The sequence below is a fragment of the Arthrobacter sp. 08Y14 genome (genome assembly GCF_002929455.1).
In the GTDB taxonomy this organism is placed as follows: Bacteria; Actinomycetota; Actinomycetes; order Actinomycetales; family Micrococcaceae; genus Arthrobacter_B; species Arthrobacter_B sunyaminii.
Genome location: NZ_PJIX01000001.1, coordinates 286,948 through 401,184 on the forward strand (window position 1 = coordinate 286,948; position 114,237 = coordinate 401,184).

109 protein-coding genes and 1 pseudogene (2 of these 110 cut by a window edge) are annotated in these 114,237 nt (G+C 64.8%); 35 read left to right on the top strand and 75 right to left on the bottom strand.

From position 1 onward, the window contains the following. On the bottom strand, positions 1–226 hold the 5' end (the start) of the coding sequence (gene moeB / locus CXR03_RS01255; protein ID WP_104101450.1) for a molybdopterin-synthase adenylyltransferase MoeB. The gene continues 959 nt to the left of window position 1, outside the view; 226 of the gene's 1,185 nt are visible here — the first part of the coding sequence; its start codon is at positions 224–226; its stop codon lies beyond the left edge, outside the window. Between the two features lie 116 nt (positions 227–342). Here moeB and CXR03_RS01260 point away from each other — a divergent pair, with 116 nt between their 5' ends. The 3 genes from CXR03_RS01260 to CXR03_RS01270 are packed head-to-tail and all read left to right on the top strand — an operon-like array spanning position 343 to position 1,550. Further along, entirely contained in the window at positions 343–957 is a 615-nt protein-coding gene (locus CXR03_RS01260; protein ID WP_104101451.1) for a TetR/AcrR family transcriptional regulator, read from the top strand. A 47-nt stretch (positions 958–1,004) separates the two neighbouring features. Beyond that, on the top strand, positions 1,005–1,229 hold the full coding sequence (locus CXR03_RS01265; RefSeq protein ID WP_104052605.1) for a DUF3107 domain-containing protein: 225 nt from the start codon (positions 1,005–1,007) through the stop codon (positions 1,227–1,229). Positions 1,230–1,247: 18 nt separating this feature from the next. Further along, positions 1,248–1,550 carry a hypothetical protein gene (locus CXR03_RS01270; protein WP_104101453.1) on the top strand — a complete coding sequence of 101 codons (303 nt, stop codon included), beginning with the start codon at positions 1,248–1,250 and terminating at the stop codon, positions 1,548–1,550. Between the two features lie 10 nt (positions 1,551–1,560). Here CXR03_RS01270 and CXR03_RS01275 read toward each other — a convergent pair whose 3' ends face one another. Together CXR03_RS01275 and CXR03_RS01280 are read right to left on the bottom strand one after the other, a co-directional pair. Beyond that, positions 1,561–2,628, bottom strand: coding sequence for an SGNH/GDSL hydrolase family protein (locus CXR03_RS01275; RefSeq protein WP_104101455.1), 1,068 nt, complete (start codon positions 2,626–2,628; stop codon positions 1,561–1,563). Positions 2,629–2,712: 84 nt separating this feature from the next. Then, on the bottom strand, positions 2,713–3,429 hold the full coding sequence (locus tag CXR03_RS01280; protein ID WP_104052608.1) for a ferritin-like fold-containing protein: 717 nt from the start codon (positions 3,427–3,429) through the stop codon (positions 2,713–2,715). A 395-nt stretch (positions 3,430–3,824) separates the two neighbouring features. On the opposite strand from CXR03_RS01280, the gene CXR03_RS01285 reads away from it, so the two are divergent. Both CXR03_RS01285 and CXR03_RS01290 read left to right on the top strand, forming a co-directional pair. Then, a complete protein-coding gene (locus CXR03_RS01285; protein WP_258073523.1) occupies positions 3,825–5,441 on the top strand; it encodes a DEAD/DEAH box helicase in 1,617 nt (538 codons plus the stop codon). A 19-nt stretch (positions 5,442–5,460) separates the two neighbouring features. Further along, complete coding sequence (locus tag CXR03_RS01290) at positions 5,461–6,351, top strand: site-specific DNA-methyltransferase (RefSeq protein WP_104101457.1); 891 nt, start codon at positions 5,461–5,463, stop codon at positions 6,349–6,351. Positions 6,352–6,353: 2 nt separating this feature from the next. Here CXR03_RS01290 and CXR03_RS01295 read toward each other — a convergent pair whose 3' ends face one another. Continuing rightward, positions 6,354–7,202 carry a PHP domain-containing protein gene (locus CXR03_RS01295; RefSeq protein WP_104101459.1) on the bottom strand — a complete coding sequence of 283 codons (849 nt, stop codon included), beginning with the start codon at positions 7,200–7,202 and terminating at the stop codon, positions 6,354–6,356. A gap of 124 nt (positions 7,203–7,326) precedes the next feature. Between CXR03_RS01295 and CXR03_RS01300 the strand changes: the two genes are divergently transcribed. Beyond that, positions 7,327–8,898 carry an aminopeptidase P family protein gene (locus CXR03_RS01300; RefSeq protein ID WP_104101461.1) on the top strand — a complete coding sequence of 524 codons (1,572 nt, stop codon included), beginning with the start codon at positions 7,327–7,329 and terminating at the stop codon, positions 8,896–8,898. Between the two features lie 77 nt (positions 8,899–8,975). On the opposite strand, the gene CXR03_RS01305 is transcribed toward CXR03_RS01300, so the two are convergent. Beyond that, complete coding sequence (locus CXR03_RS01305) at positions 8,976–9,857, bottom strand: general stress protein (RefSeq protein WP_104101463.1); 882 nt, start codon at positions 9,855–9,857, stop codon at positions 8,976–8,978. Between the two features lie 162 nt (positions 9,858–10,019). Between CXR03_RS01305 and CXR03_RS01310 the strand changes: the two genes are divergently transcribed. Genes CXR03_RS01310 through CXR03_RS01320 form a run of 3 tightly spaced genes read left to right on the top strand, consistent with a single transcriptional unit; the run spans position 10,020 to position 13,062 of the window. Beyond that, a complete protein-coding gene (locus tag CXR03_RS01310; protein WP_104052613.1) occupies positions 10,020–11,306 on the top strand; it encodes a magnesium transporter in 1,287 nt (428 codons plus the stop codon). After that, positions 11,299–11,916, top strand: coding sequence for a DUF1003 domain-containing protein (locus tag CXR03_RS01315; RefSeq protein ID WP_104052614.1), 618 nt, complete (start codon positions 11,299–11,301; stop codon positions 11,914–11,916). The genes CXR03_RS01310 and CXR03_RS01315 overlap by 8 nt, the downstream gene beginning before the upstream one ends. A 3-nt stretch (positions 11,917–11,919) precedes the next feature. Further along, a complete protein-coding gene (locus CXR03_RS01320) occupies positions 11,920–13,062 on the top strand; it encodes an Mrp/NBP35 family ATP-binding protein (protein WP_258073443.1) in 1,143 nt (380 codons plus the stop codon). Between the two features lie 36 nt (positions 13,063–13,098). Here the strand turns inward: CXR03_RS01320 and CXR03_RS01325 are convergent, their stop codons facing one another. The 3 genes from CXR03_RS01325 to sigE form a co-directional block, all read right to left on the bottom strand. Continuing rightward, positions 13,099–13,518, bottom strand: coding sequence for a Sec-independent protein translocase TatB (locus CXR03_RS01325; RefSeq protein ID WP_104101465.1), 420 nt, complete (start codon positions 13,516–13,518; stop codon positions 13,099–13,101). A gap of 79 nt (positions 13,519–13,597) precedes the next feature. Next, positions 13,598–14,533, bottom strand: coding sequence for a zf-HC2 domain-containing protein (locus CXR03_RS01330; RefSeq protein ID WP_104101466.1), 936 nt, complete (start codon positions 14,531–14,533; stop codon positions 13,598–13,600). A gap of 4 nt (positions 14,534–14,537) precedes the next feature. After that, positions 14,538–15,143, bottom strand: a complete 606-nt coding sequence (sigE, locus tag CXR03_RS01335; RefSeq protein WP_104052617.1) for an RNA polymerase sigma factor SigE — start codon at positions 15,141–15,143, stop codon at positions 14,538–14,540. 242 nt (positions 15,144–15,385) lie between these two features. On the opposite strand from sigE, the gene CXR03_RS01340 reads away from it, so the two are divergent. Further along, complete coding sequence (locus tag CXR03_RS01340; RefSeq protein ID WP_104052618.1) at positions 15,386–16,021, top strand: O-methyltransferase; 636 nt, start codon at positions 15,386–15,388, stop codon at positions 16,019–16,021. A 27-nt stretch (positions 16,022–16,048) separates the two neighbouring features. Here CXR03_RS01340 and CXR03_RS01345 read toward each other — a convergent pair whose 3' ends face one another. The 6 genes from CXR03_RS01345 to CXR03_RS01370 form a co-directional block, all read right to left on the bottom strand. Next, positions 16,049–17,704 carry a M17 family metallopeptidase gene (locus CXR03_RS01345; RefSeq protein ID WP_258073444.1) on the bottom strand — a complete coding sequence of 552 codons (1,656 nt, stop codon included), beginning with the start codon at positions 17,702–17,704 and terminating at the stop codon, positions 16,049–16,051. A gap of 12 nt (positions 17,705–17,716) precedes the next feature. After that, on the bottom strand, positions 17,717–17,884 hold the full coding sequence (locus CXR03_RS01350) for a DUF3117 domain-containing protein (protein WP_104052619.1): 168 nt from the start codon (positions 17,882–17,884) through the stop codon (positions 17,717–17,719). A 155-nt stretch (positions 17,885–18,039) separates the two neighbouring features. Further along, positions 18,040–19,296: a hypothetical protein gene (locus CXR03_RS01355; protein WP_104101470.1), complete on the bottom strand. Its 1,257-nt coding sequence runs from the start codon at positions 19,294–19,296 to the stop codon at positions 18,040–18,042. Beyond that, positions 19,286–19,864 carry a DNA-3-methyladenine glycosylase I gene (locus CXR03_RS01360; RefSeq protein WP_104101472.1) on the bottom strand — a complete coding sequence of 193 codons (579 nt, stop codon included), beginning with the start codon at positions 19,862–19,864 and terminating at the stop codon, positions 19,286–19,288. The genes CXR03_RS01355 and CXR03_RS01360 overlap by 11 nt, the downstream gene beginning before the upstream one ends. Then, positions 19,861–20,238, bottom strand: coding sequence for a DivIVA domain-containing protein (locus CXR03_RS01365; RefSeq protein ID WP_104101474.1), 378 nt, complete (start codon positions 20,236–20,238; stop codon positions 19,861–19,863). The genes CXR03_RS01360 and CXR03_RS01365 overlap by 4 nt, the downstream gene beginning before the upstream one ends. Before the next feature lie 52 nt (positions 20,239–20,290). Continuing rightward, on the bottom strand, positions 20,291–21,061 hold the full coding sequence (locus tag CXR03_RS01370; protein ID WP_104101475.1) for a TIGR00730 family Rossman fold protein: 771 nt from the start codon (positions 21,059–21,061) through the stop codon (positions 20,291–20,293). A gap of 136 nt (positions 21,062–21,197) precedes the next feature. Between CXR03_RS01370 and CXR03_RS01375 the strand changes: the two genes are divergently transcribed. The 4 genes from CXR03_RS01375 to CXR03_RS01390 all read left to right on the top strand — a co-directional run bounded on the left by CXR03_RS01375 (position 21,198) and on the right by CXR03_RS01390 (position 24,586). Further along, a complete protein-coding gene (locus tag CXR03_RS01375) occupies positions 21,198–21,974 on the top strand; it encodes an amino acid ABC transporter ATP-binding protein (protein WP_104101477.1) in 777 nt (258 codons plus the stop codon). Between the two features lie 113 nt (positions 21,975–22,087). Next, positions 22,088–22,933, top strand: coding sequence for a glutamate ABC transporter substrate-binding protein (locus tag CXR03_RS01380; protein ID WP_104102738.1), 846 nt, complete (start codon positions 22,088–22,090; stop codon positions 22,931–22,933). 100 nt (positions 22,934–23,033) lie between these two features. Continuing rightward, positions 23,034–23,711 (top strand): amino acid ABC transporter permease, encoded by a 678-nt coding sequence (locus tag CXR03_RS01385; protein WP_104052626.1) that lies wholly within the window; start codon positions 23,034–23,036, stop codon positions 23,709–23,711. Beyond that, complete coding sequence (locus CXR03_RS01390) at positions 23,708–24,586, top strand: amino acid ABC transporter permease (RefSeq protein WP_104052627.1); 879 nt, start codon at positions 23,708–23,710, stop codon at positions 24,584–24,586. The genes CXR03_RS01385 and CXR03_RS01390 overlap by 4 nt, the downstream gene beginning before the upstream one ends. Before the next feature lie 87 nt (positions 24,587–24,673). Here CXR03_RS01390 and dapE read toward each other — a convergent pair whose 3' ends face one another. Beyond that, the gene (gene dapE, locus CXR03_RS01395; RefSeq protein WP_104101478.1) at positions 24,674–25,765 is read right to left on the bottom strand and encodes a succinyl-diaminopimelate desuccinylase; all 1,092 of its coding nucleotides are present in this window, start codon (positions 25,763–25,765) and stop codon (positions 24,674–24,676) included. An 87-nt stretch (positions 25,766–25,852) separates the two neighbouring features. Between dapE and dapD the strand changes: the two genes are divergently transcribed. The 3 genes from dapD to galE are packed head-to-tail and all read left to right on the top strand — an operon-like array spanning position 25,853 to position 28,771. Then, positions 25,853–26,833, top strand: coding sequence for a 2,3,4,5-tetrahydropyridine-2,6-dicarboxylate N-succinyltransferase (dapD, locus tag CXR03_RS01400; RefSeq protein WP_104101480.1), 981 nt, complete (start codon positions 25,853–25,855; stop codon positions 26,831–26,833). Positions 26,834–26,845: 12 nt separating this feature from the next. Next, entirely contained in the window at positions 26,846–27,718 is an 873-nt protein-coding gene (locus CXR03_RS01405) for a hypothetical protein (protein WP_104101482.1), read from the top strand. Positions 27,719–27,754: 36 nt separating this feature from the next. Further along, the gene (gene galE / locus CXR03_RS01410) at positions 27,755–28,771 is read left to right on the top strand and encodes a UDP-glucose 4-epimerase GalE (RefSeq protein WP_104101484.1); all 1,017 of its coding nucleotides are present in this window, start codon (positions 27,755–27,757) and stop codon (positions 28,769–28,771) included. A 98-nt stretch (positions 28,772–28,869) separates the two neighbouring features. On the opposite strand, the gene CXR03_RS01415 is transcribed toward galE, so the two are convergent. From CXR03_RS01415 to fdxA, 3 genes are all read right to left on the bottom strand, one after another. Beyond that, complete coding sequence (locus tag CXR03_RS01415) at positions 28,870–30,162, bottom strand: citrate synthase (protein WP_104101485.1); 1,293 nt, start codon at positions 30,160–30,162, stop codon at positions 28,870–28,872. 194 nt (positions 30,163–30,356) lie between these two features. Then, positions 30,357–31,511, bottom strand: coding sequence for a succinyldiaminopimelate transaminase (dapC, locus tag CXR03_RS01420; RefSeq protein WP_104101487.1), 1,155 nt, complete (start codon positions 31,509–31,511; stop codon positions 30,357–30,359). Then, positions 31,508–31,834 carry a ferredoxin gene (gene fdxA / locus CXR03_RS01425; protein ID WP_104052634.1) on the bottom strand — a complete coding sequence of 109 codons (327 nt, stop codon included), beginning with the start codon at positions 31,832–31,834 and terminating at the stop codon, positions 31,508–31,510. The genes dapC and fdxA overlap by 4 nt, the downstream gene beginning before the upstream one ends. 121 nt (positions 31,835–31,955) lie before the next feature. On the opposite strand from fdxA, the gene CXR03_RS01430 reads away from it, so the two are divergent. Next, positions 31,956–32,189 (top strand): hypothetical protein, encoded by a 234-nt coding sequence (locus CXR03_RS01430; RefSeq protein WP_104101488.1) that lies wholly within the window; start codon positions 31,956–31,958, stop codon positions 32,187–32,189. Positions 32,190–32,270: 81 nt separating this feature from the next. Here CXR03_RS01430 and CXR03_RS01435 read toward each other — a convergent pair whose 3' ends face one another. The 7 genes from CXR03_RS01435 to CXR03_RS01465 form a co-directional block, all read right to left on the bottom strand. Next, positions 32,271–32,657: a hypothetical protein gene (locus tag CXR03_RS01435; RefSeq protein WP_104101490.1), complete on the bottom strand. Its 387-nt coding sequence runs from the start codon at positions 32,655–32,657 to the stop codon at positions 32,271–32,273. A 64-nt stretch (positions 32,658–32,721) separates the two neighbouring features. Next, a complete protein-coding gene (typA, locus tag CXR03_RS01440) occupies positions 32,722–34,644 on the bottom strand; it encodes a translational GTPase TypA (RefSeq protein ID WP_104101491.1) in 1,923 nt (640 codons plus the stop codon). Between the two features lie 281 nt (positions 34,645–34,925). Next, positions 34,926–36,635, bottom strand: a complete 1,710-nt coding sequence (locus CXR03_RS01445; RefSeq protein ID WP_104052638.1) for an ABC transporter ATP-binding protein — start codon at positions 36,633–36,635, stop codon at positions 34,926–34,928. 14 nt (positions 36,636–36,649) lie between these two features. Next, positions 36,650–37,642, bottom strand: coding sequence for an ABC transporter permease (locus CXR03_RS01450; RefSeq protein ID WP_104052639.1), 993 nt, complete (start codon positions 37,640–37,642; stop codon positions 36,650–36,652). Beyond that, on the bottom strand, positions 37,635–38,561 hold the full coding sequence (locus CXR03_RS01455; protein WP_104101493.1) for an ABC transporter permease: 927 nt from the start codon (positions 38,559–38,561) through the stop codon (positions 37,635–37,637). Before CXR03_RS01455 ends, CXR03_RS01450 begins: the two co-directional genes overlap by 8 nt. Before the next feature lie 132 nt (positions 38,562–38,693). Continuing rightward, entirely contained in the window at positions 38,694–40,337 is a 1,644-nt protein-coding gene (locus CXR03_RS01460; protein WP_104052641.1) for an ABC transporter substrate-binding protein, read from the bottom strand. Between the two features lie 319 nt (positions 40,338–40,656). Continuing rightward, on the bottom strand, positions 40,657–42,456 hold the full coding sequence (locus CXR03_RS01465; RefSeq protein ID WP_104101495.1) for an ABC transporter family substrate-binding protein: 1,800 nt from the start codon (positions 42,454–42,456) through the stop codon (positions 40,657–40,659). A 177-nt stretch (positions 42,457–42,633) separates the two neighbouring features. Between CXR03_RS01465 and CXR03_RS01470 the strand changes: the two genes are divergently transcribed. Next, positions 42,634–43,245 (top strand): NAD(P)-dependent oxidoreductase, encoded by a 612-nt coding sequence (locus CXR03_RS01470; protein ID WP_104101497.1) that lies wholly within the window; start codon positions 42,634–42,636, stop codon positions 43,243–43,245. Here the strand turns inward: CXR03_RS01470 and CXR03_RS01475 are convergent, their stop codons facing one another. From CXR03_RS01475 to CXR03_RS01485, 3 genes are all read right to left on the bottom strand, one after another. Continuing rightward, a complete protein-coding gene (locus CXR03_RS01475) occupies positions 43,246–43,698 on the bottom strand; it encodes an NUDIX domain-containing protein (protein ID WP_104101499.1) in 453 nt (150 codons plus the stop codon). After that, a complete protein-coding gene (locus CXR03_RS01480) occupies positions 43,695–44,222 on the bottom strand; it encodes a GNAT family N-acetyltransferase (protein WP_104101500.1) in 528 nt (175 codons plus the stop codon). The genes CXR03_RS01475 and CXR03_RS01480 overlap by 4 nt, the downstream gene beginning before the upstream one ends. 110 nt (positions 44,223–44,332) lie before the next feature. Further along, complete coding sequence (locus tag CXR03_RS01485) at positions 44,333–45,343, bottom strand: hypothetical protein (RefSeq protein ID WP_104101502.1); 1,011 nt, start codon at positions 45,341–45,343, stop codon at positions 44,333–44,335. An 89-nt stretch (positions 45,344–45,432) separates the two neighbouring features. Between CXR03_RS01485 and CXR03_RS01490 the strand changes: the two genes are divergently transcribed. Together CXR03_RS01490 and CXR03_RS01495 are read left to right on the top strand one after the other, a co-directional pair. Further along, positions 45,433–46,005, top strand: coding sequence for a TetR/AcrR family transcriptional regulator (locus CXR03_RS01490; RefSeq protein WP_181034464.1), 573 nt, complete (start codon positions 45,433–45,435; stop codon positions 46,003–46,005). Between the two features lie 259 nt (positions 46,006–46,264). Further along, a pseudogene (locus CXR03_RS01495) lies at positions 46,265–48,196 on the top strand (beta-glucosidase); the annotation flags it as partial. Between the two features lie 16 nt (positions 48,197–48,212). Here the strand turns inward: CXR03_RS01495 and CXR03_RS18535 are convergent. The 4 genes from CXR03_RS18535 to CXR03_RS01515 form a co-directional block, all read right to left on the bottom strand. Beyond that, positions 48,213–49,703, bottom strand: coding sequence for a glycosyltransferase (locus CXR03_RS18535; protein WP_104101507.1), 1,491 nt, complete (start codon positions 49,701–49,703; stop codon positions 48,213–48,215). A 64-nt stretch (positions 49,704–49,767) separates the two neighbouring features. Beyond that, a complete protein-coding gene (locus tag CXR03_RS01505; protein WP_104101509.1) occupies positions 49,768–50,325 on the bottom strand; it encodes a dihydrofolate reductase family protein in 558 nt (185 codons plus the stop codon). Positions 50,326–50,371: 46 nt separating this feature from the next. Next, on the bottom strand, positions 50,372–50,920 hold the full coding sequence (locus tag CXR03_RS01510; RefSeq protein WP_104101510.1) for a GNAT family N-acetyltransferase: 549 nt from the start codon (positions 50,918–50,920) through the stop codon (positions 50,372–50,374). 93 nt (positions 50,921–51,013) lie between these two features. Next, the gene (locus CXR03_RS01515; RefSeq protein ID WP_104052659.1) at positions 51,014–51,367 is read right to left on the bottom strand and encodes a DUF1801 domain-containing protein; all 354 of its coding nucleotides are present in this window, start codon (positions 51,365–51,367) and stop codon (positions 51,014–51,016) included. A gap of 263 nt (positions 51,368–51,630) precedes the next feature. On the opposite strand from CXR03_RS01515, the gene CXR03_RS01520 reads away from it, so the two are divergent. Next, positions 51,631–52,275, top strand: coding sequence for an NAD(P)-dependent oxidoreductase (locus tag CXR03_RS01520; protein ID WP_104101512.1), 645 nt, complete (start codon positions 51,631–51,633; stop codon positions 52,273–52,275). Between the two features lie 260 nt (positions 52,276–52,535). On the opposite strand, the gene ychF is transcribed toward CXR03_RS01520, so the two are convergent. The 3 genes from ychF to CXR03_RS01535 all read right to left on the bottom strand — a co-directional run bounded on the left by ychF (position 52,536) and on the right by CXR03_RS01535 (position 55,625). After that, positions 52,536–53,621 carry a redox-regulated ATPase YchF gene (gene ychF / locus CXR03_RS01525; protein WP_104101514.1) on the bottom strand — a complete coding sequence of 362 codons (1,086 nt, stop codon included), beginning with the start codon at positions 53,619–53,621 and terminating at the stop codon, positions 52,536–52,538. 22 nt (positions 53,622–53,643) lie between these two features. Next, a complete protein-coding gene (locus tag CXR03_RS01530; RefSeq protein WP_104101515.1) occupies positions 53,644–54,723 on the bottom strand; it encodes a 4-hydroxy-3-methylbut-2-enyl diphosphate reductase in 1,080 nt (359 codons plus the stop codon). 86 nt (positions 54,724–54,809) lie between these two features. Next, the gene (locus CXR03_RS01535) at positions 54,810–55,625 is read right to left on the bottom strand and encodes a hypothetical protein (protein ID WP_104101517.1); all 816 of its coding nucleotides are present in this window, start codon (positions 55,623–55,625) and stop codon (positions 54,810–54,812) included. A gap of 64 nt (positions 55,626–55,689) precedes the next feature. On the opposite strand from CXR03_RS01535, the gene xseA reads away from it, so the two are divergent. Next, entirely contained in the window at positions 55,690–56,979 is a 1,290-nt protein-coding gene (gene xseA, locus CXR03_RS01540; RefSeq protein ID WP_104101518.1) for an exodeoxyribonuclease VII large subunit, read from the top strand. A gap of 41 nt (positions 56,980–57,020) precedes the next feature. Then, positions 57,021–57,260: an exodeoxyribonuclease VII small subunit gene (locus tag CXR03_RS01545; RefSeq protein ID WP_104102740.1), complete on the top strand. Its 240-nt coding sequence runs from the start codon at positions 57,021–57,023 to the stop codon at positions 57,258–57,260. Between the two features lie 45 nt (positions 57,261–57,305). On the opposite strand, the gene CXR03_RS01550 is transcribed toward CXR03_RS01545, so the two are convergent. The 11 genes from CXR03_RS01550 to galU form a co-directional block, all read right to left on the bottom strand. Beyond that, the gene (locus CXR03_RS01550) at positions 57,306–58,523 is read right to left on the bottom strand and encodes a pyridoxal phosphate-dependent aminotransferase (RefSeq protein ID WP_104101520.1); all 1,218 of its coding nucleotides are present in this window, start codon (positions 58,521–58,523) and stop codon (positions 57,306–57,308) included. Between the two features lie 75 nt (positions 58,524–58,598). Further along, complete coding sequence (locus CXR03_RS01555) at positions 58,599–59,561, bottom strand: ABC transporter substrate-binding protein (protein WP_104101522.1); 963 nt, start codon at positions 59,559–59,561, stop codon at positions 58,599–58,601. Then, positions 59,558–60,343 carry an ABC transporter permease gene (locus tag CXR03_RS01560; RefSeq protein WP_258073445.1) on the bottom strand — a complete coding sequence of 262 codons (786 nt, stop codon included), beginning with the start codon at positions 60,341–60,343 and terminating at the stop codon, positions 59,558–59,560. The genes CXR03_RS01555 and CXR03_RS01560 overlap by 4 nt, the downstream gene beginning before the upstream one ends. Before the next feature lie 10 nt (positions 60,344–60,353). After that, complete coding sequence (locus tag CXR03_RS01565; RefSeq protein ID WP_104101523.1) at positions 60,354–61,127, bottom strand: ABC transporter permease; 774 nt, start codon at positions 61,125–61,127, stop codon at positions 60,354–60,356. Position 61,128: 1 nt separating this feature from the next. Next, positions 61,129–62,271 (bottom strand): ATP-binding cassette domain-containing protein, encoded by a 1,143-nt coding sequence (locus CXR03_RS01570; RefSeq protein WP_308470572.1) that lies wholly within the window; start codon positions 62,269–62,271, stop codon positions 61,129–61,131. A gap of 115 nt (positions 62,272–62,386) precedes the next feature. Then, positions 62,387–62,839: an NUDIX hydrolase gene (locus tag CXR03_RS01575; RefSeq protein WP_258059868.1), complete on the bottom strand. Its 453-nt coding sequence runs from the start codon at positions 62,837–62,839 to the stop codon at positions 62,387–62,389. Further along, entirely contained in the window at positions 62,832–63,758 is a 927-nt protein-coding gene (locus CXR03_RS01580) for an N-acetylglucosamine kinase (protein ID WP_104101525.1), read from the bottom strand. The genes CXR03_RS01575 and CXR03_RS01580 overlap by 8 nt, the downstream gene beginning before the upstream one ends. A gap of 58 nt (positions 63,759–63,816) precedes the next feature. After that, positions 63,817–65,016, bottom strand: coding sequence for a phosphotransferase family protein (locus CXR03_RS01585; RefSeq protein WP_181034465.1), 1,200 nt, complete (start codon positions 65,014–65,016; stop codon positions 63,817–63,819). Between the two features lie 25 nt (positions 65,017–65,041). Continuing rightward, complete coding sequence (locus CXR03_RS18215; protein ID WP_181034466.1) at positions 65,042–66,112, bottom strand: hypothetical protein; 1,071 nt, start codon at positions 66,110–66,112, stop codon at positions 65,042–65,044. An 87-nt stretch (positions 66,113–66,199) separates the two neighbouring features. Then, positions 66,200–66,814 (bottom strand): GNAT family N-acetyltransferase, encoded by a 615-nt coding sequence (locus CXR03_RS01590; RefSeq protein ID WP_104101528.1) that lies wholly within the window; start codon positions 66,812–66,814, stop codon positions 66,200–66,202. A gap of 4 nt (positions 66,815–66,818) precedes the next feature. Continuing rightward, complete coding sequence (galU, locus tag CXR03_RS01595) at positions 66,819–67,724, bottom strand: UTP--glucose-1-phosphate uridylyltransferase GalU (protein WP_104101530.1); 906 nt, start codon at positions 67,722–67,724, stop codon at positions 66,819–66,821. Between the two features lie 78 nt (positions 67,725–67,802). Between galU and CXR03_RS01600 the strand changes: the two genes are divergently transcribed. From CXR03_RS01600 to cpaB, 3 genes are all read left to right on the top strand, one after another. Further along, entirely contained in the window at positions 67,803–68,426 is a 624-nt protein-coding gene (locus CXR03_RS01600) for a 5-formyltetrahydrofolate cyclo-ligase (protein ID WP_104101532.1), read from the top strand. Positions 68,427–68,524: 98 nt separating this feature from the next. Beyond that, entirely contained in the window at positions 68,525–68,851 is a 327-nt protein-coding gene (locus CXR03_RS01605) for an FmdB family zinc ribbon protein (RefSeq protein ID WP_104101533.1), read from the top strand. Between the two features lie 109 nt (positions 68,852–68,960). Beyond that, positions 68,961–69,635, top strand: coding sequence for a Flp pilus assembly protein CpaB (cpaB, locus tag CXR03_RS01610; RefSeq protein WP_258073446.1), 675 nt, complete (start codon positions 68,961–68,963; stop codon positions 69,633–69,635). A gap of 43 nt (positions 69,636–69,678) precedes the next feature. On the opposite strand, the gene CXR03_RS01615 is transcribed toward cpaB, so the two are convergent. The 11 genes from CXR03_RS01615 to groES form a co-directional block, all read right to left on the bottom strand. Next, positions 69,679–69,867: a hypothetical protein gene (locus CXR03_RS01615; RefSeq protein ID WP_104101537.1), complete on the bottom strand. Its 189-nt coding sequence runs from the start codon at positions 69,865–69,867 to the stop codon at positions 69,679–69,681. After that, positions 69,864–73,823, bottom strand: a complete 3,960-nt coding sequence (locus tag CXR03_RS01620) for a DUF4011 domain-containing protein (RefSeq protein ID WP_258073447.1) — start codon at positions 73,821–73,823, stop codon at positions 69,864–69,866. Before CXR03_RS01620 ends, CXR03_RS01615 begins: the two co-directional genes overlap by 4 nt. A gap of 84 nt (positions 73,824–73,907) precedes the next feature. Then, positions 73,908–75,497 (bottom strand): glutamine-hydrolyzing GMP synthase, encoded by a 1,590-nt coding sequence (guaA, locus tag CXR03_RS01625; protein WP_104101539.1) that lies wholly within the window; start codon positions 75,495–75,497, stop codon positions 73,908–73,910. 57 nt (positions 75,498–75,554) lie between these two features. Continuing rightward, positions 75,555–75,995, bottom strand: a complete 441-nt coding sequence (locus CXR03_RS01630) for a DUF3817 domain-containing protein (RefSeq protein WP_104101541.1) — start codon at positions 75,993–75,995, stop codon at positions 75,555–75,557. After that, positions 75,992–76,822, bottom strand: coding sequence for an SURF1 family protein (locus CXR03_RS01635; protein ID WP_258073448.1), 831 nt, complete (start codon positions 76,820–76,822; stop codon positions 75,992–75,994). The genes CXR03_RS01630 and CXR03_RS01635 overlap by 4 nt, the downstream gene beginning before the upstream one ends. Before the next feature lie 83 nt (positions 76,823–76,905). Then, positions 76,906–77,346 (bottom strand): PTS sugar transporter subunit IIA, encoded by a 441-nt coding sequence (locus tag CXR03_RS01640; protein WP_104102747.1) that lies wholly within the window; start codon positions 77,344–77,346, stop codon positions 76,906–76,908. 70 nt (positions 77,347–77,416) lie between these two features. Next, positions 77,417–79,141: a glycerol-3-phosphate dehydrogenase/oxidase gene (locus CXR03_RS01645; RefSeq protein WP_104101542.1), complete on the bottom strand. Its 1,725-nt coding sequence runs from the start codon at positions 79,139–79,141 to the stop codon at positions 77,417–77,419. A gap of 63 nt (positions 79,142–79,204) precedes the next feature. Next, complete coding sequence (locus CXR03_RS01650) at positions 79,205–80,344, bottom strand: GuaB3 family IMP dehydrogenase-related protein (protein ID WP_104101544.1); 1,140 nt, start codon at positions 80,342–80,344, stop codon at positions 79,205–79,207. A 106-nt stretch (positions 80,345–80,450) separates the two neighbouring features. After that, a complete protein-coding gene (gene guaB, locus CXR03_RS01655) occupies positions 80,451–81,971 on the bottom strand; it encodes an IMP dehydrogenase (RefSeq protein WP_104101545.1) in 1,521 nt (506 codons plus the stop codon). 200 nt (positions 81,972–82,171) lie between these two features. Further along, positions 82,172–83,782: a chaperonin GroEL gene (gene groL / locus CXR03_RS01660; protein WP_104101547.1), complete on the bottom strand. Its 1,611-nt coding sequence runs from the start codon at positions 83,780–83,782 to the stop codon at positions 82,172–82,174. Between the two features lie 80 nt (positions 83,783–83,862). Further along, positions 83,863–84,159, bottom strand: coding sequence for a co-chaperone GroES (gene groES / locus CXR03_RS01665; RefSeq protein WP_104052684.1), 297 nt, complete (start codon positions 84,157–84,159; stop codon positions 83,863–83,865). Positions 84,160–84,530: 371 nt separating this feature from the next. On the opposite strand from groES, the gene CXR03_RS01670 reads away from it, so the two are divergent. The 4 genes from CXR03_RS01670 (at position 84,531) to CXR03_RS01685 (ending at position 88,380) form a co-directional block, all read left to right on the top strand. Beyond that, entirely contained in the window at positions 84,531–85,490 is a 960-nt protein-coding gene (locus CXR03_RS01670) for a siderophore ABC transporter substrate-binding protein (RefSeq protein WP_258073449.1), read from the top strand. Positions 85,491–85,578: 88 nt separating this feature from the next. Next, on the top strand, positions 85,579–86,616 hold the full coding sequence (locus tag CXR03_RS01675; RefSeq protein WP_104101548.1) for an ABC transporter permease: 1,038 nt from the start codon (positions 85,579–85,581) through the stop codon (positions 86,614–86,616). Beyond that, the gene (locus tag CXR03_RS01680) at positions 86,609–87,625 is read left to right on the top strand and encodes an iron chelate uptake ABC transporter family permease subunit (protein ID WP_258073450.1); all 1,017 of its coding nucleotides are present in this window, start codon (positions 86,609–86,611) and stop codon (positions 87,623–87,625) included. Before CXR03_RS01675 ends, CXR03_RS01680 begins: the two co-directional genes overlap by 8 nt. Next, a complete protein-coding gene (locus CXR03_RS01685; RefSeq protein WP_104101550.1) occupies positions 87,622–88,380 on the top strand; it encodes an ABC transporter ATP-binding protein in 759 nt (252 codons plus the stop codon). The genes CXR03_RS01680 and CXR03_RS01685 overlap by 4 nt, the downstream gene beginning before the upstream one ends. Here CXR03_RS01685 and CXR03_RS01690 read toward each other — a convergent pair. From CXR03_RS01690 to CXR03_RS01705, 4 genes are read right to left on the bottom strand one after another with little or no spacing between them, the layout of a single operon-like run. Continuing rightward, a complete protein-coding gene (locus CXR03_RS01690; RefSeq protein ID WP_104101552.1) occupies positions 88,377–89,780 on the bottom strand; it encodes a hypothetical protein in 1,404 nt (467 codons plus the stop codon). The two genes, CXR03_RS01685 and CXR03_RS01690, sit on opposite strands and share 4 nt — an antisense overlap. Further along, positions 89,777–90,169 (bottom strand): hypothetical protein, encoded by a 393-nt coding sequence (locus CXR03_RS01695; RefSeq protein WP_104101553.1) that lies wholly within the window; start codon positions 90,167–90,169, stop codon positions 89,777–89,779. Before CXR03_RS01695 ends, CXR03_RS01690 begins: the two co-directional genes overlap by 4 nt. 47 nt (positions 90,170–90,216) lie before the next feature. Next, a complete protein-coding gene (locus tag CXR03_RS01700; protein ID WP_104101555.1) occupies positions 90,217–91,518 on the bottom strand; it encodes a hypothetical protein in 1,302 nt (433 codons plus the stop codon). Further along, positions 91,518–91,880: a hypothetical protein gene (locus CXR03_RS01705; RefSeq protein WP_104101557.1), complete on the bottom strand. Its 363-nt coding sequence runs from the start codon at positions 91,878–91,880 to the stop codon at positions 91,518–91,520. Before CXR03_RS01705 ends, CXR03_RS01700 begins: the two co-directional genes overlap by 1 nt. A 247-nt stretch (positions 91,881–92,127) precedes the next feature. Here CXR03_RS01705 and CXR03_RS01710 point away from each other — a divergent pair, with 247 nt between their 5' ends. Then, positions 92,128–92,427 carry a hypothetical protein gene (locus CXR03_RS01710; protein ID WP_104052692.1) on the top strand — a complete coding sequence of 100 codons (300 nt, stop codon included), beginning with the start codon at positions 92,128–92,130 and terminating at the stop codon, positions 92,425–92,427. Between the two features lie 18 nt (positions 92,428–92,445). Here the strand turns inward: CXR03_RS01710 and CXR03_RS01715 are convergent, their stop codons facing one another. After that, a complete protein-coding gene (locus CXR03_RS01715; RefSeq protein ID WP_104101559.1) occupies positions 92,446–93,609 on the bottom strand; it encodes a MalY/PatB family protein in 1,164 nt (387 codons plus the stop codon). 54 nt (positions 93,610–93,663) lie between these two features. Between CXR03_RS01715 and CXR03_RS01720 the strand changes: the two genes are divergently transcribed. Beyond that, the gene (locus CXR03_RS01720) at positions 93,664–94,887 is read left to right on the top strand and encodes a class I SAM-dependent methyltransferase (RefSeq protein WP_104101560.1); all 1,224 of its coding nucleotides are present in this window, start codon (positions 93,664–93,666) and stop codon (positions 94,885–94,887) included. A 10-nt stretch (positions 94,888–94,897) separates the two neighbouring features. Here the strand turns inward: CXR03_RS01720 and CXR03_RS01725 are convergent, their stop codons facing one another. After that, positions 94,898–95,710, bottom strand: coding sequence for a shikimate 5-dehydrogenase (locus tag CXR03_RS01725; protein ID WP_104101562.1), 813 nt, complete (start codon positions 95,708–95,710; stop codon positions 94,898–94,900). A gap of 162 nt (positions 95,711–95,872) precedes the next feature. Between CXR03_RS01725 and CXR03_RS01730 the strand changes: the two genes are divergently transcribed. Together CXR03_RS01730 and CXR03_RS01735 are read left to right on the top strand one after the other, a co-directional pair. Continuing rightward, on the top strand, positions 95,873–97,021 hold the full coding sequence (locus CXR03_RS01730; protein WP_104101563.1) for a glutamate--cysteine ligase: 1,149 nt from the start codon (positions 95,873–95,875) through the stop codon (positions 97,019–97,021). Positions 97,022–97,152: 131 nt separating this feature from the next. Beyond that, entirely contained in the window at positions 97,153–98,739 is a 1,587-nt protein-coding gene (locus CXR03_RS01735; protein WP_258073451.1) for an HNH endonuclease signature motif containing protein, read from the top strand. A 111-nt stretch (positions 98,740–98,850) separates the two neighbouring features. On the opposite strand, the gene tsaD is transcribed toward CXR03_RS01735, so the two are convergent. The 12 genes from tsaD to glmS form a co-directional block, all read right to left on the bottom strand. Next, entirely contained in the window at positions 98,851–99,918 is a 1,068-nt protein-coding gene (tsaD, locus tag CXR03_RS01740) for a tRNA (adenosine(37)-N6)-threonylcarbamoyltransferase complex transferase subunit TsaD (protein ID WP_104101564.1), read from the bottom strand. Next, positions 99,915–100,385 (bottom strand): ribosomal protein S18-alanine N-acetyltransferase, encoded by a 471-nt coding sequence (rimI, locus tag CXR03_RS01745; RefSeq protein WP_104102753.1) that lies wholly within the window; start codon positions 100,383–100,385, stop codon positions 99,915–99,917. Before rimI ends, tsaD begins: the two co-directional genes overlap by 4 nt. Before the next feature lie 38 nt (positions 100,386–100,423). Continuing rightward, the gene (tsaB, locus tag CXR03_RS01750) at positions 100,424–101,092 is read right to left on the bottom strand and encodes a tRNA (adenosine(37)-N6)-threonylcarbamoyltransferase complex dimerization subunit type 1 TsaB (protein ID WP_104101566.1); all 669 of its coding nucleotides are present in this window, start codon (positions 101,090–101,092) and stop codon (positions 100,424–100,426) included. Between the two features lie 69 nt (positions 101,093–101,161). Further along, the gene (tsaE, locus tag CXR03_RS01755) at positions 101,162–101,743 is read right to left on the bottom strand and encodes a tRNA (adenosine(37)-N6)-threonylcarbamoyltransferase complex ATPase subunit type 1 TsaE (protein ID WP_104101568.1); all 582 of its coding nucleotides are present in this window, start codon (positions 101,741–101,743) and stop codon (positions 101,162–101,164) included. Then, the gene (alr, locus tag CXR03_RS01760; RefSeq protein ID WP_258073452.1) at positions 101,740–102,906 is read right to left on the bottom strand and encodes an alanine racemase; all 1,167 of its coding nucleotides are present in this window, start codon (positions 102,904–102,906) and stop codon (positions 101,740–101,742) included. Before alr ends, tsaE begins: the two co-directional genes overlap by 4 nt. 90 nt (positions 102,907–102,996) lie before the next feature. Next, complete coding sequence (gene mgrA / locus CXR03_RS01765; protein WP_104052701.1) at positions 102,997–104,043, bottom strand: L-glyceraldehyde 3-phosphate reductase; 1,047 nt, start codon at positions 104,041–104,043, stop codon at positions 102,997–102,999. 3 nt (positions 104,044–104,046) lie between these two features. After that, complete coding sequence (gene treZ, locus CXR03_RS01770) at positions 104,047–105,801, bottom strand: malto-oligosyltrehalose trehalohydrolase (protein WP_104101571.1); 1,755 nt, start codon at positions 105,799–105,801, stop codon at positions 104,047–104,049. After that, on the bottom strand, positions 105,798–108,137 hold the full coding sequence (treY, locus tag CXR03_RS01775) for a malto-oligosyltrehalose synthase (RefSeq protein WP_104101573.1): 2,340 nt from the start codon (positions 108,135–108,137) through the stop codon (positions 105,798–105,800). The genes treZ and treY overlap by 4 nt, the downstream gene beginning before the upstream one ends. Continuing rightward, the gene (gene glgX, locus CXR03_RS01780) at positions 108,134–110,323 is read right to left on the bottom strand and encodes a glycogen debranching protein GlgX (protein ID WP_104101574.1); all 2,190 of its coding nucleotides are present in this window, start codon (positions 110,321–110,323) and stop codon (positions 108,134–108,136) included. The genes treY and glgX overlap by 4 nt, the downstream gene beginning before the upstream one ends. A gap of 58 nt (positions 110,324–110,381) precedes the next feature. Beyond that, complete coding sequence (locus tag CXR03_RS01785; RefSeq protein WP_104101576.1) at positions 110,382–111,986, bottom strand: NAD(P)H-hydrate epimerase; 1,605 nt, start codon at positions 111,984–111,986, stop codon at positions 110,382–110,384. Between the two features lie 9 nt (positions 111,987–111,995). Continuing rightward, the gene (locus CXR03_RS01790; RefSeq protein ID WP_104052706.1) at positions 111,996–112,346 is read right to left on the bottom strand and encodes a holo-ACP synthase; all 351 of its coding nucleotides are present in this window, start codon (positions 112,344–112,346) and stop codon (positions 111,996–111,998) included. Continuing rightward, positions 112,346–114,237, bottom strand: the 3' portion of a protein-coding gene (gene glmS, locus CXR03_RS01795; protein ID WP_104101577.1) for a glutamine--fructose-6-phosphate transaminase (isomerizing). The gene runs 4 nt beyond the window's last position; only the last 1,892 of its 1,896 coding nucleotides appear in the window; the start codon falls outside the window, past its right edge; the stop codon is at positions 112,346–112,348. The genes CXR03_RS01790 and glmS overlap by 1 nt, the downstream gene beginning before the upstream one ends.

Genomic DNA, 114,237 nt, shown 5'->3' on the forward strand with positions numbered 1-114,237 from the left:
CAACGATTCCCAGCGTTCCCACGCCGGCGGCGGCAAGGTACAGCAGGGCCGGGGAGCCCAGGCCGCCTGCCCCGATGACCAGGACACGGGCGTTCTTCAGCCGTTGCTGGGCAACCATCCCGAATTCGGGAATAATCAGGTGCCGGGAATAGCGCCGGGTTTCCTCGTGGGTCAGCGCTGCCGCAGGCTCAACCAGCGGCGGCAGTGCGGCGTTTGGCTCAATCATGGATCCCAATCTAGTACCCAAACGTGCTGCGGAACCTGCCGGATGTATTACCCGCGGGTAAACTGAAGGCCGTTGACCGGGCACCTTGGCCTGGTGCCGTTGAGAGGTCCGTACACGTGAGCAACCAGCAAACCGGCAAGCCGACCCGGCTCCCCCGGGAGGAACGGCGGCGCCAACTGCTGAACGCCGCGCAGGAAGTTTTTGTCAGCAACGGTTTCCACGGAGCGGCCATGGATGACATCGCCGAAGCGGCCCGGGTCAGCAAACCCGTTCTCTACCAGCATTTTCCGGGCAAGCGGGAGCTCTATCTGGCGCTGCTCGAGGACCATCTGGGCACCCTGACAGAATTCCTCACCAGCGCCCTGAACTCCACCAGCGACAACAAGCTGCGCGTCCGGGAAACGATGCGCGCCTATTTCCGCTTCGTGGCGCAGGACAGCCAGGGCCACCGGCTGGTTTTTGAATCCGACATGACTAATGACGCGGAAGTCAGCTCACGCATCGAGGAATTCAACGCCCGGTTCGCGTCCAATATTGCCGGCGTCATCGCCGAGGACACCAAGCTTTCACACGTGGAGGCCACGCTGCTGGGCCGGGCTCTGGCCGGAATGGCCCAGGTCAGTGCCCGTTACTGGCTGGAGACAGATGGGGACTTGGACATCGATGCGGCGTCCGAGCTTGTCTACCGTTTAGCTTGGCGCGGAATCAGCCGGTTCCCCAAGGAGATTTAGAGTAGATTTCGAAGCGGATATGTTTCATTAATACAGGAGGCACCACGGTGGAAGTAAAAATCGGCATTCAGAATGTTGGCCGCGAAATTGTCTTTGAATCGAGCCAGAACGCTGACGCCGTTGCTGACGTCGTAGCCGAAGCCCTGAGCAACCAGAAGGAACTGCGTCTGAAGGATGACAAGGGCAGGCTCATCATGGTTCCCGCCGGCGTCATCGGCTATGTGGAAATCGGCGCCGAAGAGGTTCGCCGCGTCGGCTTCGGCGCCCTCTAGGTTCCGGCAAGCCGGACGGTGATCAGCCTGATTGTTGCCGCCCTGGCCGCGCTGGCGGCCGGCTTCATCGTCCGGGGCGCGGACCGGCGCCGGACCCGGTACGGTCTTTTCCTGCTGCCGGGCTTGTCGCTGGCGGCAGCCATGGTCCTGTGGGTGGGCCTCCAGCTGGGCGGTGTCGGCTCCGATCCTGACCTCTTTTGGCTTACTTGGGTCCTGCCGCCGGTTGCCGGGGCCGCCGCTGCTGTCATTGCTGCGGTTGTCACAGGTCCCGGGCGCGAGGCCCGGGATGCGGCAGAGCTGGAAAGGGTGCTGCGGTTCTGACGGCCCGAGGCTAACCGGAGGACAGGAGGGCGCCCAGCTCGCGGGCCAGGATGTGTCCTGCGGCCCGGTGCCCCGCCTCCGTGAAATGGCGGCCGTCACGCTCCCGGTACTCCCCCAGCGAGAATCGCGTCCACCAGTCCCCCACACTAAGGAACTCCACCCCCTGGCTCCGGGCCACCCCGGCCAGCAGGGTGTCAACCGCCGTGCGCCTGCTTCCCGCCGAATCCAGGCCGGAGGAAATGACGCCCACCATGACCAGCCGGGACTGAGGGTAAGTGCGCCGGGCTTCCCGGATCATGTTCTGCGCCGCTTCGGCAATCTCTGTGTCCGAAGCGTTAGAGGCATCATTTCCTCCGCCTTCCAGGACAACGAGCTTTGGGGTTCCCCAAGGCAAGACCCACTGCTGCCGTGTCAGGGCTGTGTAGTAGTTGCCAATAGTGCCGTTGCCCTGGACGTAGCCTGTCCCTCCGGCGCCGCGGAGCACAGTCCGGTAGCCCAGCTCGGCCAACCCCTGATCCACCCAGGTGCCCGGTCCTGCCTGTGAGTCTCCGATGACGACTGCGGAACCGGCAATGTCAGGATCCCAGGTCATCACCCGGCCCAATTCGGGGACGCGGATCAGCGAACCGTTCTCAAAATCCGTACGGTAAACGGTTCCCTGGGCGTACTCGGAGATCAGCGGTTTGCCCAATGAGGAAAAATCGCCCCGTGTGCTGAGGACATCCACTGATTTGTGAAGCGCCAACGCTCCGTTTCCGGCCGTCCAGAAAACCACTTCGTCGCCAAACTGCCTGCGGCATACGGCCGGTTCCGGACAGGACAAGCCGGATACGGATGGCTCCAGGGGATGTCCTTCTGCTGCCCGCAGCAGCTGGAACGCCCTGATGTCTTTCCATGCCGTCTGCGGCAGTCCCCCGGCCGGTTCGGCGCTGTTCTTTTCCTGCAGATACCCGGCCAGCAGCGAGATGCGCGGTTGCGTCTGCTGCTGCAGGCCGGAGGTGTCCGTTGCCCCGGCCAAGACGGCGAGCGCCGCGGCGCAGGCCAGCAAAAGGCCGCGTTTAGCCACAGATCTGCTCATGATGCTCCCCCAATGCGTTGTAGCGCGCCTGTCGATCACCCGCGGCTGCCGGCTGTTTTGCGGCAGCGGCTGCGGGAGTCCCTGTCAGGCGGTAAGACCCAGCCGGCTCATCCGCCGGGAGTGGTTGCGGGTCAGTTCGGCGAACAGAGTTTTGAGCTCATCCCCATACACTCCCTGTGCTGGTCCCTGCAGATGCCCGCCTCCAACCGCACGCTCAAGCACCACGCGCTGTGCCTGGGTCAGCGCTTCACCAACCAGCCGCCTCCCCCACAGGGCCAGGCGGGACGCGAGCCGGGGATCATCGGCTAGTGCCTGCTGCAGCCTGGCTTCAAGGACTTCTCCCGCGGGCTCCGCTTCTTCCTTCAGCCCAAGAACCAGTTCTGCCGTGGCGGGATCCAGCCGTGCGGCAACCGACTGATAGAAATCATCTGAAATGGCATCCGTGACGTAGAACTTCATCAGGGACTCAAACCAGTCCGCGGGCCGGGTCCGGTCATGGAAGGCGTCCACTGAGGGCTGGAAGGGGCGCATGGCCGCCTCCGGATCAAGGCCCAGCTTCACCAGGTGCTCCGTGACGCACTCAAAGTGTTCGTATTCGCGCACGGCCAGCCGCCCCAGGACCGTGCGGTCATGCAGGGTGGGTGAAAAACGTGCATCGGAGGACATTCGTTCAAACGCTGAAAGCTCTCCATACGCCATGACGCCGAAGAGGTCCGCAAGGAAGCGGCGGTAAATGTCTCCATCATCTGAGGATCCCGGGCCGTAGGCGGAGTCTGGTTCAGTGCGGGTCCCGTTTGTCATGGACCCCAGCGTACCGCCGGCAACGGACAGTCGTCTGCGCGCCGCGCCCCGCCAATGCATGGCGGCTGGCACCCACCGGGTAGACTGGTTGGTAGTAAAAGGATGCCCGGTCGTCTGATAGACCTTAGCCAGACCCGCAATACCTACGCGATCTTGAAATTTTTGGCCGTCGCCCGTGCCCGATGCACCGCGGCGGACCTGCAGTTGTTAGCCCGCGATCGGCTTCCGCTGGACGCATCATGCGCCCGCCATCCGCTCCGGTGTGGACTCTTGCAGCCACTCGTCGAGCCTGGCGCCGCGATGCCTAACTGAACGGTACTTAATTGAACACTGAACTTTCCCAGGTGGACGACACCCGTCACCTCACCGCCGATGACAGCAATGAAGCTTTGAACGTGGCTGAAACCCTGGCCACGACGCAGCCAGCGGCCGTAATCCCGGAACTGACCTTCGCGGATTTTGGCGTCCGCTCCGACATTGTGGAATCCCTCTCCGAAGCGGGGATCACCCATCCCTTCCCGATCCAGTCGATGACCCTGCCGGTGGCGCTGGGCGGCCATGACATCATTGGCCAGGCCAAGACCGGTACCGGCAAGACACTGGGATTCGGCATTCCTGCCATCCAGCGTGTCATTGCGCCCGACGACGAGGCCTACGCCTCCCTGGCCGTGCCCGGCGCCCCGCAGGCCCTCATTGTGGTTCCCACCCGCGAACTTGCCGTTCAGGTTGCCGGCGACCTGTCCGCCGCTGCTAAGCGCCGCGGTGCACGGATCGTCACGATTTACGGCGGCCGCGCCTACGAGCCGCAGACGGAGGCCCTGGCGGCCGGCGTTGAGATCGTGGTGGGCACCCCCGGACGCCTGATCGACCTTTACAACAAGAAGCACCTCTCGCTGAAGAACGTCCGGATTGTCGTTCTCGACGAGGCCGACGAGATGCTGGACCTTGGCTTCCTGCCGGATGTGGAAACCCTGATGGCCGCCACGCCCGCAGTGCGCCAGACGCTGCTGTTCTCGGCCACCATGCCCGGCGCCGTCGTCGCCATGGCCCGCCGCTACATGACCAAGCCCACCCACATCCGGGCATCGGATCCTGACGACGAGGGCATGACCAAGAAGGACATCCGCCAGGTTGTCTACCGTGCCCACAACCTCGATAAGAGCGAAGTGGTGTCCCGCATCCTGCAGGCCAAGGACCGCGGACGCACCATCATTTTCACCAAGACCAAGCGCACGGCCGCCAAGCTGTCCGAGGAACTGGCGGACCGCGGGTTTGCCGTTGCCGCCATGCACGGCGATCTGGGCCAGGGCGCACGCGAACAGGCCATGCGCGCCTTCCGCAATGAAAAAGTTGACGTACTGGTAGCCACCGACGTCGCCGCCCGCGGCATCGACGTCGACGACGTCACCCACGTGATCAACTACCAGTGCCCCGAAGACGAAAAGACCTACCTGCACCGCGTTGGCCGCACCGGCCGTGCCGGCAACAAGGGCACCGCGGTGACGTTCGTGGACTGGGACGATGTCCCCCGGTGGGGCCTCATCAACAAGGCCCTGGGCCTGGACCAGGCGGAGCCGGTGGAAACCTACTCCTCCTCACCGCACCTTTACACGGACCTCGATATCCCCGAAGGCACCAAGGGACGCCTGCCGCGCAACAAGCGCACCCATGCAGGCATTGATGCCGAAAAGATCGAGGACCTCGGCGAAACCGGCAAGAAGAACGGTTCCGCTCCGTCCCGTGACGGCGCCCGTGACGCCTCCCGCGGCCGTGACCGGACCCGTACGGGCGGCACCCGCGGCGACCGGCCCCTCAGCGGCGGCGACCGCGGACGTTCCGACAAGCGTGAAGAGTCCCGGCGTTCCGGCGACCCGCAGGCTGCCCCGGTGCGCGCTGCCGAAGCGCCGTCGGCATCCGCTGACACTGCTGCGCAGCGGCCCCGCCGCAGCCGCACCCGTACGCGCCGCCGCAACGGCGAAGTGGTCGGCAACCCCGCACCCGCAGCCGAATAACCGGGCAGCACTCCTTTTTATGAGCACTCCCCTTTGGTCACCGTCCGGCAGGTCGCTGGTGGTACACGCAGATAACGCAGTGTTCCTGCCGACCCTGCCGGACGGCGCCTTCACCATGATTTACGTGGACCCGCCCTTCAACACCGGCCGGTCCCAGCGGCGGCAGCAAACCACCATGGTCCGCAGCACCGACGGCAGCGGCGACCGCGTCGGTTTCAAAGGCCGCAGCTACAGCACGGTCAAGGGCCTGCTCTCCAGCTATGACGACGCCTTCGAGGACTACTGGGCGTTCCTGGAACCACGTTTGGCCGAAGCCTGGCGCCTCCTGGCCGACGACGGCACCCTGTACGTGCATCTGGACTACCGCGAGGTGCATTACGCCAAGGTCATGCTGGACGCCCTTTTCGGCAGGGACTGCTTCCTTAACGAGATCATCTGGGCCTATGACTACGGCGGACGGGCCAAGAACCGGTGGCCGGCCAAACACGACAACATCCTCGTGTACGTCAAGAATCCCGCGGCGTACCACTTCGACAATGCCGAGGTGGACCGCGAGCCGTACATGGCGCCGGGTTTGGTCACTCCCGAAAAGGTGGCGCTGGGCAAGCTGCCCACCGACGTCTGGTGGCACACCATCGTGTCCCCCACCGGCAAGGAAAAAACCGGCTACCCCACCCAAAAGCCCGAGGGTTTGCTGCGGCGCACCGTGGCCGCCAGCAGCCGTGAGGGCGACTGGGTCCTGGACTTCTTTGCCGGTTCCGGCACGCTGGGCGCGGTAGCCGCCAAGCTGAACCGGAAGTTTGTCTGTGTGGATGCCAATCCACAGGCCATTGAAGTGATGTCCAAGCGGCTTGGGCATGCGGCCGACATTGTTTCCAGTGACGCGGTTCAGTCCGTGGCCAGCGCCTGATCCTACGGCCGGACGACGGCGGTCCCGGTTGCCAGGGACTCTATCTTGTCCAGCACCTCCGGGTCCGTGGTGAATTCCCCGAGCAGGTTGGGTTTGCCGGTCCCGTGGTAGTCGCTGGACCCGGTGACCAGCAGCGAATGCTCCGCTGCCAGGCGGCGCAGCCACGCCCGGCCTTCCTCCGGATTGTCGCGGTGATCCGCTTCAACACCCAGCAGCCCGGCGTCGATCATTTCGCGGAAAGTCTCTTCACCCACCACGCGTCCGCGGGAGGACGCCACCGGGTGGGCAAACACGGGCACTCCCCCGGCCGCGCGGATCAGCTCGACGGCGCGGGCCGGGTCCGGCGCATAATGGGCCACAAAGTAGCGCGAGCGTGCCGTAAGGATGCCGGAGAAGGCAGCCGAGCGGTTGGGCACCACTCCGGCGGCCACGAGCGCATCAGCGATGTGCGGCCGCCCGATGGTCGCCCCCGGAGCAACATGGCGCTGCACCAGGTCCCAGTCGATGGGGAAGTCTTCCGCCAGCCGCTGGACCATCATTTCCGCCCGTGACACCCGTGCGGTCCTGGACCTGGCGATTTCCGCCAACAGTTCCGGGTTCGCCGGATCATGCAGGTAGGACAGCACGTGAACGCTGATCCCTTCGCTGCTCCGGCAGGAAACTTCCATCCCGGGCACCAGGATCAGGCCTTCCTCACGGGCGGCCTGCATTGCCTCTGCCCACCCGGAGGTGGAGTCATGGTCGGTCAGGGCCACCGCGTCCAGCCCTGCCTCTTTAGCCGAACGCATCACCTCCGCCGGCGGCTGCGTTCCGTCGGAGACTGTGGAGTGCGTGTGCAGGTCGATTCTCACCCCATCAATGTACTTGCTTCAGGCCCCTGCGGGATTGCACGCTGCCGCAGGAAGCTTCTGCGCATGTTTGGCCGCCCCGTCCGCACAGTGAGACCATGGAGGGGTGACTACTGATGCGAATCCAATGACCACCGCCGACACGTCGGGTCTCGGGGAGTTGTCCGAAGGGCAGCCCTTGGATGACCGCGTAAACAACCGCTCCCAGAAACCGTCCAACGAGGCTTACAAGGCCTTCATGGCCACGGGATGGGCCGAGGACGACGCCGAGCTTCCCGCGCGCGCAGAAGTTGCCCCCTACGCCGCCAAGCGCCGTCGTGCCCTGTCCGAGCGGTTCCCGGGTGAGCGCCTCGTCATCCCCGCCGGCCCGCTCAAAGTCCGGTCCAATGACACCGACTACCGTTTCCGGCCGCACTCCGGTTTTGCGCACCTGACCGGTCTTGGCCTGGACCGGGAGCCGGACGCCATCCTCATCATGGAGCCGGTTGAACCGGGAACCGGCGACGACGGCGGGAACCACACTGCCGTCCTTTACTTCCGTCCGCTGGCCGGCACCGACAGCGAAGAGTTCTACTCCAACGCCCGCTACGGCGCTTTTTGGATCGGTTCGCGCCTGGGCCTGGAACAGGTCAGCGCCCTGCTGGACCTGCCCACCCGCCACCTGGACGAGGCCGAAACGGCCATCACCTCCAACGTCGGCGATCCGCAGTTCGGCGGCGTCTCCGTCCGGCTGCTGCGCAAGGTGGACGAAATGGTGGATGCGCTGGTGGACACCGTCCGCTACAACACCGCCATGGACCCGGAAAACGTTGACCTCAGCGCCCTTGACTCCCTGGACGGCGAGCTCACCGAGGCCCTGTCCGAACTGCGCCTGATCAAGGACGCGTGGGAGGTGCAGCAGATGGAAGCCGCCGTTGCGGCGACGGTCAACGGTTTCACCGAGGTCATCAAGGCCCTTCCCCGCGCAATTTCCCACCCCCGGGGCGAGCGGGTAGTGGAGGGCGCATTCTTCGCCCGAGCCCGTGAAGAGGGCAACGACCTCGGTTATGACACCATTGCCGCGGCCGGCAACAACGCCACCGTCCTGCACTGGATCCGCAACAACGGCACCGTCAACGCCGGCGAGCTCCTGCTCCTCGACGCCGGAGTGGAAGCCGACAGCCTCTACACCGCCGATATCACGCGCACCGTTCCGGTCAACGGCACCTACTCAGAGGTGCAGCGCAAGATCTACCAGGCCGTCCTCGATGCCGCCGACGCAGGCTTTGCCGCCGCCAAGCCCGGCGCCAAGTTCCGCGACGTGCACCAGGCTGCCGTCAAGGTTCTGGCCGAGCGGCTGGCCGACTGGGGCCTCCTGCCGGTCTCCCTGGAGGAAGCCCTCTCGGACAACGGCCAGCAGCACCGCCGGTGGATGCCGCACGGCACCAGCCACCACCTCGGTCTCGACGTTCACGACTGCGCCCAGGCCCGCAAGGAGCTTTACCTGGACGGCATCATCACCGAGGGAATGGTGTTCACCATCGAACCGGGCCTGTACTTCAAGAACGAGGACCTCTCCGTTCCCGAGGAATACCGGGGCATCGGTGTGCGCATTGAGGATGACATCCTCATCACCGCCGACGGTCCGGTGAACCTCAGCGCCGCTCTGCCGCGCAATCCGGAAGACGTAGAAGACTGGATGGCCGGACTCGCCGAGTAACTGACGGTGTCCTGACAGACGACTAAACAGCGGAAGGCTCCGCACCCTAGGGTGCGGAGCCTTCCGCTGTTTAGTCTTTATGCCTGCTGGCGGGGAACCCCGCCTTCTCCTTCGCCGTGCTCCTTCTCTTCGCCGCTGTGCGTCGCGGCGGGCGGGGCTGCCGCCGGGGCGGAGGGAAGCCGCACTCCGTACTGCGGACGGCCGTCGGGAAGATCCGGGAACTGCCCCCGGGGGACGGTTCCCGTGGGGGCCTGTTCCCTGCCCGGCGCCTGCCCTTCCTGCCCGGCGTCCGCCGGCTGGGTTGGCTGGTTCGGCTGGGATGGCTGCCCGCCGGTTGCCGCCCCGTACGGGTTAGCCCATCCGGCCGGCCGCTCCGGAGCCGCTCCGGGCCCGCCCTGCTGCCCATGGGGCCCCTGGGGGCCGGTGTACGGCGGACGGTACTGCGGAGGCTGGGGGTGGCCGTGCTGGCCGATCATCGGCAGCTGCTGCAGCAGGCGGCGGGCGTCATTGGCGGCCTGTGGTGCCACGATCACGTCGTAACTCGTGGCAATGACCTGGCTTGTGGAGGTGAAGTCCCGCCGGCCCCGCTGGAGAGCGTAGGCGAGCACACCGAACAGCAGCCAGAACACTGCACCAAGAGCCATGGACGGGATCAGGGAAACATAGCTTTCCCCGCCGGCAAAGAGCATCAGCGCCAATCCAACGAACAACCCGAACCAGGCACCGGTAGCCATCGAAGACAGCGCAACCCTGGGGTAGGACAACCTGCCGGTCACCCGTTCCACCGACTTCAGTTCGCTGCCGATAATGGAGACCATCTGCACCGGAAACTTGCTGTCTGCCAGATAGTCCACCGCCTTCTGGGCATCCAGGTAGGCGGTGTAGCGGCCCACCGTTTCGCCCTGGGGCAGGGCGCGGCCTTCATCACGTGGCGGCTTTGAACCGAAAAGGGTAGACATCCCTCCATTCTGTCCCACATACCGCTCCCATGGGGGCCGTATCGCTCGAAGTGAACTTCATCCCACGGCGGTGCCGGGACCGGCCGTGCATTCCTCCCCGGCCGGTGCTGCGGCAGAGCCGCCGATACGGCGGAAGCGCCGGGCACCCCGTAGCCTAAGAATGTGAGCAAAAATCCTACCCGCGTCTTCATCGCACGCCTGCTCGGCCTCGACGTATTCGACCCCCTGGGTGACCGTCTGGGCCGCCTTCGCGACGCCGTCGTGCTGGACCGCGGGCCCGGGCGTCCTCCGCAGGCCGTAGGCATTGTGGTGGAGGTGCCGGGCAAGAAACGCGTCTTTGTGCCGCTTACCCGCATCACCTCCATGGATCCAAGCCAGATCATCTGCACCGGGCTGGTCAACCTGCGCCGTTTCGAACAGCGCGGCGCGGAGATGCTGGTGGTGGGAGAGCTCTTCGACCGCAAGGTCACGCTGCGGGACGGCAGCGGCGAAGCCACCATTGAAGACATTGCCATTGAGCAGAACCGTGCCGGCGACTGGCACGTGTCCAACCTCTTCGTCCGCCGCAGCGGTCCGGAATCCCGCCTGCGCCCCCTGCGCAGGCGCGGTGAACAGATGATCGTGGACTGGAAGGACATCATCCACTGGGACACCTCCGGCCCCCAGGCCGCCACCTCCTTCGTGGCCCAGAATGATGACCTGAAGGCTGCCGACTTCGCCGATGCCCTGCATGAGATGACCGGCAAGCGCCGGATTGAAGTCGCCAGCGAACTCCAGGACGAGCGCCTTGCGGATGTCCTGCAGGAACTTCCTGACGACGACCAGGTCCAGATCCTGCAGTCCCTGGATGTGGAGCGCGCTGCCGACGTCCTGGAGGAAATGGACCCCGACGACGCCGCTGACCTGCTCAACGAACTTCCGGAGGACCAGAAGGAAGAGCTCCTGCAGCTGATGGAACCCGAGGACGCCCGCGATGTGCGGCGGCTGCTGAACTACGAGGAAGACACCGCCGGTTCCCTGATGACCCCGGTTCCCGTCATCCTGCCGCCGGAGGCTACGGTTGCCGAAGCGCTGGCCCATGTGCGCCGCGAGGAGCTGACTCCGGCCCTGGCTTCCTCGATTTACGTGTGCCGCCCTCCGCTGGAAACACCCACCGGACGGTACCTCGGCGTGGTGCACATCCAGCAGCTGCTGCGTTCGGCTCCCCCGGAGGCACTGGGGAATATCCTTGATACGGACTTGGAGCCGGTCCGGGACTACGCGAGCATCAGCGAAGTGTCCCGGATGCTCGCCACCTACAACCTCAATTCATTGCCTGTCGTCAATGACGCCGGCCGTCTGGTGGGGGCGGTGACCGTGGATGACGTCCTGGACCACCTGCTTCCGGACGACTGGCGTGCCTCCGACGACGCACCAACCGATGTGAAGCAGGGAAGGACCCATGGCTGAAAAAGTAAAGTCGCAGACCAGCGGCCTGGATACGCCCCGGACCGCCCGTGCACGCTGGCTTCCGCGCTTGTCTCCGAACCCGGATGCCTTTGGCCACGCCACCGAGAACTTTGCCCGCTTCATGGGCACCCCGCAGTTCCTGCTCTACATGACGGTGTTCTGTGCCGTCTGGTTGATTTGGAACACCTGGGGACCGGAGCCCCTGCGCTTCGACGACATTGCGCTGGGCTTTACGCTGCTGACCCTCATGCTTTCGCTGCAGGCTTCCTACGCCGCCCCGCTGCTCCTGCTGGCACAGAACCGCCAGGATGACCGGGACCGTGTGTCGGTGCGCCAGGACCGCGAACGCGCTGAGCGAAACCTGATGGACACGGAGTACCTGACCCGGGAGATCGCCGAGCTGCGGATCGCCCTGCGCGAAGTCGCCACCCGCGACTACGTACGGTCGGAGCTAAGAAGCCTCCTCGAGGAACTGCTCGAAGCCAACAACAGCGAATCATCCGAGGACGCCCCCGCAAAGCGCAGCCAGCGCCGTCGTCCTGATTCTTCGGGATCCTCAGCGGCCACGGAACACATGCCCAAACTCAATCCGGGCGGGAGGGAAAACTAGAGCGTGGCACCACTGCAACACACAGCCGACCGTGCGCTGGCTGCGCTTGACGCGGTCCTGGACCCGGAGCTCCGGCGCCCCATCACTGAGCTGGGAATGGTCAGCGGGGTGTCCGTGGACGACGACGGCGTCGCCTCCGTGGGCGTCCTGCTCACCATCTCCGGGTGCCCCCTGCATGAAACCATTACCGCCGACGTCGAACGCGTCCTGGGCAGCGTTGAGGGCATCACCGGGGTCCGTGTTGACCTTGGCGTCATGACCGCGGAGCAGCGGACAGCGCTTAAGGAAAAACTGCGCGGTCCCGGCGGAGCCAAGGACATTCCCTTCAACCGGCCCGGTTCCCTGACCCGCGTGTACGCGGTGGCCAGCGGGAAAGGCGGGGTGGGAAAATCCAGTGTCACCGTGAACCTTGCCGCGGCCATGGCCGCCTCCGGACTGCGCGTGGCGATCGTGGACGCTGATGTTCATGGCTTCTCCATCCCCGGGCTGCTGGGCATCACCCAGCCGCCCACCCGCGTGGATGAAATGATCCTTCCGCCCGTGGCCTACGGCATCAAGACGATTTCCATTGGCATGTTCGTTGCCGGCAACGCTCCGGTGGCCTGGCGCGGACCCATGCTCCACCGCGCTCTGGAGCAGTTCCTGACCGACGTGTATTTCGGCGACCTTGACGTCCTGTTCCTGGACCTGCCGCCGGGCACCGGCGACATCGCTATTTCCGTGGCGCAGCTCCTGCCGCAGTCGGAAATCCTGGTGGTGACCACGCCCCAGGCGGCGGCGGCAGATGTGGCGGAACGGGCGGGAACAGTGGCTTCCCAAACCGGTCAGAGCGTCGCAGGTGTTATCGAGAACATGTCCTGGCTGCAGCTGCCCACCGGAGAACGGATGGAGCTGTTCGGCTCCGGCGGCGGAGACATCGTCGCCAAACGGCTCAGCGAAGCACTGGGCAAGGACATTGCGCTGCTGGGAAGCATCCCGCTCGATGTTGATCTGCGGACCGGCGGAGATTCCGGTGCACCCGTGGTGCTCTCGGAATCAGCCCTGGTGGAAGGTTCGGCGGGCGCTGAGCTTCGCCGCATAGCCGGGGCCCTGGCCAGGCGTCCCCGGGGACTCTCGGGCTTGAAGCTCGGTGTTACACCGCGCTAGGAGGTCCTGTTCCGCCGCTTTGGCTTCTCAGCGTGTTTAGGTGGCTTCGGTGTCAAAGGGCGCCCGGTCCCCGTCCTGCAGCCGCATGAGCGGCTTCACAGCCGGAGCTCCGCTGGGTGCAGCGGCGCGTCCGGGGGCACCTGCGGTTGCCTGCGGTGCAGCAGGCGCGGGCCGCGCTCTGACGGGCTTGACGGCGTCTTCGAAATCATCCAGAAGTGCTTCCTTGATGATCCGGCGCGGGTCATACTGCCGCGGATCAAGTTTGCGCCAGTCAACCTCGTCAATTTCGGGGCCAACCTCTTCCCGGAGCTGTTCCCGGGCACCAGTGGCCATCCGCCGTACTTCACGGACCAAACGGGCAAGCTGGGAGGCGTATTCCGGCAGCCTTTCGGGACCCAGCACCGCTACGGCAAGGATCGCCAGGACGAGCAGCTCATAGCCGTTGATTCCGATCACCTGTGAAGACTACCTTTCCTGCTGCACCGCAAGCCAGTTCCGGCTCCGGCTCCGGACTGACGGTTTTCCTGCGGTCCGGTCAATCCTGTCCCCCGGAGCCCGTCATGATGGTAAAGCCGCTCTTGATGCGGTCCCACACCCCATGGGCCTTCTCCCGGGCATGAAGCGCCAGCCTCGATGACTCGGTGAGGGAAATCTCGCTGACAGCTTCGTTCAGAACGGTCCCGGACGAAGACACGTCCACGGTGTAGGTAACCCGCTTGGAGGCCACAACAGCGCGATGGGGACGCTGGGGATGAATCCATATCTGCGGGCGTCCGGGACGCTCTTCCTGCAGGATGAAACCTTCCTCCGTGACCGGTTTCCCGCTGACGCCGTCCACCACGGTCTCTTCGGACCAGGAAGCAGGGTGGGTCTCATACACGGTCACGCTGTCCCCCTTGCCCTCCAGGGTCATGATGACCGCCGGTTCTCCGTCAACCAGCGCAGCCCGGGCCCCTGCAACGGCCATTCCCGCCGATGCGAGCTCCGGGCAGGCCCACCCGCGGGACCGCAGTTCCGCGAGCTGTTCAGGAGCCAGCTGATCATCCCGGCCTCCTCCGGTTACGTCGGTCCACACATCGGCCAGCCCCGGCGCTGCCTGCTGCGTTACAGGAGGCTGGGCCCAGCCTCCCAGCAGGTAGGCGGTGGAAAGGACCAGCCCGACGGCGGCGGCCACTACTCCTGTGGCAGATGCGAAGCGTCGTCGGCGGTTCCGGCTTGGTCCGGGAGGACGTGCATAATCCGCCGGTATCCCGTCATCTGCTGGACGTGCCGTGCGTTCGATGCGTTCGCGCAGCTCAGGACCCGGTTCAGGAACCGCAAATGATTTCAGGCGTGCCCGCAGCCGGCGTTCCCTGGCTGCTTCTGAACGACAACGGGCACACCGCGAAAGGTGTGCCTGCAGTACAGCGGCACGGGCCGGGCTGGCCTGACCGTCCAGGTATTCCTGCAAAAGGCGTTTGGGGTGTCGCATGAAATCAGTTGGCGCCTGCCACGCGCGGCAGCTTGAGCCGCGGTCCGGTTTGGGGACGGACCTGGGGATCGCGGTGCGCCAGTTTCTCTTTCAGCATGGTTCGGCCGCGGTGAATCCGGGAGCGGACCGTTCCAAGCTTGACGCCCAGGGCCCGGGCCACTTCGTCATAGGACAGGCCCTCAAGGTCGCACAGGACTACGGCAGCCCTGAAGTCGGGCGGAAGTTCATCCAGCGCCCGGGCAATATCCACGTCCAGGTTATTGAACTCAAAGCTCCGCTCGGGTCCAGGTCCGTTGCTGGGGAGCCGGCTCTCAGCCTCTTCGGTCATGCCGTCAAACCGAATACGGCTCTTGCGCCGCGCCTGGTCCAGGAAGAGGTTTGTGGTGATGCGGTGCAGCCACCCGTCCAGGGTTCCGGGCTGGAAATTCTCCAGGGAGCGGAAGACACGGACAAACACCTCTTGTGTGAGGTCTTCGGCGTCGTGCCGATTGCCGGTCAGGCGGTAGGCCAGCCGGTACACTTTGGCTGAGTGCGCCTGCACTACTTCTTCCCAGGTGGGCCGCACCCACTCGGAGTCAGCCGGTCCGCCGGTTGCCGAGGTCGTGGACATGGCTGCCCTCCTTCCCGTGAAGTAATGTCATCCGGCCCGCGGCCAAACGAAGCCCTTGTTAGCGTCCTGCATAATTATGTTGACGCATCAGTCTGGGAATTCGCTGTTAGCACTCTTGCCGTGCGCACACAAGAGCGGTGTTTTACCGGCTGCCGCGGCCCGCGTCCCGCAAAGCCAATCCGGCCGCCGCCGGGCCTTAAGCTTGACTGAGCATGGTTCCCCAACAAACGAAAGTGACACGAATGAGCGCCGACAAGCAGACCAGCTGGTCCTACACGGAGGGGCTGCCCTTCGAGGACGAGGTCCTGCTGCGCGCGCGGGAGCGCTCCTACGAACTGGGAGTTTCGCCCGTCTCAACCGGCGTCGGCGCTGCCCTGACGGTTCTCGCCGCAGCGTCCAAGGCCCAGACTGTGGTGGAAGTGGGCACCGGTGCCGGGGTCTCCGGTGTCTGCCTGCTGCGGGGTCTGGGACGCCAGTCCGTCTTGACCACCATTGATTCCGACGTCGACCATCTTCGGGCGGCGCGTGAGGCCTACCGCGAAGCCGGCGTGGCCGGTAACCGGACCCGCACCATCTCGGGCCGTGCCGCTGAGGTCCTTCCCCGGCTCACCGACGGAGCCTACGACATGGTTTTCATCGACGCCGACAAGCCGTCTTTTCCGCTCTACGTGACGCAGGCCGTCCGCCTGCTCAAGCGCGGCGGACTGCTGGTGGTCAATGATGCCCTGGACCACGGGAAAGTCTCCGATCCGGCCATCCGCGAAGAGACCACCAACACCATGCGGAAAGTCGGAAAAGCGATCCGGGACAATGACGCTCTTGTTTCGTCACTGCTGCCCACCGGTGACGGCCTGCTGCTGGCGGTCAAGACCAGCTAGCGGTCCGGGACACCCCAGCGGCGGCGATCAGGGCCGGAGGCCGGGCAGGTTCCGAAGGAAACTGATCAGCAGCCTGGCTCCGAATCCGGTGGCACCCTTGGCGATCTCATGCCTGTCCGCACGAGCGCTCATCGGCCCGGCAATGTCCAGGTGCGCCCAGGGAACACCGTCAACGAACTTTTCGAGGAAAAGGGCGGCCACAATTGCCCCCGCACCGAACTTGAGCGCCGGCGGAGCCACATGCGCCACGTCGGCTGTCACCGAGTCAAGAGCGTAGTCATATTCATGGACAAGGGGCAGCGGCCAGACGCGGTCCCCCGAAGCCTCCCCCGCTTCCTCCAATGCATCCAGCAGAAGCTCAGTATTGGAGAACACTGCACCGTACTGCTGGCCCAGGCCCAGGGCTGCAGCTCCCGTCAGGGTGGCAATATCCACCAAAACGTCCGGGGCGAGGCCCGCGGCTGCATAGGCCAGCGCGTCGGCAAGGACCATCCTGCCCTCGGCGTCCGTGTTCCCGATCTCCACAGTCGTGCCGCCGTAAGTGGTGACAACGTCACCGGGCCGGTAAGCGGAAGCGCCGATGGCGTTCTCCGCCAGGGCCAGGATGCCCGTAACGCGGTGCGGCAGCTCCAGTTCGGCAGCGGCCTCCACAGCAGCCAGCACCACGGCTGCGCCGGCCATGTCCATCTTCATGGACATCATGGCGTCACGGGGCTTCAGCGAGATGCCGCCGGAATCAAAAGTGATCCCCTTGCCAACCAAGACAACGTGTTCCGCGGTCTCGGCGGAGGGCTGGTAAGTAACCTGCACCAGGCGCGGCGGATTCGCAGAACCGGATCCAACCGCAGTCAGGCCGCCGAATCCCTGCCGCAGGAGTTCGGTCTCCTCCAGGACAGTGATCTCCAGGCCCGCACGCTTCGCAACGGCACGGCTTTGTGCCGCCATCCAGGCGGGGGTTGCCACGTCGGGCGGAAGGTTGGTGAGATCCCTGGCCAGCCACACAGCCCGGGCGGTGATCTGCGCCTGGCGATGCGCATCTGAATCCAGCCCGGTGACTTCCATGGCGCGGGCCATGACAGGGCCGGCGGGCGTTTTTCCCTGGCGGGGTGCCTGGTATCCGCCCAGCAGGAAGCCTTCAAGAAAGGCCTGCTGCGCGGCGGGACCGAGTCCGTCAACCACCGCAGCGCGTATCCGGCGCGCACCTTTGGTGGCTCGGGCCAGTGCTGCTCCGGCACGGCGCAGGTTTTGGACGGATTCATCGCCGACGCCTACAAAAATCAGTTTGGCCGGCAGGTCAGCGGCCCTGTCCGACGGCGGTTCCACCAGCAGTGTTTCACCGGCTTTGCCGGTAACGCCGGCCGCGGCCGCGCGGGCAGCCACGTCCACGCCGTACCAGAGGGCTGTTTCCACGGCGCCCCGCCGGGGCTGCGGCGTGGGATGCAGCGACTCCTCGGAGTCCTCCCGCGACGAGGATTCAGGAGCTGCGGCCATGGCAACGGCCAGGACATCAACTTCTTCCTCAGGGGTGGGCCGCAGCCCGGTGCCGGCGGTGGGGGCACCGGCACCGGTCAGCAGCTGATCCACCGCTGTCACCGCCGTCATGGCAATGCCAGACAAATCGGTCCCCGGAGCCTCCCCGGCGGAAGAGGTGGCTGGTGAGGATCCTTTGGGGAGTCGCTGCATTGGTTTCGCTTCCTAGCTCGTGGCGCCCAGCAGGCAATCCTTGAGCTTGCCGGCTTCCTCAGCATTGAGTTCGACGACGAGCCGTCCGCCGCCGTCGATCGGCACCCGCAGGATGAGGCTTCGCCCCTCCTTGGTGATTTCCATAGGTCCGTCACCCGTACGCGGTTTCATCGCTGCCATGTTCCAGTTCCCCTTTCACAGTGCGCTGCGGGCTACCCCCCAGTCACACATGTAACCTCTGTCGCACGGCCTAAGACCTGCTCCGGCGGCAATTGCCTTCATTATTCCGCACAAACATCATCCAAACGAAATTTCTTGTGTTCCGCGCCACAATCCTAGGGGGGATAATCCCCTCCGCCCGGAAGCGGAGTCCAGCGCCAGAGCCACGCCACCCAGACAATCTGCAGCACCAGGAAGGCCATTGCGACCGCGGTCCGGTAGGCCCGGGAACTGCTCAGGGACGCCAGGGCCAGCCCCAGCGGGAACAGCGGCAGCAACAACCGGAACGTACTGGTCAGCGGATTCAGGAAGGCCAGCAGGTACAACACATAGGCGGCACACCACACCTGCATTTCCACGCCGAGCCGGCGCACAGGCTCGGAATTGAGGCACAGGACGGTGAGAGCCACCAGGGCGATCAGCGCCACCGGCCCCATGACCGGCCCAAAGAGCCGCTCCGCCTCGACAAACCACGGTTTGAAAACCAGCAGGGTGTCTCCCCGCCAGGCCGTTTCCGTGTCCGTGTAGGCACCCGCTTCCCCGGTGTACCACCACGCCAGCGCGGGCCAGGCGAGGGCGCCGGCTCCGGAGGCCATTCCCAAGACCACCATCCGCCATGCCTCGGCCGGCGGGAAGGCTTCCTTCCGGCGCAGTATCCAGCGGCGCACAAACAGGATCCCCATCATCAGGGCAAAAGCGACACCCACCGGCCGGGACAGGCACATCACCAGAACCACCGGCACGGCGGACAGGTAGCGGCGGGTGATCAGCAGGTACAGCGATGCCGCCAGCAGCAGCAGGTTCAGCGACTCCGCATAGGGAACCTGCAGGATCGGGGATACCGGGTTGACCGCCACAAACACCACACCCCAGAGGGCGGTGCCGGACGAAGCCCGCAGCGCGAAAAGCCGGTACACCATCAGAGCGGCGCCGAATCCGGCGGCGGTGGCCACTATGGGTGCGAGGACTTCCCAGCCCAGCCCGGTGACGGCTGCGAGCGCCCGGACCAGTCCCGGAAAGAGAGCGTAGAACGCCCACTGGTTCTCCTGCGCCCGGCCCGTTTCATCACGGGGGATTTCGGACGGGTAGCCGCCGGCGAAAATGCGCTGGTACCACTCGCTGTCCCAGGCACCAATGAACTGCAGGTACGAGGGCGTTCCCTCCCATCCCCACGGGTTCAGTCCCTGCTGCGCCGCTACGGCAACGAACACCGTGAACGAAAACAAGCGCGCCGCCGCCCAGACGGCCAGGACCTTGATGTACCAGGGCCAGCGGCTGAAGGCCGCGGCCAGGCGCGCTGATGCCCGCACCAGCGCGGTGTTGGCGGCCGACGCCGGACGGGTGTCCCCCTGCCGGGCCGCGCTATCCGCCATTGCGGACCCAGCAGCTTGCCAGATGGTCATTGACATACCCGGTGGCCTGCAGCATCGCGTAGGCAGTGGTGGGTCCCACGAAGCGGAAACCGCGCTTTTTCAGGGCCTTTGCCAGCGCAGCGGACTCCTCGGTGATAGCCGGAACGTCGGAAATGGTCTGTGGTGCGGGCCGCTGCGGGTCAGGGCGGTGTGCCTCAAGCAGCGTTTCCAGGCTCTCCCCTGCCGGCAGGTCCAGGAGTGCCCGGGCGTTGGCGATGACGGCGTCGATCTTTGCCCGGTTACGGACTATTCCCGCATCATTCATCAGCCGTGTCCGATCCTCGTCCGTAAACCGTGCCACGGCCGCAGGATCGAAGCCTGCAAAGGCACGGCGGAACGCTGGCCGCTTACGCAGGATCGTGATCCAGCTCAATCCCGATTGGAACGCCTCCAGGCTCAGGCGCTCAAAAAGGGCTGCCTCGCCGGTGACCGGGCGGCCCCATTCCTCGTCGTGGTACTGCTGATAGTCGGGGCTGCTGACGGCCCAGGGGCAGCGCAAAAGCCCGTCGGAACCTGCCACAGTGCTCATGACGGCATCCCCGGTTCCTGCCGCGCGTCGTTCCGCGGCCGCGGCGGAACCTTTCCAGGAGCCTGCACGGCAGCCAGAGCGGCGTCCCTTTCCGCCAGCGCCTCTTCCAGACGCGCCAGGACAGCGTCCACCTGGTCCATCCGGTAACCCCGGAACGCCACCGAAAATCTCAGCCGCCCAAGGTCAGCAGGCTGCACGTCCTCCGGCAGGAGGACCGGAGGCAGCCTTGGATCCGGTTCCGCCAAGCCGGGATCCCCCGCCGATGCGGGCTCCCCGGGCGCCGTCCCGGGTCTGCGGAAAGTCGGAAGCCCGGTAGCGGCAAGCGCCACTGCACCTGCTGCGAGAACGGCCACGAAAATTAGGAAGGTTGTCACAGGACCATCGTGCCAGAGAGCACTCCGTGCTCCCCCACCGGAAGCCGGTCCGTTAGGGCGAGACGTGTCCGGCGCTGTCGGTAATCATCAGTTCCACGGCTTCCGCCGGATCATCCACGATATGGATCAAGGCGAGGTCCTTCTCGGAGATCATCCCCTCGGCCAGCAGCGTGCCCTTGACCCAGTCCATCAGGGGACCCCAGAAGTCCGTGCCGATCAGGACAATCGGGAAGGACGTCACCTTCTGCGTCTGGACCAGTGTCATGGCTTCGAAGAGCTCGTCCATGGTTCCGAAGCCGCCCGGCAGGACGATGAACCCCTGCGCGTACTTTACGAACATGGTCTTCCGCACGAAGAAATACCGGAAGTTGATTCCCAGATCCACCCAGTCGTTCAGACCGGTTTCGAAGGGAAGCTCAATGCCCAGGCCAACAGACAGGCCGTCCGCCTCAACCGCGCCCTTGTTCGCCGCCTCCATCGACCCCGGGCCGCCGCCCGTGATGACGGCCAGCCCCTCTGCCGCGAGCAGCCGCCCCACTTCCTCGCCGAGCTTGTAATACGCAGACCCCGGCATGCTGCGGGCGGAACCAAAGACGCTGACAGCCGGCCCAAGCTCCGAAAGGCTGCCGAAACCCTCCACAAATTCGCTCTGGATGCGCAGCACCCGCCACGGATCCGTGTGCGTGAAGTGCGTCTGGTCCGAAGAGTCGAGCAGGTACTGGTCCGACTGCGGCGCACGGGCCTGCGCCCTGCGCAGTTCCACCGGTCCGCGTTTGCGGGGGCTGTTATCCCGGCCCCGGGAGCTCTTGTCGCTGAATTCCATAATTCAAGGGTAGCCACATGTGTGTTCCGGCCCTCACATGACTCCCCCGGTACGTTTGGTTGCTCTTGCGTCACGATTATCGGCGTTTTGTGGACTCTGACACATTTCGGACACATTCGTTGGCTATCTTCTTCTTATGACCCGTGACACAACCGAAGGCGCAACGCCTGATTCCGCCGCACCTCTTGTCTCACTCAAGAACGTCAACAAGCACTTTGGCGAGCTGCATGTTCTGCAGAACATCAACCTCAATGTGGCCCGCGGTGAAGTGGTCGTAGTGATCGGGCCCTCCGGTTCCGGAAAATCGACGCTCTGCCGTGCCATCAACCGGCTGGAGACGATTGACGACGGCGAGATTGCCATCGACGGCAAGGTGCTGCCCGCCGAAGGAAAGGCACTGGCAAAACTCCGCGCCGACGTCGGCATGGTGTTCCAGTCCTTCAACCTGTTTGCCCACAAGACAATCCTCGACAACGTGTCCCTTGGCCCGGTCAAGGTCAAAGGCATGAAGAGTGCCGAGGCAAAGGCACTCTCGATGGAACTGCTGGAGCGGGTGGGCGTTGCCAACCAGGCCAACAAACTGCCGGCGCAGCTTTCCGGAGGCCAGCAGCAGCGCGTGGCCATTGCCCGGGCCCTGGCCATGAAGCCCAAGGTCATGCTCTTCGACGAGCCCACCTCGGCCCTCGATCCCGAAATGATCAACGAGGTGCTGGACACCATGGTCAGCCTGGCCAAGGAGGGCATGACCATGATCGTGGTGACCCACGAAATGGGATTCGCCCGCAAGGCGGCTGACCGCGTCATCTTCATGGCTGACGGACAGATTGTCGAAGAAGCCACCCCCGAAGAGTTCTTCACCAACCCCAAGAGCGACCGGGCCAAGGACTTCCTCGGCAAGATCCTTTCGCACTAGACCGTCCACAGCAGTACCGGCAGTACCGCAGTACCGGGGTTTCACCAGTTGGGGGAAATCCTTATGAGGCTAGGTGCCCCGTCCACCGGAGCACCGCAATGCAAGGAGAAATCATGCGCAAGACCCGTTACGCCGCAGCAGCCATGGCTGCCGTGGCTGCCCTGACCCTGTCCGCCTGCGGCGGGGATTCCGGCTCCGATTCCGGCAGCACCGAAGGTGCCGGAGAGAAGATCCGCATCGGTATCAAGTTTGACCAGCCCGGCGTCGGCTTCAAGGACGGTAACGACTACACGGGCTTCGACGTTGACGTCGCCAAGTACGTGGCCAATGAGCTCGGCTACCCCGAGGACCAGATTGAGTTCATCTCCACGCCTTCCCCGCAGCGCGAAAACATGCTCGAAAATGACCAGGTGGACATGATCCTGGCGAGCTACTCCATCACGGATACCCGCAAGGAAAAGATCGCCTTTGCCGGCCCCTACTTCGTTGCCGGCCAGGACCTGCTGGTTCCCACCGACAGCGAAATCGGCGGCCCCGACGAGCTCGACGGCAAGAACCTGTGCTCAGTCTCCAGCTCCACCTCCGCCCAGAAAATCAAGGACAACTACGCCGCCGGCGTGAACCTGCTGGAGCAGCCCAGCTACGCCGAGTGCGTGACCGCCATGCAGGGCGGCTCCATTGATGCCGTCACCACTGACGACATCATCCTCGCCGGCCTGGCGTCCACGGACGCCAACAAGGGCAAGTTCAAGGTCATCGGAAACACCTTCTCGGAGGAGCGCTACGGTGTGGGCCTTCCGAAGGAAGACGGACTCGTCAAGTGCGAGGACATCAACACCGCGATCACCAAGATGGTCGAAGAGGGTGCCTGGGAAGAAGCCATCAAGAAGAACACCGAGGGCGTCGACTACACCTTCAACGCCGCGCTGAACCCGCCGGAGACAGACGCCTGCGCCTAACCGCCACCCCGGTGCCGCGGCACCGTTTCGTTCCACCCCGGCGCCGGGAGAGCCTTCAGCTTTCCCGGCCCGGGCTTCGTCCACCATAAAGAGGTGAAACATGGAGGGTTTTACTGCCCTCTTCGAGCAGTACGACGTCGTCGGCGCTTTCTGGGTCAACATCCAGCTCGCGTTCTGGGCGGCTCTCTGGTCGCTGATACTCGGCACCGTCCTGGCGCTGATGCGGATCTCGCCGATCCCCAGCCTGCAGTGGTTCGGTGCCGCCTACGTGAATATCTTCCGGAACACTCCGCTGACCATCATCATGGTGTTCGGTTCACTGGCACTCTGGTCACAGCTGAACGTCAGCCTGTCTTCGGACTTCAACACCAACTTCTTCCGTCTGGCTGTACTCTCACTCACCGTGTACCACGCAGCCTTCTTCTGTGAAGCCATCCGCAGCGGCGTCAATACCGTTCCGCTGGGACAGGCCGAAGCTGCCCGTGCCATCGGTCTGGGGTTCTTTGCGGCGGCGCGGATCATCATCATGCCGCAGGCCTTCCGGGGCGCCATCGCGCCGATCGGCAACGTGCTGATCGCCCTGGTGAAAAACACCACCGTCGCCGCCACAGCCGGTGTTGCAGTGGAAACCTCCAGCACGATGAAGACCATGATCGAGTTCTATCCCAACCTGATGACACAGATCTTCCTGACCTTTGCCATTGGCTACGTCATCATCGTTATCCCCATCGGCCTGCTTACCACCTGGGCTTCGAAGAAACTGGCGGTGGCACGATGACACAGAACGTCCTGTTTGACGCCCCGGGTCCCAAGGCCCGGCGCAACATTCGAATCGCAAACATCCTGGGTGTCCTGCTGGTGGCGGCACTGCTCTGGTTCGCTGTCTCCGGCCTGGCGGAGAAGGGCCAGTTCGAGGCCGCCAAGTGGACGCCGTTCCTGGAATGGAGCACCTGGCAGTACTATCTCCTGCCCGGTCTGCTCTCCACCCTCAAGGCTGCCGCCGTAGCAGTGGTGGCGTCCATCGCTTTCGGCCTGCTCTTCGGTATCGGCCGGCTTTCACCCTTCAAACCCATCAGGTGGGTCTGCGGCATTGTGGTGGAATTCTTCCGAGCCGTTCCCGTGCTGCTGATGATGGTGTTTTTCTACCAGTTCCTCTCCAAGTCCACCCCGGTGGACTCGGCACAGGTTCCGTTTTGGGCCGTGGTGATTGCCCTGACCCTGTACAACGGTTCGGTCATCGCCGAACTGGTACGCTCCGGTGTCTTTGGCCTGCCGAAGGGCCAGCGCGAGGCAGGCCTTGCCATCGGGCTGACCCCGGGCCAGTCGCTGCGCAGCATCGAGATGCCGCAGGCCCTGGTTGCCATGCTGCCGGCGCTGCTAAGCCAGTTTGTGGTCATCCTGAAGGACTCAGCGCTGGGTACCTTCATCGGTTACACGGAACTGCTTGAGTACGCGCGTCGCCTGGCCAGCGGCGAAGGCAACATCCTGCCGGCACTGCTGGTCACCGCGGCGATCTTCATCCTCCTGAACTGGCTGCTGACCTTCGCCGCCCAGCGTCTTTCACGCCGTCTGGGCGCGCGTGCCGGCAAGGTGCTGAAGATCGAGGACACCATCGAGCCCGAAGGCATTGAGGCTCCGGCTCCGGCCAAGTAGCTGCCGGAACCGGCATAAAGAAGGGGAGGATCGGCACCGCCGGTCCTCCCCTTCTTTATGCTGTGCCTCTGTATGCTCGGCGCAGCCTCAGCTCAGCCAGGTCCGCAGCGCGGCCAGGCAGGCCCGCACAGCCGCCGCCTCAACGTGCTCGTTGTCCGTATGCGCCAGCAGGGCGTCCCCGGGACCGAAGTTCACGGCCGGGATGCCCAGGGCGCTGAACCGGGCAACGTCGGTCCAGCCGTACTTGGGTTTGGGTTCCTGCCCGACGACGGCGACAAAACTCGCCGCGGCAGTCCGGTCCAGTCCCGGCCTGGCACCGGCGGCGGCATCCGTGCGGACCAGATCGATGCCGGACAGCAGGTTACGGACGTAGGCCTCGGCCTGTTCCACCGATTTGTCCGGGGCAAAGCGGTAGTTGATTTCCACGGTGGCTGCATCCGGAATGACGTTCCCGGCGGTTCCGCCCCAGATCTTGACGGCGTTCAGCGATTCCCGGTACTCCAGCCCCTCCACGGAGACGGTGGCAGGTTCATGGTCCCGCAGCCGGGTCAGGATTTCCGCTGCTGCGTGGATGGCGTTCTCCCCCATCCAGGCACGGGCGGAATGCGCGGCCCGGCCGGTGGTGGTGGCATGGAAGCGCATGGTGCCGTTGCAGCCGCCCTCCACCGTGCCGTTGGTGGGCTCCAGCAGTACGGCGAAGTCTGCTTCCAGCCAGTCCGGGAAGCTCTCCTGGAGCCGGCCCAGACCGGACAGCGACGCTTCCACTTCTTCATGGTCATAAAAGATGAACGTTACGTCCCGTGTCGGGTTGGCCAGCTCTGTGGCCAGCGCCAGCTGAACGGCCACCCCGCCTTTCATATCCGTGGCTCCGCGGCCGTACAGCACCTCGCCGTCCCAGGAGGAGGGAACGGTTCCGCGCGAGCCCGGGACAGTGGGCAGCGGAACGGTGTCCAGGTGCCCGGCGAGGATCACCCGTTCGGCGCGGCCCAGCGACGTGCGCGCCATGATGGAGTCGCCGTCGCGCACCACTTCCAGGTGCGCCAGGGTGCGCAGCGCAGCCTCCACGGCGTTGGCCAGCTCCGTCTCATTGCCGGACACGCTTTCAATGTCCATCAGGTCTGCGGTCAGCAGGGCAACGTCGCGGGTCAGGTCCAGGGTGCGGGATGGCGTTTGAGTCATGTCTCCACCCTACCGATCCCATGCCTGGGTGCCGGAAGCAACCCCTGCGCCCGCGTCCGGCGGACACCAATCGGTAGACTTGAATCCATGACTTCAAGCTCCTCCTCCCCCACTGCCCGCATCGCCTCCGGCCTCGGCCTGGCCACGATCACCGACGACGGCACAGTGCTGGATGTCTGGTACCCCCGGCCCGTGCTCGAAGCCCGGGACGCGGCCGCTTCGGCTGACGCCAATTCCCTTGCTGCAGAGCTGGAAGCCGCAGCCGCCGCCATGACCGATTCCGAGCGCGGCACGCACGGCGAGGTCCTGCGCACCGAGATTGACCTCGACGCGGCGCCGGCGGATACCGCCGATGCCTACCTGCGCCTGCATCTGCTCTCCACCCGCCTTGCCGCGCCCAACACGCTGAACCTGGACGGCATCTTCGGCAAGCTGCCCAACGTTGTCTGGACCAACTTCGGGCCGTGCGCGGTCGAAGGCTTTGAGACGGTCCGCCTGCGGCTGCGGGCCCGCGGCCCGGTCACTGTGTACGGCGTGGACAAGTTCCCCCGGATGACGGACTACGTGGTTCCCTCCGGTGTGCGGATCGCCGACGCCGGCCGGGTCCGGCTGGGTGCGCACCTGGCCGAAGGCACCACGGTCATGCACGAAGGCTTCGTGAACTTCAACGCCGGAACACTGGGCGTCTCCATGGTGGAAGGCCGCATCTCCGCGGGCGTGGTGGTGGGCAACGGCACCGATGTGGGCGGCGGCGCCTCCATCATGGGCACCCTCTCCGGCGGCGGACGGGAAAAAATCACCCTTGGCGAGCGTGTGCTGCTGGGCGCCAACTCCGGCGTCGGCATCAGCATCGGCAATGAATCCGTCGTGGAAGCCGGCCTGTACATCACCGCCGGCACCCGGGTGGCCGTGCTGATTCCCGGTGAGGAGCCGCAGATCGTCAAGGCGGTGGAGCTCTCCGGCGTGCCCAATCTGCTCTTCCGCCGTAATTCCACCACCGGTGCGGTGGAGGCCCTCGCCCGCAGCGGCGCGAGTGTGGAACTCAACGACGCCCTGCACGCCAACTAGCACGTTCGCCCCTTGGCCTCCGACCCCAGCCGCCGGCGCAGCACCGGATTTGTTCCGGTGCTGCTGCTGGTGGTGCTCTTCCTGGCAGCAGTCACCGTGTACGCGGTCTCCGTCCTGCGGGATCCGGAAGACAAGAGGCCGGAACCCGCAGCCTGCACGGCCACAGCGGACGGTGTGGCCTACCATCTGACGCCCGCCCGGACGTCGACGGCGGCCCTGATCTCCGGGATCTCCGTTCGGCGGGGCATGCCGGCGCGCGCCGCCTCCATTGCCGTGGCCACAGCCATCCAGGAATCCGGGCTGCGGAACCTCGATTACGGGGACGACGCCGGACCGGACTCCCGCGGTTTGTTTCAGCAGCGACCGTCCCAGGGATGGGGCAGCGAAGAGCAGGTGATGGAGCCGGTGTATGCGGCAAATGCCTTCTACGACGCGCTGGAAAAGGTTCCGAATTACGCGGACCTCCCGCTGACGGTGGCGGCACAGACGGTCCAGCGCAGCGCTTTCCCTGACGCCTACGCCGATCACGAAGCCGAGGCCAAGGCCTTCGCTTCCGCCCTGACCGGGCACTCCCCCGCAGCGCTGACCTGCACCCTGGCTCCGCCGTCGTCCTCCGGCAACCCGGAAGCCGTCCTGACGGCAATGACCATCGTGTACGGGCCGGTGGAGGCAACCGTCGAAGGAGACCGCATTACGGTTGCCGGCAGCGGAACCTACGGCTGGTCCCTGGCTCAGTGGGCGGTTGCCAACGCCGAAGCCCTGTCGCTGGACTCCGTTGCCTTCGACGAACTGCGGTGGACGCGTGCAACCGGCTCCTGGGATCCCGCGCCCGCCCCGGACAACGCCGTGGTCCTTACGGTCCATCGGGCCGCTGAACAGTCCTAAACCGGTGCCCGCGACGGGATCCACTAGTCTGGAACCATGCGAATACTAGTTACCGGAGGCACGGGATACATCGGCTCCCACACGACACTGGCACTGCTGGAAGCGGGCCACGACGTAGTGGTCCTGGACAATTTGGCCAACTCGAGCGAGGAATCCCTGAAGCGGGTTCAGGAGCTGGCCGGACGCAGCGCGGTCTTCGTGCACGCGGATCTGCTGGACGAGGGCGCTGTTGACGGCGTATTCGCAGAGCACGGGATCGACGCCGTCATCCACTTTGCCGGCCTGAAGGCCGTCGGCGAATCCGTCGCGAAGCCGCTGTACTACTACCACAACAATGTGGGCGGCACCCTGAACCTGCTGCGGATGATGGACAAGCACAACGTCCGCACCCTTGTCTTCAGCTCCTCGGCCACGGTGTACGGCGCCAGCGAAGAAGTTCCGCTGACCGAGAAGATGCCCATGGACGCGGTGAATCCCTACGGCCGCACCAAGGAGCAGATTGAAGACATCCTGGCGGATCTGGGCGCTGCCGACGAGCGCTGGAATATTGCGCTGCTGCGCTACTTCAACCCCGCCGGCGCCCACGAGTCCGGCCGGATCGGTGAAGATCCCACAGGCGTGCCCAACAACCTGCTGCCGTTCGTTGCGCAGGTGGCTGTGGGCCGCCGGGAGAAGGTCATGGTGTTCGGCGATGACTACCCCACGGAGGACGGCACCGGCGTGCGGGACTACATCCATGTGGTGGACCTGGCCGCCGGACATCTCGCCGCACTGGAATACATCACCGTAAAGCCCGGCGTGCACCGCTGGAACCTGGGCACCGGCAACGGTTCCTCGGTCCTCCAGGTGCTGGCCGCCTTCTCCAAGGCCGCGGGCAGGGACATCCCGTATGAGATTGCTCCCCGCCGTCCCGGAGATGCCGCCGTCAGCTACGCGGATCCCTCAGCAGCCCTGGCAGACCTCGGCTGGTCCGCGCAGCGCACGCTGGATGCCATGTGCGAGGACCACTGGCGCTGGCAGAAGAACAATCCCCAGGGCTACGCCGCATCCTGACCCGCCGGCCCTGCCGGGCGAAACGCAAAAAGGCCCCCGGAATCCTGAACGGATTCCGGGGGCCTTTGCCGTTACTGTCCTGCCGCAGGCTTTGACGCTTAGCGTACGGGGTAGTTGCGCTCCAGGGAGCCGGTGTAAAGCTGGCGCGGACGGCCAATCTTCGTCTGCGGATCCAGCATCATTTCACGCCACTGGGCGATCCAGCCCGGCAGGCGGCCGATGGCGAACAGTACCGTGAACATCTTCTCCGGGAAGCCCATGGCCTTGTAGATCAGGCCGGTGTAGAAGTCCACGTTCGGGTACAGCTTGCGTTCGATGAAGTAATCGTCCGCCAGGGCCTTCTCTTCGAGGCGCATGGCGATGTCCAGCAGCTCGTCGTTGCCGCCGAGCTTGGCCAGGATGTCGTGGGCCGTGGCCTTGACGATCTTCGCGCGCGGATCGTAGTTCTTGTAGACGCGGTGTCCGAAGCCCATGAGCTTCACGCCGTCTTCTTTGTTCTTGACCTTCTCCATGAAGGTTTCCGGAGCCATGCCCGTGGACTTGATCTCACGGAGCATGTTCAGCACGGCCTCGTTGGCGCCGCCGTGCAGCGGTCCGGACAGGGCGCTGATCCCGGCGGAAACGGAGGTGAACATGTTGGCACCGGCGCTGCCGACCAGACGGACAGTGGAGGTGGAGCAGTTCTGCTCGTGATCAGCGTGCAGGACCAGCAGCTGATCCAGTGCCTTGACCAGGTCCGGATCAATCTCGTACGGCTCGGCCGGAAGACCGAAGCTCAGGCGCATGAAGTTTTCCACGAGGTTCATGGAGTTGTCCGGGTAGAGCATCGGCTGGCCGAGGCTCTTCTTGTGCGCGTAGGCAGCGATGACCGGAAGCTTGGCCATCAGGCGGATGGTGGAGAGTTCCACCTGCTCCTCGTCAGACGGGTCCAGGGAGTCCTGGTAGAAGGTCGACAGGGCGCTTACGGCCGAGGACAGCACCGGCATCGGGTGGGCATCGCGCGGGAAACCGCCGAAGAAGCTCTTGAGGTCTTCGTGCAGCAGCGTGTGCCGGCGGATCCGCTGATCAAAGTCTTCCAGCTGGGCCGGGGTGGGGAGTTCTCCGTAGATCAGGAGGTAAGACGTCTCCAGAAAGCTTGATTGCTTGGCCAGCTGCTCAATCGGGTAGCCGCGGTACCGCAGAATTCCGGCGTCACCGTCAATGTAGGTAATGGCGGACTTCGTGGATGCGGTGTTCATGAAGCCCGGGTCAAAGGTGACGGTTCCGGTCTGTTTCAGCAGTTTGGAGACATCAAAGCCGCCATTGCCTTCCACCGCGTCAACGCGGGGAAGCTCAAGGCTGTCTTCGGTGTTTTCCCCATAGCGCAGCTGTGCACTGGGACGCTCAGTCATTAAGTCTCCTTCAGGAGTTTGAAGAAACCAGAGCTATGGGCCCCGCTGGTTCCGGGCCACCCATAGGGTCAATTCCGCTAGATCTATTTACGCAAAACGCTACACTTTAGCCGGGCTTTAGGACTAATCGGCGGCCGGGTTGTTGTCTAAGCGAAACATATAACCCGCCCGGCCCCGGGTTTTCCGCGAAGGGTTTATCCGCCGGCAGCGGTCAGACGCCGGGCGGCGGCTGCCACGCGCTCATCCGAACCGGTCAGCGCAATCCGGACAAAGCCGTCACCGGCGCTTCCGTAAATGCCGCCCGGTCCTGACACAATGCCCAGCTTCGCCAGCCGCTCCACTGTCGTCCAGGTGTCCTCGCCCGCGGTTGCCCACAGGTACAGCCCAGCCTCGGAATGATGGATCTGCAGCCCAAAAGCTTCCAAGGCGGGAACCAGGAGTTCTCTCCGCTTCCGGTACAGGTCCTTCTGCATTGCCACGTGGGTGTCATCCCCCAGCGCTGCCTCCATGGCGGCCTGCACGGGGGCGGGCACGATCATGCCGGCGTGTTTGCGGCTGTTGACCAGGTTGGCCATGATGGCTCCGTCACCGGCCACGAAAGCGGCACGGTAACCGGCCATGTTCGACTGCTTACTCAACGAGTAGACGGAGAGCAGCAGCTCATTGCTGCCCCCGCTGACGGCGGGATCCAGGATGCTCGGCACCGGAGACCCTCCACGCGAGGGATCCCAGGAGCCCCAGCCCAGCTCCGCGTAGCACTCGTCAGAGGCAACCACCGCTCCGAGGGCTCTCGAGGATTCCACCACTGAGCGCAGTGAGGCCGCTGAGCGGACAATTCCGGTGGGATTGCCGGGCGAGTTGACCCAGACCAGGCGCACCCGGGCACGGACCTCTTCGTCGAGCTCCTCCAGATCATCGGCGGCCACCGCGGTGGCGCCGGCCAGGACAGCACCCATGTCATAGGTGGGGTAGGCAACCGTGGGGCGGACGACGACGTCGCCCTCGCCCAGTCCCAGCAGCAGCGGCAGCCAGGCCACCAGTTCTTTGGAACCGACCGTGGGCATAATGTCCTGCGGATTCAGGTTCGGAACTCCGCGGCGCCGTGCGTACCAGGCAGCTATCGCTTCGCGGAGGGACTGCGTGCCGTGGGTGGTGGGGTAACCGGGCGCATCAGCGGCCGCTGCCAGGGCTTCACGAACGAGCGTTGGAGTGGGATCAACCGGGGTTCCGATGGACAGGTTCACCGCCCCGTCAGGGTGCTGTGAGGCCAGTTGCACGTAAGGAGCCATGGCTTCCCACGGGTACTCCGGCAGATTCAGCCCAAAGGTGCGGGACGGAACGGAGCTCATGCCTCTTGGTTCTGCGGAGGCAGCACGGCGATGATCGGGTGGTCCTTGTGCGTGTTGCCGATCTTGGCAGCTCCGCCCGGGGAGCCCAGGTCATCGAAGAACTCAACATTGGCCTTGTAGTAATCGGCCCATTCCTCGGGAGTGTCGTCCTCGTAGTAAATGGCCTCAACGGGGCAGACCGGCTCGCAGGCACCGCAGTCCACGCACTCGTCGGGGTGGATGTAGAGGGAGCGTTCACCTTCATAGATGCAATCCACCGGGCATTCCTCGATGCATGCCTTGTCTTTTACATCTACGCATGGCTGCGCAATTACGTACGTCACGTCCCTTGCCTTCCTGATCTGCGGACCGTCCCGGACGGGAAAAATCCACGAAGTGTTGGTTCCACGTTAGTAGCCCGAACCATTATCTCCCAGCCGGACCCTGCCCGCGTACCATTGAACGGTGAACGTTTCGAGCCCTGCGGCCGTCCTCCGGTCCCTTCCCGACGGCGCCCGCGTGGTGGTCCGTTACCGCATAGACGGCGGTTTCACGGATGTGCTGGGCTATTTGCTGGAGGCCACGGAGGAGTCCGTTACGGTGGCGGGCCGGCGGGAAAACGTCACGGTTCCCTGTGCACTCATTACGGCAGCCAAGCAGGTACCTCCGCCGCCGGAGCGCCGTGCACCGCGGCGCTGACCGCCGAGCCTGTGACCCGCTGAGGCCGCTTAAACGAAGGAAGGCCGCCGCGGTGTCCCGCGGCGGCCTTCCTTTGGTTTTCTAATCTTCCTGCTGCGCCCCGGCGCGGCGGGCCTTGGCCAGCACACGCGAGGTGATCAGCAGGGCGGCAATGGTCGCCAGTGCCTGCCCGAACAGCCAAATCCGTCCGGCCAGGACAATCCCCGGCTGCTCCTCCAGAATGGTTCCGGTGATGATCAGCGGAGTGTCCCAGAGGTCAAGGGTGAACAGGCCCAGCACCACGTAGGCCAGCAGCCCCGCTGCCGCGCTCCACAGCGCCGCACCGGCCCAAAGCCCGGCAAACACCGTGGCCGCACAGCTAAGCACTAAGGCAGCCGCCGCCCCCAGGGGAAGCGGAGTGTCTCCGATGTAGAGGATCTGGGCGTGCAGCCCGGTTCCCAGCACGGAGGCCAGCAGACCGCCAAGCACAGCTGCCAGCGGGCCCCGCCAACGCGGGGCCCGGCTCAGCGGCACTGTTGCCGAACTAATGGGATTAGCTCTTGGCGCGTGCGCGGGTGACCTTGGCACGCTCGGAGGCACCCAGGACCAGCTTGCGGATGCGGATGGACTCCGGAGTAACCTCAACGCACTCGTCTTCGCGGGCGAATTCGAGGGACTCTTCCAGCGTCAGCTTGCGCGGCGGGGTCAGGTTCTCGAAGGTGTCCGAGGAAGCGGCGCGCATGTTGGTGAGCTGCTTTTCCTTGGTGATGTTCACGTCCATGTCATCGGCGCGTGAGTTCTCACCAACGATCATGCCCTCGTAGACCTCGGAGGTGGGCTCCACGAAGAAGGAGCCGCGTTCCTGCAGCTTGATCATCGCGAACGGCGTGACGACGCCGGAGCGGTCCGCAATCAGGGAACCGTTGGTGCGGTACTCGATCGGACCGGCCCAGGGCTCGTAGCCCTCGGCGATGGAAGCGGAGATACCGGCACCGTGGGTTTCCGTCAGGAAGCGGGTGCGGAAGCCGATCAGGCCACGGGCGGGAACGATGAATTCCATGCGAACCCAGCCGGTGCCGTGGTTGGCCATATTGACCATGCGGCCCTTACGGGCGGCCATCAGCTGCGTGACGGCTCCGAGGTATTCCTCGGGTACGTCGATGGTCATGTGCTCCATCGGCTCGTTGACCTTGCCGTCAATGATCTTGGTAACAACCTGCGGCTTGCCGACGGTCAGTTCGAAGCCTTCGCGGCGCATCTGCTCCACGAGGATGGCCAGGGCGAGCTCGCCGCGGCCCTGGACTTCCCAGGCATCCGGACGCTCGGTCGGAAGGACCTTCAGCGAAACGTTACCGATCAGTTCCTTGTCGAGGCGGTCCTTGACCTGGCGGGCGGTGACCTTCGCACCCTTGACCCGGCCGGCCAGCGGCGACGTGTTGATACCGATGGTCATGGAGATGGCCGGATCGTCAACGGTGATCAGCGGCAGCGGCTTGGGGTTGTCAACGTCGGTCAGGGTTTCACCGATGGTGATGTCCTCGATACCGGCAACGGCAACAATTTCACCCGGACCGGCGGATTCGGTCGGTACGCGGTCCAGGGCCTTGGTGGCCAGGAGCTCGGTGATCTTAACGGTCTTCATGGTGCCGTCGGCGCGGGCCCACGCAACGGTCTGGCCCTTGCGGAGGGTGCCGTTGAAGATGCGCAGCAGTGCCAGGCGGCCCAGGAACGGGGATGCGTCAAGGTTGGTGACGTGAGCCTGGAGGACGCCCTCGGGATCGTACGTGGGAGCCGGGATGTGATCGATGATGGTCTGGAACAGCGGTTCCAGGTTGTCGTTGGCGGGAGCTTCGCCGTCGGCCGGCTGTTCCAGGGAAGCTGCGCCCACGCGGGCTGCAGCATAGACAACGGGCACGTTTAGGACGAGGTCCAGGTCCAGGTCCGGAACTTCGTCCTGAAGGTCGGAAGCAAGGCCCAGGAGCAGGTCCATGGCTTCGCTGACGACCTCGTCGATGCGGGAGTCGGGACGGTCGGTCTTGTTGACCAGGAGGATGACGGGCAGCTTGGCGGCCAGCGCCTTGCGCAGCACGAAACGGGTCTGCGGCAGCGGGCCCTCGGAAGCGTCAACGAGCAGCACAACGCCGTCCACCATGGACAGGCCGCGCTCCACCTCGCCACCGAAGTCGGCGTGGCCGGGGGTGTCGATCACGTTGATGGTGATGGTTTCACCCTTGGCAGCCGGGCCGTTGTAGAACACTGTGGTGTTCTTGGCCAGGATGGTGATGCCCTTTTCGCGCTCCAGGTCACCGGAGTCCATCACGCGTTCTTCCACGTTTCCGTGGGCGGCAAACGAGTTCGTCTGCTTCAGCATGGCGTCGACGAGAGTCGTCTTACCGTGGTCAACGTGGGCCACAATCGCAACGTTGCGGAGATCGCTTCGTACTGCGGTATTTACAGCCGTGTTGGTTTCTGACATGCGTGAGGACTCAATTCATAGGAGATAAGTTCGAAGGTGGTGCACAGTAGCCCAGTCGTGTGACCGGGCTAATCCGGCCGTTCTGTACGAATCCCGCTCTGCACGTATGCTCCGTAAGAATGTACCGAAGGCGCCGCCGTCAGCGGGCACGCTAATATTCTAGTCCGAAGACCATAAGTTCCCTAATGGACCCGATTTGTCCCCGCCGCTGCGGGGATCCTGACGCACGGAAGGCAGGCCGCCCGCGGGCAGCCTGCCTTCCGCCGGTATCGGGAAATACCCTAGGCAACTTCCGGAGGAAGCATCAGCCCGGCACCCGGGATGGCCGCCAGGAGCGCCTTCGTGTATTCCTGCTGCGGATTGTCGAAGACATCGTCCGTGGACCCGGTTTCGACGATCCGGCCCTTCTGCATCACGCACACCTCGTCCGCGATCTGGCGGACCACGGCCAGGTCATGGGTGATGAACAGGTAGCTCAGCCCCAGTTCGGACTGAAGATCGGCCAGCAGGTTCAGGATCTGCGCCTGGACCAGGACGTCCAGGGCCGAAACAGCCTCATCACAAATGACCACTTCCGGGTCCAGCGCCAGTGCGCGGGCAATGGCCACGCGCTGACGCTGTCCGCCCGACAGCTCGTTCGGGTAGCGCCGCATCATCGATGCCGGCAGCGAGACCTGGTCCAGCAGCTCCCGGACCTTCTTCTCGCGGCTCTTGGAATTACCGATGCCGTGAACGCGGAGCGGTTCCTCGATGGTCCGGAAGATGTTGTACATCGGGTCCAGCGAACCGTACGGGTCCTGGAAGATGGGCTGCACACGGCGCCGGAAATCGAACATCCTCTTGCGGTTCAGAGTGGTGATGTCCACTCCGTCGAACAGGATCTGCCCCTCCGTTGCCTTTTCCAGCCCCAGGACCATCCGCGCCACCGTGGATTTGCCGGAGCCGGATTCGCCGACGACGGCGGTGGTGGTGCCGCGCGGAATCGTAAAGGACACGTCGTCGACGGCTTTGAAGTCGGTGGACTTGCCCAGCGCCCCGCGCAGCTTGAACACCTTGGAGAGCTGCTTCACCTCAATGACGTTCTCGGTCTTGACTCCGTCGGGATGTGCCGCGAGGAGTTCCGCCGAGTCATCCAGGCCCAGTGATTTGGCCGTCTCAATCCTCCGCGAGGCGAGCGAGGGCGCGGATTCCACGAGCTTGCGGGTGTACGGGTGCTGCGGGTTGGTGAGGATTTCCAGTGCGGGACCGGATTCCACCACCTGCCCCTTGTACATCACGACAACCTTGTGGGCGCGCTCGGCTGCAAGGCCGAGGTCATGGGTAATAAGCAGGACTGCAGTGCCAAGCTCGTCGGTCATGCGGTCCAGATGGTCCAGGATCTGGCGCTGCACCGTGACGTCCAGGGCCGACGTCGGCTCATCGGCGATGAGCAGCCGCGGCCGGCAGGACAGCCCAATGGCAATCAGCGCACGCTGGCGCATGCCGCCGGAGAACTCGTGCGGGTACTGGTTGGCCCGCTCCGCGGCGTCCGGCAGTCCGGCCTCGCTGAGCACCTGAGCAATATCCTTCGCGGTGTGCGGCAGTCCGTTGGCCTTCAGCGTCTCCTTGACCTGGAAGCCGATCTTCCACACGGGGTTCAGGTTGGACATCGGATCCTGCGGAACCATGCCAATGGAGGAACCGCGCAGCTCAACGATGCGCTTTTCGCTCGCATGGGTGATGTCTTCACCGTCAAAGATGATGCTGCCTCCGGAGACTGCACCGTTGGCGGGCAGAAGACCGATGGCGGCCAGCGCCGTCGTCGACTTTCCGGAACCGGACTCCCCCACGATCGCGACCGTTTCTCCGGGCATGATCGTCAGGTGGGCGTTGCGCACAGCCGGGACGTCGCCGTTGTTTGTCTTGAACGTAATGGCGAGGTCCCGCACTTCGAGCAGCGGCTTGGGCAACCCGTTCAGGGGCTGCGACTGGTCCATGGAATGCGTGGACATGGTTCCATCCTTAGTCATCGCTTACGCGACTTGGGGTCGAGCGCGTCCCGCAGGGCATCACCGAGCATGATGAAGGACAGCACGGTCAGCGACAGTGCAAGTGCCGGCCAGAACAGGGCCATCGGATTGGTGCGCAGGGAGGGCTTCGCGGAGAAAATATCGTTGCCCCAGGACATGACGTCCGGCGGCAGGCCAATGCCCAGGAAGGACAGTGTTGACTCGGCCACGATGAAGGTGCCCAGCGAAATGGTTGCGATGACGATGACCGGTGCCATCGCATTCGGAATGACGTGCTTGATCAGCGCGGACATCCGTGAGACGCCCAGCGACTGGGCTGCCGTGACGAAGTCCGCGTTGCGTATCTCAAGCACGGCGCCGCGCGTAATGCGGGCAACCTGCGGCCAGCCGAACGTGACCAGGATCAGGACGATGGTCCATACGTTGCGGTTCTCCCGGAAGAACGGAAGCTGCACCACAACAATGGCGCCAAGGATCATCGGCAGCGCAAAGAAGATGTCGCTGACGCGGGCCAGGATGGCATCGACCCAGCCGCCGAAGAAACCGGCAAGGGCGCCAATGACGCCGCCGACAACAACCACGCCGAGGGTGGCCAGCAGGCCGACCATCAGCGATGAGCGTGTTCCATAGACCACTCGGGCCAAAACATCGCAGCCCTGCTGGGTAAAGCCGAGCGGGTGGCCCGCAATCGGACCGCCGTCTGAATTGGCCAGCAGGCAGTTGTCGTTGGGCTGTTCGCTGGTGAAGATGCCGGGGAACAGTGCCACGACAATTACGGCCAGAAGCAGCAGGGCGCTGATGATGAACAGGGGCTGCTTGCGCAGGCTGCGCCAGGCTTCGCCCCAGATGCTGCGGGGCGCGCCGTCTGCGGTCGAGCTGTCAACGGGCTGGACCGGAGTCTCCTCCACGTCCGCTACAAAATGCTCGATCGGGTAGGGAGAGACCTTGCCGCGTGATGCGGGGGTCAGTGCTTTGTCATTCTCAGGCATATCGAATCCTCGGGTCCAGCCACGCGTACAGAAGATCTACCAACAGGTTGGCGAGGCAAAAAATCAGGATCAGCACGGTGACGATGGAGACGACCACCGGAGCTTCACCATTGAGCACGGCACGGTACAAAGTGTTGCCGACGCCGTTGACGTTGAAGATCCCTTCGGTCACGATCGCGCCGCCCATCAGGGCACCCAGGTCGGCACCCAGGAAAGTGGCAACCGGAATCATGGAGTTGCGGAGAATGTGCACCGTGACGACGCGCGGACGGCTCAGGCCCTTGGCCGTTGCGGTGCGGACATAGTCAGCGTTGGCGTTCTCAATCACGCTCGTGCGGGTAAGACGCAGCACATAGGCGAAGGAAACCAGGCCCAGCACAATGGCAGGCAGCAGCAACTCGGTGAAGGACGCGTCACCGCTCACGGTGGGGTTGGTCCAGGCGAGTTTGACGCCAAAGACGAACTGCATCAGGAAGCCGAGCACGAAGATCGGGACGGAGATGACCACCAGGGACACCACGAGAACCGTGGAGTCGAAGATCTTGCCCTTGCGCAGGCCGGCGAAGAGGCCGAAGACGATGCCGAAGACGGCTTCGAAGACGAGGGCCATGACGGCCAGCTTTGCGGTGGTCGGGAAGACCTCAGCGATGATGGTGGAGATCTCGCGGCCGGCGAAGTTTGTTCCCAGGTCGAAGGTCAGCACTCCCTTGAGGTACAGGAGGTACTGCATCCAGAACGGCTGGTCCAGGTTGTACTGGGCACGCAGTGATGCTTCGACGGCGGGGGTGCAGCCCTTATCGCCGCAGATAGCGGCCGTCGCGTCGCCGGGAAGGCTGAAGACCAGGAAGTAGAGAAGCAGTGTTGCACCCAGGAAAACGGGGATTAACTGCAGGAAGCGCCGAAGAACGTATCCGGCCATCAGATGTTTGCCTCTGGCACAGTGCGCACACGGGGGCGCTGGTTGGTGAAACTCATGTTAAGAGCACCTTTACATTGGAGCGGCCCAAGGGCCCGGCAGCGGTGTGCGGCCGGGCCCCCGAGCTGTGAGGAATTACTTGCCGGTGATGGCGTAGTACAGGGGTACGCCGTTCCAGCCGAACTCAACGTTGGTCACGTTGGTGCTCCAGCCGCCCTGGGCAACCTGGTACCACAGGGGGATGGCGGGAAGATCTTCGAGGAGCATTTCCTGCGCCTCGTTCATCTTCTCGTTGCCTTCTTCAACGGTGGATGCCGAGAGACCCTCGCTCAGCAGAGCGTCAAACTCGGGGTTCTCGTAACGTGCGTCGTTGGAGCCGGCTCCGGTGGCGTAGATCGGGCCGAGGAAGTTGTACAGCGACGGGTAGTCTGCCTGCCAGCCGGAGCGGATGGCTCCGGTGAGGACAGCGTCGCTGGCTTCGGTGCGGACTTCCTTGAACGTCGCGTACGGCTTGCCGGTGACCTCGATGCCGAGGTTGTTCTTGAGACCGTTGACTACGGCTTCAACCCAGGTCTTGTGGTCGCCCTTGTCCGCGTTGTACGCGATGGTCAGGGGCTGGGACTCGTCGTACGGCGAGATCTTCTCGGCTTCTTCCCAGAGTTCCTTGGCCTTTTCCGGGTTGAACTCCAGGTTTTCACTGCCGGGCAGGTCCGCGGAGTAGCCATCCAGCACGGGTGCTGTGAAGTCTTCCGCCGGGGTGCGGCCGTTGCTGAAGATCACCGAGGTGATTTCTTCGCGGTCGATCGCCATGGAGAGAGCCTGGCGGCGCAGCTTGCCGGCTTCACCGCTCCAGTTCTCCAGGTAGTAGGGGATGGCGATGGTCTGGTTGCCCGCGTACGGGGACTCGATGGAGCGTTCCTCGCCGAGGTCATTCTTGAAGTTCTTGACGTCTGACGTCGGAATGGTCTTCAGGACGTCCAGGTTGTTGGAAATCAGGTCCTGGTAGGCCGTGGTGTCGTTCTGGTAGATCTTGAACGTAATACCGGCGTTCTGGGCTTTCTGAGGTCCTTCGTAGGACTCGTTCGGGACCAGGTTGATCTCCTGGTTGTGCTCCCAGGCGCCTTCTCCGTCGAACTTGTACGGACCGTTGCCCACGGGGTTCTCACCGTAGGTCTTCGGGTCGGCAAGGGCTTCGGGGATCATCGGGTAGAACGCGCTGTAGCCCAGGCGCAGCGGCCAGTCGGACTCAGGCTGCTTCAGCGTGACCTCGAACGTGGTGTCGTCGATGACCTTCAGCCCGGACATGGTGTCAACTTCCGAGCCTTCGGCGCTGGCTTCGTCGTATCCCTCGATGCTCTCGAAGAAGTAGCTGGAGAGCTGGGCGTTCTTAGCCGCGGCGCCATAGTTCCAGGCATCCACGAAGGACGAAGCAGTTACCGGCGCACCGTTGCTGAAGGTTTTGCCTTCCTTCAGCTTGATGGTGTAGTTCTGCGCGTCTTCGGTCTCGATCGACTCGGCCATTTCATTCTGCGGCTTGCCGTCAGCGTCGTAGCTGATCAGGCCGGCAAAAAGCAGGTCCAGTACCGCCCCGCCGCCCACCTCATTGGTGTTCGTGGGGATCAACGGGTTCTGGGGCTCTGAGCCGTCGGCAATGATGACACGGCTGGTGTCACCTTCTGCGCCGGATTCCGAGGAACCATCTCCCCCGCCGCAGGCGCTCAGCGCCAGAACGGCCACGGCCGCGACGCTCAGCATTTTGGAAGTGCGTGTGAAGCGCATTCCGCCTCCTATGTTGTCTATGGGTGCCAACGTGTTGCGTCGGCATTGCGGCTCGCAGACAGTGAGCCGACTCACAAGGTCAAAAGCATATTGCTTTGGAGTACACCGTACTCACCACGGGGAGCCGTGATTGACTCCCGGGACGCCTCCGGCGGCCCATAGCAAGGCAAAAAGGTGCCCCTCGTCTGGAATTATATAGAAAGACATGTCGAGATAACGATTTGGCATACCCCTGACGTGTTACGACACAATGGTGTCCTTTTGCCCTCCGACCTGCCATTATGCCTACGGCCCCGGGGGCATGCCATGACCAACGTCACTACCGGGCTACGGACCACTCCCAGAAGTTCCACCACAGTCCGGTCTGGTTGGGCATGTATTCGACATGCTCGATGGTGTCCGCTGAAGCTTGCAGCCCCGGCACCTGATAGAGGGGCAGTCCGTAGCGCGCGTCCCAGATGAGCCGGTCTATCCGGGTCTGAAGGTCATCCCGGCGCTGGGCATCAGTCTCCGTCACGAGTTCGTCCATCAGCGCATCCGCTGCGGGACTGGAAAAACCGTTGAAGTTGGAGGCCGAGCCGGTCCGGAAGACCTGAGGCACGCCGGACACCCCGACCCCGGAGGCAGTCCAGCCAAAGATCGCAGCGTCATGGCTGTCCGTTCCCAGTTGTTCCGCCCAGTCAGAAGCGGAAAGTCCGCCGTCGACCACGGTGAACCCGGCTTCTGACGCTGACTCTTGAATCAGCTTGAACGCAGCCGCACGGTTGGTGTTGTCACGGTTGTAAAGGATGCGCACCTGGGGTGTGTCGCCGTCGAGCAAGTCTCGTGCACGGTCCAGATCCACCGCGGCGAACTCCCGGGAGCCGTTTGTTGCGGCTGCCTCTTCATAGGCGGACTGGTCGGTGAGGAACACTTCGGAGTCCAACGGCTTCGCCTCGGGCTGCAGCGGCTGCACGGTTGCCTCCACGATGGCTTGGCGCGGCACGGTATGAAGAAAGGCTTCGCGGACAGTCTTGTCTGCGAAGACGCCGTCGAACTTCAGGTCCAGATGGTCATAGGCAAGCTGGTTGCCCCGGTGCAGGTTGATGTTGCCCATCGACTCGAGTTCAGTCAGCGTGCCGCTGTCCGCCGGCGGAGAGATGATGTCCACGGTGCCGTCTTTCAGGGCTGCCGCCTGGCCGGAAGAGTCCTGGAGGAACCGCACCGTGATCCGATCCAGCTCCGGCTGGGGACCCCACCGGTAATCGTCGTTGCGCACCAGCGTCAGGGACGTCCCCGGTTCGATGCTCTGGACAATGTAAGGGCCGCTGGAAAGATAAAGCCCCGGGTCCTCCGGAAGTCCGTCGGTGGTGAAGGCTGTGTTCCAGTAGTCTGCGACAGCCCGCAGTTCCGGGTTGACCGGAGCAGGATCCAGGGCATCGCCTGCGGGGGTGTTCCGGATCAACCGGGTCAGCTCTTTTTCGTCCGCCAGCCCTGCACCCTGGGCGACGACGTGCGCCGGGACGCCTATCCCGCCGTCGTCGGCCAGTGATCCGAACGCTGTCTCCCAGTCCGCGTACGGCTGCGAATAGGTCAGGGTGATGGATCGGTTGTCATCACCGATCTCCGGAAGGCCGGTCAGGGCCAGGGCCTCAGTGGACCCCGCGTAGTCGAAATAGCGCGTTCCTGAGAGAACAGTGCCGTTGCTGGCCGTGAGCTCGTCATCGAACCGCCCGGATGCTGCGGCCCAGGCGAGCATCATGTCATCCGCACCCACCGGAGCTCCGTCGGACCAGGCCACCCCCTCATTGACCGTGTACTTCACCGTCAGCGGATCCTCGGAGATTCTTTCGTAGGTGCCGAAATCCTCCAGCGGAACAACGTCCAGGTTGTTGTCCACATAGTTGAAGCCCGAGTGGGTGGCATAGGCAATGCGGTTGTTGATGTCCGTGTTCCCGTCCGCAGTTTGCGGATTGAAGGAGCTGAAGGCACTGGTCTCCGCCACGGAGATCTCACCTCCCGGAGTCGGCGAGGTGCCGGGCACCTCCTCGACGGCATCCGGCTCAGCGGTGCAGGCACCCAGGACCAGGGCCCCTGCGGCACACGCAGCGATGAGTTTGGTCAGGCGGTCAAAACGCATAGTTGCTCCCCGGGACGTTATGGCGTTGATCGCACACCCTGTGATGATGACACACGGCGCCCTGTTCCCACGAGCATCAGCCAGGTGAGCCGATGCTCGAGTCAGGCGTAGTCGGCCGAGGCGCCGATAAGATAGTTTCAGGCTCTAAGAGCACGTCACAACGAATAAGAGGACCCTGTGAAGATCACCATTGTCGGCGGCTCAAAAGGCACCGGAGCACAGCTCGCCGCGCTCGCGCAGGCAGCAGGCCACGAGGTTACGGTCGTCTCCCGCAGCGGCAACGCACCCGCAGGCGTACACGCGGTCAGCGGCGATGCGACCGACCCCGCCGTAGCAGCGCGGGCGGTGGCGGGAGCCGACGCCGTCGTTGTCACCGTGGGCGGCGCCAAGGGTGTTTCCCGGCAGCGTGCGACTGTCACCGAAAGCGTCATCGGTGCGATGCAGAAAGCCGGCGTGCACCGGCTCCTGGTGCAGTCCTCGCTGGGTGCCGGAGATTCCGGCTCGCAGATGCCCGCACCGCTGCGGCTCGTCATGCAGGCAGTGCTCGCCAAGGCCCTGGCGGATCACAACAAGCAGGAGGCTGCCGTGCAGAGTTCCGGCCTGGAATGGACGATCGTCCGTCCCACCGGCCTTACGGACAAGGAGCCGACCGGCACCTGGAAGGCGCTGACAACGGGCGACGGCGGCCGGCTGGGTGGGTCAATCCCCCGCCGTGACCTGGCCGCCTGCATGCTCGGGTTGCTTACTGACGATTCGAGCGTGGGCAAGGCCCTTGGGGTGAGCAGCTAGCTATTTCGGCTGCAGCTCCCCCAGCCTGGCGCCGAAACCCGCACAGAGAACATGAGCGTTCTCCAGGGGCGCCCACCAGCACGTCCAAGTTTGAGCTGCACCGCCGTGTGACGGGTGCTCTTCCCCAGCAATCCAGCGCTCACGTGGCGGCGTGTCGTCGAGAAGCTCGAGCTGGAAGAAGTGCCGTTCATGAATCTCCGGTTTCGAGGGCCACACGTCATAGTGGTCCACACCGAGCGCACGGACGACGCGCGTTTGCATCCCTGTCTCTTCGCGTACCTCGCGAATCACAGCTTCCTCGGGTGTCTCGCCTGGTTCGATCGTTCCGGCGGGGACTTGCACTCCTGCGGCCTCGATCGGCACGTGATTGTGAGTGAAAACCAGCAGCCGCCCCTCATGGACAACATAGCCGACGGCCTTCCGCACGGAACGCAGGTGCGGATGGCCGGTCATGCGATGTCCGGCGTTCCGGCGCCCGTCACGCTCTGAGTCAACGGCTTCACCATAATCAGGCATGGCGTTTCCGCACCCCAGAGGTCCGTCTCCTCCAGGGCAAGGAATCCCGACTTCTCGTAGAAGCGCCGGGTCAGCGCGTACCCGACATCCGGATGGGAGGGGCCGAGGGTCTTGACCTCCAGCAGGCGGACACCCCGGGCGACGGCATCTGCCTCGACGGCCGCGAGCATTGCGGTTCCGACCCCAGACCCGTGAACGGCGCGGTCGACCACCGTGAGATGTATTTCCGCGACGTGAGGAAAGTGCCGGTCAATGAGAGTGACCCCGACGACGCAGCCGTCAGGGTCACACACGGTCCACGTCTCCTTTGTCCGAGCAGCGTCGATGTACTCGGCATTCGAGTCCGGTTGTCCAAACCACTCGGGGACCGTTGCCAGCAGCCGGGCGACGTCGCCGGGCACAGGCTCGTCCCGGACTGCAATCCAGTTGCCATTGGTCTGCTTTACGCCAGTGCCACCCATGAGTCCTGTCTACCAAGACATCTGTCGGCCATTTGTCAGCGACACAGTCCGGCGCACGCACGGGTGCCCTGCACGGACGGTCCGAACCGGCGCCTGTGGTTCACCAGTGCCTAGACCGTCGCGGGTATTGCCTCTTTCCGGGTCCTGGCAGCCGAGATGCGCGGACCGCTAAACCACAGCACGATCCCCGCCAACACCCACACGCCCAGGGTCAGGGCCGCAGCGCCCCCACCGGCGCCGTCGAAGTACGCCACGGAACGGACCAGGGTGCCGGCAGCGCCGGGCGGCAGGAGCTGGCCGATCATGGCCACCCCGGCGGGCAGCCACTGGGCGCTCGTCGAGATGCCGGCGAAGGGGTTGCCCACAAACATCATGGACATGGCCGCAATGGTGAACCCTTTGGTGCCAAAACACTCATTGAGGCCGGCCAGGGGCAGGGCCAGTGCTGCGATGCCGAGGGCAACGCCTGCCGCAACCGGAACCAGGGGACCCTCGATGCTGCCAAAGAGGTACTTCAATACGGCCGCGACCACGAACCCGCCCGCCACCGAAAAACCGGTGAGGCCGGCGAAGATCCACCAGCGCTGGCCGGACAGCATGGAACGGAACGCCACGGCCGGCACAATGCCGCCGAACACCAGCGGAAAAGCCAGGCCTCCGATGCCGACGCCGGTCGGGTCGCCCGGGGGAAGCGGAACCACGTCCACGATCTCGGCGGTCTGTCCCATGCTGCCCGCCATCGTGGCCCCAACATTGCTGACCGTGCCGGAAACGGCCGTTGAGCCGGCGCTGGCCACATAGACGGTCATATCCGGATCGGTGAAGTCGAATCCGCCAACGATCTCCCGCTTACGGATTCCCTGCTCCAGGTCCTCGGTGCTCTCATAGGACTGCACGGCAAAGGCCCCCGGTGACTGGTCCTCCAGGGTTTCTGCGACCGACGCTGCCCGGTCCTGCGGCCCCACCACACCCAGACCCAAATCACGGGGTCCGGAATGGAGCGAGGGCGAGATGAACAGCATCAGGAGGGCCAGCAGGATGACGGAAAGCCCGGTGGTTAAACCGGCCCAAACGGCCGCGTGCTTTCGATGGGAGCCGGATGACGGCGTTTGAGTTGTCATGATCCTTCTTCTTTTCGGAGGAACTTCCTCCGCTTCTACGGATGATGTTCCTCCGGTTTAGACTGAAGGTCAATTTGAAGGGAGTGCGGATGAGAGCTGATGCTGCGCAGCGAAGAGAGGCGATCATCACCCATGCAAGGCACCTGTTTGCCGAGCGGGGCGGCGATGTTGCACTAGAGGCTGTAGCCGCCGCAAGCGGCGTTGGGATTGCCACCCTGTACCGGAACTTCCCCTCCCGCGGGGACCTTGTCCACGCCGTGGTCCAGGACATTGTGGAACAGATCATCCACGCTGTGGATCAGACCCGGAGCACGCTGAGCACTGATCCGGCTGCGGCATGGAAGGACCTGCTGTCCAGCCTCACGGCAATGGAACTCGGTGCGCTAACGGACGGGCTCGCGCTGCAGGCCGGGGCCGTCCAGGATTTGGAAGCCACACCTCTGGCGCAGGTTCAGCAGCCCGCAGTAGATGCCCTCAGCGATCTGCTCGCAGAGCTCAAGCGGCGCGGTGCAGTGCGGGAGTCCCTCTCTGCCCTGGACGTAATAGTTGCGGTCGCGACGATCACCCGTCCGCAGGTCTCCCCCATCCGTGGAGCAGCACCGGCTGTGCCGGACCAGCTGGCCGAGGCGTATCTTCTCTGGAGCCGAGGCCAACAGGCCTAACCCACGGCCGGCGCCTGATCACCCGGGTGCAGGTCCGGGTGGAGCGGCTAATCCGCGCCGCGCAGGCACAGGGTGGAGAATGCAGTGCATGAACATCACTCCGGAGGCCGGCGCGTACGGTGAGGCAGTCGGCGCGGTCCGGGAGGGCGCGCTCGATCCGGACGAGGCAGCGGAGCAGCTCATCGGCCAGATGACGGAGCCGGAGCTTCTCGGGCTGCTCGACGGCGACTCCCCCGGGCTGCTGCTCCCGCTCATCCCGATGCTGCTGCGCCGGCGGCCGTTCGTGGCCGGGGCGGTCCCGCGGCTGGGCATCCCGGGAGTCCGGTTCAGCGACGGCGGCCGCGGCGTCGTCATCGGCTCCTCCACGGCCTTCCCCGTGACCATGGCGCGGGCCGCAACCTGGGATCCGGCGCTGGAGGAACGGGTCGGGCTCGCGGTGGGCCTGGAGACCAGGGCGCGGGGAGCAAACTACTCCGCCTCCGTCTGTGTGAACCTGCTTCGCCACCCCGCGTGGGGCCGGGCGCAGGAGTGTTACGGGGAGGATCCGGTGCTCACCGCCAGGATGGGGTCGGCGATGACCCGGGGTGTGCGCGTGCACGCGATGGCGTGCGTGAAGCACTTCGCGCTGAACTCGATGGAGGACGAGCGCTTCGAAGTCGATGTGTCAGTCGACGAGCATGCCCTACACGAGGTGTACCTGCCGCATTTCAAGGCCGTTGTGGAAGCCGGCGCCGACTCCGTGATGAGTGCCTACAACCGGGTGCGGGGCGAGTACATGGATGTCAATCACGCGCTGCTCACCGACGTGCTGCGGGATGAGTGGGGCTTCCGGGGATTCGTGACGAGCGACTGGGTGTTCGGCACCCACGACGCCGTCACCAGTCTCCAGGCGGGGATGGATGTGGAGATGCCGCTGCGGCTGCTCCGCGCCCGTACTTTGCCTGCAGCGCTGCGGAGCGGTCAACTGGCGCGCGCGACTGTAGTCCAGTCCGCGCGCCGCATCCTGCGCACCAGCGTGCTGCACGCCGCAACACGGGAGACGGCGGAGCCAAGCGCGGACCTGATCGCTTCCCCGGTGCACCGGGCGCTTGCCCGCCGGGTCGCCGAAGAATCCATTGTCCTGCTGAAGAATGAAACCTGCGGCGCGGAGCCGCTCCTGCCGCTGTCTCCCACAACCCGCCACGTCGCGGTGATCGGACGACTCGCAGCCCGGGCAAACCTTGGCGATCACGGCTCATCACGAGTCCGGCCTCCCTCCGCGGCTTCGGCGCTGCAGGGGCTTCGTGAGGCGCTCCCCCGGGTGCGCATCACGACCGCCTCAGGACGGAACGAACGCGCCGCGGCCGCGCTGGCAGCCGCCGCGGACACAGCGATCGTCGTCGTCGGTCTGGACCAGCACGACGAGGGCGAGTCCGTTGTCACCGGAGGCGTTAACGTGGGCGTGCTCGGTCCGGCCTTTGGCTCGGGTGCCCTCAGTCGGGTCGTCACCGGTCTCGCGCACCTGGCCTCGCGTTTCGTCCGAGGCGGCGACCGCAGCTCACTCAACCTGCGCCCTTCCGATGTGCGCCTCATCCGCACCGTCGTGGCTGCGAACCCGCGGACCGTCGTCGTACTCATCGGCGGCAGCGCGATCCTCACGGAGGAATGGCGGGACCAGGTGCCCGCGCTTGTCCTCGCCTGGTACGGAGGCATGGAGGGCGGACGCGGGCTCGCGAGCGTGCTGACCGGTGATGCGGAGCCCGGCGGGCGGCTCCCGTTTGTGCTGCCAACGGACGCCGCGCATCTGCCGCCGTTTGACCGCATGGCGAAGTCCGTCGTCTACGACGACAAGTGGGGTCAACGCCGGCTCGACGGCGACGGACACGCACCGGCGTTCCCGTTTGGGTTCGGCTTGAGCTATACGACGTTCGAGCACCGTCTTCTCAGCCACAGTTTCGACGACACTGGCGGCACCGCGGACGTGCTCGTCACGAACACCGGAGATCGCCGGGGGTCCACTGTTGTTCAGGTCTATGCTGCGGATGTATCGGTTCCCAGGCCGGTGGCTCAGCTCCTGGGCTTTCGTAAGGTGACGCTGCAGCCCGGCACCGAGACAACGGTGCGGGTCGCCCTGGATGCCGGGCCTACGCTGCAGCGCGATCCTGCCACCCGGCGCTGGTCCCCCCGCGCCGGGGACTGGGCCCTGCTCGCCGGCCAGCACAGCCCGGTCAGCTGGGCGGACGCGGTCCGATTGCGGCACCCTGCGGAACCGGCCGATGAGGACGGGATCTCTGGACGCGGACAGCCAGCGTGTCATCCTGACGCAGGATGGCGCGGAGCAGCCGCCGCTCCTCCCACCTGAGCGGCCTGAACGCTTGGCTGCGCCGCAGCACCAGGCTCCCGTCCGGGGTCCCGTACCGCTTTTGCAAATCCTCCAGCTCCGCGGCCTGCAGCAGAGCGACAGTGTTGCCCGTAGCCGAGTCGATCAACCGGACCAGAGCGGATGGTCCGGTCAGATCCGTCGCGACTACGCGCTCCTCACTGGCGGAGAGGATTGTCTTCTGCGCTGCGCGGGTTATCACCAGCGGACGGGACGGCCCGTCCAGCAGTCGGGAAAGCACATCTGCCGCAGCTTCAGGTCGGCCTGTCCTTTGCGCCGCAGCCTGCATCTGCTGCAGGCGGCCTGGCTCGCGCAGCACCTCGTCGATCTTCCAGCCGATTGTCGCTGAAGTGTTGCAGCGGACCGCCGCCCCCTGTTCCAACAGGTAGTCGCCGTTGCGGACCTCCTGCCCCGGAATGGGGTTCACCATCACCATGGGCAGGCCGGCAGCCATGCACTCCGACACTGACAACCCGCCAGGCTTGCCCACAAACAGATCGGCGCGGCGCAGCAGTTGCGGCATCTCCGTTGTGAAGCCGAGCACGCGGTAGCGGTCTCCGGCGGGTGCCACCAGCTGCTCGATACGCTGCCGCAGCGCATCGTTGCGTCCGCACACTACCGTTGCCGTGAAGGGCGAGCGCATGTGCAGCGTCTGCCGCACGACCGAAACGGCGTAGTCACCGCCGGTCGCGCCCGCAGAGATCAGCAGCATCGGGGGCTCGGTTGCATCGCGGGAGGGCGCGGCCTCCAGCTGTGCGGCGATGGGAATCCCCGGAGCCGCAACCCGATCGGAAGGCAGGCCAAGTGCCATCAGTTCCACCCTCCCCTCCTCCCGGGCCAGGGAAAGCGCATGGAACGCGCCGGTAAGGGACAGCCCCTGGAAGTCATAGTCCGTCGTGACGACGGCGGTCCTCGCGTTGGTCACGCCGCGAAGGAGCAGCGACGCCAGCAGCTGGGCGGGCAGGAAATGCGTGCACACGATCGCGGTCGGCCGGAACCGCTTAATGGCATCAATGACCGGAACGGAGTTCATCCGTGTCCAGGGGTCTATGGGGCCCCGGCGCCGGAAGGGACGGTCACTGATGTCGTAGCCCCAGTCAATCAGCCACGGCAAGCCCTCGACCAGGACGAAGTAGCCCTTGTTCAGCAGTGCCCGGTAGAGCACGCTGCTGACCTGTAGCACGTCCAGAACCTGGACCTCGGCGACGTCGGCACGCGCGGCGCACGCCTGCTGCACCGCTGCTGCGGCACTGTTGTGCCCGGCGCCCACACCTGCGGACAGGATCAGTACGCGCTCCCCTGCAGCGGTCTTGGGGGTTCGTCCCGGCGTTTTGCGCATGAAGCGAGGCTAGCAGGGGCTGCATCGCCGTCTGGACGGAAGCGCAGCATCAGCGCTGTGGGTCTCAGTCAGCCCGCCGGTAGTTCATGGAAACTGCACCGTTGCTCATCGGTTCCGCCGAGATCAGCTCGAGGCGGCGTGTGCTGTCGAGAAGTCCCTCGTAGAGCGTGGGACCGTGGCCGGTGATCATGGGGTGCACCAGGAACCTGTATTCATCAATCAGGTCCAGCCGGTCAAGTCCCGCCGCAAGCCTGCTGCTGCCGAGGAGCACCCCCTCCGGGGTCCGGTCCTTGAGGTCCTGCACTGCGGTGCGAAGGTCGCCTTCGATCCGGTGGCTGTTGTTCCACGGGAAGTCGCTGCGGGTTGAGGACACGACGTACTTCGGTTTGGCCTCCAGCGTGCGGGCCCAGTCGCGCACCGCTGCCGGCGCTTCGACCTCCCCGCGGGCGACCGCCGGCCAGTAGCTCTCCATCATTTCGTACGTGGTGCGCCCCCAGAGCATGGCGCCGGACTCGTTCAGGAGCCGGGTGTAATGGGTGTGCGTCTCGTCGTCGACGATGCCCTCCTGGTGGTCGATACAACCGTCCAGGGTGACGTTGATGCTGAAAGTCAGGAGGCCCATGGAGCGATTCTAGGTCTCAGGCCCTCCCCCGCAACCGTTTGCGGAATCAGCCGGTCCAATCGCGGCGCAGAAGGCCGTATATCCAGGAATCGGAGACCTCGCCGTCGACGATGCAGTCCTCGCGCAGTTCGCCCTCGCGCAGGAAGCCGAGCTTCTCCAGGACCCGGGCGGAGGCGATGTTGCGTGTGTCCGTTTCGCCCTGGACCCGGTTCAGGTCCAGGGTATCGAAGGCCCACTGCAGCACGGCGCGTCCTGATTCAGCGGCGTAGCCGCTCCCCCAGGCCTCTTTCGCCAGACAGTAGCCGAGGGAAGCACTCCGGAAGGCGGGGTTCCAGCTGTTGAAGGTGCACCAGCCCAGGAAGAGCCCGTCTGTCTTCCTGGTAATCGCCAGCCGCGCTCCGGTGCCTTCCTCCGCCATCTTCCGGCAGCCGTTAAGGAAGTGCGTGGCCTGCGAAGGACTGGACCACGGCGGACTGTCCCAGTAGCGCAGGACTTCTGCGTTGCTCTGCAGTGCGAAGAGACTGTCCGCGTCCGTATCAACGAAAGGTCGCAGGACCAGGCGCGCGGTGTCCAGGGTAGGAGTTGAGAGACTCATGGCTGCCAGCCTGCCATATGTGTGTCTGTGGTGTGGTCCCACCCTCCGCCGACGCCGGTCCCGTGTTCTGCCGGCGAAGGGCGGGAGCCGGGCTCAGTCGAGAACCGAGCGGACGATCTCCGCGACGCGCTTCTCCGTATCGGCGTCGATGGTTTCGAAGTACCAGGCGGCAGGCATAAGCGTGCCGTCCGGCCCGCCGGTGGGGCGGAACGGCGCCTTCTCGGTGACCGACAGATTCAGGCGTTCATCGTTGCGCAGGGTCAGCAGCGCTGGGGAGCCTGCAGACCTGGCGTACGCGGGCATGCCGTACCAGATACGCGGTTTCAGGCCCGGAGCCGCGTCCATGATGACGTCATGCACCCGCTGCATCAGCCCCCGCTGCGGCTCATCCATGCCCGCAATCTTGTCCACGACCTGGCCCAGGTTCTTTTCGTCTTTCGATGACATCTCGCGTCCTTTCGACAGCCGATGCCGCGGCATCGGTGCAATGAAGCTGGCGCATCAGTGCGCCGCACTCCATCGGGACGTGTCCTGGGGAGCCAGTCCTCTCCGCGATGATTCACGTGGTCTTCACGTGGAAGCGCCCTCGGTGGCAGGGCCACCGGCATCAGGATAACCCTGCCCCGAGTGGGGAGGGAATACGTGGACTCGGCAGCTGGTTGCATCTTCGCCGGGGAATTGCCGGCTCCTACTGCAAGGAGAGAACGCACATGGCACGAGTAGTGATCTTCGGCGGAACCGGCTACGCCGGCGGATACATCGCCCGCGAGGCGGCTTCCCGCGGGCATCAGGTGATCTCCTACACCCGCAACGCACCGGAGGAGCCTCTGGACGGGGTGGGCTACCGCACCGGATCTCTGGCTTCCCCGGAAGTGCTCACCGCGGCGGCCGCTGACGCGGATGTCCTCGTTGTGGCGGTGCACGGAGCCGACGTCGACGGCGCTCCGCTTGCCACGTACATGCCGCAGCTGATCGAAGCCGTGCGCAGCAGCGGCGCGCGCCTCGCCTTCGTTGGCGGGGCAGGCTCGTCGCTGGTCGCGGAAGGTGGTCCGCGGCTGGTCGACACACCGGACTTCCTCGATGACTGGAAGCCCGAAGCTCTGGCGCACGCCGAAGTTCTCGAGGCGCTGCGGCAGGCACCCGAGGACCTCGACTGGTTCTATGTCAGCCCGGCAGCGCTCTTCGGTGTCTTCGCTCCGGGCGAGAGCACCGGCGCCTACCGGACGGGCGGCGAGATCCTGGTGACCAAAGATGACGGCTCCTCGGAAATTTCCGGTACCGACTTCGCGCTTGCCTTTGTCGACGAGATCGAGAACCACGCACATCCGCGACAGAGGTTCACCGTCGGGCACTAAGGCGTACGTCCAGCACCGCAGAAACAGCCCCTCTCCCCACGCAGGGAAAGGGGCTGTTTCAGACGGGGCTTCCCTTCCTCTCAGCGACCCGAACCGTACGTTGTATCCACTTCGGGCCAGTCTGGCATGCCTCTATGTGCCACCTATGAACCCTCGGATCGGGGCGTGGCAGCCCTGTGCTCTTTTCCGCTAATACATAAGAAAATGCCGCCCCCGAAACTTAACGGAGGGCGGCATTTCCCTTGATTCCGGCGAAGAACCTAGACGTTGAAGCGGAACTCCACCACGTCGCCGTCGGCCATGACGTATTCCTTGCCTTCGATGCGGACCTTGCCGCGTGACTTGGCTTCGGCCATGGAACCGGCCTCCACCAGATCATCGAAGGACACAACCTCGGCCTTGATGAAGCCGCGCTGGAAGTCGGTGTGGATGACGCCGGCAGCCTGCGGTGCGGTGTCACCCTTGCGGATGGTCCATGCACGGGTTTCCTTGGGACCGGCCGTCAGGTAGGTCTGCAGGCCCAGGGTGTGGAAGCCGACACGGGCCAGCTTGTCCAGGCCGGACTCTTCCTGGCCGCTCATCTCCAGCATTTCGCGGGCTTCTTCCTCGTCCAGCTCCACCAGATCGGCTTCGAGCTTGGCGTCAAGGAAGATGGCGTCCGCCGGGGCCACCAAAGCGCGCAGTTCCTCCTGGCGCTCCGGGTTGCCCAGCACGGCGTCGTCAACGTTGAACACGTAGATGAACGGCTTGGCGGTGAGCAGGCTCAGCTCACGCAGGTGCTCCATCTCCAGCTTGTCCTTCGCCACGGAGGAGAAGATGGTGTCGCCGCGCTCCAGCACGGCCTGCGCGGCCTGCATGGCAGCCAGCTGCGCGGGCTCGCGCTTCTTGATCTTGACTTCCTTCTCGACCCGCGGAATCGCCTTTTCCAGCGTCTGCAGGTCGGCCAGGATCAGCTCGGTGTTGATGGTCTCCATGTCAGAGCGCGGATCCACCTTGCCGTCCACGTGGATGACATCGGGGTCATCGAACACGCGGATGACCTGGGCGATAGCCTCGGCTTCACGGATGTTGGCGAGGAACTGGTTGCCCAGCCCTTCACCTTCCGACGCGCCCTTCACGATGCCGGCAATGTCCACAAAGGAGACGGTTGCCGGAAGGATGCGCACGGAACCGTGAATCTCGGCCAGCTTGGCCAGGCGCGGATCCGGAAGGGACACGACGCCGACATTCGGTTCGATGGTCGCGAACGGATAGTTCGCCGCCAGAACGTTGTTGCGGGTCAGCGCATTGAACAGGGTTGATTTGCCGACGTTGGGCAGGCCGACGATGCCAATAGTAAGAGCCACGTTGCCATCATACCGGTGCCCGTCAGGCTCCGGCGCGCCGCCCGCCCAGACCGCGTGAGGTATCCCCCATCGCCTTCAGCGTGGCACGGATCTCCTTGGGCAGGGAGAAAATGATGTCTTCCTGCGCAGTGACCACTTCCTCTACGTCGCCGTAACCGTACTCGGCCAGCAGGTGCAGGACGTCCTGGACCAGGTTTTCCGGCACGGAAGCGCCGGAGGTCACACCAACAGTGGCAACGCCCTCGAACCAGGTCTCATCAATCTCGTTGGCGAAGTCCACGCGGTGCGAGGCCTTGGCGCCGTATTCCAGCGCAACTTCCACCAGCCGCACGGAGTTGGAGGAGTTCGCAGATCCGACCACCAACACCAGATCCGCTTCGGGAGCGATCTTCTTGATCGCAGCCTGCCGGTTGGAGGTGGCGTAGCAAATGTCGTCGCTGGGCGGATCCTGCAGCGTGGGGAACCGCTCGCGCAGCAGGTTCACCGTGTGCATGGCTTCATCCACGCTCAGGGTGGTCTGGGACAGCCAGATCACCTTGTTCGGGTCCCGGACCACAACCTTGTCCACGTCTTCGGGACCGTTGACGATCTGCGTGTGCTCGGGTGCCTCGCCGTAGGTGCCTTCAACTTCCTCGTGGCCGGCGTGTCCAATCAGCAGGATGTCAAAGTCGTCGCGCGCAAAACGCACCGCTTCCTTGTGGACCTTGGTCACCAGCGGGCAGGTGGCGTCGATGGTCTGCAGGTTCCGGTCCTTTGCGGACTGTACGACGGCGGGCGAGACGCCGTGTGCGGAGAAGATCAGGCGGGCGCCTTCCGGGACCTCGTCGGTTTCATCGACGAAGATGGCGCCCTTCTCCTCCAGCGTCTGGACCACGTGGAGGTTGTGCACAATCTGCTTGCGGACGTAGACGGGCGGGCCATAGGCTTCCAGCGCCTTCTCCACGGCAATCACTGCGCGGTCGACGCCGGCGCAGTAGCCGCGCGGTGCGGCCAGCAGGACGCGGCGGGCGCCGGAGACGGGAGCGGCGGCGGATACCTCCTGCGGGCTGCGGCGCCTGCGCGGAACGGTGGGCATAGGCACGGAAACGGCAGTGCTGGTCATGCCTCCATGCTATCGGGTGGACCGGCACCGAACGCGCGCGACGGCGTTCCGTCCGCTGTCGGCGCACTGCTCCCGGATCAGGGCACTCAGCGCCGCCCGGAACCGCCGATGGCACGCACCAGCAGTCCCAGCACCAGCAGCACAGCCGCACCCACCATGAAGGGAAGCGTCCATGCCTGCAGGCTGGGTCCTGCTTCCGCGGCGAACGCGGCGGCAAAAGTCTCCGCCAGGGCGCTGCTGTAGGCAGGACGGCTGGCAAGTGCGGGCAGGGAACCGGCGGCAAACCACAGCGCTCCCCCGGCCAGCAGTGCTCCTCCTCCCATCCAGGCCAGTGCCCCTCCCCTGCTCCGAGCCACCAGCAGAGCCAGCACCGCTGCTATGCCCGAGCCCAGAGCCAGAAAAGGCCACGCTTTGGCAGCGTTGGCTGCGAACTCGATGTCCGAGCGCTGATCCGCCCCGCCCAGCTGCAGCAGCGACTGTTCCGGTGCCTGCACATCCGTCCCGGCGGCCCTGCCGAGCTCGTCCGTCACCAGGCCCACCACCGGGGCGACATCCAGCGTGACTCCGCCGCCGCCGTCGAACGTTTGGGCGTGCGAGCGCTGCAGCGTCTCGTCCCAGGCCTGCGGATAGCCGGGCAGCGACTGCACTCCCTGCACCGCGCTGGTGATCAGCGGCTGCACAAAGGAGGCGAGGGCGTCGGGCAGCTGGACGCTGTCCGTCACCTGTGCCCCCAGCTCCTCGGCGAGGTCCTGTTGGAAGGCCTCGTTGGTGCCCAGCGGCTGGCCCAGGGCAACAAATCCGTCTTCTGACACCACGTTTTCGGCCAGCCAGGCCGAACACAGGGCGGCAACTGCCAGCAGGACGGCGGCAAAACCCAAGATGGCCGAGCCGAATGTTCGCATCGGGTGTTTCCTCACTCTGGTTGCGGAACCCGCGTTGTGGGCGGCACCTGATAGACATTAACTTATGCAAGACCCCATAGAGCGCACCGAACCCGATGAGTCCGCCGCTGCGACGAGCCTCCCGAAGACCGCCGCGGAAACCAGTCCCGAGAATCCGTGGCCGCTGCAGCTGCTGTCGAGGAACCTGAAAAGCTACATCGACCGCGCCCCTGCCACCTGGGTGGAGGGGCAGATTATCGAGCTGAACAAACGGGCCAATGCCTCCTACATCACGCTGCGCGACGTCGATGCGGAGATTTCGCTGTCCCTGACAGTGTGGAGCACGGTCATGAACCGGCTGGAGCTGCCGCTGGAACGCGGCGCCCGGGTGGTGGCCCAGGTCAAGCCCGATTTCTGGGTCAAAACCGGACGGCTTTCCATGCAGACCAGGGACATCCGCCCGGTTGGCATCGGTGATCTCCTGGCCCGGATCGAACGCCTGCGCCAGGCGCTGGCCGCCGAAGGGCTGTTCCGGGAGGACCGGAAGCTGCCGCTGCCGCTGCTGCCGAACCGGATCGGACTGATTACCGGACGCAACTCCGATGCCATGAAGGACGTCATCCGCAACGCGTCCCTGCGCTGGCCTGCTGTGGTCTTCGAAGTGCGCGAAGTAGCTGTGCAGGGCGTCAACGCCGTGGCGGAGGTGACCCGGGCGCTGGCCCAGCTCGATGCCATGCCGGAAGTGGACGTCATTGTGATTGCCCGCGGCGGCGGGTCCCTGGAGGACCTGCTGCCGTTCAGCCACGAGGACCTGGTCCGGGCCGTGTCCGCCGCGCAGACGCCTGTGGTCAGCGCGATCGGCCATGAAGCGGACCGGCCGCTGCTGGACGAGGTCGCAGACCTCCGGGCCTCCACGCCCACCGATGCTGCCAAGCGGATTGTTCCGGACGTCGGTGAGGAGCTGCAGCGCATTGGTGCAGCCCGGGCCCAGCTGAGACGCATCGTGGACCTGACGGTCGGCCGGGAGATGGAACGGCTGAACCACATCAGGTCCCGTCCCGTGCTGGCCGCTCCGGAAACCATGGTGGACCTGCGCCAGCAGGACGTGTCCCGCCTGCGCGAGCGCGCCCTGTCCTGCATCACCTCCGAAGTGCGGCGGGACACCGACCGGATCGCGTACCTGCGGGCGCAGGTGCGCGCCCTCTCACCCCAGAACACGCTGGACCGCGGCTACGCCGTCGTGCAGTTGGCCGACGGCTCCGTGGTCCGGGAGGCAGCGGCCGTTCCCGGCGACGCACGCCTGCGCATCCGGGTTGCCGTGGGCGAACTGGCCGCTACGGCAGCAGCGCCGGCTGAAGAAAAGCCCGGCGCATGAACATGCAGAATCAACAGCTCCAACCGAAAGAAGACCCGAAAATGAACCCCGCAGCAAACGAAGCATCAACCATCCCGGCAGACATTGAAGCCATGAGCTATGAGCAGGCCCGGGACGAACTGGTTTCTGTGGTCGGCAGGCTGGAAACCGGAGGCGCCTCCCTGGAGGAATCTCTGGCTCTGTGGGAGCGCGGCGAGCAGCTTGCCACCCGTTGCGAGTCCTGGCTGGAAGGTGCCCGCCGCCGCCTCGATGCCGCCCGCGAGGCAGCCGCAGGCGAGTAGGCTCAGCGGAATAGGCTCAGCCGAGTAGGCCTGCCCCGAACAGGCCTACTGCTTGTAGGTGCTCAGGAACTCGGCGAGCCGGATCATGGCGTCCTCAATGTCATCCACGTTGGGCAGGGTCACCATCCGGAAATGGTCCGGCCGCACCCAGTTGAAGGCCGTGCCCACGGAGATCAGGATCTTTTGCTGCTTGAGCAGGTCCAGCGCAAACTGCTCGTCGCTGGCGATCGGATAGACCTCGGGGTCCAGCTTCGGGAACAGGTACAGGGCCCCCATGGACAGCTCGCAGCTCACGCCGGGAATGTCGTTGAGCATTTTGTGGGCCAGATCGCGCTGCGCCTTGAGCCTGCCGCCGGGCAGGATCAGGTCATTGATGCTCTGGTAGCCGCCCAGTGCGGTCTGGATGGCGTGCTGCGCGGGAACGTTGGCGCACAGGCGCATGTTGGCGAGGAGGTTGATGCCCTCGATGTAGTCCTGGGCCTCATGTTTCGGTCCGGAGATGGCCATCCAGCCGCTGCGGTAGCCGGCAATCCGGTAGGCCTTGGACAGGCCGCTGAAGGTCAGGCACAGGACGTCTTCGCCGGTGATGGTGGCTGAGTTCACGTGCACGGCGTCGTCGTACAAGATCTTTTCGTAGATTTCGTCCGAGAAGATGATCAGCCCGTGCTTGCGGGCCAGGTCCACGATCGCCTTGACGATGTGCTCCGGATAGACCGCCCCGGTGGGGTTGTTGGGGTTGATGAGCACAATCCCCTTGGTGCGGTCGGTGATTTTGGACTCAAGGTCCTCGACGTCCGGCCACCAGTGCTCGTTTTCGTCGCACAGGTAGTGCACAGCGGTGCCGCCGGCAAGTGAGACGGAGGCGGTCCACAGCGGATAGTCCGGAGCAGGCACCAGGATCTCATCGCCGTTGTTCAGCAGCGCCTGGAGCGAAAGCGTAATCAGTTCGCTGACCCCGTTGCCGAGGTAGACGTCATCGACGTCAATGTTCTGGATGCCGCGGCTTTGGTAGTACTGGACGACGGCGGTGCGGGCGGAGAAAATGCCGCGGGAATCGCTGTAGCCCTGGGCCTTGGGAAGATGGCGCATCATGTCCACCAAGATCGCTTCCGGCGCCTCGAAACCAAAGGGCGCGGGGTTGCCGATATTCAGCTTCAGAATCCGCTGACCGGCTGCTTCCATGCGCTGTGCATGCTCCAGCAGCGGCCCACGGATGTCATAGAGAACGTTGTGGAGCTTGTGGGACTGCTTGAATTCGGCCATGAAAACATGGTGCCACAGGCAGGGACCCCTCCCCGCACATGTGAAGCGGAAAGGGGTCCCTGTCACGAGTGAACTTTAGGCGAAGCCCTTTTCCTCCAGCCACATCCGGGCTGCTTCACTGGGATCCATCTTCTGGTCTCCGCTGACGGCCTGGTTCAGGTCGATCAGGTCCTCGGTGGTCAGTTCCGCAGACACTTTGTTCAGCACCTCTGCAGCCTGGTCATTCACGGCCTGCGAGGAGGCCAGCGGAACCACCTGCTGGGCGGGCCAGTTCTGCTTCGGGTCCTCCAGCACCACCAGGTCATTTTCCACAATGGCCGGGGTGGTGGTGTAAATGTCCGCAACCTGCACGTCATCCTTGAGCAGGGCATCCACGGTAAGCGGCCCGCCGCTGTCACCGATCGGCGTGAATTCCTTGAACTCGCAGCCGTACTTGTCCTTCAACCCGATCAGGCCCTGGACCCGTTCCGCGAATTCCGCCGGTGCAGCCAGCGTCAGCTGGTCACAGACCTTGGCCAGGTCCTCGATGCTCTCCAGCTGATACTTCTCCGCTGTGGCCTTGGTGACCACCATGGCATCCTTGTTCTCGGCATCGGACGGCTCGAGGATGACCAGGCCCTCGGGCAGGGCGCCGGGCAGGGCATCAATGATCTCCCCGGCGTCCACGAGTTCAGTGTCCGGGTCCACTCCCACCAGCAGCGCGCCGGTGTATTCGGGGATCAGGTCAATGGAGCCGTCCTCCAGTGCGGGGAGGTAGACCTCGCGTGAACCGATGCCGAGCTTGGTCTCTGCGGGAATGCCGGCCCCGTTCAGCGCACCGGCATAGATCTCCGCCAGGGTGCTGGATTCGGGGAAGTCCGCCGATCCCACCACGATTGTTTCGGCAGCCCCGGACGCAGCGCTTTCCGACGGCGATTCCGAGGCCAGCGGGTCACCTCCGCCGCCGCTGCAGCCGGCCAGCCCGAGGGCCAGGGTGATGCCTCCGGCCAGAACGGTCAGTCCCTTGGGCCGGGCAATCCGGCGCTTGTGCTGCGTCATTGTTTTCCTCCTTGTGAGCCGGCAGCGGAAAATCCGCCGCCGGTGGGTGTAGGTGCGGTCGGAGCTGCTGTACCGGCCGCGGCGACGCGGCCCTTCTGCAGCCCGGGTGAAATCGAAAGACGTGCGGCCAACGCAATCACGGCATCCACTGCAAGCGCCAGCAAGGCGATGATGACCGCGCCGCCGAAGACCCTGCCGTAGTCGCCAACGGCCAGTCCGTCGATGAGGTACCGCCCGAGTCCTCCCAGGTTGATGGTTGCAACCACGGCAGCGGTCGCCACGACCTGCAGTGTGGCGCCCCGCAGTCCGCCGAACAGGACCTTCAGCCCGTTGGGGATTTCGACCCGGAACAGGATCTGCAGTTCCGTCATGCCCATGCTGCGGGCCGAGTCCACGATGCTGCGGTCCACGGCAGCAATCCCCGAATAGGTGCCGGCCAGCAGCGGGGGTACGGCCAGCAGGACCAGGGCCCAGATGGGCGGCATGAGGCCCAGGCCGGCCAGGAGGACAAAGAGGGTCAGCATGCCCAGGGTTGGCAGGGCGCGCAGCAATCCGGAGATGGTCACGACGGCCATCTGGCCGCGGCCGGTGTGTCCGATGAACAAACCTATCGGCACGGAGATGGCCAGGGCAATCAGCAGAGTCAGTCCGGTGTACTGCAGGTGCTCCAGGGTGCGCACGGGAATCCCGGCGGCTCCGGTCCAGTTTGCGGGATCCGTCAGCCATTCCCAGCCCTGCCCCAGGGCATTGGTGGAGGTGTACTCGGTGCGGGGAATCGTCACGGCCACCGGATTACGCCCCCTTCAGTGCGACGTCGGGCGCCGCTGCCGGGGTGCCGGGGGCAGCCTGGTCTCCGGGCCCGGGGACGCCGGCAGTGCCGGCGCCCCTGCGCCTGCGCAACCCGAACATGCCTGCTGAGGCTCCGGGAACCCGGCCGGCGCGCAGCCAGGGCGTCAGCGCACGCTGCAGCAGCACGAACACCAGGTCCATCAGGAAGGCCAGGACCAGCGTGGCGACAATGCCCACCACAATCTCGGTGATGAAGTAGCGGCGCAGCCCGTCCCGGAAGAAGAAGCCCAGGTTTTCTACTCCGATGAGGGCACCAACGCTGACCATCGAAATGTTGCTGACCGACACCACCCGCAGCCCGGCAATCAGGACCGGAACGGACAGCGGCAGGTCCACTGTGAGGAACCGGCGCAGCGGCCGGTACCCCATGGCGACGGCGGCTTGCCGGACGCCGTCGTCCACTGAGTCGAAGGCGTCAACGGCTACGCGCAGCATCAGCGCGACGGCGTAGATGGTCAGTGCGATGATGATGTTGCTGATGTCCAGGATGCGGGTTCCGAGGATGGCGGGCAGCGTCACGAAAAGCGCCAGGGACGGAATCGTGTAGAGCAGCGATCCGGCGGCAAGAATGGTGCCGCGGATGCGGTTGCTGTTGCGGACCAGGGCTGCCAGCGGCACCGCGATGAGGATGCCCAGCACCAGCGGCACGATGGACTGGTACAGGTGCAGTCCGGTCAGCCGGAACACCTGGTCGGTGTGGGCGAGGAACCATTCCATGTCAGCCCGCGCTCCGCTGCAGCCTGGCTTGCTCGATGAGTTCCAGCACCTCGGCGGCCCTAATGGTTCCCGTTACGCGGTTTTCCGGGTCCACCGCTACGCCCAGCCCCGCGGGGGAAGACAGTGCGGCGTCGAGTGCCTGCCGCAGGGTTTCCCCCTCGCGGTACAGCGATCCTCCCGGGACCAGCTGATCCGCGGCAGTGACCGACGCCCGGCGGGACGCCGGCACCCAGCCCAGCGGCCGCCCGCCGTCGTCGACTGCGAGCGCCCAGTCCTCCTCCACAGCCACCGCAGGATTCGCCAGTTCGGCGGGTGTCAGGAGCTGCACCGGATGCAGCGGCACACCGTTTCCCGCTTGGAAGGACAGATGCCGGAACCCGCGGTCCCGCCCCACGAACCCCGCCACAAAGTCATCCACCGGGGCCCGCAGAATTTCTTCGGGTGCCGCGTACTGGGCCAGCCGTCCGCCCGCGCCGAAAACCGCGACCTTGTCTCCCAGGATTGTTGCTTCATCAATGTCGTGCGTGACAAAAACAATGGTTTTGGCCAGGTCCCGCTGCAGGCGCAGCAGTTCCTGCTGCAATTCGGCACGCACCACCGGATCCACGGCGCTGAACGGCTCATCCATGAGCAGTACGGGCGGATCTGCGGCAAGCGCCCGCGCCACGCCGACCCGCTGCTGCTGTCCACCCGAAAGCTGGGCCGGGTACCGTCCGCCCATTGCAGAGGCCAGCCCGACGACGTCGAGCAGTTCTGCGGCACGGGCACGGGCGCTGGTCCGGGACTGTCCGTTGAGGCGCGGAACGGTTGCCACGTTGTCCAGTACGGTGCGGTGCGGCATCAGGCCGGCGGACTGCATAACGTATCCCATGGACCGCCTGAGCTGGGGAGCTTTGACCCCGCTGACGTCGGCGCCGTCCACTGTGATGGTTCCGGACGTGGGTTCCACCATGCGGTTGATCATTCGCAGGGATGTTGTCTTTCCGCAGCCCGAGGGTCCAACAAAGACGGTGACGGCACCGCGGTTAATGTCCATGCTCAGGTTCTCTACGGCGGGCGAGGCCGAGCCGGCGAAGGACTTGGTGACACCGCGGAAGGTGATCATCGGTTCGACGGCCCGCGGGGCGGAGTCCGGCAGGGTCATGGGGAAACCTTCCGTTTTTTGTGCGGGAGTCCCGCCTCTGGCTGCGGGGGGTCCGCAGACGGGCCGTCCTGACGTGTGTTTACGGTAGGACACCCGGTGGATGTAGTCCAGCAGATCATTCGGAACGGACAGCCGGGCGGATGGCTGCCATCTTCAGCCCCACCTGCACCAGGGGCGCCGGTCCCAGCTCCGGAACCCGGTCCAGCGGCACCCAGGCCGCCTCGTCGGTGCTGCCGTCCAGCTCATGGGTTAGCGTCCCTGACAGGACACGGGCACGGTAGACGATCCGCAGTGCGTGGAGCAGGTTCCGGTTTTCGCCGGGAAAGCGGTGCTCGGGTTCGATGAAGATGCTGTCCACCCCCAGCAGCTCCTCCGGTTCCACAAAATAGCCGGTCTCTTCGCGGACTTCCCGCACGACGGCGGCGGTCGCGTCTTCGCGCACCTCGAGTCCTCCCCCGGGCAGGGTCCAGCTGGAGTAGCCGTGGTCACGCCAGTGCGAGAGCAGGATGCTGCCGTTTCGGATGATGACGGCGTATGCGCCCACCCGGGTGTCGAAACTTTCAGCCACGCTGAACGTCCTGCGCGGCCAAATACCGGACACCGTGCACCGGGTCCTGTTCCAGGAACCGGATGCCGGTCAGCCCGGCGCGTTCCAGGTCCTGACGCAGCCGGTCCCGGAGCAGCGGCTGATACATGCCCAGGCCACCGCCAACCACCACGGGGCCGCTATTGTCCAGCAGCCGGGCAGTATCCGCCGCCAGCCCCGCCAGATGACGCGCCCCTGCCGCCACAATTTCGCTGCCCGCGGCGCTGCCCTGTGTTGCGGCATCAAAGACCACTGAGGCTTTCGAGGCCCAGTACCGGCGTCCCGTGCCGGTGTCGTGAAACAGGGCGATGAGTTGCTCGGGATCGGTCACTGAGCAGGCGGTCAGCAGCGCGGCGGACAACTCATCCGGCTGCTGGCGAAGGTTGAAGCGGCGCAGGGTATGCCGGACGGCTTCACGCGCCATCCAATAAGCGCTGCCCTCATCGCCCAGAAGGTAACCCCAGCCTCCGCAGCGGGCCTCTTCCCCGGCCGGGTTGAGCCCCCATGCCACGGATCCGGTCCCGGCAATCAGGGCGATGCCGGCCGGCGTCTGTCCGGCCGCCAGGATCAGGCGGGTGTCATGGATGACGTCCACCGCCGCGCCTGGAACGTGGGGGCTGATCAACGCACGGAGCGCGTCGGCGTCGTCGGCGGTGTCAATGCCGCCGGAACCGGCGATAACGCGGTTCGCCGGAACGGGGCCCAAAGCGGTAAAGATCTCGGCGAGGTTGGCGGCAGCCTGCGCCGGGGTAACGTTCTGGACATTGGCGCTGCCGCTTACTGCTTCCCCTGCGGGAACCCCGTCAACGAGGAGCAGCCCGTGGGTTTTGGTTCCGCCGATGTCCAGGCCAATGACGATCTGGCCGGAACCGCTTCCTTGTGCCCCGCGGATAGTGTCCATTTGTCCACCCTACTTTCCTGGAGCGCCGAGCGGCACTTGCGGAGCGCTTTCGGTGCGGTCAGGAATGTTCCCGGGAACGGACCAGGAGCTCCTGTGCTGCGGCCAGCGTTCGGTCCGCTGCCTCCGTGCCCCGCCCCGCCGCACCGGCCACGAGGGTCAGTGCCACGGCGGCCGCCCGGGAGTAGAGAGCGGCGGGATCCGTTTCGGCCGCGAAAGCGCCTGCAAAGCGGTCCGCGGAGGCCCTCAGACCCGGGCTCCGCGGGTTTACCGCCGCGAAAACAAACAGGTGCCCCGTAAAACAAGCAAGATCATCCACCAGGTGTCCGGGGCCGAGGACGTCCACGTCAAGCATTCCGCTGATCTCCCACCGGGCCCGGCCGGGGTTGTCTACGAGGAGGTTGCCGCCGTGAAAGTCACCGTGCGCGGTCACCAGCGGACCCGGATCGGCAGCGCGGACCGCAGCGTCGATTTCGCGGGCACAACGGGTAATCCGTTCCGCCTCCTGCGGGAACGCGACGGCGGCTCCCGCGGCGTAGTCCACAACGCGTTCGGCCCACGCCGGTCTGCGGGGAAAAGCCAGTGCCTCCCGCGGCAGTCCCGCCAGGAGATCGAGCAGCGACTGCGGGTCAACGTCATCCGGGGACACATGGAGGTGCTGATGCAGGGAACGGCCTGGAAGTGCCCGCAGGGCCAGGACACTGTCCGGCTCCGGAACGGCTCCGGCGGGGATCTCCAGCAGCGCAGGCACGGGAAGTCCCGCACCGGCCGCAGCTTCCAGCCGGCGGCGAAGCCCGGGAGCCAGTCCCGGCTGCAGAACTTTGAGGTAGGCCGTGGCACCTTCGAAGGTGCCGCGGATGACTGCGCGTCGCAGCGGCCGGTAAGCCGCCAGGGTCAGGGACGCCCGGGCGCCGTCCGTTCCGGCGCCAAAGAGGTCCCGGGCCACGGCACCGGGGCTGGTGGCCCAGGCCAAACCCGACAGGACAGGGTCCCGGGGATGCACCCAGAGTCTCACTGCCGTACCGTCCGCAGAGCCCCGCACGGTCCGGCGGCTTTGCTCCGGGGTCAGCGCAGCGGTGGTTGCACCCACCTGCAGTTGTACGGGTTGGCGGCCGCTGTCGGCTGAACCGCGGCGGGGTACTGCTTCGACCCGGTACAGGGCACTGATTCCTGCACCCGGACGGTGGTGGGTGCGCAGGTGGCTCCAGGACAGGGGCACCAACCCCAGCGGTCGCACCGCAGCCGTCAGCGGTCCGGACATGCCCGGACCTTCCAAACGGGATTTCTTAAGCGCGGCGGCGCTGGAGCACATCGTCGAGATTGATCTTGCCGGTTCCGGGAGCGGCCTCGGCTCCGGCGGAGTCCGAGGACTCTGTAACCGCGGGGGTAACCCCGGCGCGGAGGGAAGTGCGGCCGGCAGGCTTGGGGGTCTGCGGCGGAACAAGCGGTTCCGGTGCCGGGCGCTGGGCCACGGGTGCTTCCACATAAATCGGCTTGGGCACTGCAACCGGTTCCCACGGGGTGGTGGAGGTTTTCGGCGGTCCGGCAGGGCCCTGCGGGGTTGAGGCGGCAGCAAAATCGAGGGCTGCACTGCGCAGTTCCGCTGCTGTGAGCGGGCGGTCGGAAGAACCGGGCGCCGTGGTGACTGTGGCCTGACCCGGAGCTCCGGTCGCGGCGGACCCGCTGCTGGCTTCCGGGCTGCTTTCAGCGTCAAACAGGACAGTTTCACGTTGCGGCCTTACGGGCTCCGGGGAAACTTCCTGCGGCTCGTTCGCCTCGTACGCCGGCTCCGGTGCTGACACCGGCTTGTGCCGGCTCCCGGCGCTCATGGCAGCCCGAAAGGCTGCGTCGACGCGCCGGCGGCGGTCCCGTACCGCGAGGGCACGAAGCGAGGCAACTGCGGCCCCGGCCAGGACAACTCCGATCAAGGGCATCCACCACGAGGCAGCACCGAAAGCGGCCAGCGGGAGTCCAAGGACAACTGCGGCCAGGGCCAGTGCACCCATCAGGGCCAGTGCGGTGCGGCCGTAACGGACGCGGAAAACCGGCTGCGAGCCCTGGTGCCCGCGCGGCGCGCCCGGGGACGGTGTCCGGGGAGCATGGTTTCCAAGGCTGGCGGCGGACTCGTTGTGCGAGGTGGACTCGTTGTACATAGTGGTGTTTCCCTGCTGGGACAGTCCATCAGCGGAGATGGAAGAGCGGATGGCTGTTGAGGAGGGAGCCGGGCGGACCGCCGGCCGGTGGGCTGCGGGCACCAGGGCGGTGCCTGACAGGCGGAATATATAGGGGGCAACCCACAGCAGCCAGAGACCAACGGTGACGGCCAGGATCAGGGAGCTGTTAAGAGGGAAGTCCACAACTACGACGTTATGAGCTAATGCACAGGTGACTGCGCATTCGTGTCGGTGTGTCGGAGTTCAGTGCCAAAAAAGGATGCCCTGCTGTCATGTCCTGGCCAGCCAGCGGGTCAGCAAACCCTCCGGAACATCTTCAGTAGTGAGGGCAAAGCTGCGGTGATCAGCCCATTGACCGGCAATGTGCAAATATCGTTTCCGCAGCCCTTCATCACGAAACCCCAGCTTTTCGACAACGCGAAGGCTGGCGGCATTCTCCGGTTTGATGTTGATTTCCATCCGGTGAAGTCCAAGGGCACCAAAGCAGTGATCCGTAGCCAGAGCAACCGCTGTCGGCGCGATTCCCCGGCCGGCCCTCGCTTCGTCCACCCAGTACCCCAGGGTGGCCATGCGGGCTGATCCCCAGACAATGGTGGACACGGTCAGCTGCCCCGCAATCGCCGGCGCAGACCGCAGCCCCTCGCGTTCAGTGATGAGGAATGGGAGTGCTGATTCCTGGCGCGCCTGCTGGTTCAGGCTGCGCACCATAGCCGCATAGGACGGAAGGTCGCCGCCGGGAAGCGGATTGCTTGCTTCCCAGGGCGCCATCCATTGGGCATTGCGGATGCGGAGGTCCGTCCACTCGCGCCGGTCGCGGTAGCGGATGGGGCGCAGCCCCAGGTCGCCGCATTCCAGCGTCACCGGCCAGATGGCCGACCCCCACACGACATCAGCTTTCGAGCGTACCGGTGAAGTCCCTGAGCCACTCGCGCAGGTCCGGACCGAGGTCCTCGCGCTCGGAGGCCAGCGTCACTACGGCTTTCAGGTAGCTCAGCTTGTCGCCGGTGTCATACCGGCGGCCGCGGAACACGACGCCGTACACGCCGGCGCCTTCACCCTCTTCCCGTGCGGCCAGGGTCTGCAGGGCATCGGTCAGCTGGATTTCTCCGCCGCGTCCGGGGCCGGTTTCCTCCAGCACATCAAACACCGCCGGGTGCAGGACATACCTGCCGATGACGGCAAGGTTGGACGGAGCGTCAGCAACATCCGGCTTTTCCACCAGCTTGTTCACACGGACGTAGTCTTCGCCTTCGACCACGGAGATGTCGGCGCAGCCGTAGGCGCTGATCTGCTCCGGCTCAACCTCGATGAGGGCAATAACCGAACCGCCGGTCTTTGCCTGGACCTCGACCATCTGGGTCAGGAGTTCGTCACGGGCGTCAATCAGATCATCACCGAGGAGCACAGCGAACGGCTCATCGCCGACGTGAAGCTTGGCCCGCAGCACGGCGTGTCCCAGACCCTTGGGGTCACCCTGGCGCAGGTAGTGGATTTCGCCGAGTTCAGAAGCCGCCCGCACCAGTGCGAGCTTTTCGAGATCACCCTTATCCTCAAGCGTCTTTTCGATAAAAGGGACGCGGTCAAAGTGGTCTTCGAGGGATCGTTTGTTGCGGCCGGTAATCATCAGGATGTCAGACATACCGGAATTGACGGCCTCCTCCACCACATATTGAATGGCGGGCTTATCCACTACCGGCAGCATTTCCTTCGGCATGGCTTTGGTTGCCGGCAGGAAACGGGTACCCAGCCCGGCTGCGGGAATTACGGCTTTGGTTACGGTGGCACGTGAAGTCATGTCCGTAAGAGTACATAAGCGGGACCCCATTCCACCAAATACGCGCCATTTTCCCGCCGCGGTTGGGACAATGGTCGGATGCCTCACTCTGCTGCCCCCAAGGACCAGGCCCGGAACGAATATCGACGGCGCCGGCGGGAGCTGCCCTCCGCCAATGCGCTGGGTGCCGGCCGTGCGCTGGCAGCCCGTGCTTTCACCGTCATTCCGCGTTTGGTGTCCCCCGCTGCCACGGTGGCCGCGTACCTGTCCGCCGGACGTGAACCTGACACAGGTCCGCTGCTGGCAGGACTGCACGCGGAGGGATACGACGTCGTCGTTCCGGTCTGCGAGCCTGACCGCCAGCTTTCCTGGTGCCGCTGGACACCCGAATCATCCCTCGTACCCGGGTTGTTCCCGTCCGTTCCCGAACCTGCCGGGCCCAGACTGTCGGTGCAGGACCTCCCAAACCTCGAGCTGCTCCTGGTTCCAGCCCTGGCCGTTGATGCCGAAGGGATGCGCATGGGCAAGGGCGGCGGCTACTACGACCGGTTCCTGTCCGGTTTCAGGGCCATGGGTAACGCCGCCCCGGCGGTTGGCGTGGTCTATGACCAGGAATTTGTCTCTGCAGGGTCCTGGGCATCCGATGCCCTGGACCAGCCGGTGAACGCGGTGCTGACCCCCTCACAGTGGACGAATCTGCCGCTTAGGCCGGTGTATAGTTAGCACTCAAGGGCACCGAGTGCCAGCCGGGCCTGACAGTAGTCAGTGAATCAGCCGGACCGGGGTCCTGACATCTTGGTTTTCAGGAGGAGTAAGTAACAGTGCCTACGTATGCCTATGCCTGCAAGGACTGCAGCCACACGTTCGATATCCAGCAGTCCTTCACCGATGACACCCTGACGGTTTGCCCCGAGTGCAGCGGCAACCTGAGGAAGAAGTTCAACAGTGTAGGGGTGGTGTTCAAGGGGTCGGGTTTTTACCGCACTGATTCCCGCGATGCCAAGAGCACCCTTCCGGCAGCACCGGCCAAGACTGACAGTGCTTCGTCCACTGCCTCTACAGCCGCCTCGTCACCGGCACCGGCAACTTCTTCCGCGTCCGCAGGATCCTCCGCCTCCTCCTCAGGCAAGGGCTCTTCCGCCGCTTAGCCGCACGACGCTCCTCCCCAGCGGGCATACGGGGACATTCGGGGAAGAAATATCCTCAACTGCCCGAACGATGCGTTCCTGCCCGGTTGACCGGGCCTAGGTTCGGTGCGTGAGTCCTTACCCCGCATCACGTCCCCGTTTCGCCTCCGCCCTTCGCCTGCGGTTGAAAAGATTCCTGCTCCGCCGCAGGCGCCTGCTCGCGGCACTCTTGTGCTGCGCCGCCGCGGGCACAGCCGTCCAAGCGCTGTTGCCTCCTGCTGCCGGTGAAAATCCACTTGTCGTCTCGGCCTCGGACCTGCCGGCCGGAGCCGTTCTCACTTCACGGGACCTCCGGACGGTGACGGTTCCGGCAGCAACAATGCCCCCGGGCTCATTCGCTGCCCCCGGCCAAGCTGCCGGCCGGCGGCTGGCCACTCCCCTGAAGCAGGGCAGCCCGGTGCTGCAGACATCGCTGGTGGGTACCGGACTCCTGACCGGCGCCCCGCCCGGTTCCGTGGCGGTGGCGATCCGCCCCGCCGATCCTGCCATGGTTGCACTGTTGGCCCCTGGACAGCTGGTGGACGTGGTCCTCGCAGGCTCCGACGGCATGCAGCATCCGGACAGCCCGGTGCTTCTCGCCGCCGGAGCACCCATCCTGTGGACGGCTGCCGACGGTGCTTCCGCGTGGCCGGATTCCGCCGAAACCGATGCCATGGTGGTACTGGCGGCCGCACCGGACCAGGCTGCCGCCCTTGCCTCCGCCTCGGGGTCCGGTCTGGTTCACCTGATCCTTACCGGGGGCTGAACTTTTCCCCGCGACGGCAGTGGCAGTCCCGGCGACGGCAGTGTCAGTCCCAGTGCGGCGGCCGCTGCTCGAGCAGCCAGGTGTCCCGGTCCTCGGGCTCATCGCCCCACACCCGGGGATCGTCCTCCGCGGCCTTGGCCTTGAGTTCAGGCGGGGCTTCTTCCTTCCGTGCCGGCAGCGGGCGGGGGACGGTGCCCCCGCTCGCGCGGCGGTGTGGCTTCCGGGGCGTCACGGCCGCCGCGCCTCCCGGTTTGATGCATCAGGATCAGTCTCGGGCTTGGGTGCCACCGTGCCGCGTTCCCTGATCCGGCTGCTGCCGTGCGGCTTTGAAGGGATGCTGCCGCGGCGGGCAAGCGACCCGCTGACGGAAGTCCCCACGGACTGGACCGGCTTTCCTTCACCTTCCCTGGGTGCGGGCAGGTTGAGGTATCGTCCCACCAGATCCGCGCAGGCTGACGGATCGCTGAAAACCTCAATGGTCCACAGCGGCATATAGCGCCACCCCAGACGTTCCAGCAGCTGGGGCCGCAGCCGGCTGCGCTCACGCACGCTCATTGTCCGGTACCGCTCGGTGCCGTCGGACTCGATGGCCATCGGCACGGCGGGTTCACCGTCGGCGTTGCTGCCGTCAACGGTAGCCACAATATCGATGGCTCCCTGATAGTGGTCCCACACTTTGGCACCGCGGGCCCGCAGCCGGTTGACGAGGTCAGCCACCAGCGGATCCTCCTCCATGATCCCGCCTGCGATGTTCTCGGCTCCGCGGGGTGCCGAACCCGTTTCCGCAGCTTCGCTGCGCTGGGCGGCGGAAGGCACCGACTGGTCCAGTTCCCGTTTGATGAGGTCGTAGAAATCGAGGGCACCATACCCGAGGCGGGACTTGTCCAGGTCCTCCGGCCGGAAACAGGTCAGGACATGCAGCCTGCTGCGGGCACGGGTCATGGCGGTGAGGAACTTTCCCCGCCCGTCGGACGCGGACAGCGGCCCGAAGGTGTGCAGTGCACGGCCGTGGGGAGTGCGTCCGAACCCGAGCGAGAAAATCACGCTGTCGCGTACCAGTCCGGCCGCGCGGTCCACGGGGACCACCCGGAAGGATTCCTTGCCCGGAGTGAAGAAGTCGGAGGCCCAGGGGAAATTGGCCATCTGCACCCGGATTGCCTCGGCAACACGCACGGCGTGCCGCGGGCTGGCCGTGACAACTGCCAGGGACTGGTGCGGGCGGCGGCGGATGTGCTCGAAGACCAGGTCAACAACGCGGTTGACCTCGGCGGCGACGCTTTCGACGCCCTCGTGGTCGGCGCTGGGCATGCCCGTGCCGTCCGCCAGGTATTCGACGGTGAGCGGACGTTCACCGGAAGAAACCTCGGCGCCGCGCGGAACCATGGTGAGGCGGCCGTCATAGAAACTGCGGCTCAGCTGGTTCATGAGTGCACGGTCAGTGCCGCGGTACACGGTGGACAGCGTCCGGGTCGGCAGGACGGCGGTCAGGGCTTCGAAAACACTGACGAGGTCATGCGGCTCCCCCGCCGGCCGGGAGGGTTCAACGCCAATCGTGAACGGCCTCGGACCGCCAAGCTCCCCGTCGCCGAAAGCGATGACCTGGGCTGCCCGTGCCAGGGCGGGAACCGCGGACTGCAGGGAGGTGGATTCGGCGTCGAGGACAATGACGGCGTCAAAGGACCTGGTGCCGGGCAGCACCATGGGCAGGACCAGCGGACTGGCGGCCCAGACCGGCAGCAGTGCGGAAACCAGCTCGGTTGACTGAGCGCACAGGTCCGGCAGGGTGAGCGGACCGTTCTTGATGGCGTCGCGCAGAGCGGCTGCTTCGGAGGGCGCAGCCTTCACTCCACGGCGCCACCTGTCCGCGAGGGCAAACCGCACCCGGGCACTGCCGGAGGCAATGTGCGCGTTGTCCGCCAGACGGTATTCGGCTTCAAGCCGGCGCAGGCTGTCGCCGTCGGACATAGCCAAATAATCATCGCCGCTGATCATCGCTTCAAGAGCCGACTGCCACCAGGCAAGCTCAAGCTCATAGCCAACCTGCCGCGGCTGGACTTCACGGGCTTCGAGGTCATCCAGCAGCTCGCCCAGACCCTGGCCGCGCATTTCGTCCAGCAGGAGGGTGCGTTCGGGCAGGGTTTCCAGCGTCTCCCGGTCCCCGGCCAGCGCATCGAGCTGCTTCTCCAGCTCATCCAGCGTCAGCTCGGCGAGGTTCGGCTTGGCCGGTGTCCCGTCGAGAATGCCCGTGAGGGTGTCCAGTTGTTCCTTGACGGTGATGTAGGACCGGTTGATGTCTGCCAGCCCGGTGGGCACCGAGGGGTGGCGCTGCGTAGTGGCGTAGCGGCCCCACACGGCGCGCTGCTGCTGGACCTCAACCAGTGAGGAGTGCAGGTCTGAAATGTGCACCCCGGGCCGGATGTACTCCTTGGCGACCCGCCGCAGGCGGGACCGAGTCATGGAGCTCATGTCCACGGCACGTTCACGCCGCCAGGACGAGGACGCCGTGGCGGAAATCAGGTCACTGACCGGACGGTCGAAGATGTCCGGGGTGAACTTGTCCAGGCTTTCACGCACCGCGACCAGCAGCTCCAGCTGCTCGCCCCACTGTGCAAAGGTTTCACCAAGGCGGATCTGCGAATGTTCGGCAACAGACTGCACCTGTGCGCGCAGTTCAGGCAGGTCCCGGGCCAGGCTTTGGGTGAGCTCGTACGCCTCTTCCGTTTCCTTGCGGTTAAGCAGCTTGGCGCCAAACCAGGGGCTGGTGGTGGCGGCACGGCTGAAGCTGCCCAGTTCCGCGGCCCGGCGCAGTCTTCCGGTCAGCTCGGTCCGGTCCGTGATGCTGTCCAGGACACTGCGCTTGAGCCGGACAGTGGTGGCCGGGGCAGGGCTCATGGACGTGAGTTCCGCCAGGGACTGCATGGCCTGGTAGGGCGAGCAGCCCCAGCGCCGGCGAACGTTGTGCAGTGACTTCACGTGGTCGCGCAGCTGGTGCCGGTTGGAGACCAGAACCTTGTGCAGGCTTTCCAGATCCGGGTCCGCAGCCTTTTCGTTGCGGACGATGGCCCGAATCAACTGATCCTTCAACTGCTGCTCAGTCAGGCCGGCGTTGATTTGGAGCACGGCGGATCCCAGGTGCAGGGAATCCAGCGCGGAGACAAACTGATTCAGCGTGCCGCGGCGTTCGGCCACCACGAGCACGGACTTCCCGGCATGGACCAGCGCAGCCGCGGCATTGAGGGCAGTTTGCGTCTGTCCGGTTCCGGGAGGCGCGGAGACCACCAGTGACTGGCCGTCCAGGATCAGGTCCAGGACGTCCTGCTGCTCATGGTCGGCATCCAGTACCAGCAGCTCATCGGCCGGTAGCCGGTCATCCAACGGCGGAAGTGCGGGATCCTTGGCCTCCGGGGCGGCGCTGCCCGTGCCGCGTGCGGAGTCCATCAGGGCCCGCAGGATGGGGTGGGCGGGGTCCAGGGCGCTGTCTTCAGCCAGATCCGACAGATCAGCGAAGGTGGAGACCAGGAGGCGGTGTTCAATGTTGATGCCGCGGACCCCCTCCGTGACGGCCCGCAGTTTTTCCAGGACCGGATGCGGATCAAACCTCGCGGTGCCGTAGGCAAGACGCGCCAGTGCCTCGACGTCGATGTCCAGGCCCTGTTCATGCTGCAGGTGGCGGACAAAAGCGGGGTTCAGGGCTGCCTTGTCGGTGAGCTGCAGCTCATAGTCGTCCTGTGAGGGGTGCACGGTCAGCGAGACCGGGGTCAGCAGGACCGGAGCGGTGAGCGACTCGGGGCGGACGGCCTCGTCGTCAGCGTAGCGCCAGGAGGCGGTGCCGGCGGCCAGGTAGCCGACGTCGATGCCGCGGTCCGTGCCGAGCTCGTAGATTTTCGCTCGCAGCAGGCGCCCGGCCTTCATTGCGGCACCGTACTGCTCTGAGTCGCGCAGCAGCGTGGACAGGCGCGTGCGGCGTCCCGCCAGCAGCTGGGCCAGCCCGGACGGGTGCGCATGGGTCAGGTCGATGCTGTTGGAGGGTGACGGGGTGAAGTGAAGCAACGTGTCCGATCCGGCATGCTGTCCCAGTTGTCCCAGCCACGGCAGCAGGAAGTCCGAGGCGTTGTCCCCGGGATTCTGCTCAGACACTGGTGCCCTCTTTTCTGCACTTCCGCGCGACGTTCTTGACCAAATTGGCATACCTTCCAAACTATCGCTTCCTGCCGGGTTTACCCGACATAGCAACGCGGGGGACAGCCTGTTCGGCTGTCCCCCGCGGTCAATCTACTCCCACTCGATGGTTCCCGGCGGCTTGGACGTTACGTCCAGCACCACGCGGTTGATCCCGTCGACTTCATTGGTAATGCGGTTGGAGATGCGTGCCAGCAGGTCATACGGCAGGCGTGACCAGTCAGCGGTCATTGCGTCTTCGCTGGAAACCGGCCGCAGGACGATCGGATGTCCGTAGGTGCGGCCGTCGCCCTGGACGCCCACGCTGCGCACATCGGCCAGCAGGACAACCGGCATCTGCCACACTTCGTTGTCCAGGCCGGCTGCGGTGAGCTCGGCACGGGCAATGGCGTCTGCGCGGCGGAGCAGGTCCAGGCGTTCCTGGTTGACCTCGCCGATGATGCGGATACCCAGGCCGGGGCCGGGGAACGGCTGGCGTCCGACGATTTCAGCCGGCAGGCCCAGCTCGCGGCCCACGGCGCGGACCTCGTCCTTGAACAGGGCGCGCAGCGGTTCCACCAGCTCGAACTTCAGGTCCTCGGGCAGCCCGCCCACGTTGTGGTGGCTCTTGATATTGGCTGCACCCTCGCCGCCGCCGGATTCGACGACGTCCGGGTACAGGGTGCCCTGAACGAGGAAGCGGATGGGTTCACCGGCAGCAGCTGCCTCGGCCATGATGGCGCGCTCAGCTTCTTCGAACGCGCGGATGAACTCGCGGCCGATGATCTTGCGTTTGGTTTCCGGATCCGTGACACCGGCGAGGGCTTCGAGGAAGCGCTTCTGCTCATTGGCGACGTAGAGGTTGACGCCGGTGGATGCCACGAAGTCGCGCTCCACCTGCTCGGCTTCACCTTCGCGCAGCAGGCCGTGGTCCACGAACACGCAGGTCAGCTGGTCGCCGACGGCACGCTGCACCAGTGCTGCGGCAACTGCGGAGTCGACGCCGCCGGAGAGCCCGCAGATCACGCGGGAGCTGCCCACCTGCTCGCGGATGCGTTCGACCTGCTCTTCCACAATGTTGCCCGTGGTCCAGCTGCGGTCCAGGCGTGCGCCCTTGAACAGGAAGTTCTCCAGGACGGACTGGCCGTGCGCGGAGTGCTTCACCTCCGGGTGCCACTGGACGCCGTAGAGCTGCTTCTCTTCGTTGGCGAAAGCCGCAACGGGGGCACCGGCCGTGGTGGCCAGCACGTCGAATCCGGGCGGAGCTTCCTGGACGCTGTCACCGTGGCTCATCCACGTGTTCTGCTGTTCCGGCGTGCCCTCAAGGATGGAGCGCGGGCCTCCGACGGCGGTGGCGTCGGTGGAGCCGTATTCGCGCAGGCCGGTTTTGGCGACCTTGCCGCCCAGGGCGTTGGCCATGGCCTGGAAGCCGTAGCAGATGCCCAGGACCGGAACACCTGCCTCAAACAGGCCTTCGCTGACTGCGGGGGCGCCTTCGGCGTAAACGCTGGAAGGGCCGCCGGAAAGGATGATCGCGGCCGGGTTCTTCGCCAGGATCTGTTCCGTGGTCCAGGTGTGGGGCACCACCTCGGAATAGACATCTGCATCGCGTACCCGGCGGGCAATGAGCTGGGCGTACTGGGCGCCGAAGTCCACAACTAGGACAGGGCGCTCTTCTATGGGAGGGGTCGCGGAATTAGTCACGCTTCAAGGATAGTCGCCGGAGCATCCGCGCCGCACATCCGCGTGGGGGCCGGTGCCTCAGTAGCGCTTGGCCGCTTCCGGATGTGCAGCGAGTTCCGCAAGGACCTGTTTGTGCGTACGGCCCTCCACAATGAAGGACAGGAAGGGCACCACACCGCCCAGGGCAATCAGGATGAACTTCGAGAACGGCCAGCGCATCAGCTGCCACAGGCGGAAGTCAGCCAGCAGGTAGACCACGTACAACCAGCCGTGGGCAATCAGCACACCCGTGAAAAGGTTCAGCGGGCCAACGGTCATCTCCTCGATCTTCAGCCCGTATTTGAGGATCATCTCAACGCACAGCAGGAGAAGAAACACACCGGTGACGTAGGAAGACACCTTGTAAAAGGTCAGGGCCGAACGGATCTGGGCGTGGGTGCCGCCAAAACGGCGCTTTTTCCGGCGGGGTTTCTTGCCTGCTGCGGGTGCCCCGGCGGGGGCCTGTACTGGATCGCTCACTTCTGTACCTCACTGGTCGGTGCCGGACGCCCCGGGACGGGGCCCTCGTCGTCTTCGTCGTCGTCGTCGTCTTCGTCGTAATAATCGTCATCGTCCTCGAGGGAACGCTGGTGGGCATCCGCCACGAGGCGCCACCACAGGAAGACGGAGAACCCGGCGAAGACCACCCACTCGATGGCGTAGAAGATGTTCATCCAGTTCACTGAGGTTTCCTGGGGCTGCGCATCCACGTCGACTACGCGCATGTCTCCCGTTTCCGGAGCCTCACCGTCCACCGTGATCTCGTTAGCAGTGACGAACGCCGCATACCCCGGGGTGTCCCAGACATTGATCAGTTCGGCGCTGGAGAGGCTGGGCAGGACCCCTTCCTCTTCAGGTGCCTTTGCGATGGGTCCTTCGGGCGGCAGCAGGCGGCCGACGACGGCGGCGTCCCCGGACGGGGCGGGTTCGGCATCGCCGGGCTCGGCAACCCAGCCGCGGACCACCGGCATGACGGCGCCGTCCGGGGCTCCCTCGACGGCGAATGCGGTGACCACCCAGTATCCGCGGTCGCCGTCGTACAGCCGCTGGTCGATCAGTACGGTGTCCTCACCACGGAAGGAACCGTTCATGGAGACCATCTGGTCCGCCTGGGTGCCCATCAGTTCCACACCCGGCGTGAACACCTCGGTGAGGGGACGGACGTTTTCGGTTTCGCCTGCGGCGGGCGGCAGCTCGCTCTCGGCGGTCGAAAACTGCCACTGGCTCAGGAGCACGAAGACCGTCGAAATCGCAAGCGCAAAGAGAAGGGCGGCGATCCAGCGGGGTTGCAGGGCAGTTTTCAGCACCCCTTAACCGTACTTCGTACCCGTGTAGAAAACCCAATGCCTGCTGTGCGCTGCTCCGGCACCCGCGGCATCAGCAGGCGCCGTCAATGGTCAAAAAACACCAGCGAGGAGTTAATCAGTTCGGAAATGACTTCGGCGTCGTTGGCCCGGCGGAGCGAATCCCGGAAGGCCGGGCGGAACAGCGACCGCGCGATGGTGGCCAGGACTTCCAAGTGTTCAGAGAAGGCTTTGGCAGGCGTGGCTATCAGCAGAATCACGGTGGCCGGCCCGTCCGACGCACCAAAATCAATGCTGTGCCCGTAGCGGGTGATCCCCACGGCAATAGAGGTCTGCACCACTTCCTCGCTGCGCGCGTGAGGCATGCCGATGCCGCCGGGCAGCCCCGTGGCCATTTGGTGTTCCCGGGCATTGACCTGCTCCAGGAACACCTCCAAATTACGGATCCGTCCCTGGTCGTACATCCGCCGGGCAAGCTGGGCCGCCGCATCCGAGCGGTCGGCCGCTTCCATCTGCAGGATGACCATTTCAGGGACCGTCAGGACCGCGCCCTTTTCATTCAGGGAGAGTTCAGGTTCCACTTCCGTCGGTTCCGGTTCAGGCCAGCGGAGCGATGTCGTGGGCCTTCAACCGTGCTGCGTCGGCCGAAACATCATCGGGCTGTTCCTGGCTGAGCCGCTCGGCTTCCACCCGCGCCTCATAGTGGGCCACTTCCTGCTCCACCCGTTCCGGACTCCAGTTCAGGATGGGCGCCATGAGTTCGGCCACAACCGGGGCAGCGGAGACTCCCCGGTCCCACGACTCGATGGAGATGCGGGTGCGCCGGGCCAGGACATCCTCCACATGCCGGGCACCCTCGGACGTGGCGGCATACACCACTTCGGCGCGCAGGTAATCGTCCGCTCCGGGCAGGGGCTCCCCCAGCTCAGGATTGGCACGGATCAGTTCCAGCACCTCGTTGGCCAGGGATCCGTAACGGTTGAGCAGATGCTCCACCCGGACCACATGGACTCCATAGTGCTCCGCAGTGCGGTGCCGGAGATTCCAGGCAGCCTTATAGCCCACCGCACCCAGCAGCGGGATGGTGGAGGTGCAGCTTTCCGGAACCTTCCCATCCAGCGCGCGGGCGGCCTCATCCACGGCATCCTTCGCCATGACCCGGTAGGTGGTCCATTTGCCGCCGGCAACAACCACCAGCCCCGGCACGGGGTGGGCCACCACATGTTCGCGGGAGAGTTTGGCCGTGGAATCATTCTCGCCGGCAAGCAGCGGCCGCAGGCCGGCGTAGACGCCTTCAACGTCCTCGCGCGTCAGCGGAGTTTTCAGCACGCTGTTCACATGCTCCAGCAAGTAGTCGATGTCCGCCGAGGTTGCTGCGGGATGTGCCTTGTCCAGATTCCAGTCGGTGTCCGTGGTGCCCACAATCCAGTGCCGGCCCCACGGGATCACGAACAGCACGGATTTTTCCGTGCGCAGGATCATGCCCACCGTGGACTGGATCCGGTCGCGGGGAACCACCAGGTGCACACCCTTGGACGCCCGGACTTTCAGCTGTCCCCGGTCCGTCACCATGGCCTGGGTTTCGTCGGTCCACACGCCGGTGGCATTGACCACTTGGCGGGCGAACACATCGAATTCCCGGCCGGTCTCGGAGTCCTTGACCCGGGCACCAACTACACGCTCACCCTCGCGAAGGAAGTCCACCACGGACACCCGGTTGGCCACGGTGGCGCCGTAGTGCGCTGAGGTGCGGACCATGTTGGCAACGTACCGGGCGTCGTCCACCTGGGCGTCGTAGTAGCGGATGGAGCCAACCATGGCGTCATCCTTCAGGCTGGGCGCAGCCCGGAGCGTGGCTTTTTTGCTGAGGTGCTTGTGCATCGGCACCCCGCGGGAATTACCGGACGTCAGGCCCATGGTGTCGTACAGCATGATGCCGGCGCCAACGTAGGGCCGCTCATAGAACCGGTGTGTCAGCGGGTAGAGGAACGGTACGGGCTTGACCAGGTGCGGGGCAATCCGCTGAATCAGCAGGCCGCGTTCCTTCAGCGCCTCGGCTACGAGGGCAAAATCCAGCATCTCCAGATAGCGCAGACCGCCGTGAATGAGCTTGGAGGAACGCGACGACGTGCCCGACGCCCAGTCCCGGGCCTCCACCATGCCCACTTTGAGTCCGCGGGTGACTGCGTCCAGGGCGGCACCGGCACCCACCACGCCGCCGCCAACAATCAGGATGTCCAGTTGCTGGCCGGGCTCCGCCGTGGAACGCAGCGCCGCCAGGGCGTCCTCCCGGTATTCCGGACTGAGTGCATCTTTGCTCATGGTCAAGATTTCCTCTCTGGGACGCGCTGGCGGCGCAGTGGTCTTTGCAGCCACTGTAGGGAACTACATGGCGGATAGGTAGGGCGCGACCAGCACCTCAATGCGCTGGAAGGCTTTCACATCGGAGTAACCCGTGGTGGCCATGGCACGACGCAGGGCACCCATCAGGTTGGACGTGCCGTTGGTGTGGTGCGACGGGCCCCAGAGAACTTCCTGCAGCGGGCCGACGGTGTCCAGCCGGACCCTGTCGCCGCGGGGAAGTTCGCTGTGGTGGGCTTCCTGGCCCCAGTGCCATCCCTGTCCGGGAGCTTCTTCCGCCCGGGCCAGAGCCGATCCGAGCATCACGGCGTCCGCGCCCATGGCGATTGCCTTGACGATGTCACCGCTGGTGCCCATTCCGCCGTCGGCGATCACGTGGACGTAGCGTCCGCCTGACTCGTCCATGTAATCGCGGCGCGCCTCGGCGATGTCCGCGATCGCGGTTGCCATGGGGGCATGGATGCCCAGTGCCCGGCGGGTGGTGGTGGTCGCTCCCCCGCCGAAGCCGACCAGGACGCCGGCGGCTCCGGTGCGCATCAGGTGCAGGGCCGGGGTGTAGCCGGCCGCGCCGCCCACAATGACGGGAACGTCCAGTTCGTAGATGAACTGCTTGAGGTTCAGCGGCTCAACGGTCTTGGAGACGTGCTCGGCGGAGACGGTGGTGCCGCGGATGACGAAGATGTCCACGCCGGCGGCCAGGACGGTCTTATAGAACTCCTGGGTGCGCTGCGGGGTCAGGGAGCCGGCAACGGTCACACCGGCGTCGCGCACCTCGGCCAGGCGGGAGGTGATCAGCTCCGCCTGGATGGGTGCTTCATAGATTTCCTGCAGCCGGCGGGTGGCCGCGGGATTGAAGTTATCTTCGCTGAGGACCGCGATCTCGTCCAGCAGCGGCTGGGGGTCCTCGTAGCGGGTCCACAGCCCTTCAAGGTTCAGCACGCCCAATCCGCCCAGGCGGCCCATCGTAATAGCGGTGGCCGGGGACATCACCGAGTCCATGGGGGCTCCCATGACCGGCATTTCAAACTGGTAGGCATCTATCTGCCAGTTGATTGAAACATCCTGCGGGTCCCGCGTCCGCCGGGACGGCACAATTGCCACATCATCGAGGGAGTAGGCTCGGCGCCCACGCTTGCCACGGCCAATTTCTATCTCATTGCTCACGCCTCTAGGTTATCCCAGCTTTGGAAGCCGGGCCTTAAAGCAGCAGCAACCGCATCCTTCCCCGTCATTTGGAGGATGGATGCGGCTGCTGCCGTCGGTTCCGAAGTTAGCGGCGGGTGCCGTAGTTCGGCGCCTCCGCCGTCATCATGATGTCGTGCGGGTGGGATTCCTTGAGGCCGGCCGGGGTGATCCGGACAAACTTGCCCTTCTGCTTCAGCTCTTCGATGGTGCGTGCACCGGTATAGAACATGGTCTGGCGCAGGCCGCCCACCAGCTGGTGAGCGACGGCGGACAACGGACCCCGGTAGGGAACCTGGCCTTCAATGCCCTCGGGGATCAGCTTTTCGTCACTGGGGACATCGGCCTGGAAGTAGCGGTCCTTGGAGTAGGACGTGTTCTTGCCGCGGCTCTGCATGGCACCGAGTGAACCCATGCCGCGGTAGGACTTGAACTGCTTGCCGTTGACGAAGACCAGGTCCCCCGGGCTTTCGGCGGAACCGGCCAGCAGGCCGCCCAGCATGACGGTGTCTGCGCCGGCAACGATGGCCTTGCCGATATCGCCGGAGTACTGGAGGCCGCCGTCGGCGATCACGGGCACGCCTGCCGGGATGGCGGCTTTGGCAGCTTCGTAGATGGCGGTGATCTGAGGAACGCCCACTCCGGCCACCACGCGGGTGGTGCAGATGGATCCGGGACCCACGCCCACCTTGATGGCGTCGGCGCCGGCGTCGATCAGCGCCTGGGCGCCTTCGCGGGTGGCTGCCTGGCCGCCAATGATGTCCACGTGCGCCACCGCCGGATCCTTCTTCAGGCGGGCAATCATGTCCAGCACGCCTGCACTGTGGCCGTTGGCGGTGTCCACGACGAGGATATCCACGCCGGCGTCAACGAGTGTCATGGCACGCTCATAGCCGTCACCGAAGAAACCGATCGCGGCGCCGACACGCAGCCGGCCTTCCTCGTCCTTGGTGGCCAGCGGGTACTGCTCGGCCTTGTCGAAGTCCTTGACCGTGATCAGGCCCTGCAGGCGGCCGTCGTCGTCGACCAGCGGCAGCTTCTCGATGCGGTGCTTGCCCAGCAGTTCCACGGTTTCTTCGGCGCTGATACCCACGCGGCCGGTGATCAGCGGCATGCGGGTCATGACTTCATGAACCTTGCGGCCGGGGTAGTCGGCACGCGGGATGAAACGGGTGTCGCGGTTGGTCACGATGCCCAGCAGCTTGTCGTCCGCATCCACAACGGGCAGGCCGGAGACACGGAAGTGGGCGCACAGGTCATCCAGTTCCTGCAGGGTGGCGTCCGGGGAGATCGTCACCGGGTTGGTAATCATGCCTGATTCGCTGCGCTTGACGCGGTCCACGTGCTCGGCCTGGTCTGCGATGGACAGGTTGCGGTGGATGACACCGAGTCCGCCCTGGCGTGCCATGGCGATTGCCATGCGGGATTCGGTCACCGTGTCCATCGCGGCCGAAAGCAGCGGTGTCTGGACGGTGATCCGCTTGGACAGGCGTGAGGAGGTGTCCGCCTCGGACGGAATGACGTCCGTGGGGCCGGGCAGCAGCAGGACGTCGTCGTACGTCAGGCCGATGAAGCCGAACGGGTCATGCTCTGTGGACTGCTGGCTCAAAACTGCGCCTCTTTCGCGGAAGGACCGGAGGGATGGGGAAAACGCCGGAAACGGGACCGGCTGGCTTCCTTACATCCTAAAACGAAAGACCGCCGGTCCCTATTCCAAATCCTTACTGGTGGCATCACTCACAGCCGGGCAAGCAAAAGGCCCCGGCGCCGCAGCAAAATGCTGCTGCAGCGCCGGGGCCCCTGTGTCACCTAGTGCTGGTGGCCGTGATCTTCTTCGTCATCGGCCGGCTTCTCCACCACAAGTGCCTCGGTGGTGAGGACGAGAGCGGCGATGGATGCGGCGTTGCGCAGCGCCGAACGGGTGACCTTGACCGGGTCAATGATGCCGGCCTCGATCAGGTTCTCGTATTCACCCGTCGCGGCGTTGAAGCCGTTGTTGACCTCGAGGTCAGTGACCTTGGCGACAACAACCATGCCCTCGGCGCCCGCGTTCTCGGCGATCCAGCGCAGCGGCTGTGCCAGTGCGCGGCGCACCAGACCGACGGCGGTGGCGGCGTCGCCTTCCAGCTTCAGCACCTCCGCGTCGGTGTCCAGGGCCTTGGCAGCGTGGACCAGCGCGGAACCGCCGCCGGCCACGATGCCCTCTTCAAGGGCCGCACGCGTCGAGGACACGGCGTCTTCGATGCGGTGCTTCTTTTCCTTGAGTTCCACCTCGGTGGCTGCGCCAACCTTGATGACGCCAATGCCGCCGGAGAGCTTGGCCAGGCGTTCCTGCAGCTTCTCGCGGTCCCAGTCGGAGTCCGTGCGCTCGATCTCGGCACGGATCTGAGCCACGCGGTCAGCGACGTCGGATTCGGAGCCGGTTCCGTCGACAATCGTGGTGCTGTCCTTGGTAACCGTGATGCGGCGGGCGGAGCCCAGCACCTCAAGGCCAACCTGGTCCAGCTTCAGGCCCAGGTCCGGGGAGACAACCTGCGCACCGGTGAGGGTGGCGATGTCCTGCATCATGGCCTTGCGGCGGTCACCGAAACCGGGTGCCTTGACGGCAACCACGTTCAGGGTGCCGCGGATCTTGTTGACCACCAGGGTGGACAGGGCTTCGCCTTCAATGTCCTCGGCAATGATGAACAGCGGCTTGGAGGTCTGCAGTGCCTTTTCAAGCAGGGGCAGGAACTCGGCAACCGAGGAGATCTTGCCGGAGTTGATCAGGATCAGCGCGTCTTCGAGGACGGCTTCCTGGCGCTCCGGATCAGTGACGAAGTACGGGGACAGGTAGCCCTTGTCGAACTGCATGCCCTCGGTGATGACCAGTTCGGTCTGCGTCGAGGAGGATTCCTCGATCGTAATGACGCCGTCCTTGCCGACGGTGTCAAAGGCCTTGGCCAGCAGTTCGCCGATCTCCATGCTCTGGGCGGAGATGGCAGCTACGTGGGCAACCTGGTTGCCTTCAACTTCCTTGGCGTTTTCCAGCAGCCGTGCAGCTACCGCTTCCACGGCCGTCTCCATGCCGCGCTTCAGCTGGCCCGGAGCGGCGCCTGCAGCAACGTTGCGCAGGCCTTCCTTGACCAGGGCCTGAGCCAGCACCGTGGCAGTGGTGGTGCCGTCACCGGCAACATCGTTGGTCTTGGTGGCAACTTCCTTGGCCAGCTGGGCGCCGAGGTTCTCGTACGGATCATCCAACTCGATTTCACGGGCGATGGTCACGCCGTCGTTCGTGATGGTGGGAGCGCCCCAGGTCTTGGCGAGCACTACGTTGCGGCCGCGCGGGCCGAGGGTCACCTTGACGGCGTTGGCCAGCTTGTCGACGCCGGCCTCCAGCGAGCGGCGGGCGGAGTCGTTGAACTCCAATTGCTTTGCCATGTGTGTGTCCTTTCCGACAGCTACATCTGCACCTGCATCAGAAAACCCCGGCCAGATTGGCCGGGGTCTCCCTTTTTCAACTACTTAACGACGATGGCCAGTACGTCGCGGGCGGACAGCACCAGGTATTCGGAGCCGCCGTGCTTGACTTCGGTTCCGCCGTACTTGGAGTAGATGACAACGTCACCCTCGGAAACATCCACGGGAACGCGGTTGCCGTTGTCGTCAACGCGGCCGGGGCCTACTGCAACAACTTCGCCCTCCTGGGGCTTTTCCTTTGCAGTGTCCGGAATGACGAGGCCGGAAGCAGTGGTCTGCTCGGCTTCGAGGGGGCGGACAACAATGCGATCCTCAAGGGGCTTAATAGAGACCGACACTCGGGCTCTCCTTTGCGTAGTTACTAACGGATAGGGACCGTCGGTGGGCGCTGGCCGTCGTCGCGGTGCCGGTTGGCGCTTCCCTCAGGAATTAGCACCCTCACAGGGAGAGTGCTAACTCCGACTTTATGCAAGGGCTGGCACTCGGTCAAGGTGAGTGCCAATTTACTTTGCCGCGTCATGACGCCCCGTAACCAAAGCCCGCTCACCGGGACATAAAAGTTGCTTAGCCTCACCTAACCCTGTAGTTTTCAAAGGCGCGCAAAATTAGCAAACATTTATATGTCCTAAATACGCAAACATCTGTGTCCTATTGGCGGGCCTCCCCCGCCGGGCCGGACGATAGACCCGAACAGCTGGAGCCCCCTGACGTGAAGAAAACCCTCAAGTCCCGCTTTGTCGCCGGGACCGCCCTCGCCTCCCTCCTGGCCCTGAGCGCCTGCGGATCAGACACTTCGGCCAACGCGGACGCCACCGCCGATGCGTCCGAGCCCACCATGGTTACCGTTGAACACACCCAGGGCACCACCGAAGTTCCGGTGAACCCGGAGACTGTCTACACGTTCGACCTCGGCGCATTGGACACCCTGGATGCCCTGGGTATCGAGGTTGACGGCGTTCCCGCCGCAAACTTCCCCGAAAGCCTCTCCAAGTACGGCTCCGATGACTACACCAAGATCGGCAGCATGAAGGAGCCCGACTTCGAGGCCATCAGCGCCGGCGCCCCGGACCTGATCATCATGTCCGGCCGCACCGCTGACTCCTACGAAGAATTCTCCAAGATCGCCCCCACGATCAACCTCAGCACCGACGCTGCGGATCCGTGGAATTCCTTCATCTCCAACACCGAGATCATCGGTGACATCTTCGGCAAGGAAGCCGAAGTTGAAGAGAAGCTCGCTGCACTCGAGACCAAGGTGGAGGACACCAAGGCAACCGCCGCCGACGCCGGCAACGGCCTCATCATCATGACCAGCGGCGGTGAAATGACCGCTTACGGCGAAGGTTCACGCTTCGGCCTGATCCATGACGTCCTCGGGGTTTCCACTGCTGCCGACATCAAGTCCGAAGCACAGCACGGCGAATCCGTGTCCTTCGAATACGTTGCCGAGATCAACCCGGACAACCTGTTTGTCATCGACCGCGACGTCGCGGTGGGCAATGCGGGTGAAGTTGCCTCCGCTGTACTGGACAACGAACTCGTGATGGGCACCAAGGCCGCCAAGAATGACCGCATCACCATGCTCGATTCCTCCAGCTGGTATCTCGTGGGTTACGGCCTGAACAATGTTGACTCCATGGTCAGCGCTGTTCAGGACGGCATCTCCTAACCGTCCAACCCACCTGCCAATCCTTGCCGGCCGGCCTTCCTCCCTCCCCCGGGAGCAGGGCCGGCCGGCGGGGGAGACGGAACGCACCATGACCACTGCGCTAACCCCCACCGCCCCGGCAGCCGCCGGGGCCACTGCTGTTTCCGGCCGCCGCCGGTTCCTCGGCCCCGGAACCAAGCTTCTGCTGGGAGGAACAGCTGTCCTGGTGCTTGCCGTTGTCAGCATGTTTGTCGGCGTGAGCGACGTTTCGCTTCCCGGCCTGCTCTCCGGCGACGAACACGCGTGGGACATCTTTTGGATCAGCCGGGTTCCCCGGACCCTGAGCATCATTCTTGCCGGGATGGCGCTGAGCGTCGCCGGTCTCATCATGCAGCTGATGGCCCGCAACAAGTTCGTGGAGCCGTCCACAGTGGGCACAGTGGAGTCCGCTTCCCTGGGCATCCTGGTGGTAACGGTGTTCCTGCCGGGGGCCTCATTGTTCCTTAAAATGTCCACCGCAACCGTCTTCGCCGTGGCCGGGACCGCCCTCTTCCTGCTGGTCCTGCGCCGGATTCCGCTGCGCAACACGCTGATCGTTCCCCTCGTGGGAATCATGCTTGGCGGCGTTATTGCGGCCGTGACCACGTTCTTCGCCTACCGGTTCGACCTGCTGCAGACCCTCAATTCCTGGATGGTCGGAGATTTCTCCGGCGTACTGCGCGGGCGCTACGAACTGCTCTGGATTGTAGGAGCCCTGACCCTGATCGGCTATTTGGCAGCTGACCGCTTCACCGTCGCAGGCATGGGCCAGGAGTTCACCACCAACCTGGGCCTGAACTACAACCGGGTGATGACGCTGGGCCTCATCATCGTGTCCCTGATCAGCGCCGTCGTGGTTGTCAGCGTCGGCTCGGTGCCGTTCCTGGGCCTGATCGTTCCCAACCTGGTCTCGCTGATGATCGGGGACAATGTCCGCCGGGCCATACCGTGGGTTGCCATTTTCGGGGCCGGCTTCGTCCTGGCGTGCGACATCATCGGCCGGACCATCCGTTACCCGTACGAGATTCCGGTGGGGGTCATCGTCTCCGCCATTGGCAGCGCCCTGTTCCTTTACCTGCTCCTGAGAAAGCCCTCCGCCCGTGCCTAGCAGTCCAGTCAGCGCCCTTCCCTCCGCACTTACCGTGCAGCGCCGCCGTCCGGTGCGCAACCTCTCCCCCAGGTTCTGGATCATCCTGCTGTCCTTGGCGGCAGCCGCCCTGGTGGTGGTCTTCATGACCATCGATCTGCGCGGAAACGTCGGCTATGTCCTTCCGCGCCGCGCCGTTAAGGTGGGTTCGATGATCCTGGTGGCCTACGCCGTCGGCGTCTCCACCGTATTGTTCCAAACTGTCACCGCCAATCGGATCCTGACGCCCTCGATTATGGGCTTCGACGCCCTGTACGTCTTGATCCAAACCATCCTGGTGTTCACCCTCGGTGGCGGCCTTGTCCTCGCCATGTCCGATCCGCTGCGTTACGGCATGGAAGTTGCCCTGATGGTGGGGTTCTCGTTCCTGCTGTACCGGTGGCTGTTTACCGGCGGCGGCAAGTCCCTCCATCTGATGCTGTTGGTGGGCATTGTGCTGGGCACGCTGTTCCGGGGTGTGTCCTCACTGCTGCAGCGGCTGATCGAGCCCAGCGAGTTCATCATCCTGCAGGACCTGTTTTTTGCGTCCTTCAACAACGTCGATGCCAAGCTGCTCGGCTACTCGCTGATCGCTGCAGCCATCGTCACGGTTCCGGCCTGGCGCCTGCGGCACTCACTCGATGTGCTTTCGCTGGGCCGGGAAACCTCGATCAACCTGGGCATCAACCACAAACGCACGGTGACGCTGGTGCTGGTGATTTGCTCGGTGCTCGTTGCGGTGTCCACCGCTCTGGTGGGGCCCGTTACCTTCTTCGGTCTGCTGGTGGCTTCCCTGGCTTACCAGCTGTGTTCGCATTTCAAGCACGCCGCTGTTGTCCCCATTGCAGTGCTGCTGGGCATCATTGCCCTGGTGGGCGGCCAACTGGTCCTTGAGCGCGTGTTTGCGTTCGATACAGCCCTGAGCATTGTCATTGAATTCGTCGGCGGGATCGTCTTTTTGATCCTGCTCCTGAAAGGCTCCATCAAATGATCTCCGTCAACGGCGTCACCAAAAAATATGCCGGCACCACCGTTGTTGATGGGGTGAGCTGCCATATCAAGGAAGGCGGAGTTACCTCGATCATTGGCCCCAACGGTGCCGGCAAGTCCACGCTGCTCTCCATGATCAGCCGCCTGCTGCCCGCTGACGCGGGAACGGTGACTGTGGACGGCCTCGACGTCGTGAAAACACCGGGTAAGGACCTGGCCAGGAAGATGGCCATCCTGCGGCAGGACAACCATCTCACCGTGCGGCTGACCGTTCGCGATCTTGTCGGCTTCGGACGGTACCCGCACAACGGCGGGCGTCCGACGTCGGTGTGCCGGGAGAAGATAGAGCAGTCCCTGGCTTTCCTGGACCTGTCGGATCTTGCGGACAGGTTTGTTGACGAGCTCTCCGGCGGTCAACGGCAGCGTGCATTTATTGCCATGGTGCTGGCCCAGGACACCGACTACCTGCTGTTGGATGAGCCGTTGAACAACCTGGACATGAAGCACTCCGTGGAAATGATGCGGCTGCTGCGCCGGCTCACCGACGAGCTCGGCAAGACGGTGGTACTGGTTATCCACGACATCAATTTCGCTTCCTGCTATTCCGACGACATTATTGCCATGGCCAACGGCAGGCTCCTGCACCAGGGGCCGCCGTCCATGATCATGCGGCCCGAGGTCCTGAAGGATATCTACGAAATCGATATCCGGATCGAAGAGATCGAGGGCAACCGGATAGGCGTGTACTTCGCCTAGCCGTTGAATCCCGGCACCTCGGGCAACCGGAGCGGAATCCCTTCCACAGTGCAGTGGATGAACCGCACCAGCATGTCCCAGACGACGGCCGGGGACATGGGTTCGAGACGAACGGTGCGGCCATGCTCCTGATATCCATCAGCGGGTGAAAGCCGGTATTGCCCGGCCACCCCGGCGTTCACCCAGCCGAACCACCCGCCGGTTTGTTCGTTCAGGATCTGCCATTCGGCCCACGGTTGCTGCCACATCTGCCCCGCAGCTTGATCCAGAGTCTTCGGTGCCGGGGTCCGCGCCGACTTGAGCCGGGCCTCATAGTGGTCCATGCCCAGCACCACCGGCTCGTGCGGGATGCTCCAGCCCGGAGAAAGACCTGCCCAGTCTGCAATCCGCTTAGGCACCATGTTGGCCTGCATAATGCTGGCGGCTACATCATCGGGCCCAAAGGCCGCGGCCGCCGACGCAGCGGGGAACAGCGACGGCCCGGCAGTGATCTTCCCAAGTCCGCCGCCGATCCAGGCCTGCAGCACTGAGCCTCCCGCTGCGTTGGATACTTCCACTTGGAAGGAAGCATCCAACTTCCGGACGGGCAGGAGGAACTGTTCCCCTGCCGGAGTCAGCTTTGCTGCGGCCGTAAGCAGACCTGCGGCTTGGAGCGTCGCCACAGACGGATCCTTCCGTTGAAACCGTCCCAACCGGTCCCTCACCAAAAGCGTATCGAGCAGTTCCAGGGCCGGAATCGGCAGCAGCATTCCGCCTTCCCGATAGGGTTGTGCTGCAGCGATGCTGCCCAAATCTTCCAACTCGGCACCCGTGCACCGGGAGGCATAATCGTCCAGCCGGGGCTCCTGCGGGGCTATCCGATCGATGTCTCGCCGGCCTTCCCGGACGGCCTGGCTACCGGGCATATCCCGGACGGCGGTGTTGATCCGGATATCCCGGACCATCTGTTCAAACAGGAGTTTCATTCCGGTGTGCTGCTCAATGGTGTAGCTGGCGGTTGCCTCCATGACGAACCCGTCATCTATCCAGATCCAGCGGTCCACGCAGACCGGATGACGGCCTGCCCGGTGGACAAACCGCTGCCTGCGGCCGCTGCCCTCCGTGCCCAATGCCTCCGTGCCCAACGCCTCCGGACTCCAGAGATCGTTGGAGAGAATCCGAACGTCCTGGAACTCTTCGAGCGTTGAGGCCAGTGCCGCTGTCGCGAACCGGGCAATGGAAATCCCGTCTGCCGGTTCCCCGCGCAACACCATGTTGGGCCGGAAGTCTCCATCCGCCACCGGCGGATGAGCTACTGCCAGCACCCCGGCTTCCGTCTCGACCCGCTCCCAGCCATCCGGACGCGGCAGGTTGAAAGCATGCAGGCGCTCGTAGCTGAATCCTTGGGCAGCCGTAGTCATCGTTTGTCCTTCCCTTTGACGTACTGCCTGATACGCCGAACCTTGCCGCGGGCCTTGAGCCGGTCAGCCTCCTTCAACCACGCCGGTTGCATAAACTTGGGCATCCAGAGCCAGCCGAGTATCCCTATGCCCTGGCAGGCGAACGTCAGCAGGGCATAGGGAACAAAAATGATGTCGCTGGAGGTTATTTCCCGGAAGTTCGAAGCCGGCAGAAGCATGAGCCACATGCCCAGGAAGGTGCAGGCGAGCGAGGGCTTTCCAGTGAACCGGTCATCCAGGGCCGGGGGCACCATCATTTGTTTGTAGACCAGCAATCCGCCGACGAAGAGCAGCAGCCCGAAGGGGAACATAACGGCGAAGAGTGCCCAGTCGTTCGTTTCAGTTTCCATGTCTCGTCCCTTGCCTAGCTGAGCACTGCATTGGTGTGAAGCCCGGACTATCGGCCAAAGAGCTTGTTCCAGCAGTCGGCAACCGCATCCGCTGCTCCCCGTGCCGCCTTGCCCGCGTCAGACTTCATCAGGTTTGATTCCATGAAACCGTCCACCAGGTCCAAGGCGGTGTCCGCTGCTGCATCCTTGATGGTGCGGTTGTCCAGGAAACCGAATTCGACGGAGGTAACAACCGAAATACCGATGCCGATCGCGGCACCTGCCACTGTCCCCGCGGGTCCCCCTATTGCGCTCCCGATGAAGGCGCCGGTCCCGGCCGCCGCAAGATCGATTCCGACCTTGGCGCTGCCCTTCACCGCCCCCACCGAGTCCGCCCGCTCGTTCAGCTCGTCAGGGTCCATGTCCGGATGGGCCTGCAGGAGTTCGTTATAGGCATCCTGCCGCTCATCGGCGATCGTAAATCCTGCCGTTGCCACTGACAGCATTCCGCCGCCCACTCTGAAAGCAACAGCGGTTTTAGTCAGCTCGCGCAACCCGCCCCCGTCCGGCGCCCACTTCGCTCTGTTGGCATCCACCCGATTCCTGTAGCCGCGCGAGTGCTCATAGAGCACCGTGCTGACTTTGGGCCTGAGTTCCAACATGTTGACGGACACCAGCGCCCAGCGGCCGTCGGTCACCCATCGTCCGCGCGCCATGTACCGCAGTCGTTCAGCCTCGGTTTCATAGCGGACGTAAACGGGGGAAGGGGTCGGAATTTTCACGACAGTCTGCCGTGACGAGGGCAAGCCGGCGAGTTTACCCGCGACCCCTGTAGCCACTGTGCCTGTCCGGTCCGTGATGAGGTTAGTGAGGTTATGGTCCCCCAGGACGATGGCAGTCAGCTTGCCCGCCGTCGCTTCTTCCAACAAGGTGTAATTCCGGGCCAGGACGGCGGCTGAATCCGCTGCTGCGCGCAGCAGAAGCTCCGTTGACGGCAGCGTGGATGCCGTGTTCGGATCCGGTTGTTCCGTGGACTCGAGCACCGCGCGGTTGGCTGCGTCAATTTGCACCATCAACGCATCCCGCTGAGCCACAAGCGCCCGGATTCCCTCCGCAAATTCGGCCAGTACGCTGGTGGCCTGCTCCGCACTTTGCGCCAGCAGGCCTGCGTGGGGCAGAACTGCCCCGAAGGCGTCCTGGATTTCCTCGGCTCCGTCACCGCGATAGTGCGCATTCAGCTGCACCCACGTGGCGGCAGCCCTCTCTACGCTCCTGAGATAGGCCCGGCCGCCGGCGCCGATCCCCGGTGCGGCACCCGCGACGGCATCCGGGGAAGGCCAATCGAAAAGTCCGGAGGTGTCAACGGACATCAGCGGGTCCCGGTCAGCGAAGGTGCCCGGCAGATCCCTGATTGCAGCTGTGCCAAGCTCGCCCCGGCTGCATCGGCCATTGCCCGGTCCGCCTCGGAGATGATGTTCACTGCTTGACGGACCCCGGCAACCGCATTGCCGATCCTCGTCTCGGCCGCATCTGCCTGGAGCAGCAGCGTATTGGACCAAAGCTCTTCCAAAGCGCGCACCACCACGCCCGAGCCGCTGGAACACGCCCACTGCGCATCCGTTACCCTGGTCCGCAGCGTGGACGATGAAGCCGCTCTGGCATCGTCGTCCTCGACCTGCGCGAGAATACGCTCGCAACCCTCGGCATTTACGCTGTAATTGCCCAGCAGCATGGTTCCCACTCCCCTAGTCCGTTCCGTCCTGCCCTCAACCTAGGGGGTTCCCCGAACCCGGTCCACGGATGCGTTACCCGGTGTGGATAACTTCCCCTTCCCTTCGGCTGCAAGCCAATCAGGGGTGTCCCACGAGCTAATTGCGCTCAGGCGGCGGCAGTATTTCCTGTTCGCATTGCGGCGCGCCGCAGGCCTCTCCTACGTTGAGTGTTCGGCCACTGGTCAGGCACACTGAGGAAGGTTTTCCATGGAGCCCAAGCTGCGCGTCGTCGCCCAATTCGACATAGATCTCCGGAAGGTGCGTTTGGTGGTCAGGGGCCGTGTCACAGAGCAGAACAGCCGGGTGCTGTATGTGCTGGCGCGGCGGGCCAACGCCACCTTGCCTGGCCTCAACGTAGTGCTTGACCTGCATCTGGCGACGATTACTCCTGCTGCTCTCAACGACCTTCGCCTCAGTTCCGAAACCGGTGCGCTGCCCCTGCTGACCGGGCATAAGCAGGAGTTACTGGCTCCGCAGCAGCTGAGCATCCTGGCCCCTGCCGCCTGAGACTCTGAGGTTCAGGCGCTAAAGGTCCGACGGCGCCGCCCGCACTGCAGCCAGCCGCGTCACGGCCTCCGTCAGTACCTCCGGGGAGCAGGCAAAGTTCAGCCGGACAAACCCCGTGCCCTGCCGACCAAACTTGAGGCCTGATTCCAGGGCAACACGTCCCTGTTCCAGGGCCACTGCCGCTGGATCCCCACCCCAGCCCACGCCCCTGAAATCCAGCCACGCGAGATAGCCGGCCGAGGGAGGACGGTAGACAATCTCGGGCAGATACGCAGACAGGAGCTCGGCCAGCAGTTCCCGGTTCTCCGCAAGGGAGTTCAGCACCGCGGTCAGCCACGGTCCGCCGTCGTCATAAGCTGCCACGGAGGCATGCAGGCCCAGGATGGAGGTCCGGGCCGAGACCTCCTCGGGCATCGAATCCAGCTGCAGCCGCGTGCGCTCGCTCGAGGCCACCATGACCGCACATTTGGTTCCGGCAATGTTCCACGCTTTGCTGGCTGCGCTGACGCAGATGCCATATTCCCGTGCCGCGTCGGAGACTGAGAGGTAAGGCGTAAAGGAACGCGGGTCATAGGCCAGCGGGGCATGGATTTCATCGCTGATTACCGCGACTCCGTATTTCGCTGACAAATCGGCGAGCGCCCCCAGGGTTTCGGCAGAGTGCACCAGTCCCAGCGGATTGTGCGGGTTGCACAGCAGCAGGGCATCAGCGCCCCTGGCGAACGCTCGTTCCAGTGCCGGAAGGTCCAGCTGCCATCCTGTGCCGGTGAGCAGCAGGGGAACCTCCACCACTGAAGCGTCGGCCTCCAGCGGCAGCTCAAAGAAGGGCGGGTACACCGGCGGCGTGATCACCACCGAACCGTCCACCGGGACGGTCTGGCGCAGGCACTCGACAATGGCCACGCTGACATCGGTGGTGGTCCGGACATCCCCGGGATCCACCTGCCAGTCCCAGGTCCGCCGCGCGTATCCGGCGAACGCATCGGCCACCGGTTCCGGTCCGGCGACATAGCCGGTATCCGAGGCCAGCACCCGGCCGATAATCGCCTGCTGCACCGGTTCAGCCAACGGATAGTCCATCTCTGCCACAAACAGCGGCAGGACATCTGCCGGGTAGGTCTGCCACTTATAGCTGGTGCGTGTACGCAGTACGGACAGCGGCTCGGCCTCGATCTTCCTCATGCCGCCCAACCTACAGCTAACGTGCCCGGCTGCAGAAGAACTAGGCTGGTAGTCATGCCGGATACTTCGCTTGCCCATGTCCTGACGTCCGAAGGCTGGGAACTGCTGAACTCCCTTGGCCCGTATCTGGAGTCCGAATCCTTCAAGCTCAACACTGACCTGCGCAAGGCCGGGCACTCCCCCGACGTGGTTGCCGCCGTCCTGACCCAGGCCAAGCTGCGGATGAAAGCACGGACCAAGTTCGGTCCGTTCGCCGAGCACATGCTGTTCACCGCGCCCGGGCTGGAACAGGCCACCCGGCTAAACGTGGCCGCCCTGCATGCCCAGCGCTACGTCCAGGCCGGCCTGGACAAAGTTGCGGACCTGGGCTGCGGGATCGGCGCCGACTCCCTGGCCCTGGCCACCCTGGACCGGCAGGTCACCGCCGTCGAACTTGACGAGATTACTGCAGCCGCCGCCACCATCAATCTCATGCCCTGGCCCAATGCAAAGGTGGTTCAGGGCGCTGCCGAGGAGTTCGATCTGGACGGGTTCGACGGCGTGTGGCTGGATCCGGCCCGCCGGACCACGTCCACCTCCGGGACCACCCGCATCTTCGACCCGGAAGCTTTCTCCCCGCCGCTGTCCTTTGTGGAGTCCCTGGCCGACCGCGGCCTGCCGGTGGGCGTGAAGATGGGTCCGGGCATTCCGCACGATGCCCTGCCGGCAAATTGTGAAGTGCAGTGGGTCTCAGTGGACGGTGACGTTACCGAGGCGACCCTATGGTTCAACGCCCTGCGCCGCGACGGCGTCCGCCGCGCAGCTTTGGTGATTGGCCCCGAGGGTGCCGCGGAGCTCACCTCGCCGGTGGATTACGACGCCGGGGCCCAGGACGTGGGCATTGGCCCGGTGGACGCCTATCTGTACGAGCCCGACGGCGCGGTGATCCGCGCGGGCCTCGTCGCCGACGTCGCGCGTTCCCTGGGCGGGCACCTGCTGGATCCGCACATTGCCTACATTGGTGCCCCGGAGTTGCTGCACACGCCGTTTGCCCGCGCCTACAAGGTGCTCGAGGTCCGCCCGTACAACGTCAAGGCCCTCAAGGCCTGGGTCAAGGCCAGTGGAATCGGCGTGCTGGACATCAAGAAGCGCGGCATGTCAGTGACCCCCGAGGAACTGCGCAAGCAACTGCTCACCGGTTCCGGCAAAGGGCCCAACAAAGCAACGCTCGTCCTGACGCGCCTGGGCGAGGACCGGGTGGCAATCGTGGTGGAACCGGTGGCGCTGCCCGCCGCGTAGGTTCCGCAGCCTACGCGCGGGAGAATTCGCTGGCCTCCCGGACCTGCTCCGGAGTGGGCCGTACCCCGGTGTACAGCACGAACTGTTCCTCGGCTTGGATGGCGATGACTTCAGCGCCTGTAATTACGGGCTTGCCTGCGGCGCGGGCTGCAGTGATGAGCGGCGTTTCGGCGGGGAGTGCGACGACGTCGAACACTGTCCGTGCCGCAGCGATGGCCGGATCAGTGAATGCCTGAACGGCTTCATGCTCGCCGGTCATGCCCAGCGGCGTGACGTTGAGGAGCAGGTCCGCGGTGCTTTCACCCTGAACGGGCTGCCAGTTGAAGTCATAAAGATCGGCAAGTGCCCGCCCGGCAGCCTCGTTGCGGGCCACGATTGTCACGTCCGTGAAACCGGCATCCCGCAACGCTGCGGCAACGGCTTTGGCCATGCCTCCCGATCCCCGGAGCAACACAGACCAGGACGCCGGCACGTGGTGGTCCCGCAGAAGCCGGGCGATGGCCAGGTAGTCGGTGTTGTAGGCGGTGAGGACGCCGTCGTCGTTCACTATCGTATTCACTGAATGGATGGCTTCGGCGGACGGATCCAAGCGGTCCACGAGTGCTATGACGTCCTCCTTGTACGGCATGGACACCGCACACCCCCGGATCGGCAGGCCGCGCACGCCCATGATGGCCTGGGCCAGGTCCGCGGGAGCAAACGCCTTGTAGACATAGTTCAGGTCGAGCAGGTCATACAGGTAATTGTGGAAGCGCGTACCAATGTTTGACGGCCGGGCAGCGAGGGAGATGCACAGGGTCATGTCTTTGTTCAGGATGGGCATCCTCCCATTATGTCGGGGTATCCCGGCGGTGCGGCAGGTCCGGGATTAGGAGTGAGTGAACGGAATACCCCTCTCCCGCGGCTAGGATTGGATCCGGGTTCTCTACCGCAACACTGCGGAAACCGAGTTCCTCCAACAGCTACATATACAGCAGGAGACAGTTTGGAAATCGGTTTCGCCCAGTCGGCACAATCAACCCTTGGCGTTGAATGGGAGCTGGCACTTGTCGACCGGAACACCGGGGAACTGGTGTCCGTTGCCGACGAGGTTCTGCGCGGCGTCAGCGCCGCGCATCCCGGGATCAGTGAAGGTGACGAGCACCCGCACATCAAGCAGGAACTGCTCGAAAACACCGTAGAGCTGGTGACCGGTGTGTGCAACACCGTTGCTGACGCCAAAGCTGACCTGACCCGTTCCCTCGAGGCACTGCGCCGGGTGACCGATCCCATGGGCGTGGAGCTGTTCTGCTCCGGTTCCCATCCGTTCAGTGCCCCGCGCTCGCAGCCGGTCACCGACAAGGAACGCTACGCCAAACTGATTGACCGCACGCAGTGGTGGGGCCAGCAGATGCTCATCTACGGGGTTCATGTCCACGTGGGTCTGGACAGCCGGGACAAAGTGCTTCCGGTGCTTGACGGCCTGGTCAACTACTTCCCGCACTTCCAGGCGCTGTCAGCTTCCTCGCCGTACTGGTCCGGCGAGGACACCGGTTACGCCTCCCAGCGTGCCCTGATGTTCCAGCAGCTGCCCACAGCCGGCCTTCCCTTCCAATTCGGCTCCTGGGCCGAGTATGAGTCCTACGTTCAGGACATGTTCACCACCGGAGTGATCGACTCGATCAGCGAGATCCGCTGGGACATCCGACCTGTGCCGGGCTTGGGCACCATTGAAATGCGGGTCTGCGACGGAATGGCCACCCTGCAGGATGTGGGCGCCGTGGCAGCCCTGACCCAGTGTTTGGTGGACGAGTTCTCCACCATTCTGGACAACGGCGGCAGCATCCCGACCATGCCTCCGTGGCACGTTCAGGAAAACAAATGGCGTGCGGCCCGGTATGGCCTCGACGCCATCATCATCCTTGACGCAGCGGGCAACGAAAAGCTGGTGACGGACCACCTCCTCGAGGATGTCCTTCCCCGCCTTACTCCCGTAGCGGAGAAGCTCGGCTGCTCGGCCGAGCTGGCGGACGTGGCATCGATCATTGAACGCGGTGCCGGCTACCAGCGTCAGCGCCGCATTGCTGCAGAGAACGACGGCGATTTGCGCGCGGTGGTGCAAGACGGAATCCGGCAGCTGCGCGGCGAAGCCTGACCTCAGGCAGAGCCTTGGACGTTCACCCGGGCATGCCACCAGTAAAGTGATGCCTGGGTGGCCAGATTCGAGTAATTTACCCGTAATCATGCTCGGTGTTGGGTGTGGGATAAACCACTAAAATAGAACACATGTACGAGGAAACGTTGGCCCGTGAAACCCACGGTGACGTCCGGATCAGCAGGAACGCTGATCCGGACCCTTCCATGGCGGGCCCGGATGCTTCCCTCATCCAGCACTGGACGGCCGTGCTGGCAGGGATGGCGTGTTCCGTACTGCCTGATGACTCCTCACCTCCAAAGTCCTCATCCCTTCCGGAGTCCTCATCCCTTCCGGGAGCCGCAGCGGGCTTCGAGACCCCTGTCCCGGCGGCACCCGGAGCACAAGAAGTACTGGCAGCACCGGCAGCGCTGATCGATCAGATCCGGGCACTGGAAGAACTCAAAGCAGCCGCGTCCGCCGCCCAAGCCCGCGCAACAGCCTTGTTCGACGCCATCACCCGCCGAACCCAGGCCGCAGCCGGCGCCCGGGCCGAGGATCTCGGCAAGGGCGTCGGCGCGCAGATCGGATTCGCCCGCAGGGAATCCCCGCACCGCGGAAACCGGCTGCTCGGTCTGGCCCGGATCCTGACCCGGGAAATGCCCCACACCCTGCACGCCCTCACCACCGGGGTCATCAGCGAATGGCGGGCCACCCTCCTGGTCCGTGAAACCGCGTGCCTAACCCGGGAGGACCGGCAGCGCGTGGACGAACTCGTCGCCGGCAACCTCTCCGCCCTGGAACAACTCGGTGACCGGCAGCTCATCGCCCGGATCAAAACCCTCGCCTACACCCTGGACCCGCACTCCGTAGCGAACCGGACCGCCAAAGCCGCCGCGGAACGGTTCGTATCCTGCCGTCCGGAACCGGACACCATGACCTACGTGACCGCCCTGCTCCCGGCAGCCCAGGGAGTGGGCGTTTACGCGGCGCTGACCCGGGAAGCGGACCGGCTGCGCGCTGCCGGGGATCCCCGGACCAGGGGCCAGATCATGGCCGACACCTTCGTGGAACGCACCACCGGACAGGCCCGGGCCGAAGACGTGCGGATCGAGGTGCAGCTGATCATGACGGACCGGACCCTGCTCGCCGGATCCGCGGAACCGGCCGTGCTGCCCGGCTACGGCATGATCCCGGCACAGACCGCCCGGAACCTCGTCCGGGGCGGGCCGGACGACGGTCCCGGCGCGCCTGGCCCGGACATCCAACCCGACAAAACCGTTCACACCTGGCTGCGGCGGCTCTATACGAAACCGTCCACCGGCCAACTCGTGGGAATGGACTCCCGGGCACGGCTGGTACCGTCCGGGCTGGCACGGTTCATTGCGGTCCGCGACCAGGTCTGCCGGATGCCGTGGTGCGGAGCACCGATCCGGAACTACGACCACATCCGCTCCTTCCACGAAGCCGGACCCACCACAGCGGACAACCTGCAGGGACTGTGCGAGGCGTGCAACCAGGCCAAAGAGGCCCCCGGCTGGAAGGCCACAGTTGTCACGGAGCCCCCGATCCAGCCCCATGCTCGCGAACCACGCACCCTCCAACCGCATACGGTCGAAACGCGCACACCCACCGGCCATGTCTACCGGTCGACAGCGCCGGCCCCGCCTGGAACCGCACGCTGGCCTGGACGTTCCGTGTCCGAGCCCCGCCCCTGCCCGTGCCCGTATCCCTGGTAAGCAAACCTGTCCGAGTAAGAAAACCCGTCCGGTTGGGAGTCTGCCAACCTCGGCTGCCAGTGGTTGGCGTAGGCTGGCAAGCTGGCTACGGAAGCCGGTTAGACGAGCTGATTAGAGATGGACGCTCGTGACCGGCATGGACGGATCCGGCGCGAAAGTGATGCCCGAGGGCTCGGCCCCCGCCATCACCACTTGGGCCCCCAGGGCAGCAACCATTGCACCGTTGTCCGTGCACAGGGAAATGGGCGGCACGCGCAGGGAAATGCCCTTGGCCTCGCAGCGCTGCCTCGTCAGCTCGCGGAGCCGGGAGTTGGCCGCCACTCCTCCACCCAGAAGGAGATTTGTGATGCCGTGTTCCGTGCAGGCAAGGACCGCCTTGGCGGTGATGACATCCACCACGGCTTCCTGGAAGGAAGCAGCAATGTCGGCCACGGGAAGCTCTTCGCCCGCAGCTTCATATGCTTCAACGCAGCGGGCAACTGCTGTCTTGAGTCCCGAGAAGGACCAGTCATAGCGGTGCGGGCCGGGCTCTTCTGCAGAACCCATGTACTTGGGCTGAGTCAGTCCGCGGGGAAAACGGATGGCCTTGGGATTTCCCTGCCGGGCCAGCTTGTCGATGGCAGGGCCGCCCGGATAACCGAGCCCCAGGATGCGGGCAACCTTGTCATAGGCTTCGCCGGCAGCGTCATCGATGGTGGAACCGAGCAGCTGCACATCGCCGGTCAACGACTTCACGCGCAGGATCTCCGTGTGGCCCCCGGATACCAGCAGGGCGCCGAGATTTTCCGGGAGGGTTCCGCCTTCGAGCACGCCCACGCCCACATGGGCCACCAGGTGATTGATCGCGTACAGCGGCTTACCTGTGGCAACCGCGAGCGCCTTGGCTGCGCAGACACCCACCATCAGTGCTCCGGCCAGTCCCGGGCCGGAGGTCACGGCGATCGCATCCACTTCGGCCAGGGTTACTCCGGCCTCGTCCAGGGCCTGCTGCAGCGTGGGCACGAAGGCGTCCAGATGTGCACGGGAGGCGATCTCCGGAATCACGCCGCCAAAACGGACGTGCTCATCCATCGACGAGGAAACGGTGTTGGTCAGCAGCTGGTCGCCGCGGACAATCCCGACTCCGGTTTCGTCACAGGATGATTCGATGCCAAGCACCAGGGGCTCGGTGCGGTTCATTTCGGGTCCTTCGTTGTTGCGTGCGGGGACCCGTTCCAAGTGGAAAGGTCCAGCCGCATGATGAGTGCGTCGGCGCCGTCGCGGTAGTAGCGCGGACGGAGGTGAATCTGCTCGAATCCGAACCAGCGGTAGAGCCGCTGGGCCCGGGGGTTGTCCGCCCGCACTTCCAGCAGCACGTCGTCGGCGCCGCGGGCTTTGGCCTCTTCGATGAGCGTGGTCAGGAGTGCAGAGCCGATGCCGGCGCCTTCAGCCTCAGGCGCGACGGCGATGGTCTGCACATCGGCTATGGGCAGCACGCACATCAGTCCGGCGTACCCGATTACCGTGCCGCAGCTGTCCACGGCGACGTAATAGGAACGGGTATCTGTTTGGTTCAGCTCGTCGTAGAACATTTGGAGCGGCCACGCATCCACGGGGAACAGGGCCCGCTCGAGTGCGTCTACGGCGGCGATATCGTCAACGGTCATGGTCCGGATCTTCGCGGGCCCGGCAGCGGTATGGCCGGTCACAGCGCGCGCTTCCGCGGACCTGGCACCTTGGCATCGGATTCGCGCAGGTACAGCGGCGTGCTGTCCAGCAGTGGAAGGCCGCGGACCAGCCGCACGACGGCGGTGCGGCCGAGGGCTTCCGCGGTGGGCTGGGTGCCGGCAAAGTCAGCGACACCGCGCAGGACCTCAGGGTACAACCCGGCCCCGGCACCGTAGGCCGGCAGATCCGGCACCTCTGCGGGATCGCTCACGAACGGCCCGGCCAGGAGTTCGGGTGTCCCTCCGGTGCTGCGGTAATGCGCCCAGTAGACTTCCTTGCGCCGGGCATCGGTGGCCACGACAAATTCGTCAATGCCCAGCCGCCACGCGTCCAGGGCTGCGTCAGCCGCAATCGCGTCCAGGCTCATCACTCCATGTACGGGTTTCTGCCACGCGAAGCCGAGGGTACGCGCTGTGGCAATGCCGGAGCGGAGGCCCGTAAACGGTCCGGGACCCACTCCCACCACCACGGCGTCGATGTCAGCGGCGGTGACGCCCGCCGTTTCCATCAGGTTCCGGATACCCGGTGCCAGCACTTCGGCGTGGGAACGGGTGTCCTGCGTGGCGAACGCGGCCAGGGTCTCCCCTTCCCCGGTCAGCAGTGCCGCACTGGCAATAGCGGAGGTGTCAATAGAGAGAATAAGCACGGTGCCTATTTTACGTCCCCTTTTGGTCCGCACTTTCCGTTCCCGGACCGGTCGAAGCCCGCCGGCAGGTCAGGAAAGGCGGTTGTTCTTCCACCGCGGGCCGTAGGCGGCGAACCGGATCACCCGTTCTTCATCAGGATCATCGTCGTATTCGAAGCTCAGGCCGGCGGCTTCCTGCACCGGCTGGCCTGTCTCCTGCCCACCCACGGTGCCGCCTCCGGTGGGACGCAGGAGTGTAACCTCCAGCCGGCTGTCCGACAGGTGTTCCACCAGGCCCCGTCCCCACTCGACCACGGTGACGGAGGTATCCATCGTGTTTTCCAGGTCAATGTCATCGATCTCACCGCTGGACCCGAGCCGGTAGGCATCCACGTGCACCAGATCGGGTCCGTCCGCCAGGCTCGGATGGATGCGCATCAGCACGAAGGTTGGGGAGATGATTCCGGGCCGGACACCGAGCCCGCGGCCCAGGCCCTGGGTGAAGGTGGTTTTACCGGCTCCGAGTTCGCCGGTGAGCAGCAGGAGGTCACCTGCGGCCAGCCGGTGTCCCAGCTGCTCGGCCACGGCCTGTGTCTGCAGGGCATCCGTAGTGCGGATTTCTTTTTCCCACACGGGTTCAGCTGCGCCGGTGTCAGCGAACTCTCCGCTCATAGCCCGACCTCCTCAGAATCGGTGTACTTGCGCTGAACGCGGGAGCTGATCCTGGTAATGATCTCGTAGTTGATGCTTCCGCAGGCCTCCGCCCATTCATCCACGGAAGGCATTCCCACACCGCCGAACAGCACTGCTTCCCGGCCCACGAGGTCTTTGCCGGTTCCTGCAATGCCGGTGGCTTTAAGGTCTATCACCATTTGGTCCATGGCTATCCGGCCGACTACCGGGTAAACATTGCCGTCCACCCAGACAGGACCGCCCGTGCCCACGCGGGGGACGCCGTCGGCATAGCCCAGGGGAACCAGCGCCAACGTGGTGGGCTCCTGCGTGGTGTAACGAAGCCCGTAGGAAACGCCCTGCCCGGCGGGGACCTCCTTGCAGTTGGCGATGGTGGTCTTCAGGGTCATGGCCGGGCGCAGGCCCAGCTCGTCGGGTGACTGCTCCGGAAAGGGCGACAGACCGTACATACCCAACCCAACCCGCACCATGTCAAAGTGGGAATCAGGGCGGGAAAGTGCTGCGGGAGTGTTGGCAATGTGCCGCACTTCATGGTCCACTCCGGCGTCTTCGGCAACTGCCACGGCGGTGCGGAACTTCTCCAGCTGCAGGTCGGTCTCCGGCCTTTCCGGTTCATCTGCCACGGAAAAGTGGGAGAAGATTCCGACGACGCGCAGCAGCCCCTCCTCCTGATAGGCCAGGGCGCGGCCCACGAACGCTTCCCATTTGTCCTCGGGGCAGCCGTTGCGGCCAAGCCCGGTATCGATCTTCAGGTGCACCCGTGCCGGAATCTGCAGTTCCCGTGCAGCGGCCACGACTGACTCCAGTTCCCATCCCGAAAGTCCCAGATCAACGTTGGCAGCCACTGCCTCGGCAAAGGGCGTGTCCACGGTATGCAGCCAGGCCAGAATCGGAGCTGAAATGCCGGCGCTTCGCAGCGCGAGCGCTTCGGAAATGTGGGCGACACCAAGCCAAGTGGCTCCGGCTTCCAATGCCGCGCGTGCCACCTGCTCCGCGCCGTGGCCGTATGCATCGGCCTTGACGATTGCCATCACGCGGGCCGGACTGGTGAGCCGGACAAAGTGGCGGACGTTGTGCCGCACGGCGGCCAGATCTATGAGGGCGAGGCGTTCAGCGGGAGGAGGTACTTGTTGGTCGTTCACCAGACCATTCTTTCATTTCCCGCACTGTACCGGCGCCGGTCGGGCCGGCCGTGAGGCTGCAACCGGTGGAACCGGCTGCAGCCTCACCTGTTAGGCATCCAGGGCCGAGGCCCACAAATTGATGTTGGAGTCCACCGCGTACTCGTCGATGCTGGCCAGTTCCTCCGCGGTGAAGTCGAGGCGGTTCACTGCCGCAAGGCTGTCCTCAAGCTGGCGGACGCTGGAAGCACCCACCAGCGCCGAGGTGACGGCACCGCCGCCGGACTGCGGCCGCAGCACCCAGGCAATAGCCATCTGGGCCAGCGTCTGGCCCCGGGATTCCGCCAGGTCATTCAGTGCCCGCACCCGCCGCAGGTTGTCCTCGGACAGCTGGGACTTCTCCAGCGATTTGCCGGCCGCGGCTCGGGAATCCTCGGGTACCCCGTTCAGGTACTTGCTGGTCAGCAGGCCCTGCGCCAGCGGGCTGAAGGCGATGGAGCCAGCCCCGACCTCTTCCAAAGCAGCGAACAGGTTCGGATCCCCCTGCTCAACCCAGCGGTTCAGCATGGAGTAGGAGGGCTGGTGAATCAGCAGCGGTGTTCCCATGTCGCGCAGAATCCGCGCAGCTTCAATGGTTTTCTCCGGCGAGTAGGACGATATGCCGGCGTAGAGGGCACGACCGGAGCGCACGGCAGTGTCCAGCGCTCCCATGGTCTCTTCCAGCGGCGTCTCAGGATCGGGACGGTGGCTGTAGAAAATGTCCACGTAGTCCAGGCCCATGCGTTCCAGGGACTGGTCCAGGCTCGCGAGCAGGTATTTGCGGGACCCCCAGTTGCCGTAGGGACCGGGCCACATGTCGTAACCCGCCTTCGAGGAGATGACCAGTTCATCCCGGTAAGGGCGGAAATCGTCCTTGAAATGGCGTCCGAAGTTGGTTTCCGCCGAGCCGTAGGGCGGGCCGTAGTTGTTGGCCAGATCGAAATGGGTCACGCCCAAATCAAACGCCCGGCGCAGGATGGCACGCTGGGTCTCGAAGTTCTTATCGTCGCCAAAGTTGTGCCACAGTCCAAGCGATACAGCGGGCAGCTGCAGCCCGCTGCGTCCGACGCGGCGGTAGGGCATGGAATCGTAGCGGTTTTCCGCAGCAATGTAGGTCATGGGTTACATCCTGCCATTCGATGCCGCGAGGACGGCAGCGCCGTAAGCGGGCAGCTGCACACCGTCTTCATACAGCTCCGCGGGTGCCGTCTGCAGCAGCAGCTGCGGAGAGCTGATCGGAAGGGGAATCTCGCGGGAATCGCCCGCGAAATTCAGTACGACGGCGGTTTCTCCCCGTTGCAGGACAAGCCACCGGCCCACTTCGTCGAAGTCCACGCTGACGCTGCGGAGATCCGGGTCCATCAGATCGGGACGTTCACGGCGAAGCGTCAGGAGCTGCTGGTATAAAGCATGCAGCTTGGCATGGTCACCCTCTTCAACCTCGGACCAGTCCAGCTTGGAATTGGCGAAGGTTGACGGGTCCTGAGGGTTGGGCACCGTGTCCGGGTCCCAGCCCATCCGCTCAAACTCCCGCAGGCGGCCTTCCGCCGTTGCCTTGCCCAGCTCCGGCTCCGGGTGGGAGGTAAAGAACTGCCAGGGCGTGGAGGCACCGAACTCCTCGCCCATGAAGATCATCGGCGTAAACGGGGAGGTCAGGTTCAGCACTGCGGCAAGCGCCAGCTGCGGATAGCCCAGGCTCGCGCTGAGTCTGTCCCCGGCCGCCCGGTTGCCAATCTGGTCGTGATTTTGAATGCAGGTCACAAGCTGCCGGGCAGTGATCACGTCTTTGTTGATGGGCCTTCCGTGGGCACGGCCCCGGAAGGAGGAGAAACCGCTGTCATGGAAGAACCCGTCCCGCAGCACCTTGGCCAGGGCGCCGAGGGAATCGAAATCCTCGTAATAACCCCCGTTTTCCCCGGTGAGGTTGGTATGTGCGGCATGGTGGAAATCGTCAGACCACTGGCCGTCCAGCCCGTAGCCGTTCAGGTTCCGCGGACTGATCAGCCGGGGATCGTTCAGGTCAGATTCGGCGATCAGGAACAGCGGCTTGCCAAGATCGCGCGCGCACTTTTCGGTTTCCTGCGCTATCTCTTCCAGGATGTGGATGGCACGCTCGTCGTGCAGTGCATGCACCGCATCCAGCCGCAGTCCGTCCACGTGGTAGTCGCGGAACCACATCAGCACGTTGTCCACAATGTACTGCCGGACGGTGTCAGAGAGCGGGCCGTCCAAGTTTACCGAGTCGCCCCAGGTATTGGACTTGCCTTCCGTCAGGTACGGACCGAACATCGGAAGGTAGTTGCCGCTGGGTCCGAGGTGGTTGTACACCACGTCCTGGATGACCCCGAGACCAGCCTGGTGCGCGGCGTCAACGAAACGCTGGTAAGCCTCGGGACCGCCGTAGGTTTCCTGCACGGCGTACCAGAGCACGCCGTCGTAGCCCCAGTTATGGGTTCCGTTGAAAGCATTCACCGGCAGCAGTTCCACATACCGAACACCCAGGTCCACCAGGTAGCCGAGCTTTCCGATGGCCGCGTCCAGCGTCCCCTCCGGCGTGAACGTACCGATATGCAGCTCGTAGATGGCGCTGCCGTCCAGGCCGGGCGATTTCCAGTCCGCATCATGCCACTGGTATTCGTCCGGATCGAACGTGCGTGACAGCGCATGGACGCCCTCGGGCTGGCGCCGGGACCGGGGATCCGGAACCGGAGTCTGCGCGTCATCAATCAGGTACCCGTAATCAATGTCCCCGGTGAGTTCGGCGTGCTGGGCATGCCACCAGCCGTTTTCGCCGCGGCTCATGGACAATTTGCGGCCGTCGGCCAGCAGCGTCATCGTGCCGGCTTTGGGCGCCCATACGTCGAAATTCGTCCTCATTCGCCGTCCTCCCGAACGAGTAGTGCCACCGGATAGATTTCAAACAGATCCGCGGCCTCCAGCCGGCCGCTGCTTTCGAGCACCCGGCCCGTGAGCACGTCACGGTAGATTCCCGCATCAAGCACGACGGCGGTGTTCCGCCATCCGCCGGCACGCTCCATTCCGAGCGGCAGCCGGGTGAGCGCTGTAATGGCTCCGCCCCGGTCGAAGGCAAAGAGATGCTCGGCAGCCGGACCTTCCACCGCTACGGGGACGTAGCGGCTGAAAAGCTCCGGGCGCCCGCGCTTGAGCTGCAGTGCCCGCATGGTGACGAGCAGCTTGGCGGCTGCTTCTTCGTCCAGATCCGGTGCCTGCACGGTGCCGCCGGCCAGGGATTCGGCAACGGCGCGGCGCCGGGCGTAATCCACTTCGCGCCGGTTGTCCGGATCGACGAGTGACCGGTCCCAGAACTCGGTGCCCTGATAGACATCCGGAACCCCGGGCATGGTCAGCTGCAGGAGCTTGGCGGAAAGGGAGTTCGAATACCCGGCACTAAGGATCCGCTCCACGAGCGCTTCAATCCGGGCGGTGACCTCAGGGTTGTCGAAGGCGGCGTCAACGGCGGCGTGCATCCGCTCTTCGAACTCAGCGTTGGGTGCAGTCCACGTGGTGCTGCTCGATGCTTCGCGCGAAGCCTTTTCAGCGTAGGCATGGGCCCGCTCACGGCTGAGCGGCCAGGCCCCGACGATCGCCTGCCACAGCAGGTTGGCCATGGGCACATCTCCCATGGGTGCCAGGGACTCCAGAGCGGTGAAGGTTTCACTCCACTCGTCGGGAATCTCCGAAAGGACCGAAATCCGGGCACGGGTGTCTTCGCTGCGCTTGGTGTCATGCGTCGTCAGCGCGGTCATGGCAGCGGGCTGCTCCAGCTGCCGGTGCAGCATCCGGCTGTGCAGGTCCGACGGTGCCACCGCGAAATGCGACGGATCCGCACCCACCTCGTTCAGCGAGGTCAGGCGTGAGTAACGGTAGAACGCGGTGTCTTCCACGCCCTTGGCCATCACCATGCCGGAGGTCTGCTGGAAGCGCACCGCAAGCTCGCCCAGGGCCTGAAGGGAGACGTCATCCGTTTCCCCTGTTCCCAGCGGATTCAGCAGCCCGCCCAGGGTAGTCAGGGCAGCAGCCAGATCCGGCCGGCGCACCGTGGCCGCGATGACGGCATCGGTCAAATATCCCGCCCCGTCCGGGAGGTAACTGCGGTACACCGGAAAGCAGGCCAGCAGTTCCGCGAGAGCATCCGCTGCGGTTTCCGGTTCCAGCCCGGAGTCCGACGGCAGCAGCCGGACCAGGCGCTGCACTTCGGAGTGCAGCAGCTGATCTGCGATGCCGCGTTTGGTGCCGTGGATCATGTCCGCGTACGGTTCCACAGGCACCATGTCAGTCAGCTTGCGCTCGCCTGCCGGGTCAACGAAGAGCCGGTCGATGTCCGCCAGCGCGTCATATCCGGTGGTTCCTTCCGTTTCCCAGTTCCGGGGCAGCGTCTCCCCCGGCTCCAGGATCTTTTCCACCAGGATGTACGCACCGTTGGTCAGCTTCCGCAGCCGGGCCAGGTAGCCCTTGGGGTCGGCCAGCCCGTCCGGATGGTCGATCCGCAGACCATCCACGAGTCCTTCATCAAACCAGCGCTTGATCTCCGCGTGGGATTCATCGAAGACCCATGGCTCCTCCACGCGGATTCCGGCGAGGGTGTTCACGCCGAAGAAGCGGCGGTAGTTCAGTTCATTGTCTGCCCGCCGCCAGTTCACCAGTTCGTAGTGCTGGCGGGCGTGGACGTCCACGGCCGAATCGCCGTCGGACGCCGTTCCCGGCGCCACCGGGTATCGGTTGTCGTAGTAATGCAGCTCGTCGTTGACCAGTTTCAGCTGCTCCAGCTCGTTGTCGCCGTCGCCCAGGACGGGCAGGCGGAGTTTTCCGCCTGCCGCGTCCCAGTCGACGTCGAAAGCTTCGGCGTACCGGGAACCCCGGCCTTCCTTCAGGAGCGACCACCACCAGTCATTCCGTGCGGGGGTGGCAACCCCCATGTGGTTGGGCACAATGTCCACCAGCACCCCCATGCCGGCGGCATGGGCGGCGGCGGAGAGGGACTTCAGCCCTTCGGCGCCGCCGCGGGCCGGATCCACCGCCGTCGGGTCAACCACGTCGTAACCGTGGTCCGAACCCGGTTCGGCGGTCAGGATCGGTGACAGGTAAACCCAGTCGACCCCCAGATCCTTCAAATACGGGACCAGCTCGGCGGCGTCGAACAGCGTGAACGACGGCCGGATCTGCAGGCGGTAGGTGGACAGCGGGGTCCTCATACGGCGGCCTCGCCGCTGTGCTGCTTGGAACCGGCCAGGGCTGCGAGGGAGGCAGCCACGGAGTGGTCGTGCTCTTCCTCCGCTTCGTGGGCACGCAGGACCACCATGGACTTGGCTGCGATGGTGATTTTGGCATCCGCCGGAATGGATCCGGAATCGGCAAATTCACCGGCCGTGTCAATGACCTCGTCCCACATCGGCGCATACTCACGCGAGGGGAGGGTGACCTTGACCGCCTCGTCGTGGGCATTGAAGTACAGCAGGAAGTTCACATCGGTGATCCGCTCTCCGCGGGCATCACGGCCGGAAATTCCCTGTCCGTTCAGGAACACGCCCAGGGAACGGCTCACTGGAGTGTCCCAGTCGTCCTGGGTCATGGGGCTTCCGTCTTCCGCCAGCCAAACGATGTCCGGCAGTGCTTCGCCTTCGCCGCGGCGCACCGGCCTGCCATCAAAGAAGCGGCGGCGGCGGAACGTGGGGTGTTCGGCGCGCAGGGTGTTGACCGCGGCGGTGAATTCGAGCAGCGGAGTGTCCATGTTCTCCCAGTCGATCCAGCTCAGCTCCGAGTCCTGGGCATACGTGTTGTTGTTGCCCTCCTGGGTGCGGCCAAGCTCATCACCGTGCGCAATCATGGGAACGCCCTGTGACAGCAGGAGCGTGGCCAGGAAGTTCCGCTGCTGGCGGGCGCGCAGGGACAGCACCTCGGGATCATCCGTGGGACCCTCCGCTCCGCAGTTCCAGGAGCGGTTATGGGACTCGCCGTCGTTGTTGTCTTCACCGTTGGCCTCGTTGTGCTTCTCGTTGTAGGAGACGAGGTCGCGCAGGGTGAAGCCGTCGTGGGCGGTGACAAAGTTGATCGACGCCACCGGACGGCGGGCCGAGGACTCGTAGAGGTCCGCAGACCCGGTGATGCGGGAGGCAAACTCACCCAAGGTGGAGGGCTCGCCGCGCCAGAAATCGCGCACGGTGTCGCGGTACTTGCCGTTCCACTCGGTCCACTGGGGAGGGAAGTTGCCCACCTGGTAACCGCCGGGGCCAATATCCCAGGGCTCGGCGATCAGCTTCACCTGGGAAACCACCGGGTCCTGCTGGACCAGTTCGAAGAAGGTGGAGAGCTTGTCCACGTCGTAGAACTCGCGGGCCAGGGTGGAGGCAAGGTCGAAGCGGAAACCGTCAACGTGCATTTCGGTGACCCAGTAGCGCAGCGAATCCATGAGCAGCTGCAGCGAGTGCGGGTTTCCCACGTTCAGGGAGTTGCCCGTGCCCGTGTAGTCCATGTAGTAGCGCTTGTCGTCTTCGACAAGGCGGTAGTACGCCTGGTTGTCGATGCCGCGGAAGGACAGCGTGGGGCCCATGTGGTTGCCCTCTGCCGTGTGGTTGTAGACCACGTCGAGGATGACTTCGATGCCGGCCAGGTGCAGGGCACGAACCATGCCCTTGAACTCCTGGACCTGCTGGCCGTCGTCACCGGTGGCGCTGTAGGTGTTCTGCGGCGCAAAGAACCCGATGGTGTTGTAACCCCAGTAGTTCGACAGTCCCTTTTCCTGCAGCGTGGAGTCATTGACGAACTGGTGCACCGGCATCAGTTCGATGGCGGTGACGCCCAGCTTCTGCAGGTGCGCGATCACCGCGGGGTGCGCGACGCCGGCATAGGTACCGCGCTGTTCCTCGGGAACATCGGGGTGGCGCTCGGTCAGGCCCTTGACGTGGGCTTCATAGATGACCGACTGGTGGTACGGGATCTTGGGCTTGCGGTCGCCGTCCCAGTCGAAGAAGGGGTTGATCACCACGCCCATCATCATGTGCGCGGCTGAGTCCTCGTCATTGCGTGAGTTCTCGTCGCCGAAGTTGTAGCCGAAGAGTGACTGGTCCCAGTCGATCTCGCCTGATACTGCCTTCGCATAGGGGTCCAGCAGCAGTTTGTTCGGGTTGCAGCGGTTGCCCTGGGCCGGATCGTTGGGTCCGTCCACGCGGTAGCCGTACTTCTGCCCGGGCATCACCTGCGGCAGGTAGCAGTGCCAAACATAGGCGTCCACCTCGGTGAGGCGCACGCAGGTCTCGACGCCGTCGTCGTCGAACAGGCACAGCGTGACGGACTCCGCCACCTCGCTGTACAACGCAAAGTTGGTGCCGTTTCCGTCGTAGGTAGCGCCCAGCGGATAGGCGTCTCCCGGCCAAACTTCCATGTAGAGCTCCTGACTAGTTCCAGATGACAACAAGCAAAGTAGTATGTCTACTTACTTTTTACCCCAGACTGCGCAAAGCATTAAACGGGACCGATTGCCACTCCCTGTTTTTCGGCCGCCGGCCGGCATGTTTCGGTGGTTCCCGCATGGCCGCCAGCTCCCCCAACACGGTCCGGATGGCTGCCGGGAGCGCTGATGGTTCCAGCGGTCCCGCCTGCGCGGCGAGGTTTCCGGCCCTGCCGTGGATACTGGCTGCCGCTGCGGCCAGCTCGGCGTAGTACCCCGCCGGGGGCTCCGAGGCGGAGTCCCGATTACACCGGTTGGTGGCAAGCAGGGCACCCAGGATGCCCGCCAGAGTGTCCCCTGAACCGGCGGCCGCGAGCCAGGGCGTGGCCTCGGCCTGACTGTAGGTTTCACCGGTGGGTGACGCAGTGATAGTGGCCCAGCCTTTGAGCAGCACCGTGGCCCCGGTGAGTTCCGCAGCGCGGCGGGCGTACCGCAGAGGGTCTCCTTCGATCTGCTCCCGGGTGACCGTCTCCCCCAAACGGGTGAGGAGGGCTGTGAGCTCCCCGGCGTGCGGGGTCAAAACCACCTGCGGACCGAGGCCCGGCTCCACGTAGGAAATGGCGTCCGCGTCGATCACCGCGGGCAGGCCGGAGGCCATGGCCTCCAGTGCCCGGCGCCGCTGGTCTTCATCCGTTCCGGCTCCCGGTCCGGCCAGCCAGGCCTGCACATGCGCCAGGGGAACGGTTCCGGTGGCGCAGACGGCTTCCGGATGAGTGGTGTTGATCAGCCGGCAGACTGATTCCGGGCCAAGATAGCGGACCATCCCGACGCCGGTGGCCAGGGCGGCTCCAGTGGCCAGCACTGCGGCGCCGGGGTAAGTTGCCGAGCCGGCCGCGATACCGAGGACGCCGCGGGAATATTTCTGATCTGTTTTCCGCGGAGACGGCAGCAGGCGGATGAGATCGGCAGTTTCGAGCCGCCGGACAGCCTGCCCCGGGACCGGTCCCAAGCCGATATCGATGATTTCGATCCGGCCTGCGGCCACCGCCCCGGGTCCGGCCATCAGACCGGTTTTGGCTGCGCCGAAGGTCACCGTGAGGTCCGCAGCGAGATGCACCCCGTCGGCCCGGCCGGTGTCGGCATCCACGCCGCTGGGAAGGTCGCAGGCGACCATCAACGGTGAAGGGTTGCTACCGGAGGTGAGACCGGCGAATGCACGGGCCAGCTCGGCGGCAGGACCCCGCAAACCGCCTTTGCCGCCGGTGCCCAGGATGCCGTCGATGACCAGATCCGACGCCGCACAAAGCCGGGTGCACTCCTCAACGGCGCTGGCGAGATCTACGGTCCTGCCGCCGCCGGACCGGAAGGCGGCCAGTGCCTGTGGATGGGAGACAGCCGAGGTTAGGACGGCTGTAACGGCTGCGCCGCGGCGGCCCAGCCTCGCTCCGGCGAAGAGCGCGTCGCCGCCGTTGTTGCCGGCGCCTGCCAGCACAGTCACGCGCGCCCCGTACAGGGACCCGCGCCGCTCCAGCAGTTCCCGGGCGCAGGCAGCGTACAGCCCGTACGCTGCCCGCTGCATCAGTGCTGGACCGTTTCCGGCCTCGAGCAAGGGTTTTTCAGCGGCCCGCACAGCGGTGCCGGAGTAGGCACTGATCATGCCTACAGACTAGCTCTCGGCAACCACCATTGCTGTGGCAACATCGCCGTCGTGGCTCAGGGACAGGTGCCAGACCCGCACGCCCTTGGCCTCCGCAGCGGCAGCCACCGTGCCGCGCACGCTGACCGCGGGGGCTCCGGCGGCGTCAAGATCCACCTGGCAGTCCTGCCAGTTCATGCCTGCCGGTGCCCCGAGGGCCTTGGCAACCGCTTCCTTCGCTGCGAAACGTGCCGCAAGGGACCGCAGGTTCAGTTCACGCTCGGCCGGCACAAACAGCCGGGCACGCAGGCCGGGGGTCCGCTCCAGCTGGCGGCCGAAGCGCGGAACATCCACGACGTCCACGCCGATGCCGACGATCATTATTCGACCGTGACGGACTTGGCGAGGTTACGCGGCTGATCCACGTCGAAGCCCTTGGCCGTGGCCAGTGCGCAGGCGAAGATCTGCAGCGGAACTGTGGTCAGCAGCGGAGCCAGCAGCGTGGGCGTTTCCGGTACATAGAACACGTACTCGGCGTAAGCCTTCACTGCGTCGTCGCCCTCTTCTGCGATCACGATGGTCTTGGCGCCGCGGGCGCGGATCTCCTGGATGTTGGAAACCACCTTGGCGTGCAGCGAATCGCGGCCGCGCGGGGAGGGAACCACCACAAAGACCGGCTGGCCTTCTTCGATCAGGGCGATCGGACCATGCTTGAGCTCGCCGGCGGCGAAGCCTTCGGCGTGGATGTAAGCCAGCTCCTTCAGCTTCAGGGCACCTTCCATGGCCACCGGGAAGCCAACGTGGCGGCCCAGGAACAGCACGGACTTGGTGTCGGCCATCATCTCGGCCAGTTCCTTGATTTGTCCTGAGTTGTCCAGCACCTGCTGGATCTTGGCGGGAACCTTCGCAAGATCGGTCAGGAGGTCCTTGATTTCGCCCTGGAACTTATCTCCGCGCAGCTGGGCAAGGTACAGGCCCAGCAGGTAGGCGGCGGTGATCTGCGCCAGGAAAGCCTTGGTGGAGGCCACGGCGATTTCCGGACCGGCGTGCGTGTACAGCACGGCGTCGGACTCGCGCGGGATAGTGGAGCCGTTGGTGTTGCAGATGGCCAGAACCTTGGCGCCCTGCTCCTTGGCGTAGCGGACGGCCATCAGCGTGTCCATGGTCTCGCCGGACTGGGAGATCGCCACGATCAGCGTGTTGCCGTCCACAATCGGATCGCGGTAGCGGAACTCGTGGCTGAGCTCCACTTCCACGGGGATCCGGCACCAGTGCTCAATCGCGTACTTGGCCACCTGCCCGGCATAGGCGGAGGTACCGCAGGCCAGCACCATGATCTTGTTGATGGACTTGAGCTCTTCGGGGTCGATGCGCAGCTCGTCCAGGGTCAAGCGGCCCTCGGCGTCGGAGCGGCCCAGCAGGGTGTCCCCCACCGCCTGCGGCTGATCGTTGATCTCCTTCTCCATGAAGGAGGGGTATCCGCCCTTTTCCGCGGCGGCGGCATCCCAGTTGACCTCGAATTCCGTGCCCGTGGCCGGGTTGCCGTAGAAATCGGTGATTTCCACCGTTTCGGGGGTGATGGTGACGATCTGGTCCTGTCCCAGCTCAACGGCACGGCGGGTGAAGTCGATGAAACCGGAAACATCCGAGCCCAGGAAGTTTTCACCGTCGCCGAGCCCGACGACGAGCGGAGAGTTGCGGCGCGCCGCGACGACGACGTCGGGCGAGTCAGCGTGAATAGCCAGAAGCGTGAAGGCACCTTCCAGCCGGCGGCAGGCCAGCTGCATGGAAAGAGCCAGGTCTCCCCCGCCCTCCCCGCGGTAGATGGAGGCCAGCAGGGCAGCGGCTACTTCGGTGTCCGTTTCGGAGAGGAACTGCGCTCCGGCGTCCAGCAGTTCGGCTTTGAGTTCCGCGAAGTTTTCGATGATGCCGTTGTGGATCAGCGCGAGGCGGCCTTCATCGGCCAGGTGCGGGTGTGCGTTCTCGTCGGTGGGTCCACCATGGGTTGCCCAGCGGGTGTGGCCGATGCCGGTGGTCGCCTCGGGCAGCGGTGCGGCGGTCAGTTCAGCAACCAGATTGGCGAGCTTGCCGGACTTTTTGCGGGAATCGATCCCGTTGTCAGTCAGCACTGCCACGCCGGCGGAATCGTAGCCGCGGTACTCCAGGCGGCGCAGGCCTTCCATGACCACATCAAGGGCACCGTGTTCATGACTCTTGACCTGCTCTGCGGCGGCGGCACTGGGGCGGCGGCCTGCATATCCAACGATTCCAC

Coding starts and splice junctions, on each gene's coding strand:
- CXR03_RS01275 (WP_104101455.1), bottom strand. CDS start 2,628: ATGAGCAGATCTGTGGCTAAACGCGGCCTTTTGCTGGCCTGCGCCGCG.
- CXR03_RS01280 (WP_104052608.1), bottom strand. CDS start 3,429: ATGACAAACGGGACCCGCACTGAACCAGACTCCGCCTACGGCCCGGGA.
- CXR03_RS01290 (WP_104101457.1), top strand. CDS start 5,461: ATGAGCACTCCCCTTTGGTCACCGTCCGGCAGGTCGCTGGTGGTACAC.
- CXR03_RS01300 (WP_104101461.1), top strand. CDS start 7,327: ATGACCACCGCCGACACGTCGGGTCTCGGGGAGTTGTCCGAAGGGCAG.
- CXR03_RS01305 (WP_104101463.1), bottom strand. CDS start 9,857: ATGTCTACCCTTTTCGGTTCAAAGCCGCCACGTGATGAAGGCCGCGCC.
- CXR03_RS01315 (WP_104052614.1), top strand. CDS start 11,299: ATGGCTGAAAAAGTAAAGTCGCAGACCAGCGGCCTGGATACGCCCCGG.
- CXR03_RS01330 (WP_104101466.1), bottom strand. CDS start 14,533: ATGCGACACCCCAAACGCCTTTTGCAGGAATACCTGGACGGTCAGGCC.
- sigE (WP_104052617.1), bottom strand. CDS start 15,143: ATGTCCACGACCTCGGCAACCGGCGGACCGGCTGACTCCGAGTGGGTG.
- CXR03_RS01340 (WP_104052618.1), top strand. CDS start 15,386: ATGAGCGCCGACAAGCAGACCAGCTGGTCCTACACGGAGGGGCTGCCC.
- CXR03_RS01345 (WP_258073444.1), bottom strand. CDS start 17,704: ATGCAGCGACTCCCCAAAGGATCCTCACCAGCCACCTCTTCCGCCGGG.
- CXR03_RS01350 (WP_104052619.1), bottom strand. CDS start 17,884: ATGGCAGCGATGAAACCGCGTACGGGTGACGGACCTATGGAAATCACC.
- CXR03_RS01355 (WP_104101470.1), bottom strand. CDS start 19,296: ATGGCGGATAGCGCGGCCCGGCAGGGGGACACCCGTCCGGCGTCGGCC.
- CXR03_RS01360 (WP_104101472.1), bottom strand. CDS start 19,864: ATGAGCACTGTGGCAGGTTCCGACGGGCTTTTGCGCTGCCCCTGGGCC.
- CXR03_RS01370 (WP_104101475.1), bottom strand. CDS start 21,061: ATGGAATTCAGCGACAAGAGCTCCCGGGGCCGGGATAACAGCCCCCGC.
- CXR03_RS01375 (WP_104101477.1), top strand. CDS start 21,198: ATGACCCGTGACACAACCGAAGGCGCAACGCCTGATTCCGCCGCACCT.
- CXR03_RS01380 (WP_104102738.1), top strand. CDS start 22,088: ATGCGCAAGACCCGTTACGCCGCAGCAGCCATGGCTGCCGTGGCTGCC.
- CXR03_RS01385 (WP_104052626.1), top strand. CDS start 23,034: ATGGAGGGTTTTACTGCCCTCTTCGAGCAGTACGACGTCGTCGGCGCT.
- CXR03_RS01390 (WP_104052627.1), top strand. CDS start 23,708: ATGACACAGAACGTCCTGTTTGACGCCCCGGGTCCCAAGGCCCGGCGC.
- dapE (WP_104101478.1), bottom strand. CDS start 25,765: ATGACTCAAACGCCATCCCGCACCCTGGACCTGACCCGCGACGTTGCC.
- dapD (WP_104101480.1), top strand. CDS start 25,853: ATGACTTCAAGCTCCTCCTCCCCCACTGCCCGCATCGCCTCCGGCCTC.
- galE (WP_104101484.1), top strand. CDS start 27,755: ATGCGAATACTAGTTACCGGAGGCACGGGATACATCGGCTCCCACACG.
- CXR03_RS01415 (WP_104101485.1), bottom strand. CDS start 30,162: ATGACTGAGCGTCCCAGTGCACAGCTGCGCTATGGGGAAAACACCGAA.
- dapC (WP_104101487.1), bottom strand. CDS start 31,511: ATGAGCTCCGTTCCGTCCCGCACCTTTGGGCTGAATCTGCCGGAGTAC.
- typA (WP_104101491.1), bottom strand. CDS start 34,644: ATGTCAGAAACCAACACGGCTGTAAATACCGCAGTACGAAGCGATCTC.
- CXR03_RS01445 (WP_104052638.1), bottom strand. CDS start 36,635: ATGTCCACGCATTCCATGGACCAGTCGCAGCCCCTGAACGGGTTGCCC.
- CXR03_RS01450 (WP_104052639.1), bottom strand. CDS start 37,642: ATGCCTGAGAATGACAAAGCACTGACCCCCGCATCACGCGGCAAGGTC.
- CXR03_RS01455 (WP_104101493.1), bottom strand. CDS start 38,561: ATGGCCGGATACGTTCTTCGGCGCTTCCTGCAGTTAATCCCCGTTTTC.
- CXR03_RS01460 (WP_104052641.1), bottom strand. CDS start 40,337: ATGCGCTTCACACGCACTTCCAAAATGCTGAGCGTCGCGGCCGTGGCC.
- CXR03_RS01465 (WP_104101495.1), bottom strand. CDS start 42,456: ATGCGTTTTGACCGCCTGACCAAACTCATCGCTGCGTGTGCCGCAGGG.
- CXR03_RS01475 (WP_104101499.1), bottom strand. CDS start 43,698: ATGACCGGCCATCCGCACCTGCGTTCCGTGCGGAAGGCCGTCGGCTAT.
- CXR03_RS01480 (WP_104101500.1), bottom strand. CDS start 44,222: ATGGGTGGCACTGGCGTAAAGCAGACCAATGGCAACTGGATTGCAGTC.
- CXR03_RS01485 (WP_104101502.1), bottom strand. CDS start 45,343: ATGACAACTCAAACGCCGTCATCCGGCTCCCATCGAAAGCACGCGGCC.
- CXR03_RS01490 (WP_181034464.1), top strand. CDS start 45,433: ATGAGAGCTGATGCTGCGCAGCGAAGAGAGGCGATCATCACCCATGCA.
- CXR03_RS18535 (WP_104101507.1), bottom strand. CDS start 49,703: ATGCGCAAAACGCCGGGACGAACCCCCAAGACCGCTGCAGGGGAGCGC.
- CXR03_RS01505 (WP_104101509.1), bottom strand. CDS start 50,325: ATGGGCCTCCTGACTTTCAGCATCAACGTCACCCTGGACGGTTGTATC.
- CXR03_RS01510 (WP_104101510.1), bottom strand. CDS start 50,920: ATGAGTCTCTCAACTCCTACCCTGGACACCGCGCGCCTGGTCCTGCGA.
- CXR03_RS01515 (WP_104052659.1), bottom strand. CDS start 51,367: ATGTCATCGAAAGACGAAAAGAACCTGGGCCAGGTCGTGGACAAGATT.
- CXR03_RS01520 (WP_104101512.1), top strand. CDS start 51,631: ATGGCACGAGTAGTGATCTTCGGCGGAACCGGCTACGCCGGCGGATAC.
- CXR03_RS01530 (WP_104101515.1), bottom strand. CDS start 54,723: ATGACCAGCACTGCCGTTTCCGTGCCTATGCCCACCGTTCCGCGCAGG.
- CXR03_RS01535 (WP_104101517.1), bottom strand. CDS start 55,625: ATGCGAACATTCGGCTCGGCCATCTTGGGTTTTGCCGCCGTCCTGCTG.
- xseA (WP_104101518.1), top strand. CDS start 55,690: ATGCAAGACCCCATAGAGCGCACCGAACCCGATGAGTCCGCCGCTGCG.
- CXR03_RS01545 (WP_104102740.1), top strand. CDS start 57,021: ATGAACCCCGCAGCAAACGAAGCATCAACCATCCCGGCAGACATTGAA.
- CXR03_RS01550 (WP_104101520.1), bottom strand. CDS start 58,523: ATGGCCGAATTCAAGCAGTCCCACAAGCTCCACAACGTTCTCTATGAC.
- CXR03_RS01555 (WP_104101522.1), bottom strand. CDS start 59,561: ATGACGCAGCACAAGCGCCGGATTGCCCGGCCCAAGGGACTGACCGTT.
- CXR03_RS01565 (WP_104101523.1), bottom strand. CDS start 61,127: ATGGAATGGTTCCTCGCCCACACCGACCAGGTGTTCCGGCTGACCGGA.
- CXR03_RS01570 (WP_308470572.1), bottom strand. CDS start 62,271: ATGACCCTGCCGGACTCCGCCCCGCGGGCCGTCGAACCGATGATCACC.
- CXR03_RS01580 (WP_104101525.1), bottom strand. CDS start 63,758: ATGGACACTATCCGCGGGGCACAAGGAAGCGGTTCCGGCCAGATCGTC.
- CXR03_RS01585 (WP_181034465.1), bottom strand. CDS start 65,016: ATGTCCGGACCGCTGACGGCTGCGGTGCGACCGCTGGGGTTGGTGCCC.
- galU (WP_104101530.1), bottom strand. CDS start 67,724: ATGACTTCACGTGCCACCGTAACCAAAGCCGTAATTCCCGCAGCCGGG.
- CXR03_RS01600 (WP_104101532.1), top strand. CDS start 67,803: ATGCCTCACTCTGCTGCCCCCAAGGACCAGGCCCGGAACGAATATCGA.
- CXR03_RS01620 (WP_258073447.1), bottom strand. CDS start 73,823: ATGCCAATTTGGTCAAGAACGTCGCGCGGAAGTGCAGAAAAGAGGGCA.
- CXR03_RS01640 (WP_104102747.1), bottom strand. CDS start 77,346: ATGGTCATCCTGCAGATGGAAGCGGCCGACCGCTCGGATGCGGCGGCC.
- CXR03_RS01645 (WP_104101542.1), bottom strand. CDS start 79,141: ATGAGCAAAGATGCACTCAGTCCGGAATACCGGGAGGACGCCCTGGCG.
- groL (WP_104101547.1), bottom strand. CDS start 83,782: ATGGCAAAGCAATTGGAGTTCAACGACTCCGCCCGCCGCTCGCTGGAG.
- CXR03_RS01675 (WP_104101548.1), top strand. CDS start 85,579: ATGACCACTGCGCTAACCCCCACCGCCCCGGCAGCCGCCGGGGCCACT.
- CXR03_RS01685 (WP_104101550.1), top strand. CDS start 87,622: ATGATCTCCGTCAACGGCGTCACCAAAAAATATGCCGGCACCACCGTT.
- CXR03_RS01690 (WP_104101552.1), bottom strand. CDS start 89,780: ATGACTACGGCTGCCCAAGGATTCAGCTACGAGCGCCTGCATGCTTTC.
- CXR03_RS01695 (WP_104101553.1), bottom strand. CDS start 90,169: ATGGAAACTGAAACGAACGACTGGGCACTCTTCGCCGTTATGTTCCCC.
- CXR03_RS01700 (WP_104101555.1), bottom strand. CDS start 91,518: ATGTCCGTTGACACCTCCGGACTTTTCGATTGGCCTTCCCCGGATGCC.
- CXR03_RS01705 (WP_104101557.1), bottom strand. CDS start 91,880: ATGCTGCTGGGCAATTACAGCGTAAATGCCGAGGGTTGCGAGCGTATT.
- CXR03_RS01710 (WP_104052692.1), top strand. CDS start 92,128: ATGGAGCCCAAGCTGCGCGTCGTCGCCCAATTCGACATAGATCTCCGG.
- CXR03_RS01715 (WP_104101559.1), bottom strand. CDS start 93,609: ATGAGGAAGATCGAGGCCGAGCCGCTGTCCGTACTGCGTACACGCACC.
- CXR03_RS01720 (WP_104101560.1), top strand. CDS start 93,664: ATGCCGGATACTTCGCTTGCCCATGTCCTGACGTCCGAAGGCTGGGAA.
- CXR03_RS01725 (WP_104101562.1), bottom strand. CDS start 95,710: ATGCCCATCCTGAACAAAGACATGACCCTGTGCATCTCCCTCGCTGCC.
- CXR03_RS01735 (WP_258073451.1), top strand. CDS start 97,153: ATGTACGAGGAAACGTTGGCCCGTGAAACCCACGGTGACGTCCGGATC.
- tsaD (WP_104101564.1), bottom strand. CDS start 99,918: ATGAACCGCACCGAGCCCCTGGTGCTTGGCATCGAATCATCCTGTGAC.
- rimI (WP_104102753.1), bottom strand. CDS start 100,385: ATGACCGTTGACGATATCGCCGCCGTAGACGCACTCGAGCGGGCCCTG.
- tsaE (WP_104101568.1), bottom strand. CDS start 101,743: ATGAGCGGAGAGTTCGCTGACACCGGCGCAGCTGAACCCGTGTGGGAA.
- mgrA (WP_104052701.1), bottom strand. CDS start 104,043: ATGACCTACATTGCTGCGGAAAACCGCTACGATTCCATGCCCTACCGC.
- treZ (WP_104101571.1), bottom strand. CDS start 105,801: ATGAGGACGAATTTCGACGTATGGGCGCCCAAAGCCGGCACGATGACG.
- treY (WP_104101573.1), bottom strand. CDS start 108,137: ATGAGGACCCCGCTGTCCACCTACCGCCTGCAGATCCGGCCGTCGTTC.
- glgX (WP_104101574.1), bottom strand. CDS start 110,323: ATGGAAGTTTGGCCGGGAGACGCCTATCCGCTGGGCGCTACCTACGAC.
- CXR03_RS01785 (WP_104101576.1), bottom strand. CDS start 111,986: ATGATCAGTGCCTACTCCGGCACCGCTGTGCGGGCCGCTGAAAAACCC.
- CXR03_RS01790 (WP_104052706.1), bottom strand. CDS start 112,346: ATGATCGTCGGCATCGGCGTGGACGTCGTGGATGTTCCGCGCTTCGGC.